This is a genomic window from Roseibium sp. QJM3NY_11 (assembly GCF_056173175.1).
In genome coordinates this window covers 4424878-4537376 of record NZ_CM149660.1, presented here as the reverse complement: position 1 = coordinate 4537376, position 112499 = coordinate 4424878, and the positions used below count along the sequence as shown (strand labels likewise).

The 112499-nt window shown below is 61.3% G+C and carries 106 protein-coding genes, 2 pseudogenes and 1 other annotated feature (2 of these 109 only partly in view); of the genes and pseudogenes, 60 read left to right on the top strand and 48 right to left on the bottom strand.

Features of this window, described 5'->3' with window-relative positions; translation table 11 throughout:
* The 4 genes in view from araD1 to AC0VX3_RS20870 are tightly spaced (at most 28 nt apart) and all read left to right on the top strand, a layout consistent with a single transcriptional unit that may run on beyond the window.
* Positions 1 to 296 carry the end of an AraD1 family protein gene (gene araD1 / locus AC0VX3_RS20885; RefSeq protein ID WP_475522136.1) on the top strand. The gene continues 715 nt to the left of window position 1, outside the view, so only the last 296 of its 1011 coding nucleotides appear in the window; its start codon lies off the left edge, out of view; it ends in the stop codon at positions 294 to 296.
* A 2-nt stretch (positions 297 to 298) separates the two neighbouring features.
* Positions 299 to 2041 carry an L-arabinonate dehydratase gene (gene araD / locus AC0VX3_RS20880; protein ID WP_475522135.1) on the top strand — a complete coding sequence of 581 codons (1743 nt, stop codon included), beginning with the start codon at positions 299 to 301 and terminating at the stop codon, positions 2039 to 2041.
* A complete protein-coding gene (locus AC0VX3_RS20875; RefSeq protein ID WP_475522134.1) occupies positions 2041 to 2964 on the top strand; it encodes a Gfo/Idh/MocA family protein in 924 nt (307 codons plus the stop codon). Before araD ends, AC0VX3_RS20875 begins: the two co-directional genes overlap by 1 nt.
* A 28-nt stretch (positions 2965 to 2992) precedes the next feature.
* The gene (locus AC0VX3_RS20870) at positions 2993 to 4501 is read left to right on the top strand and encodes an aldehyde dehydrogenase (NADP(+)) (RefSeq protein ID WP_475522133.1); all 1509 of its coding nucleotides are present in this window, start codon (positions 2993 to 2995) and stop codon (positions 4499 to 4501) included.
* 324 nt (positions 4502 to 4825) lie between these two features.
* Here the strand turns inward: AC0VX3_RS20870 and AC0VX3_RS20865 are convergent, their stop codons facing one another.
* From AC0VX3_RS20865 to ytfQ, 5 genes are all read right to left on the bottom strand, one after another.
* Positions 4826 to 5545 (bottom strand): FadR/GntR family transcriptional regulator, encoded by a 720-nt coding sequence (locus tag AC0VX3_RS20865; protein WP_342894608.1) that lies wholly within the window; start codon positions 5543 to 5545, stop codon positions 4826 to 4828.
* Positions 5542 to 6531, bottom strand: a complete 990-nt coding sequence (yjfF, locus tag AC0VX3_RS20860) for a galactofuranose ABC transporter, permease protein YjfF (RefSeq protein ID WP_475525217.1) — start codon at positions 6529 to 6531, stop codon at positions 5542 to 5544. Before yjfF ends, AC0VX3_RS20865 begins: the two co-directional genes overlap by 4 nt.
* Entirely contained in the window at positions 6531 to 7571 is a 1041-nt protein-coding gene (locus AC0VX3_RS20855) for an ABC transporter permease (protein WP_475522132.1), read from the bottom strand. The genes yjfF and AC0VX3_RS20855 overlap by 1 nt, the downstream gene beginning before the upstream one ends.
* Complete coding sequence (locus tag AC0VX3_RS20850; RefSeq protein ID WP_475522131.1) at positions 7571 to 9085, bottom strand: sugar ABC transporter ATP-binding protein; 1515 nt, start codon at positions 9083 to 9085, stop codon at positions 7571 to 7573. Before AC0VX3_RS20850 ends, AC0VX3_RS20855 begins: the two co-directional genes overlap by 1 nt.
* An 81-nt stretch (positions 9086 to 9166) precedes the next feature.
* Complete coding sequence (gene ytfQ / locus AC0VX3_RS20845; protein WP_348143647.1) at positions 9167 to 10120, bottom strand: galactofuranose ABC transporter, galactofuranose-binding protein YtfQ; 954 nt, start codon at positions 10118 to 10120, stop codon at positions 9167 to 9169.
* A gap of 245 nt (positions 10121 to 10365) precedes the next feature.
* Here ytfQ and AC0VX3_RS20840 point away from each other — a divergent pair, with 245 nt between their 5' ends.
* Entirely contained in the window at positions 10366 to 11253 is an 888-nt protein-coding gene (locus AC0VX3_RS20840) for an LAPAL motif-containing putative phage structural protein (protein WP_475522130.1), read from the top strand.
* A 1-nt stretch (position 11254) separates the two neighbouring features.
* On the opposite strand, the gene AC0VX3_RS20835 is transcribed toward AC0VX3_RS20840, so the two are convergent.
* Entirely contained in the window at positions 11255 to 11476 is a 222-nt protein-coding gene (locus AC0VX3_RS20835; protein ID WP_475522129.1) for a DUF6471 domain-containing protein, read from the bottom strand.
* A 106-nt stretch (positions 11477 to 11582) separates the two neighbouring features.
* Between AC0VX3_RS20835 and AC0VX3_RS20830 the strand changes: the two are divergent.
* Positions 11583 to 11861 (top strand): annotated as a pseudogene (locus tag AC0VX3_RS20830) (transposase); the annotation flags it as partial.
* A 39-nt stretch (positions 11862 to 11900) separates the two neighbouring features.
* On the opposite strand, the gene AC0VX3_RS20825 reads toward AC0VX3_RS20830, so the two are convergent.
* From AC0VX3_RS20825 to AC0VX3_RS20800, 6 genes are all read right to left on the bottom strand, one after another.
* Positions 11901 to 13129 (bottom strand): IS3 family transposase gene (locus AC0VX3_RS20825; protein WP_475521913.1). Its coding sequence is split into 2 segments (ribosomal slippage): positions 11901 to 12841 and positions 12841 to 13129, totalling 1230 coding nucleotides; the frame shifts between segments, so codons are not numbered across the junction.
* Positions 12732 to 12848: a sequence feature (AL1L pseudoknot), on the bottom strand. Its footprint overlaps the gene before it by 117 nt.
* A gap of 677 nt (positions 13130 to 13806) precedes the next feature.
* The gene (locus tag AC0VX3_RS20820) at positions 13807 to 14967 is read right to left on the bottom strand and encodes a Gfo/Idh/MocA family protein (RefSeq protein ID WP_475522128.1); all 1161 of its coding nucleotides are present in this window, start codon (positions 14965 to 14967) and stop codon (positions 13807 to 13809) included.
* A gap of 236 nt (positions 14968 to 15203) precedes the next feature.
* Positions 15204 to 16259 carry a sugar phosphate isomerase/epimerase family protein gene (locus AC0VX3_RS20815; protein WP_475522127.1) on the bottom strand — a complete coding sequence of 352 codons (1056 nt, stop codon included), beginning with the start codon at positions 16257 to 16259 and terminating at the stop codon, positions 15204 to 15206.
* 84 nt (positions 16260 to 16343) lie between these two features.
* A complete protein-coding gene (locus AC0VX3_RS20810; protein ID WP_475525216.1) occupies positions 16344 to 17294 on the bottom strand; it encodes a substrate-binding domain-containing protein in 951 nt (316 codons plus the stop codon).
* Between the two features lie 96 nt (positions 17295 to 17390).
* A complete protein-coding gene (locus AC0VX3_RS20805; RefSeq protein WP_475525215.1) occupies positions 17391 to 18407 on the bottom strand; it encodes an ABC transporter permease in 1017 nt (338 codons plus the stop codon).
* A gap of 2 nt (positions 18408 to 18409) precedes the next feature.
* The gene (locus tag AC0VX3_RS20800; RefSeq protein WP_475522126.1) at positions 18410 to 19933 is read right to left on the bottom strand and encodes a sugar ABC transporter ATP-binding protein; all 1524 of its coding nucleotides are present in this window, start codon (positions 19931 to 19933) and stop codon (positions 18410 to 18412) included.
* A 202-nt stretch (positions 19934 to 20135) separates the two neighbouring features.
* On the opposite strand from AC0VX3_RS20800, the gene AC0VX3_RS20795 reads away from it, so the two are divergent.
* Positions 20136 to 21161 carry a LacI family DNA-binding transcriptional regulator gene (locus tag AC0VX3_RS20795; protein WP_475522125.1) on the top strand — a complete coding sequence of 342 codons (1026 nt, stop codon included), beginning with the start codon at positions 20136 to 20138 and terminating at the stop codon, positions 21159 to 21161.
* A gap of 11 nt (positions 21162 to 21172) precedes the next feature.
* Here the strand turns inward: AC0VX3_RS20795 and AC0VX3_RS20790 are convergent, their stop codons facing one another.
* From AC0VX3_RS20790 to AC0VX3_RS20755, 8 genes are all read right to left on the bottom strand, one after another.
* The gene (locus AC0VX3_RS20790) at positions 21173 to 22288 is read right to left on the bottom strand and encodes an isocitrate/isopropylmalate dehydrogenase family protein (RefSeq protein WP_475522124.1); all 1116 of its coding nucleotides are present in this window, start codon (positions 22286 to 22288) and stop codon (positions 21173 to 21175) included.
* Positions 22289 to 22300: 12 nt separating this feature from the next.
* Positions 22301 to 22948 carry a 3-oxo-tetronate 4-phosphate decarboxylase gene (gene otnC, locus AC0VX3_RS20785; RefSeq protein ID WP_475522123.1) on the bottom strand — a complete coding sequence of 216 codons (648 nt, stop codon included), beginning with the start codon at positions 22946 to 22948 and terminating at the stop codon, positions 22301 to 22303.
* Positions 22945 to 24177, bottom strand: a complete 1233-nt coding sequence (otnK, locus tag AC0VX3_RS20780) for a 3-oxo-tetronate kinase (protein ID WP_475522122.1) — start codon at positions 24175 to 24177, stop codon at positions 22945 to 22947. The genes otnC and otnK overlap by 4 nt, the downstream gene beginning before the upstream one ends.
* Entirely contained in the window at positions 24174 to 24971 is a 798-nt protein-coding gene (locus tag AC0VX3_RS20775; protein ID WP_475522121.1) for an N-acyl homoserine lactonase family protein, read from the bottom strand. The genes otnK and AC0VX3_RS20775 overlap by 4 nt, the downstream gene beginning before the upstream one ends.
* The gene (locus tag AC0VX3_RS20770; protein ID WP_475522120.1) at positions 24968 to 25258 is read right to left on the bottom strand and encodes a putative quinol monooxygenase; all 291 of its coding nucleotides are present in this window, start codon (positions 25256 to 25258) and stop codon (positions 24968 to 24970) included. The genes AC0VX3_RS20775 and AC0VX3_RS20770 overlap by 4 nt, the downstream gene beginning before the upstream one ends.
* A 14-nt stretch (positions 25259 to 25272) precedes the next feature.
* On the bottom strand, positions 25273 to 26556 hold the full coding sequence (locus AC0VX3_RS20765) for a TRAP transporter large permease (protein WP_475522119.1): 1284 nt from the start codon (positions 26554 to 26556) through the stop codon (positions 25273 to 25275).
* A complete protein-coding gene (locus AC0VX3_RS20760; RefSeq protein ID WP_342894624.1) occupies positions 26553 to 27083 on the bottom strand; it encodes a TRAP transporter small permease in 531 nt (176 codons plus the stop codon). The genes AC0VX3_RS20765 and AC0VX3_RS20760 overlap by 4 nt, the downstream gene beginning before the upstream one ends.
* 80 nt (positions 27084 to 27163) lie before the next feature.
* Positions 27164 to 28177 carry a TRAP transporter substrate-binding protein gene (locus tag AC0VX3_RS20755; RefSeq protein WP_475522118.1) on the bottom strand — a complete coding sequence of 338 codons (1014 nt, stop codon included), beginning with the start codon at positions 28175 to 28177 and terminating at the stop codon, positions 27164 to 27166.
* A 187-nt stretch (positions 28178 to 28364) separates the two neighbouring features.
* Here AC0VX3_RS20755 and AC0VX3_RS20750 point away from each other — a divergent pair, with 187 nt between their 5' ends.
* Entirely contained in the window at positions 28365 to 29402 is a 1038-nt protein-coding gene (locus AC0VX3_RS20750; protein ID WP_475522117.1) for a Gfo/Idh/MocA family protein, read from the top strand.
* A complete protein-coding gene (locus AC0VX3_RS20745; RefSeq protein ID WP_342894627.1) occupies positions 29395 to 30069 on the top strand; it encodes a GntR family transcriptional regulator in 675 nt (224 codons plus the stop codon). The genes AC0VX3_RS20750 and AC0VX3_RS20745 overlap by 8 nt, the downstream gene beginning before the upstream one ends.
* A 9-nt stretch (positions 30070 to 30078) precedes the next feature.
* On the opposite strand, the gene AC0VX3_RS20740 is transcribed toward AC0VX3_RS20745, so the two are convergent.
* Positions 30079 to 30633: a DUF2585 domain-containing protein gene (locus AC0VX3_RS20740; RefSeq protein ID WP_475522116.1), complete on the bottom strand. Its 555-nt coding sequence runs from the start codon at positions 30631 to 30633 to the stop codon at positions 30079 to 30081.
* 178 nt (positions 30634 to 30811) lie between these two features.
* On the opposite strand from AC0VX3_RS20740, the gene AC0VX3_RS20735 reads away from it, so the two are divergent.
* On the top strand, positions 30812 to 32413 hold the full coding sequence (locus AC0VX3_RS20735; RefSeq protein ID WP_475522115.1) for a peptide chain release factor 3: 1602 nt from the start codon (positions 30812 to 30814) through the stop codon (positions 32411 to 32413).
* A gap of 124 nt (positions 32414 to 32537) precedes the next feature.
* Here the strand turns inward: AC0VX3_RS20735 and AC0VX3_RS20730 are convergent, their stop codons facing one another.
* From AC0VX3_RS20730 to minC, 4 genes are all read right to left on the bottom strand, one after another.
* Positions 32538 to 32870, bottom strand: a complete 333-nt coding sequence (locus tag AC0VX3_RS20730; RefSeq protein WP_475522114.1) for a hypothetical protein — start codon at positions 32868 to 32870, stop codon at positions 32538 to 32540.
* Positions 32871 to 33525: 655 nt separating this feature from the next.
* The gene (minE, locus tag AC0VX3_RS20725) at positions 33526 to 33786 is read right to left on the bottom strand and encodes a cell division topological specificity factor MinE (RefSeq protein ID WP_475522113.1); all 261 of its coding nucleotides are present in this window, start codon (positions 33784 to 33786) and stop codon (positions 33526 to 33528) included.
* Positions 33783 to 34604 (bottom strand): septum site-determining protein MinD, encoded by an 822-nt coding sequence (gene minD, locus AC0VX3_RS20720; protein ID WP_348143671.1) that lies wholly within the window; start codon positions 34602 to 34604, stop codon positions 33783 to 33785. The genes minE and minD overlap by 4 nt, the downstream gene beginning before the upstream one ends.
* A gap of 57 nt (positions 34605 to 34661) precedes the next feature.
* On the bottom strand, positions 34662 to 35462 hold the full coding sequence (minC, locus tag AC0VX3_RS20715) for a septum site-determining protein MinC (protein WP_475522112.1): 801 nt from the start codon (positions 35460 to 35462) through the stop codon (positions 34662 to 34664).
* A gap of 345 nt (positions 35463 to 35807) precedes the next feature.
* On the opposite strand from minC, the gene AC0VX3_RS20710 reads away from it, so the two are divergent.
* Positions 35808 to 36140, top strand: a complete 333-nt coding sequence (locus AC0VX3_RS20710; RefSeq protein ID WP_342894633.1) for a hypothetical protein — start codon at positions 35808 to 35810, stop codon at positions 36138 to 36140.
* Between the two features lie 39 nt (positions 36141 to 36179).
* Here the strand turns inward: AC0VX3_RS20710 and AC0VX3_RS20705 are convergent, their stop codons facing one another.
* Together AC0VX3_RS20705 and AC0VX3_RS20700 are read right to left on the bottom strand one after the other, a co-directional pair.
* Positions 36180 to 38675, bottom strand: a complete 2496-nt coding sequence (locus tag AC0VX3_RS20705; RefSeq protein WP_475522111.1) for an ATP-binding protein — start codon at positions 38673 to 38675, stop codon at positions 36180 to 36182.
* Positions 38672 to 39403, bottom strand: a complete 732-nt coding sequence (locus AC0VX3_RS20700; protein ID WP_475522110.1) for a response regulator — start codon at positions 39401 to 39403, stop codon at positions 38672 to 38674. Before AC0VX3_RS20700 ends, AC0VX3_RS20705 begins: the two co-directional genes overlap by 4 nt.
* Before the next feature lie 351 nt (positions 39404 to 39754).
* Here AC0VX3_RS20700 and phnD point away from each other — a divergent pair, with 351 nt between their 5' ends.
* From phnD to AC0VX3_RS20670, 6 genes and pseudogenes are all read left to right on the top strand, one after another.
* Positions 39755 to 40732, top strand: coding sequence for a phosphate/phosphite/phosphonate ABC transporter substrate-binding protein (gene phnD / locus AC0VX3_RS20695; protein WP_475522109.1), 978 nt, complete (start codon positions 39755 to 39757; stop codon positions 40730 to 40732).
* Positions 40733 to 40794: 62 nt separating this feature from the next.
* Positions 40795 to 41256, top strand: a pseudogene (locus tag AC0VX3_RS20690) (ATP-binding cassette domain-containing protein); the annotation flags it as partial.
* Between the two features lie 91 nt (positions 41257 to 41347).
* Positions 41348 to 41569 (top strand): hypothetical protein, encoded by a 222-nt coding sequence (locus tag AC0VX3_RS20685; protein ID WP_475525261.1) that lies wholly within the window; start codon positions 41348 to 41350, stop codon positions 41567 to 41569.
* Positions 41566 to 42360 carry a phosphonate ABC transporter, permease protein PhnE gene (gene phnE, locus AC0VX3_RS20680; RefSeq protein ID WP_348143685.1) on the top strand — a complete coding sequence of 265 codons (795 nt, stop codon included), beginning with the start codon at positions 41566 to 41568 and terminating at the stop codon, positions 42358 to 42360. The genes AC0VX3_RS20685 and phnE (AC0VX3_RS20680) overlap by 4 nt, the downstream gene beginning before the upstream one ends.
* The gene (phnE, locus tag AC0VX3_RS20675) at positions 42360 to 43157 is read left to right on the top strand and encodes a phosphonate ABC transporter, permease protein PhnE (RefSeq protein WP_475522108.1); all 798 of its coding nucleotides are present in this window, start codon (positions 42360 to 42362) and stop codon (positions 43155 to 43157) included. The genes phnE (AC0VX3_RS20680) and phnE (AC0VX3_RS20675) overlap by 1 nt, the downstream gene beginning before the upstream one ends.
* 304 nt (positions 43158 to 43461) lie before the next feature.
* On the top strand, positions 43462 to 44382 hold the full coding sequence (locus tag AC0VX3_RS20670; RefSeq protein ID WP_475522107.1) for a DMT family transporter: 921 nt from the start codon (positions 43462 to 43464) through the stop codon (positions 44380 to 44382).
* A 7-nt stretch (positions 44383 to 44389) separates the two neighbouring features.
* On the opposite strand, the gene AC0VX3_RS20665 is transcribed toward AC0VX3_RS20670, so the two are convergent.
* Positions 44390 to 45094, bottom strand: coding sequence for a ParA family protein (locus tag AC0VX3_RS20665; RefSeq protein WP_342894635.1), 705 nt, complete (start codon positions 45092 to 45094; stop codon positions 44390 to 44392).
* Between the two features lie 360 nt (positions 45095 to 45454).
* On the opposite strand from AC0VX3_RS20665, the gene AC0VX3_RS20660 reads away from it, so the two are divergent.
* On the top strand, positions 45455 to 46363 hold the full coding sequence (locus AC0VX3_RS20660) for an alpha/beta hydrolase (RefSeq protein WP_475522106.1): 909 nt from the start codon (positions 45455 to 45457) through the stop codon (positions 46361 to 46363).
* A 79-nt stretch (positions 46364 to 46442) separates the two neighbouring features.
* On the opposite strand, the gene AC0VX3_RS20655 is transcribed toward AC0VX3_RS20660, so the two are convergent.
* The gene (locus AC0VX3_RS20655; protein WP_475522105.1) at positions 46443 to 47345 is read right to left on the bottom strand and encodes a LysR family transcriptional regulator; all 903 of its coding nucleotides are present in this window, start codon (positions 47343 to 47345) and stop codon (positions 46443 to 46445) included.
* A gap of 85 nt (positions 47346 to 47430) precedes the next feature.
* On the opposite strand from AC0VX3_RS20655, the gene AC0VX3_RS20650 reads away from it, so the two are divergent.
* The 3 genes from AC0VX3_RS20650 (at position 47431) to AC0VX3_RS20640 (ending at position 49715) form a co-directional block, all read left to right on the top strand.
* Complete coding sequence (locus tag AC0VX3_RS20650) at positions 47431 to 47589, top strand: hypothetical protein (protein WP_475522104.1); 159 nt, start codon at positions 47431 to 47433, stop codon at positions 47587 to 47589.
* Between the two features lie 167 nt (positions 47590 to 47756).
* Entirely contained in the window at positions 47757 to 48425 is a 669-nt protein-coding gene (locus AC0VX3_RS20645; protein WP_475522103.1) for a class I SAM-dependent methyltransferase, read from the top strand.
* Positions 48426 to 48548: 123 nt separating this feature from the next.
* Positions 48549 to 49715 (top strand): MFS transporter, encoded by a 1167-nt coding sequence (locus tag AC0VX3_RS20640; RefSeq protein WP_348143697.1) that lies wholly within the window; start codon positions 48549 to 48551, stop codon positions 49713 to 49715.
* A 7-nt stretch (positions 49716 to 49722) separates the two neighbouring features.
* Here AC0VX3_RS20640 and AC0VX3_RS20635 read toward each other — a convergent pair whose 3' ends face one another.
* On the bottom strand, positions 49723 to 50658 hold the full coding sequence (locus AC0VX3_RS20635; RefSeq protein ID WP_475522102.1) for a hydrogen peroxide-inducible genes activator: 936 nt from the start codon (positions 50656 to 50658) through the stop codon (positions 49723 to 49725).
* A 278-nt stretch (positions 50659 to 50936) separates the two neighbouring features.
* On the opposite strand from AC0VX3_RS20635, the gene katG reads away from it, so the two are divergent.
* From katG to AC0VX3_RS20600, 7 genes are all read left to right on the top strand, one after another.
* The gene (gene katG, locus AC0VX3_RS20630) at positions 50937 to 53114 is read left to right on the top strand and encodes a catalase/peroxidase HPI (protein ID WP_475522101.1); all 2178 of its coding nucleotides are present in this window, start codon (positions 50937 to 50939) and stop codon (positions 53112 to 53114) included.
* A gap of 237 nt (positions 53115 to 53351) precedes the next feature.
* Positions 53352 to 54116, top strand: coding sequence for an enoyl-ACP reductase FabI (fabI, locus tag AC0VX3_RS20625; protein WP_475522100.1), 765 nt, complete (start codon positions 53352 to 53354; stop codon positions 54114 to 54116).
* Between the two features lie 9 nt (positions 54117 to 54125).
* Positions 54126 to 56786, top strand: coding sequence for a DUF3141 domain-containing protein (locus tag AC0VX3_RS20620; RefSeq protein ID WP_475522099.1), 2661 nt, complete (start codon positions 54126 to 54128; stop codon positions 56784 to 56786).
* Positions 56787 to 57116: 330 nt separating this feature from the next.
* A complete protein-coding gene (locus tag AC0VX3_RS20615) occupies positions 57117 to 58478 on the top strand; it encodes a DUF2157 domain-containing protein (RefSeq protein WP_475522098.1) in 1362 nt (453 codons plus the stop codon).
* Complete coding sequence (locus tag AC0VX3_RS20610) at positions 58475 to 59044, top strand: GDYXXLXY domain-containing protein (protein ID WP_475522097.1); 570 nt, start codon at positions 58475 to 58477, stop codon at positions 59042 to 59044. The genes AC0VX3_RS20615 and AC0VX3_RS20610 overlap by 4 nt, the downstream gene beginning before the upstream one ends.
* A 57-nt stretch (positions 59045 to 59101) precedes the next feature.
* Entirely contained in the window at positions 59102 to 60157 is a 1056-nt protein-coding gene (locus AC0VX3_RS20605) for a class I SAM-dependent methyltransferase (protein ID WP_475522096.1), read from the top strand.
* Between the two features lies 1 nt (position 60158).
* Complete coding sequence (locus AC0VX3_RS20600; protein WP_475522095.1) at positions 60159 to 60863, top strand: pseudouridine synthase; 705 nt, start codon at positions 60159 to 60161, stop codon at positions 60861 to 60863.
* 139 nt (positions 60864 to 61002) lie between these two features.
* On the opposite strand, the gene AC0VX3_RS20595 is transcribed toward AC0VX3_RS20600, so the two are convergent.
* Together AC0VX3_RS20595 and AC0VX3_RS20590 are read right to left on the bottom strand one after the other, a co-directional pair.
* The gene (locus AC0VX3_RS20595) at positions 61003 to 62124 is read right to left on the bottom strand and encodes a TauD/TfdA family dioxygenase (RefSeq protein WP_475522094.1); all 1122 of its coding nucleotides are present in this window, start codon (positions 62122 to 62124) and stop codon (positions 61003 to 61005) included.
* Between the two features lie 257 nt (positions 62125 to 62381).
* Complete coding sequence (locus AC0VX3_RS20590) at positions 62382 to 62945, bottom strand: HdeD family acid-resistance protein (RefSeq protein ID WP_475522093.1); 564 nt, start codon at positions 62943 to 62945, stop codon at positions 62382 to 62384.
* 147 nt (positions 62946 to 63092) lie between these two features.
* On the opposite strand from AC0VX3_RS20590, the gene AC0VX3_RS20585 reads away from it, so the two are divergent.
* The 4 genes from AC0VX3_RS20585 to AC0VX3_RS20570 all read left to right on the top strand — a co-directional run bounded on the left by AC0VX3_RS20585 (position 63093) and on the right by AC0VX3_RS20570 (position 66336).
* On the top strand, positions 63093 to 63512 hold the full coding sequence (locus AC0VX3_RS20585; RefSeq protein WP_475522092.1) for a MarR family winged helix-turn-helix transcriptional regulator: 420 nt from the start codon (positions 63093 to 63095) through the stop codon (positions 63510 to 63512).
* 103 nt (positions 63513 to 63615) lie between these two features.
* Positions 63616 to 64878, top strand: coding sequence for a beta-ketoacyl-ACP synthase II (gene fabF / locus AC0VX3_RS20580; protein WP_475522091.1), 1263 nt, complete (start codon positions 63616 to 63618; stop codon positions 64876 to 64878).
* 325 nt (positions 64879 to 65203) lie between these two features.
* Positions 65204 to 65761 (top strand): helix-turn-helix domain-containing protein, encoded by a 558-nt coding sequence (locus tag AC0VX3_RS20575; protein WP_475522090.1) that lies wholly within the window; start codon positions 65204 to 65206, stop codon positions 65759 to 65761.
* Positions 65758 to 66336, top strand: a complete 579-nt coding sequence (locus AC0VX3_RS20570) for an N-acetyltransferase family protein (protein ID WP_475522089.1) — start codon at positions 65758 to 65760, stop codon at positions 66334 to 66336. The genes AC0VX3_RS20575 and AC0VX3_RS20570 overlap by 4 nt, the downstream gene beginning before the upstream one ends.
* A gap of 102 nt (positions 66337 to 66438) precedes the next feature.
* On the opposite strand, the gene AC0VX3_RS20565 is transcribed toward AC0VX3_RS20570, so the two are convergent.
* Together AC0VX3_RS20565 and AC0VX3_RS20560 are read right to left on the bottom strand one after the other, a co-directional pair.
* Complete coding sequence (locus AC0VX3_RS20565; RefSeq protein ID WP_475522088.1) at positions 66439 to 67101, bottom strand: FAD-binding oxidoreductase; 663 nt, start codon at positions 67099 to 67101, stop codon at positions 66439 to 66441.
* A gap of 518 nt (positions 67102 to 67619) precedes the next feature.
* Positions 67620 to 69431: an ABC-F family ATP-binding cassette domain-containing protein gene (locus AC0VX3_RS20560; RefSeq protein ID WP_475522087.1), complete on the bottom strand. Its 1812-nt coding sequence runs from the start codon at positions 69429 to 69431 to the stop codon at positions 67620 to 67622.
* Between the two features lie 205 nt (positions 69432 to 69636).
* Between AC0VX3_RS20560 and AC0VX3_RS20555 the strand changes: the two genes are divergently transcribed.
* The 5 genes from AC0VX3_RS20555 (at position 69637) to AC0VX3_RS20535 (ending at position 75731) form a co-directional block, all read left to right on the top strand.
* Complete coding sequence (locus AC0VX3_RS20555) at positions 69637 to 70134, top strand: BA14K family protein (protein ID WP_475522086.1); 498 nt, start codon at positions 69637 to 69639, stop codon at positions 70132 to 70134.
* Between the two features lie 221 nt (positions 70135 to 70355).
* Positions 70356 to 71942, top strand: a complete 1587-nt coding sequence (locus AC0VX3_RS20550) for a peptide ABC transporter substrate-binding protein (protein WP_475522085.1) — start codon at positions 70356 to 70358, stop codon at positions 71940 to 71942.
* A gap of 90 nt (positions 71943 to 72032) precedes the next feature.
* Positions 72033 to 72956 (top strand): oligopeptide ABC transporter permease OppB, encoded by a 924-nt coding sequence (gene oppB / locus AC0VX3_RS20545; protein ID WP_475522084.1) that lies wholly within the window; start codon positions 72033 to 72035, stop codon positions 72954 to 72956.
* A 14-nt stretch (positions 72957 to 72970) separates the two neighbouring features.
* Positions 72971 to 74095, top strand: a complete 1125-nt coding sequence (locus AC0VX3_RS20540; RefSeq protein ID WP_475522083.1) for an ABC transporter permease subunit — start codon at positions 72971 to 72973, stop codon at positions 74093 to 74095.
* A 10-nt stretch (positions 74096 to 74105) separates the two neighbouring features.
* Positions 74106 to 75731, top strand: coding sequence for an ABC transporter ATP-binding protein (locus tag AC0VX3_RS20535; RefSeq protein ID WP_475522082.1), 1626 nt, complete (start codon positions 74106 to 74108; stop codon positions 75729 to 75731).
* Positions 75732 to 75843: 112 nt separating this feature from the next.
* Here the strand turns inward: AC0VX3_RS20535 and AC0VX3_RS20530 are convergent, their stop codons facing one another.
* A complete protein-coding gene (locus tag AC0VX3_RS20530; RefSeq protein WP_475522081.1) occupies positions 75844 to 76611 on the bottom strand; it encodes a GntR family transcriptional regulator in 768 nt (255 codons plus the stop codon).
* A 378-nt stretch (positions 76612 to 76989) separates the two neighbouring features.
* Positions 76990 to 78057 carry a dipeptidase gene (locus AC0VX3_RS20525; protein WP_475522080.1) on the bottom strand — a complete coding sequence of 356 codons (1068 nt, stop codon included), beginning with the start codon at positions 78055 to 78057 and terminating at the stop codon, positions 76990 to 76992.
* A gap of 150 nt (positions 78058 to 78207) precedes the next feature.
* Here AC0VX3_RS20525 and AC0VX3_RS20520 point away from each other — a divergent pair, with 150 nt between their 5' ends.
* On the top strand, positions 78208 to 78945 hold the full coding sequence (locus AC0VX3_RS20520; RefSeq protein WP_475522079.1) for a L,D-transpeptidase: 738 nt from the start codon (positions 78208 to 78210) through the stop codon (positions 78943 to 78945).
* A 77-nt stretch (positions 78946 to 79022) separates the two neighbouring features.
* Here AC0VX3_RS20520 and trhA read toward each other — a convergent pair whose 3' ends face one another.
* A complete protein-coding gene (trhA, locus tag AC0VX3_RS20515) occupies positions 79023 to 79706 on the bottom strand; it encodes a PAQR family membrane homeostasis protein TrhA (protein WP_475522078.1) in 684 nt (227 codons plus the stop codon).
* A 415-nt stretch (positions 79707 to 80121) separates the two neighbouring features.
* Between trhA and AC0VX3_RS20510 the strand changes: the two genes are divergently transcribed.
* Complete coding sequence (locus AC0VX3_RS20510) at positions 80122 to 80673, top strand: DUF2867 domain-containing protein (RefSeq protein WP_342894665.1); 552 nt, start codon at positions 80122 to 80124, stop codon at positions 80671 to 80673.
* Here the strand turns inward: AC0VX3_RS20510 and AC0VX3_RS20505 are convergent.
* Complete coding sequence (locus AC0VX3_RS20505) at positions 80635 to 81297, bottom strand: cupin domain-containing protein (RefSeq protein WP_475522077.1); 663 nt, start codon at positions 81295 to 81297, stop codon at positions 80635 to 80637. The genes AC0VX3_RS20510 and AC0VX3_RS20505 overlap by 39 nt on opposite strands.
* 546 nt (positions 81298 to 81843) lie before the next feature.
* Between AC0VX3_RS20505 and AC0VX3_RS20500 the strand changes: the two genes are divergently transcribed.
* Positions 81844 to 83319, top strand: a complete 1476-nt coding sequence (locus AC0VX3_RS20500; RefSeq protein WP_342894667.1) for an ATP-binding protein — start codon at positions 81844 to 81846, stop codon at positions 83317 to 83319.
* Positions 83320 to 83454: 135 nt separating this feature from the next.
* Here the strand turns inward: AC0VX3_RS20500 and AC0VX3_RS20495 are convergent, their stop codons facing one another.
* Together AC0VX3_RS20495 and AC0VX3_RS20490 are read right to left on the bottom strand one after the other, a co-directional pair.
* Positions 83455 to 84999 (bottom strand): glycoside hydrolase family protein, encoded by a 1545-nt coding sequence (locus AC0VX3_RS20495; RefSeq protein ID WP_475522076.1) that lies wholly within the window; start codon positions 84997 to 84999, stop codon positions 83455 to 83457.
* Between the two features lie 255 nt (positions 85000 to 85254).
* Entirely contained in the window at positions 85255 to 85563 is a 309-nt protein-coding gene (locus AC0VX3_RS20490) for a hypothetical protein (protein WP_348150770.1), read from the bottom strand.
* Between the two features lie 178 nt (positions 85564 to 85741).
* Here AC0VX3_RS20490 and hmgA point away from each other — a divergent pair, with 178 nt between their 5' ends.
* The 6 genes from hmgA (at position 85742) to AC0VX3_RS20460 (ending at position 91674) form a co-directional block, all read left to right on the top strand.
* Positions 85742 to 87112, top strand: coding sequence for a homogentisate 1,2-dioxygenase (gene hmgA / locus AC0VX3_RS20485; protein WP_475522075.1), 1371 nt, complete (start codon positions 85742 to 85744; stop codon positions 87110 to 87112).
* A gap of 53 nt (positions 87113 to 87165) precedes the next feature.
* Positions 87166 to 88182, top strand: coding sequence for a fumarylacetoacetate hydrolase family protein (locus tag AC0VX3_RS20480; protein WP_475522074.1), 1017 nt, complete (start codon positions 87166 to 87168; stop codon positions 88180 to 88182).
* A 109-nt stretch (positions 88183 to 88291) separates the two neighbouring features.
* Positions 88292 to 89251 carry an MBL fold metallo-hydrolase gene (locus AC0VX3_RS20475; protein ID WP_342894672.1) on the top strand — a complete coding sequence of 320 codons (960 nt, stop codon included), beginning with the start codon at positions 88292 to 88294 and terminating at the stop codon, positions 89249 to 89251.
* Positions 89252 to 89255: 4 nt separating this feature from the next.
* Positions 89256 to 89780 (top strand): DinB family protein, encoded by a 525-nt coding sequence (locus AC0VX3_RS20470; protein ID WP_475522073.1) that lies wholly within the window; start codon positions 89256 to 89258, stop codon positions 89778 to 89780.
* Between the two features lie 23 nt (positions 89781 to 89803).
* Positions 89804 to 91435, top strand: a complete 1632-nt coding sequence (locus AC0VX3_RS20465; protein ID WP_475522072.1) for an FAD-dependent oxidoreductase — start codon at positions 89804 to 89806, stop codon at positions 91433 to 91435.
* The gene (locus AC0VX3_RS20460) at positions 91432 to 91674 is read left to right on the top strand and encodes a DUF2783 domain-containing protein (RefSeq protein WP_475522071.1); all 243 of its coding nucleotides are present in this window, start codon (positions 91432 to 91434) and stop codon (positions 91672 to 91674) included. The genes AC0VX3_RS20465 and AC0VX3_RS20460 overlap by 4 nt, the downstream gene beginning before the upstream one ends.
* Before the next feature lie 122 nt (positions 91675 to 91796).
* Here AC0VX3_RS20460 and AC0VX3_RS20455 read toward each other — a convergent pair whose 3' ends face one another.
* From AC0VX3_RS20455 to AC0VX3_RS20435, 5 genes are all read right to left on the bottom strand, one after another.
* The gene (locus AC0VX3_RS20455) at positions 91797 to 93914 is read right to left on the bottom strand and encodes a hypothetical protein (RefSeq protein ID WP_475522070.1); all 2118 of its coding nucleotides are present in this window, start codon (positions 93912 to 93914) and stop codon (positions 91797 to 91799) included.
* Positions 93915 to 94069: 155 nt separating this feature from the next.
* The gene (locus tag AC0VX3_RS20450) at positions 94070 to 94555 is read right to left on the bottom strand and encodes a type III secretion system chaperone (protein WP_475522069.1); all 486 of its coding nucleotides are present in this window, start codon (positions 94553 to 94555) and stop codon (positions 94070 to 94072) included.
* Positions 94556 to 94958: 403 nt separating this feature from the next.
* Positions 94959 to 96347 carry a hypothetical protein gene (locus tag AC0VX3_RS20445; RefSeq protein ID WP_475522068.1) on the bottom strand — a complete coding sequence of 463 codons (1389 nt, stop codon included), beginning with the start codon at positions 96345 to 96347 and terminating at the stop codon, positions 94959 to 94961.
* Positions 96348 to 96845: 498 nt separating this feature from the next.
* Positions 96846 to 97427, bottom strand: coding sequence for a hypothetical protein (locus AC0VX3_RS20440; RefSeq protein ID WP_475522067.1), 582 nt, complete (start codon positions 97425 to 97427; stop codon positions 96846 to 96848).
* A 33-nt stretch (positions 97428 to 97460) separates the two neighbouring features.
* Positions 97461 to 97913 carry a type III secretion system chaperone gene (locus tag AC0VX3_RS20435; RefSeq protein ID WP_475522066.1) on the bottom strand — a complete coding sequence of 151 codons (453 nt, stop codon included), beginning with the start codon at positions 97911 to 97913 and terminating at the stop codon, positions 97461 to 97463.
* A gap of 369 nt (positions 97914 to 98282) precedes the next feature.
* Between AC0VX3_RS20435 and AC0VX3_RS20430 the strand changes: the two genes are divergently transcribed.
* Together AC0VX3_RS20430 and AC0VX3_RS20425 are read left to right on the top strand one after the other, a co-directional pair.
* Complete coding sequence (locus AC0VX3_RS20430) at positions 98283 to 98744, top strand: type III secretion system chaperone (RefSeq protein ID WP_475522065.1); 462 nt, start codon at positions 98283 to 98285, stop codon at positions 98742 to 98744.
* Between the two features lie 47 nt (positions 98745 to 98791).
* Positions 98792 to 100312: a hypothetical protein gene (locus tag AC0VX3_RS20425; RefSeq protein ID WP_475522064.1), complete on the top strand. Its 1521-nt coding sequence runs from the start codon at positions 98792 to 98794 to the stop codon at positions 100310 to 100312.
* 333 nt (positions 100313 to 100645) lie between these two features.
* On the opposite strand, the gene AC0VX3_RS20420 is transcribed toward AC0VX3_RS20425, so the two are convergent.
* From AC0VX3_RS20420 to AC0VX3_RS20410, 3 genes are all read right to left on the bottom strand, one after another.
* Positions 100646 to 101314, bottom strand: coding sequence for a hypothetical protein (locus AC0VX3_RS20420; RefSeq protein WP_475522063.1), 669 nt, complete (start codon positions 101312 to 101314; stop codon positions 100646 to 100648).
* A gap of 224 nt (positions 101315 to 101538) precedes the next feature.
* Complete coding sequence (locus AC0VX3_RS20415) at positions 101539 to 101931, bottom strand: CesT family type III secretion system chaperone (protein WP_475522062.1); 393 nt, start codon at positions 101929 to 101931, stop codon at positions 101539 to 101541.
* A gap of 146 nt (positions 101932 to 102077) precedes the next feature.
* The gene (locus AC0VX3_RS20410) at positions 102078 to 103301 is read right to left on the bottom strand and encodes an HrpJ domain-containing protein (protein ID WP_475522061.1); all 1224 of its coding nucleotides are present in this window, start codon (positions 103299 to 103301) and stop codon (positions 102078 to 102080) included.
* A gap of 219 nt (positions 103302 to 103520) precedes the next feature.
* Here AC0VX3_RS20410 and AC0VX3_RS20405 point away from each other — a divergent pair, with 219 nt between their 5' ends.
* The 12 genes from AC0VX3_RS20405 to AC0VX3_RS20350 all read left to right on the top strand — a co-directional run.
* On the top strand, positions 103521 to 103955 hold the full coding sequence (locus AC0VX3_RS20405; protein WP_475522060.1) for a hypothetical protein: 435 nt from the start codon (positions 103521 to 103523) through the stop codon (positions 103953 to 103955).
* Between the two features lie 15 nt (positions 103956 to 103970).
* Complete coding sequence (locus AC0VX3_RS20400) at positions 103971 to 105566, top strand: hypothetical protein (protein ID WP_475522059.1); 1596 nt, start codon at positions 103971 to 103973, stop codon at positions 105564 to 105566.
* Between the two features lie 58 nt (positions 105567 to 105624).
* Complete coding sequence (gene sctX / locus AC0VX3_RS20395) at positions 105625 to 106005, top strand: type III secretion apparatus assembly protein SctX (RefSeq protein WP_475522058.1); 381 nt, start codon at positions 105625 to 105627, stop codon at positions 106003 to 106005.
* A gap of 4 nt (positions 106006 to 106009) precedes the next feature.
* Positions 106010 to 106369 carry a hypothetical protein gene (locus AC0VX3_RS20390; RefSeq protein ID WP_475522057.1) on the top strand — a complete coding sequence of 120 codons (360 nt, stop codon included), beginning with the start codon at positions 106010 to 106012 and terminating at the stop codon, positions 106367 to 106369.
* 105 nt (positions 106370 to 106474) lie between these two features.
* The gene (locus tag AC0VX3_RS20385) at positions 106475 to 107032 is read left to right on the top strand and encodes a tetratricopeptide repeat protein (RefSeq protein WP_475522056.1); all 558 of its coding nucleotides are present in this window, start codon (positions 106475 to 106477) and stop codon (positions 107030 to 107032) included.
* A gap of 43 nt (positions 107033 to 107075) precedes the next feature.
* On the top strand, positions 107076 to 108260 hold the full coding sequence (gene sctE / locus AC0VX3_RS20380; protein ID WP_475522055.1) for a type III secretion system translocon subunit SseC family protein: 1185 nt from the start codon (positions 107076 to 107078) through the stop codon (positions 108258 to 108260).
* Positions 108261 to 108307: 47 nt separating this feature from the next.
* Entirely contained in the window at positions 108308 to 109339 is a 1032-nt protein-coding gene (locus AC0VX3_RS20375) for a hypothetical protein (RefSeq protein ID WP_475522054.1), read from the top strand.
* A 54-nt stretch (positions 109340 to 109393) separates the two neighbouring features.
* Complete coding sequence (locus AC0VX3_RS20370) at positions 109394 to 109888, top strand: CesT family type III secretion system chaperone (protein WP_475522053.1); 495 nt, start codon at positions 109394 to 109396, stop codon at positions 109886 to 109888.
* A 33-nt stretch (positions 109889 to 109921) separates the two neighbouring features.
* Positions 109922 to 110428, top strand: a complete 507-nt coding sequence (locus tag AC0VX3_RS20365; protein WP_475522052.1) for a hypothetical protein — start codon at positions 109922 to 109924, stop codon at positions 110426 to 110428.
* Complete coding sequence (locus AC0VX3_RS20360) at positions 110328 to 110999, top strand: hypothetical protein (protein ID WP_475522051.1); 672 nt, start codon at positions 110328 to 110330, stop codon at positions 110997 to 110999. The genes AC0VX3_RS20365 and AC0VX3_RS20360 overlap by 101 nt, the downstream gene beginning before the upstream one ends.
* 15 nt (positions 111000 to 111014) lie before the next feature.
* The gene (locus tag AC0VX3_RS20355; RefSeq protein ID WP_475522050.1) at positions 111015 to 112319 is read left to right on the top strand and encodes a hypothetical protein; all 1305 of its coding nucleotides are present in this window, start codon (positions 111015 to 111017) and stop codon (positions 112317 to 112319) included.
* An 83-nt stretch (positions 112320 to 112402) separates the two neighbouring features.
* Positions 112403 to 112499: the start of a hypothetical protein gene (locus AC0VX3_RS20350; protein ID WP_475522049.1), read on the top strand. 917 nt of this gene lie beyond the right edge of the window; 97 of the gene's 1014 nt are visible here — the first part of the coding sequence; the start codon lies at positions 112403 to 112405; the stop codon falls past the right edge of the window.

Sequence of the window (112499 nt, the reverse complement as noted above, 5' to 3'; positions counted from 1 at the left end):
GGATCCACCGGGACGGTGCCGTCCTGTGGGAAAAGCCGTTCCTGTCAGGCGAAGCCAACATGTCACACACGCTGGCCAATCTGGAGCACCACCATTTCAAATACGGGGTCTTCTGCCAGCCGGGCGATGTCCACGTCCACATGTTCGGCACCGCGACCCTGTCCTTTGCCGACGGTATTTCCTGCCGGGACGGTGACGAGGTCGAGATTTCCGCTCCGGGCTTCGGCGTTCCCCTCAGGAACCGCCTGGTGTTCAGGCCCGCGCAATCGGCAACCGTTCAGGTGAAGGTGCTTTAACGATGGTTTTCAAGCCGGCACACTGGCCGCGCAAGCTGCGCTCGGCCGAGTGGTTCGGCGGCACCAGCCGCGACCACATCTACCACCGCAGCTGGATGAAGAACCAGGGTCTGCCGGACGACATGTTCGATGGCCGCCCGGTGATCGGCATCTGCAACACCTGGTCCCAGTTGACTCCCTGCAACGGTCACCTGAGGGATCTTGCGGAACGCGTCCGCCACGGCATCTACGAGGCCGGCGGTTTTCCCGTCGAGTTTCCGGTGTTCTCGACAGGAGAAAGCACGCTTCGTCCGACGGCGATGATGTTCCGCAACCTCGCCTCGATGGACGTGGAAGAGGCCATTCGCGGAACGCCGCTGGATGGCGTCGTCCTGCTGGTCGGCTGCGACAAGACCACGCCGTCGCTGCTGATGGGGGCCGCCTCGGTCGACCTGCCGGCGATCGTGGTCACCGGCGGGCCGATGCTGAACGGCTGGTTCCAGGGCGAGCGGGTCGGCTCGGGTACCCATCTTTGGAAATTCTCCGAGGCGGTGAAAGCCGGGGAGATGACCCAGGAGGAATTCCTGGAGGCGGAAGCGGCCATGAGCCGGTCGCCGGGGTCCTGCAACACCATGGGCACGGCCTCGACCATGGCCTCCATGGCGGAGGCACTCGGCATGGCGCTGTCCGGCAATGCCGCCATTCCGGCCGTCGACAGCCGCCGCCGCGTCATGGCGCATCTGTCGGGCCGGCGGATCGTGCAGATGGTCAAGGACGACCTGAAACCGTCGGATATCCTGACCCGGCAGGCCTTCGAGAACGCGGTGCGCACCAACGGCGCCATCGGCGGGTCGACCAATGCGGTCATCCACCTGCTGGCGATTGCCGGCAGGGTCGGCGTGGATCTGTCGCTGGAAGACTGGGACCGGCTTGGCCGCGACATTCCGACCATCGTCAACCTGATGCCGTCGGGCGAATATCTCATGGAGGAGTTCTTCTATGCCGGAGGGCTGCCCGTTGTGATCAAACGCCTCGGCGAAGCGGGTCTGCTCAACAAGGACGCCATCACGGTGGCCGGCGAGCCGATCTGGGATCAGGTCAAGGGCGCCCGCAATTGGAACGAAGAGGTCATCCTTCCGGTCGAAAGTGCCCTGACGCAACAAGGCGGCATCGCGGTCCTGAAGGGCAATCTGGCGCCGGGCGGCGCGGTGTTGAAGCCGTCCGCCGCATCGCCGCACCTCCTGTGCCATCGGGGCAGGGCGGTCGTCTTCGAGGACATCGACGACTACAAGGCCCGCATCGATGACGATGCCCTCGACATTGACGAGACCTGCATCATGGTGCTGAAGAATTGCGGACCCAAGGGCTATCCCGGCATGTCCGAGGTCGGCAACATGGGCCTGCCGCCGAAGGTGCTCAAAAAAGGCATCACCGACATGGTCCGCATCTCCGACGCGCGCATGTCCGGCACGGCCTATGGCACGGTTGTTCTGCACACCTCACCGGAAGCCGCTGCCGGCGGGCCTCTGGCCGTGGTGCGCACGGGCGACATGATCGTGCTCGACGTTCCGAACAGGAAGCTCCACCTGGAGATTTCGGAGAAGGACCTTGCCCGCAGGCTTGAAGACTGGAGCCCGTCCCACCACGTTCCGGACAGTGGTTACGCACGCCTGTTCCACGATCATGTGCAAGGTGCCGACACCGGTGCCGACTTCGACTTCCTGAAAGGCTGCCGCGGCTCGGCGGTGCCAAAGGACTCTCACTGATGGCTGAAAAACTGGCGCTGGTGGGCATCGGCAAGATTGCCCGCGACCAGCATATTCCCGCAATCGCAGGCAATCCGGACTGGTCGCTCGAGGCGGCGGTCAGCCGCCACGCCGCCGTCGACGGCATCGACAATTTCGCCACGCTGGACGATGTTCTCGAAAACCGACCGGACATCGGCACCATATCTCTGGCCATCCCGCCCCAACCCAGGTTCGATTATGCCGCCAGGGCCTTGAAGGCAGGCAAGCATGTCATGCTGGAAAAGCCGCCGGGCCAGAGCCTCGCGGAATGTTTCACCCTTGAAGCGCTGGCGCGTGAACACGGCGTCACGCTCTTCGCCACCTGGCATTCGCGTTATGCGGACAGCGTTCCGAGGCTGAAGGCCTGGCTGGCGGAGCGTCGGCTCAAGCGCTTGAAGATCACCTGGAAGGAAGATGTCCGCCGCTGGCATCCGGGCCAGGAGTGGATCTGGGAGCCGGGCGGCATGGGCGTCTTCGATCCGGGCATCAACGCGCTGTCTATCCTGACGGAAATCCTGCCCTACTCGGTGCATGTCAGTCGGGCTCTCCTGGAATTTCCGGAAAACAGGGCGACGCCGATCGCTGCGCAGCTCACTTTTGCAGATCCCGGCGGAGCGGACATGAGCGCCGAATTCGACTGGCGCCAGCAGGGTCCGCAGACCTGGGACATCGAAATGGAGACCGACCGGGGCTCCGCAAAGCTGTCAATGGGCGGTGAGTGGCTTGAGATCGACGGCGCGACCGTTATACAAGGGAGCAACCACGAATACGCCAACCTGTATGCTCGCATGGCGGACCTGGTGCGCACTGGCGGAAGCGATGTCGATCTGTCGCCGATGATCCATGTCTGCGATGCCTTTTCGCTGGGACGGCGTGTCACCACGGATGCGTTCGAATTCTAATCCGGTTTTAATTTCTAGAAGGTTTGTCATGACATTTATGCCCCACGGAAAGCAGCTTGTTGCAGGTCAATGGATTGGCAGCGACCAGACATTCAAGTCAGAACCGGCACATGGTGCGGCCCACACCTTTTCGGCCGGCACCCCGGATCAGGTCGACGCCGCTTGCCGGGCAGCAGAGGAAGCCTTCTGGAGCTACGGGTATTCCTCCAGCGAGGACCGGGCGAAGTTCCTGAACGCGATCGCCGACGAAATCGAGGCGCGCGCCGAGGCGATCACGGCCATCGGCACGTCCGAGACCGGTCTTCCCGAAGCCCGCCTCCAGGGCGAGCGCGGCCGCACCACCGGCCAGCTCCGTCTGTTCGCCAGCCATATCCTGAAAGGCGACTACCTGGACCGGCGCCACGACGAGGCCCTGCCGGACCGGCAGCCCCTGCCGCGCCCGGACCTGAAGCTGGTCCAGCGGCCGATCGGACCGGTCGCCGTCTTCGGCGCGTCCAACTTCCCGCTCGCCTTTTCCACCGCCGGCGGCGACACCGCCTCGGCACTGGCCGCCGGCTGTCCGGTGGTGGTCCGTGGCCATCCGGCCCATCCGGGCACCGGTGAAATTGTCGCCGAGGCTATTGCCGCCGCCGTCAAGTCCTGCGGTCTGCACCCGGGCGTGTTCTCCTTCATCCAGGGCAGCGGCTACGAGGTCGGCCAGGCGCTGGTCCAGCATCCCCTGATTACGGCTGTCGGTTTCACCGGCTCCCTGCGCGGCGGGCGCGCCCTGTTCGACATGTGCGCGCAGCGCGAGGTCCCGATCCCGTTCTTCGGCGAGCTGGGCTCGGTCAATCCGATGTTCGTTCTGCCCGTGGCTGCGGGTGCGCGCGGCGAGGCGATGGCCAAGGGATGGGCAGGATCGCTGACCATGGGGGCAGGGCAGTTCTGCACCAATCCGGGCGTTGTTCTGGTCCTCGACGGACCGGACGCGGATGCGTTCATCGCCGCAGCGAAGGAGGCACTTGCCGGGATGGGCGCGCAGACAATGCTCACCGACGGCATCGCCGAGGCCTTCCGGTCCGGCAGCCGAAAGGTGTCCGGTTCGACCGGCGTGCGCGAGCTGATCGGCACGTCCTGCGAAACCCGGGAAGCCGCGCCGTATCTGTTCGAGACCACCGGCGAAGCCTGGTTGGCCGACGAGGAACTCGGCGAGGAGGTTTTCGGTCCCCTGGGCATCGTGGTGCGCGTCAGGGACGAGGCACAACTCTTGGAAATCGCCAAGGGGCTGGAAGGTCAGCTCACCTGCACGCTGCAGATGGATGACGGCGACACGGCTGCTGCCCGGCGCTTGATGCCGATCCTGGAACGCAAGGCTGGCCGCGTGCTGGCCAATGCCTTCCCGACCGGTGTCGAGGTCGCCGATGCCATGGTGCATGGCGGACCTTATCCGGCGTCGACCAATTTTGGCGCCACCTCCGTTGGAACCCTCGCCATCCGCCGCTTCCTGCGGCCGGTCTGCTACCAGAACATCCCGGACGCCTTGCTTCCGGTAAACTGAGGCGGCGTCAGTCGAATATCACAACCAGAGCATCGGACGTTCAAGCAACGCCCGATGCTCTAACACTCAGAAATCGATCAGCGGACAGTCAGCCATTGCAGACTGATCGTCCGCTGATCTGACCTCATCCTGAGATGCCGCTCAGGCGGCATCTCGTAGGAGGGCGGCGGCTGAGCGGAATACGCGTTTTCAGACACCCCAGGGCCTGCCGCACGTTGGATTGGATCCCCGCTCGGAGGCGGGGAAGGTTCTGTGGGTGGGGCAGGGGTTTCGTTCAAGACCGAGGTGTGTCTTCCCGGAGAGGCCCGGCGCCGTGCGCAGAAATCAGACGTTCAGCTCGATCTTCCGCCCGGCCAGTATGACCGCCTCCATCGCCTCATAAGCGCCCCTGGCGTCACCCGCCTTGATCGCGGTGACGATGGCCCTGTGACGTTCGACGAATTCACGGGTTTCCTGATCGTTGCGCTCGTTGGCCTCCGCGATGAACAGCGAATAGAGCGCGGCCTGCACGAGATCACCGAGAGACTGCAGGAACCGGTTGCCGGACAGTTTCAAAATCATCTTGTGAAATTCCAGATCCGCGACCGCGACCGCGGCCCGGTCCTTGCCCGTGGCGAGATTGTCGCACAGTTTCGAAAGAGCGGTGCATTCGGCGTCGGACGCCCTCCTGGCCGCGCTGCTGGCGGCGGCGGGCTCGAAGATCAGCCGGATTTCGAACAGGTCCTCCAGGAACGGGCGCTGGTTGTTGAGCGCCGCGTGCCAGCGCAGCACGTCGGGATCGAACATGTTCCATTCCGATGCCGGACGCACATGGGTGCCCACCTTGGCCTTCGACTGGATCAGGCCCTTGGCGATCAGGGTCTTCTTCGCCTCGCGCACGACGGTGCGCGACACGGCGAACATTTCCGAAATATCCGGGTCGAGAGGGATCATCGTTTCCGGCGGATACTCGCCGGCAACAATGGCCCTGCCAATCTGCTCGACAACCTGATCGGTGTGATTGCCGGTCTGGCTGCCCAATCCGCCGGTGGCGACGAAAGTCATGATTGCGCGGCGAACTCTGGCGCTGGTTTTCTGCGCAGTGTCGTTGCCCAAGTGAGACCCTTCTGAAGCAGGATGAAGCCGAACAGCAGACCGCCAATCACAATTTTGGTCCACCAGCTCGACAATGTGCCATCGAAAACGATAAAGGTTTGTATCAACCCCATGATCAAAATGCCAAAGAATGTGCCGGCGACAAAACCGGTGCCGCCGGTCAGCAGCGTGCCGCCGATCACCACCGCGGCAATGGCATCCAGCTCGACACCGACGGTGGCGAGCGAATAGCCCGCGGAAGTGTAGAGCGAGAACACGATCCCGGCGAGACCGGCAAGGCCTCCCGAAGTGGCGTAGATGCCGATCGTTGTCCTGGCGACCGGCACCCCCATCAGACGTGCGGTCTGCAACCCGCCGCCGATGGCATAGACATTCTGGCCGAAGCGGGTCCGGTGCGCGGCAATGATCCCCCCCAGGAATGTCAGCAGCATGATCAGCCCGATCAGCCGGAAGCGCCCGCCGCCCGGGGCCTTCCAGTAGAGCGACTGCAGCGTGTCGTAGAATTCATGGGTGATGGGAACGCTGTCCGTCGACAGCACATAGGCCGCGCCGCGCGCCAGGAACATGCCCGCCAGCGTGACGATGAAGGGCGGCATTTCCAGATAATGGATCATGGCGCCCATGGCCGCGCCGAACGAGATCGTGATCGCAAGGATCAGCGCGAAGGCAGGGAGCGGGTGGATCGAGGTTTCGCGCAGGATAACCGCGAGAAACACGCCGGTGAAGGCGATCACGGACCCGACCGAGAGGTCGATGCCACCCGACAGGATCACGAAGGTCATGCCGACCGCGGCAATGCCCAGAAAGGCGTTGTCCGTCAGAAGGTTGGCCACGACCCGTGTCGACAGCATCGTCGGATACTGCCAGGCGCACAGCGTGTAGGCCAGCAGGAAGGTGGCAATGGTGATCAGCAGGGGCAGATGGGTTGAGCGGATCATTGCGGGCTTTCTTTGGCTTGGCTTATGGATCCGGGGGGCTGGGGGTCGGCCGAGGCGCGCAGGATATAGAGCGCGTGTTTGACCGTCGGAGACTGGATCACCAGGATTGCGATGATGATCAGCGCCTTGATGACGAGGTTGAACTCGGGCGGCATGCCGGACAGCAGGATGACCGAATTGACCGACTGGATGATCAGGGCGCCGAGGAGCGAGGCGATGATGGAGAAGCGTCCGCCCAGCAGGGAATTGCCGCCGATGACCACCGCCAGAATGGCGTCCAGCTCCAGCCACAGGCCGGCATTGTTGGCATCCGCGCCCTTGATGTCCGCAGCCACGATGACCCCGGCCAGCGCAGCGCAGACGCCGGATATCAGATAGACCGAAACGATCAGCACCCGGCTGTTGATGCCGGCCAGGCGCGACGAACTCTCATTGATGCCGATCGCCTCGATCAGCATCCCGAGGGCCGTCTTGCGCACGGCGGCGGTCACGATCAGTCCGAGGCCGATCCAGATCAGGATCGGCGTCGGAATGCCGACGACGGTGCCCGCCCCCAGATGGATCAGGCCCGGATTGACGAAGGTCAGGATGGTGCCTTCGGTGACGAGTTGGGCGATGCCCCGTCCGGCCACCATCAGCACCAGGGTCGCCACGATCGGCTGGATGCGCAGAACCGCGACGAGGACGCCGTTCCAGGCCCCGCAGAGCGCGCCCGCGCAAACCGCGCCCAGAAGCGCGACGTGCCATTCGTGGCCTTCGACGACAAGCGATGCGGCCACGGCACCGGCAATAGCCATGACCGCCCCGACCGACAGGTCAATGCCTTTCGTCGCGATGACGAGGGTCATGCCGATGCACAGCAGCGCGGTCGGCGCCCCCCGGTTGAGCACGTCGATCAGGTTGCCGAACAGGCGGCCGTTCTGGAATTCGATCCGGAAGAAGTCCGGAAAGACCAGAAAATTCAACAACAGGATACAGCCCAGAATGACAAGTTGCGGCATGATGCGCCTGAGCATGGAATGAAGCTGGCTCGTCATCAGACCACCTCCGCCACGGGTTCGTCGGCAATCGCCGAGACAATACCGGCGGTGGTGATTTCCTCGCCTCTCAGCTCCTTCACCTGGCGCCGGTCGCGCAGCACCACGACCCGTGTGGAATAGGCGACCAGTTCTTCCAGTTCGGAAGAGGCCACCAGGAGTGCGAGACCGTCCTCGCGCAGCCGCTCGATCAGGGCGATGATTTCCGCATGGGCGCCGACATCGATGCCGCGCGTCGGTTCGTCCAGGATCAGGAATGCGGGGTTGGTCGCCAGCCAGCGGGCCAGGAGGGCCTTCTGCTGGTTGCCGCCGGACAGAAGCCGGATGGGCATGTCGAGGCTGGCAAGGCGAATGTCGAGCGCCTTGACGTAGGCGTCCGCCAGGTCGTTGATCTTGGCCTTCGGCAATGGCCGGAACCAGCCCTGCCGCGCCTGCAGCGCCAGAATGATGTTCTCGCGTACGGACAGATCGCCGACGATGCCGTCGTTCTTGCGGTCCTCCGGGCAGAGCGCAAAGCGGTGTCCGACCGCGTCCCGTGGGTTTTTCAGGCTGATCCTGCGGCCTTCCAGCAGAGCTTCGCCCTGATCGGCCTGGATGGCACCGAAGATCAGGTTGGCGGTTTCCGTGCGGCCGGAGCCCAACAGTCCGGCAAGGCCGACAACCTCGCCTTTGCGCACGGTCAGGCCGAAGGGCTCGATGACCCCGCGGCGGCCGTAATTCCTCAGATCCACCAGCACGTCGCCGGCTTCCGAAGGCGCCCGGTCCTGGACGCGTGCTTCCAGTTGCCGGCCGAGCATCAGGGTGACGATCTCGGTCTGGGTGGTGTCCTTGAGCTGCCGCGTCCCGATCATGCGGCCGTTCCTGAGAATGGTGGCGCGGTCGGAGATTTCGAACACCTGATCGAGAAAATGCGTGATGAAGACGATGGCGAGCCCGCGCGCCTTCAGCTTTTCGATCACCGAAAACACCAGATCCACCTCGTCCCTGTCGAGACTTGCGGTCGGCTCGTCCAGGATCAGCACCTTGCCCGACAATTCGACCGCCCGCGCGATGGCGATCACCTGCTGAACCGCGACCGAATAGGACGACAGCGGCTCGGCGGGATTGATCTTCAAGCCGAATTGCGCCAGCAGATCGCCGGCCATCGCCAGCATCCTGCGTTGGGAAATGAAACCACGCCGCATGGGCTGGCGGCCGAGAAAGAGGTTCTCCGCGACGCTCAGGTTCGGCAGCAGGTTGACCTCCTGGTAGACCGTTCCGATGCCCAGCTTCTGGCTTTCCTGGGTGCTGTTCGGAGAAATCTCACGGGTATCCAGCATGATTGTGCCGCCGTCGCGCCGATAGGCTCCGGTCAGGCATTTGATCAGGGTGGATTTACCGGCACCATTCTCGCCGAGCAGCGCATGAACTTCACCCGGGTAAAGGGTCAGGTCCACCGCATCAAGGGCAATGGCCCCTGGGAAAAACTTGGATATGCCCTTGCACTCAAGCAAAGGGCCCGTCGAACGTGCCATGGAATGGCATCCCCCCGAGAACAGTCTCTTGAAGTCTTTCGAGGTGCCGGGCGGTCGGGCCGCCCGGCACCGGGATGCCAATCAGTATCCCAGGTCTTTCTTCATCTCGTAGATGGCCATGTTGTCATCCTTGAGCGTGTAGAGTTTGGACTCGGTCTGGATCCACTTCGGCGGGGTCGTGCCGTCCGACAGATAGACTTCAAGCGCGTCCAGGGCGGGGCCGGCCATGTTCGGGGTCAGCTCGATGGTGGCATTCGCCTCGCCGTTCGCCATGGCCAGATGAATGTCCGGAACGCTGTCGATGGACACGACCTTGATGTCCTCGCCCGGCTTCAGTCCTGCTTCCTTGATGGCCTGGATCGCTCCGACGGCCATGTCGTCGTTATGGGCGTAGAGTGCACAGATGTTGGCGCCGCCGACAGCCTTCAGGAAACTTTCCATCACGACCTTGCCTTGGCTGCGGGTAAAGTCGCCGGTCTGGCTGCGGACGATGGTCAGATTGTCGTGACCGGCAATGGCTTCCTCAAAGCCTGTTTTCCGGTCGATCGCCGGAGAGGAGCCGGTGGTGCCCTGCAATTCGACGATGTCGCATTTGGCACCGGCTGTCTCGTCGACCAGCCATTGTCCGGCAACCCGTCCCTCATGCACGAGGTCGGAGGTGACGGCGGTCATGTAAAGGTCATCGGGCGCGTCGACCGTGCGGTCCAGCAGGACCACCGGGATTTCCGCATCCCTGGCTTCTTCCAGAACCTCATCCCAGCCGGTCGCGACCACCGGTGCGAGCAGGATGGCATCGACGCCCTGGGCGACGAAGGACCGGATCGCCTTGATCTGGTTTTCCTGTTTCTGCTGGGCATCGGCGAATTTCAGATTGATGCCCCGCTTTTCCGCTTCCTGCCTGGTCACGGTCGTCTCGGCGGCACGCCAGCCGGATTCAGATCCGATCTGCGAAAATCCGATGGTCAGGTCGGCCGCCATGGCGCTCATCGGAACGAACGACATCGCCCCGGCAACAAGCATTGCCTTGAATTTCATAGTCTCCTCCACAAGGTTATTTTTCCTCACAGGGTCATTAAGTAATACTTTATTACTTTTGTAAAGTGCCCCGCGATTTTCCGAGGGCCGATCATGAAAAAGCCCGGGCAGGGATGCCCGGGCTCAGACTGCTGAGAAAACTGAAATCGCTCGGCATTAGGTAGCAAACGCACCAATTATTGCCGCTCTGGATGGAGTGTGGAATGATACACGCTTTAAGTGTCGAATATACGGACCACCGACCAATGAAGCCTGCCGATGCGGATTATGGCGTCACAATAGATTTTGAGCGTGGAACTTCTGATCCTGAAAGGGTCTTTGAGGCTATGGTCAAAGCTCTTGGTGGCTTCAAAGATATTGATCGTCTCGTTTTGGGCGCTGCCGATCCAGACCTCACTCCCATCATGGTTCTTGAAGACGTTGAAGCGGCTTCAATCACTTCGTGGGTGAAAAACAAGGTCTCTGCCATTGACGATATGGCACTGAAAGAGTTCGATATAAAGCAACAAGTTGGAAAATATGCCGTAAAGGCTAAATATCGAATCCTTAAATATTTGGACGAGCGACTAGTGAAGGAAGAAGCCGCCCGATTAGAAAAACTTCGCGATGATCTATACAAGCTTGCGACAGAAAACCCGACCGCAAGAACGTTACCTTTGCCCAACAGAATACCGCTGGAAGACCTCACAAAGCCATTGGACAAAATCCAAGACGCAAAGAGACTGCTCGGCCCCTCCGATAGGATGATCTTCAAAGACGAGAGTGGAACCCACGAACTGGACAAGTCAGTTACAAAAAAACCTTCAAGTTACGTGAAAGAAATAGAAAAAGACAGCGTTGGTGAAATGGAGATGATACTCACAATTCGCAAGCCTGATCTACTTGGAAATTCTCAATGGGAGTTCCGACACGGAAAAGATTCTTTAAGCGCTAACATTGAAGACGATTATTGGCTGGAATCTCTTCACAAAGGGGAAGTGAGCATTGTTTCAGGAAGCGGAATCTCATGCACTGTTGCCTACAAGTATGAATATGACGACAGAGGGAACCTGCTTTCCAAGCACCATGATATCGTCAAAGTGCATCGCGTGATTGTCCCACCAAGTGAGTCCCAATCAGATATGCCTGTCTGAATTATAGGCGGACCTCTTGTGTTCCCACAGCCTGCAAGCAAGCCAATAGGAATGCCGCGCTAAACTTCCCCCGGCTTAGCTTGTTCCTGATATTTGCCTCTTTCTCTTCAACTCCTATCGCCGCTAGCCGGTCCACGAGTTGCGCGTAGGTCACTCCCTGTCGTTTCAATTCAGCTTTCAGGAGATTAGCCGCACGGGCTTCCCAGTCCGTCTTTTCTGCCATGACGTACCTCGTTTGATGCAAAAAGTATCGTTATTGATACATATGCACTTGTAAACGATACATCAACGTACCGCATTCGATGCATAAACATCGGAAGCGGTACGTTATGGCGCAGCACTTCCTTCTTTCGGCAAAAGCACGAACCCTCTCCCTGAAATCCATCTACCAGGGTGGTGAGGAAAAGGCTTATGACACCTTCCGCAAGATCCGTTGGAATGAGACGGAAGGCGATGCCATGTGCCCGCGCTGCGGCGGCTGTGACACTTACGACATTCCGACCCGGCGCAAGTTCAAGTGTGCTGCCTGCGGTCATCAGTTTTCAGTCACTAGCGGAAACATCTTCGCAAGCCGCAAGATGTCTTTCACGGACCTGCTGGCCGCGATCTGAACCGCCCCGGGTTTTCCGGAGGCTGTTTGGTTTAAGTTATGCTGCGACCGCCGGTTGATCCAGCGTGGCGTAGTATCGTTCCTCCGCTTCAGCCGGAGGGATGTTTCCTATGGGCTCCAGAAGACGCCGGTGATTGAACCAGTCGACCCATTCGAGTGTGGCAAACTCGACGGCTTCGCAGTTGCGCCACGGTCCACGTCGATGAATGACCTCGGCCTTGTAAAGACCGTTGATCGTTTCGGCGAGAGCATTGTCATATGAGTCGCCTACGCTCCCGACCGAGGGCTCAATGCCTGCTTCTGCCAGCCGCTCGGAATAGCGAATGGACACGTACTGGACACCCCTGTCCGAGTGATGCACGAGGCCACCGCCATGAACGGGACGTCGGTCATGAAGTGCTTGCTCCAGGGCATCAAGAACGAAGGTCGCATGCGCCGTCCTGCTGACACGCCAGCCGACGATACGCCGGGCAAATGCATCGATGACGAAAGCGACGTAGACGAAGCCCTGCCAGGTGGACACATATGTGAAATCCGAAACCCAGAGCCTGTTCGGTGCCGGAGCCCTGAACTGACGGTTCACGCGGTCGAGCGGACTGGGTGCCGACTTGTCCGGAAACGTCGTTTTGACCGGCTTGCCACGGATGATCCCTTGAAGCCCCATCGCCCTCATGAGCCGCGCCACGGTGCAACGGGCGACATCGAAGCCCTCCCGCTGCAATTGCCGCCAGACCTTGCGCACGCCATAGACCCGGAAGTTCTCTTCGAACACACGACGGATCTCGATCTTCAGAGCGATATCGCGGCGACCACGCGCCGACAGACGACCCGCATCGACCCGTTTGGCGATGGCATGGTAATAAGTCGACGGGGCAATCGGCAGCAGTTTGCAGATCGGCTCGACCCCGAGCACCGAACGGTGTTCATCAATGAAGGAAATCATCGCTTCAGTGGGCGGTCGAGCTCCGCCTGAGCAAAATAAGCAGACGCCTTACGCAGGATCTCATTGGCCTGGCGAAGCTCACGGTTTTCCCGCTCCAGAGCCTTCATCTTATCGGTCATCTCGCTCGGGATACCCGGCCTGGAGCCGTTGTTCACCTCGGCCTTCTTCACCCACTCGTTCAGCGTGTGCGCCGAGCAACCGATCTTCGCCGAAATCGAAACGATCGCCTGCCAGCGTGACCCGTGCTGGCTCTCATTATCCAGCACAAAGCGGACCGCTCGTTCACGTACTTCAGGGGAAAACTTGTTCGTCGTTTTGCTCATGGTGCTCCATCCTACTCAGGAGTTGGAGCCTCCGGCAAACCCGGGGCGGTTCAAAGCGCTAACAACGCCGACACAATTGCACCCCATTTCCATTCCCCTCAGAAACGACACACCCCTGTTTCCGCATTCCCCCTAGAACGCGTGACACGTTGTTCGTGGGCTTCACCATGTACGCGCGGTCGTTCGGGTTGTCCCCGCGCTACTGAGCGATCTGCAACGCGATCTGACGGCTTGTTACAGGTTCTGTAGCGGTTCGAAGGATGCTGGACACTTTCCGCCCTATCTCTCCGCGCTTGTGCTGCTTCTTGCCTACGTCCTTGGGCATGAGCGCGTCGTAATCAGCCTCGAAGTCCAGCAATCGGAGAACGCGGTCGATTGCAGCAATGTCGCTACTGGCGGTAGCGTGAAGCCTGCGCAGCTCCTGAGCCTGGTGGCAGAGTTCCACCCTCTTCGCCAGCAAGCCCCGGATGGTCTGATCGTAGCTTTTAAGTTTAGCCGGTTTCATGACAACGCATTGTAGAAAACCAGCCGAATTTTGCCGCTTATGATTTGGTGCGTTTGCTACCTAATGCCGAAATCGTTCTCTCGTGATCCCGGCAAGGCGAAGCGCGCGCCGGGATCACGATGAAAAGCCTTGGCAAGAGACCGAGCGGAGACGGCCGCTGGTTCTGCCTGCCTCAGTGGTCCAGTTTCACCCAGGCGGAATTGCGTGCCGAGGAGCGGACGCAGGCATCGATGAACTGTTCGCCTGCCAGCCCGTCTTCAATGCCCGGCACCAGCGAGTTCGTTGACTTGCCGTTCCGGTGAGCCCGGATGGCGTCGGCCGCTTCCGTATAAAGATTGGCGAAGCCTTCCAGATACCCTTCCGGATGGCCGGGCGGGACACGGGTGGTCGATGTAAGCCCGGCGGACATGCCGGCGCCGCCGCGGGTGATCAGTCTCTGGGGTTCGCCGAACGGCGTGAACCGGAGATAGTTCGGGTCTTCCTGGTGCCATTCCAGCCCGCCCTTTTCGCCGTAGACCCGGATCTTGAGATTGTTCTCGTTGCCGGGTGCCACCTGCGAGCACCACAGCATGCCGCGCGCGCCGCCATCGAACCGCAGCATGACATGGGCATTGTCGTCGACCTTCCGGCCGGGCACGAAGGACTGGAGATCGGCTGCCAGGCTCTCGGCAGTCAGCCCGGTGATGAAACTGGCCAGATTGAAGGCATGCGTGCCGATGTCGCCCGTCGATCCGCCGATGCCGGTGCGGGCCGGATCCGTGCGCCAGTCCGCCTGCTTGTTGTGCACATCGACCGACAGCCAGTCTTGCGCGTATTCGACCTGCACGACGCGGATCTTGCCGAGATCGCCGTTTGCGACCAGCTCGCGCGCCTGGCGCACCATCGGGTAGCCGGTGTAGTTGTGGGTCAGGAAGAACAGGGCATCGGAACTTTTCGCGGCCTTCACCAACTTCTTCGCATCGCCGAGCGTCGAGGTCAGCGGCTTGTCGCAGATGACATGGATGCCGCGCTTCAGGAATTCCTTCGCCACGGGATAATGCATGTGGTTCGGAGTGACGATGGCGACGGCCTCGATACCGGCCTTCAGCCGCGCTTCACGCTTGGCCATGTCGGCAAACGATCCGTAGATCCGGTCTTCCTTCAAGTCGAGCGCGCGGCCGGACTCCAGAGCCTTTTGCGGAGTGGAGGACAGGGCTCCGGCGACCAGGTTAAAGTGACCGTCGATGCGCGCCGCGATCCGGTGCACCGCGCCGATGAAGGCATCCTTGCCGCCGCCGACCATGCCCAGCCGTACCGGCCGCACATGGTTGTTGTCTGTTCCGTCAGTGGCCATGTTGTCTCCTCCTGCATTGTTTTTCCGGTCCGCGCCGGACTGCTGAAACGATTGAACCGCAAAAAAAACCTCATCCCGAGCAGGACCGGAAGGTCCGTCTTGCGGCACGGGCGGATTGCTCCCGAACGCGCGGCCCAACGTTCGGGGCAGCGCTTTCGCGCGTACTCGGGACAAGGATGATTGGCCGATTGCCTTCGAGCAAGGCTGTTGCACGGGCAATCCGTTCGCCTCGCGGCCTACCCGATCCCCAGCATCTTCCGGTTGGCTGCATCATCACTACCGCCACCGGCAAAATCGTCAAAGGCCTTTTCCGTCACGCGGATGATGTGATCGGCGACGAACTGCGCGCCTTCGCGAGCGCCGTCCTCCGGGTGTTTCAGACAGCATTCCCATTCGACCACCGCCCAGCCGTCGAAGTCGATCGCGGCCAACTTGGAAAAGACCGCGCCGAAATCGACCTGCCCGTCGCCGAGCGACCGAAACCGGCCGGCCCGATCGACCCAGGATTGGTAACCGCCATAGACGCCCTGGCGTCCGGTCGGATTGAACTCCGCGTCCTTGACGTGGAACATGCCGATCCGGTCCCGGTAGATATCGATATTGTCCAGGTAGTCCAGGCATTGCAGCACGTAGTGCGAAGGATCGTAGAGCATCTTGCAGCGGCTGTGGCCGCCCAGACGCTCCAGGAACATCTCGAAGGTGATGCCGTCGTGAAGGTCCTCGCCAGGGTGGATTTCGTAACACACGTCCACTCCCATTTCGTCGGCGTAATCCAGGATCGGCCGCCAGCGCCGGGCGAGCTCGTCGAACGCGGTCTCGACCAGGCCGGCGGGCCGCTGCGGCCACGGGTAAACATAGGGCCAGGCGAGCGCGCCGGAAAAGGTCGCATGCGCCGGGATGCCGAGATTGCGGCTCGCCGCCAGGGCAAGCTTGACCTGGTCCACGGCCCAGGCCTGCCGTGCGGCCGGATTGCCGCGCACTTCCGCAATGGCAAAGCCGTCGAAAACCGTGTCATAGGCCGGATGAACCGCCACCAGCTGGCCCTGCAGATGTGTCGAGAGTTCGGTGATTTCGACGCCGTTCTCCCTGGCGACGCCTGCGAAGTCTTCGCAGTAGGTCTTGGAACTGGCTGCCTTTTCAAGGTCGATCAGACGCGCGTCCCAGCTTGGCACCTGAACGCCGAGATAACCGCAATCGGCGGCCCATTTCGTGATCGAACCCCAGGAATTGAACGGTGCGTCGTCCCCGGCAAACTGCGCAAGGAACAGGGCAGGGCCTTTGATCGTCTTCATGACTGTCTCCCGGATTTAGGAATTTCGAAACAAAAAGGGCCGGAACCCCATCGCGGCAGGTTCCGGCCCGCTACTTCCGGTGCCTTAGAACGGCGAATCCGGGAAGTAGTAACTTTCCGCGTTTTCAGGCGTGATCAGCGTCGCGCCCAGAATGTAGCGGCCGGCAACCGGTCCGTTGGACTTGAACGCCGAGACCGTCGCATCCATGGCGGTTGCAATCATCGCGGGCGGGTAGAGCACATCCACCGGAATGAGGCCCTCTCCATCCATGATGCCCTTGATGATTTCCTTCATGCCCGCACCGCCGACGACAAACATGCCGTCACCGTCGCGGCCTGCCTGTTTCAGGGCGGCGACCACCCCGATGGCGATGTCGTCATCCTGGGCCCAGACCGCGTCGATGTCGGGGAAGCGGGACAGGAAGTCCTGCATCACCTCGAAACCGTCGTCGCGGTTCCAGTTGGCGTGTTTGTGGTCGAGCACGTTGATGCCGGAGCCCTCGATTTCCGCCATGAACGCGTCGAAGCGCTCATTGTCGATCACAGTCGGGATGCCGCGCAGGACAACGATGTTGTCGCCGTCCTTCAGCCGTGTTTTCATGTATTGCGCCGACACCCGGCCGAGTTCCGGGTTGTTGCCCGCCACATAAAGATCCTCGATGCCCGGCTGGCTGAGGCCGCGATCGACAACCGTGATCCAGGCGCCGGACTTCTTGACGTTCAGTACCGGGTCGGTGAGCGGTTCGGATTCGAACGGCAGCACGACCAGCGCGTCGATCTGATGCACGGAGACCAGATCTTCAAGAGCACCGGCCTGTGCTTCCGGATCCGGCGAGTTGACCAGGATGAGGTCAACGTCCGGATAAAGTTTTTCGAGCCGTTCTTCCGCCTGTTCCGCGTGCCAGTTCATGCCGGCGGCCCAGGCGTGTGTCGGGGTCGGGTAACTGACACCGATCTTGATCTTGTCCTGTCCGGCGACCGGGCCGGCGAATGCCAGCATTCCGGTTACCGCTATCGCTCCCACGACTTTCTTCATGAGCATGGTTTCCTCCTCCAATGCCTGCCAAATGAACGCACCTCTCCCGTCCGGTGCGCACCGGTTCTATTCCTGGGGGACGGGTCCCGATCGGTATTATTTGCTCTTGCCGAACTTCCAGTCGCTGCGCTGCAGAAAGACCGCAACGATGATGATCAGGCCCTGCATGGTTCCATTCAGGTAGTTCGAGATCAGGTCCGTGAAGTTCAAAATGTTGCCGATGGTGGTCAGGATCAGCGCACCCAGGATCGTCCCGCCGATCCGTCCGTAGCCGCCTTTCAGCACGGTGCCGCCGATGATCACTGCGGCAATCGCCTCCAACTCCCACAACACGCCGGTGGACGCCGAAGCCGAGCCGAGGCGCGGCACATAGATGATGGTGGCGAAGGCGACGCACAGGCCCTGAATGACATAGGTGAGCGTCTTGACCCGGTCGACATTGATCGCCGAATACTTGGCAACGGCTTCATTCGAGCCGATGGCCGTGCAATAGCGTCCGAAGGCCGTCCGGTTGAGGAGCAGCCAGCCGCAGATGGCCACCGCGATGAACACCCACACAGGGAAGGGCAGGCCGAGAAAGCTGTCGTAATAGACCGGCCGGTAGGTGCCGCGCACCCCGAAGTCCAGCGAAAGCGTGCCGCCGTCGGCGAAATAGGTGACCAGCGACCGGTAGATGCCCATGGTCCCGAGGGTCACGATGAAGGCCTCGATCTTGCCCCTGGTCGTCAGCGTGCCGTTGATCCAGCCGGCGCCGATACCCAGAATGATGGCGACGCCGCAGCCGAGCAGCACGGTCGCGATCCCGGTTCCCAGGGTATCGACGGCGCTGTCCATGACGATGATCATGACGCCGGCAATGGCTGCCGCCATGGACCCGACGGACAGGTCGATGCCTCCGGCGGTGATCACGAAGGTCGCCCCGACCGCGATGATGCCGATGAAGGCCGACCGGGTCAGAAGGTTGGTCAGGTTGCCTTCGCTGATGAAGGCGGGATTTAGAAGGAACCCGATCAGGCACAGCAGCAGCAGCGCGATCGCGGGGCCGAGGGTCTTGAAATCGACGGACCTTCTCTTTGCCGGCTTGGCCGCGGTATTTTCGGATGCGGTCATCATGGTCAATGGAGGTCCTCCCGCTTGAGACCGGCGGCATAGCGCATGATTTCGTTCTCGTTGATATGGTCGCCGGTCAGCACGCCGGTTATGTGGCCTTCACGCATCACGACGACCCTGTGGCAGATGCCGATGATCTCCGGCATTTCGGAGGAGATCACGACCACGGAAACACCTTCGGCGGCCAGCGCGGCGATGAAATGATAGATCTGCTGCTTGGTGCCGACATCGATGCCGCGGGTCGGCTCGTCGATGATGACGATCTTCGGATCGCCTTCCATGATCTTGGCCAGCAGCAGCTTCTGCTGATTCCCCCCGGACAGCTTGCCGACGGTGATGTCCCTGTCCTTTGCCCGGACATCGAAGCGGCGAATGGCCCGGTTCAGCGCGGTCTCTTCCGCCTTGCGGTCGATGCCGAAATTCCGGACGAATTTCGGCAGGGCGAACAGGGTCAGGTTCGGCTGCATCTTCTTGTCGAGCAGCAGTCCTTTTTCTTTCCTGTCCTTGGTGAGATAGGCAAGACCGAGGTCGCGTGCCTGCGCGACGGTCATGGGGCCGATGTCGCGTCCAAAAAGCCGTATGGTGCCGCCTTCGACCGGCGCGAGTCCGCAGATGGCCTCGAATATCGCCGTTCGCCCTGACCCGATCAGGCCTGAAAAACCCAGTATTTCACCCTTGCGCAAGCCGAAACTGACCGGCCCGGCACCCGGGGTGCGGACATTCTCGACGTCAAGCACCACGTCCGCATCCACATCCGCCTCATGCATCGGCGGATAGAGATCGGAGAGCTCCCGGCCGACCATCATCTGAGCCATCAGGTCCGGCGTCAGGTCACTGGACGCGCGGGTCTCGATCCATTGGCCGTCGCGCAGGATGGTCACCCGGTCGGCAATGGCCTTGACCTCGCTCAGCTTGTGGGAAACGAAGACAATGCCGACACCGCTCTGTTTCAGCTTTTCGACCTGCCGGAAGAACACTTGCGTTTCCTCTTCCGTCAGCACCGCGGTCGGTTCGTCCATGATCAGGATACGGGCGTTGCGACTGACGGCCTTGACGATCTCGACCATCTGCTTCTGTGCGATGGTCAGGTCGGAAATGCGGTCGCCCGGATGGATGTCGAGGCCGATCTCGTCGAGATGTTTCTGAACGATCGCGCGCATCGCAGCCTTGTCCAGCAAGCCTTTCGACTTCATCTCGCGTCCCAGGAACACATTCTCTTCGACCGTCATCTGTTCGGCGAGATTGAGTTCCTGGTGAATGAGAATGATGCCGAGCCTCTCGGCAGCGCCATTGGCAGGGAGGACGGTTTTCTCGCCGTCTAGCCGGATCTGGCCGGATGTCGGGTCCTGAAATCCCGAAAGGATTTTCATGAGGGTCGATTTGCCCGCGCCGTTCTCGCCGATCAGCGCATGCACTTCGCCCGGACGCACATCCATGCTGACGCTGAACAGCACCGGGACGGGTCCAAAGGATTTGCTGATGTTGACAGCCTCGATGATCGCCGCCGGTGCGGACGTCTCCAGGTTCATTCTTGTGTCCTCCCAAGCGCCAAATTCCTCAATCCCATTGGCGCCACGATCAAAATGTAAACGTTTTCATAATTCATGTAAACCTTTACATAGATAAATGAAAACCTTTTCATCGTGTGCGCTGCGCAGTATACAGCTAAGAGGCCGTGAAGATTCATGCGCTTACAAAGTGCCCGCGCTGCACCATGCCCGAGAGAAAAAAATGAGCGAACCGGTAGAGCGGCCGGCCACCATTGAAGATGTTGCAAAGCTCGCGGGCGTTTCGATCGCGACCGTCAGCCGGGCCTTGCGCTCGCCGGAGAAGGTCGCGGAGAGCACGCGCAAGAAGGTCACTGCCGCCATTGCCCGCACCGGCTATACCGCCAACGCGATGGCACAGAACCTGCGCATGCAGCGCTCGCGGATGGTGCTTGTGCTGGCAGCCTCCATCGCCGACCCGAATTTCGCCGGTATCCTGACGGGCCTGGAAAAGGCCGCCGCCGACCGGGGGTATGGCGTCCTGATCGGGAACACGGAAGGCACCACCGGCATCGAACAGACCTACTTGCGCTTCCTGTCGACAGGCATGGCCGACGGCCTTGTGCTCCTGACCGGGCACATTCCGGTCGCCGGTGAGCCGCAGGCACCCTTGAGCACCTTGCCTCCCATCGTGGCGACCGAGCGACCGCTCGCACGTGCCGAAATAAGCTATGTCGGGGTCGACAACGTCGCCGCCGCCAAGCTGGCGACCGAATACCTGATCTCCCTCGGCCACAGGAAGATCACCTACATTTCAGGAGGTGTGGCGGATGTGCGCAGCGATCTGCGCCATGCCGGCTATCGTCAGGGCCTGAAGGAAACGCCGGAGCGCCCGCGCGACTGGCGGGTCGAAGGCGACGGAACCGCCGAAAGCGGGCGGGCCGCCGTCGAACGCCTGTTCATAAAGGACGATTTGCCGACCGCGTTTTTCTGCTTCAATGACAACACGGCGATGGGCGTGATCTCTGCGCTGCATCTGCGCGGCTACAACGTGCCGGGAGATTTTTCGGTTCTCGGGTTCGACGACATTCCGTTCGCCAACAATTTCACCCCCGGGCTGACCACGATCCGCCAGCCCAGACACCACATCGGCGAACTTGCCATGAACATTCTGCTCGACCGGCTGGCCAACCGCTCGCTCGAAACCCGGACCCGTCTTCTGCATGGAGACCTGATCGTCCGGGAAAGCTGCGCGGGAGTGCGCCGGTAAGGGTGCCGGCCTTACGCGCCCGCCGCGGTCCTTGAGCTTTGGGATCCGGACACCCGCGTCAGCAGTTCGCTGGTGACGGCCCGTGTGCCCATTTCGCCGCCGAATTCCATCGGCCTGAGCATGTTGTCCTCAAAGCCCTGATCGACGGCCATGTTTATCAGGTTCGCGGCATCGGCAAAGGCAGGGCGGTCCATCTTCTCGGCGAGATAGTCCAGCATCAGCGCGGCGCTCAGGATGGCCGCCAGGGGATTGGCCTTGTCCTGACCCATGATGTCCGGGGCGCTGCCGTGAGCGGGCTGGAACAGACCGGTCTTGTCGCCGATCTCGCCGCAGGCGGCCATGCCCATGCCGCCGACCAGCCCACCGGCCAGATCCGACAGGATGTCGCCGAACATGTTCTCCATCACCAGCACGTCGAATTCCCAGGGCTTGCGCACCAGGTCGAGGGCCATTGCGTCAACGTAGTTGTAGCCGACCGGAACGTCCGGAAAGGTCCCTTTGACCTCGTCGAACAACTGCCGGAAAAAGGCCAGGGACGTGAACACATTGGCCTTGTCGACGCAGGTGAGACTGCCGGGCCTGCCGCGCTCGCGGCGCTTGCGCGCCAGACGGAAGGCGAAGTCGTGCAGCTTGGTCGTGGTCTTGCGGGTGATCCGCAGGACATCCTTAACCTCCTCGTCATTGACGACGAGGCTGCGATTGTGAACCGCTGCGGAATAGAACAGGCCTTCGGTCGACTCCCGCAGGATGACAAGGTCGATCCCGGCGGCTCTCGAGTCGGCAAGCCGTTGCGGCGCGTTCGGATAGGCCTTCACCGGCCGGACGCCGGCGTACAGCCCGAAGCGGTCGCGCAGGCGCAGATGCGGCGAGACTTCCGTGCCGTCGGCATGCCGGATCGCCGGCAGGCCGATGGCCCCGAGGAAAATCGCGTCCGCGGTTTCCGCGCGCGCTTCACCATCCGGCTCGATGTCGGACCCGGTTTCGCTGAAATAGCCGGCCCCGGCGTTGATTGTGTCATAGACGGGCTGCGGCTGGCCGGTTCGCCGCAAGGCAGCTTCCATCACCGCCATTGCCGCCTCGGCGACATCGACGCCGATCCCGTCACCTTTTATCAGGGCTATCTTCATGGGTATTCGTCCTTAACGCCAGTCAATGTCGAAGCGGTCGACAATCCGGGCAACTTGCTGATCATTCAAAGAGGTGGCGGCCGTTCCGCGAAGCAGAAGGGCCAGCCGTGCAGTGGCTTCCAGTTCTTCCGTGGCGAAGACCGCCGCGTCCAGGTCCTTGCCGGCAACCACGGGACCGTGGTTGGCCAGAAGGACCGCGGACCGCTTGCCGGCAAGGCCCCGCACGGCCTCGCCCATGGCCGGGTCGCCGGGCACGAAAAACGGCAGCAGCTGCACCTTGCCGAGCTGCATGATCCCGTAGGCGGTCAGCGGCGGCAGGACGTTGTCGGGGTCGATCTCGGGCAACAGCGACAGTGCTAACGAGTGACAGGAGTGAAGATGCACGACGGCCCCGGTGCCGTGACGGGTTTCGTAGAAAGCCGCATGCAGCGGCATCTCCTTCGTCGGCGCATCGCCCGAAAGCAGTCTGCCCTCGACCGAAAGGTGACTGATCTGCACCGGATCCAGCGTGCCCATGGACGATCCTGTCGGGGTCACCAGCAGGCTGCCGTCCGACAGCCGGACGGAAATGTTGCCGGTCGATCCGTGGGTGAGACCACGGTCGAACATCGACTTCGCCATCCGGCAGATCTGTTCGCGTGTCGCGGCTCTTTCGCTCATGCCGAACCCTCCAGAATGGCGAGAGCCTCGGAGAAGAATGCCGGGCCGCCGAAATTGCCGGACTTGAGCGCGAGCGCCAGTGGGCGGTCGGTCACCTTGAGCGCCGGCACGCCTGCGGCGATCCTCGGGCCGATCTGCAGCATGTCCGCCTGCAGACCGGAAGCCACGGCGCCGGACGTCTCGCCGCCGGCGACCACGATCCGTTTGATGCCAGCCTCTGCCAGCGCCGCTGCCAGGCCGGCGAACAGCGTTTCGATCGCCTGCGCACTTTGGTCCCGGCCATGGCGGGCCTGGGCGGCTGCCACGACCTGCGGATCTGCGGAGGAATACAGGAGGGGAGGCGTGTCCTGTGCCAGGGTCCAGTCGACGAGCTCCTGCAACGACAGTTTTTGCGCAAGGATATCGTCCACCGGGAGTTCCCGCGACGGCGCCGACGCCTTGTAGATGCCCACCTGGTTGCGGGTTGCGGAAGAGCAGGACCCGGACAGGACAACTGCCTTGCCGGGGACGCCTGTCCAGGGGGAGCGGCCCGGCGAGAAGCCGAAGTTCCGCGGCAGTCCGAGCGCGATGCCGGAGCCGCCGGTCAGCAGCTTGCACGCCGCTGCCGCGTGTCCGAGCGCGACCAGATCCTCGTTGCGGATGGCATCGACGATCACCATCGCCTTGCCGGCGGCTGCCGCGCTCCATTTGATGGCGTCCGCCCCCGACCACACAGTGCCAATGGCGACATGGCCGACTTCCCAGCTTGTCTGCTTGCGCAGAACACGGCGCAGGTCGGGATCCGTCATCGGTGTCAGCGGATGGTTCTGCATGCCGCTTTCGCTGAGCAGGAGGTCCTTGACGAACAGGTGACCCTGATAGACCGAACGGCCGGTCTCCGGAAAGGCCGGGCAGACAAGGACGCAGGTCTCGCCGAGCCGGTCCGCGAGCGCTTCCGTGACCGGTCCGATATTGCCCTGGTCGGTGGAATCGAAAGTGGAGCAGATCTTGAAGACGATCTGCGTGCAGCCCTGGGCGAGGAGCCAGTCGCAGGCCTTCAGCGACTGCGCAACGGCCTCCCGTGCCGGCAGGGTGCGGGATTTCAGGGCGACCACACCGGCTTCGACGGCGGCGTCGGCGGCACGCTCCGGGACGCCGACGAACTGCGTCGTCGGCATGCCGCCTTCCGACAGCATCAGGGCGATGTCGGAAGCGCCCGTGAAATCATCCGCGATCACACCGAGCTTCATGCGCCGATCCTCTCGAGCGGCCCGTGGTCGAGGCGCACGATGTGATCGGGGCCGTGGACCGGGAACAGCTTGCGCACCAGCGGGTCGTGGCCCGGGATGACCAGATCGTTCGAGCTGGCGAGGGTCTGGATCTTCCGGAATCCGTCCAGCATGTCTTCCATGTTGACGACGATCGGAAACGGCTTGGCATGCAGGAAGTTCTCGTAATAGTGCGACGCGTCCGAGGCCAGGCACATCCAGCCGGCTTCGGTCAGGACACGGACCACCTGCAGTCCCCTGCTGTGGCCGCCCGTGCGGTGAACGGTGACGCCCTCACGGACCTCGCCGTCGCCCTCGTGAAAGATTACCCGTCCGGAATAGAGCCTTTGCACGGCCTCGCAGACGTGATCGGCGGTGAAGGGCGCATTGAGCGTGCCGTGGCACATGCAGGGACCCGTGGCGTAGGCCATTTCGGCGGCCTGCAGATGAATGGTTGCCTCGGGGAAATACTTCAGCCCGCCGGCATGGTCATAGTGCAGATGAGTCACGATGAGCGTCGAGACATCGTCCGGGCGGATCCCGAGCGGCGCCAGGGCTTCGGCCGGGTTCAGCCGGACCGGCCGGCCGCGGCGATCGCCCTCCTCGTGGTCATAGCCGGTGTCGACCAGCAGGACCTCGTCGTCCCTGCGCAGCACCCAGAAGAAATAGTCCATTTCGTGCGGCTGGTCGTGATTGTCGTCGAAAAGGAAGCTGTCCTTGCGCGTCCGCGCGTTCCGGTCGGCATATTTGACGGCGAAGACGTGCCAGGGGGTCATTGGGCCACCTTGGTAAAGGTCTGGACCGTCTTGCCGGAGATCATGTCCGTGACGGCGGCGTCGAAACTCTTGAAATGTGGCGTCGCCAGATGTGTCTTGAAGGCAGCTTCATCGTCATAGAGCTCGTAGAGAAAGACCTCGTCGGGCCGGGCCGGATCGCTGCAGACATCGAATTGCCGGCACCCCGGCTCGGTCTTGAGGGAGATCGTGGCATTTTCGCTCATCAGCGGCAGGAAGGCATCAGCCTGACCTTGCCGTATCTTGAACATCACCGTGACTGCGAACATCGGTTTTCTCCTTGTCACCGGAACAGGTGCACCATACCCATCGAAATGAACGGAATGTAGGTCACGGCGAGAAGCGCGATGATGGCGGCCACGTAGAGAGGGGCCATCTTGCGCGCAATGGACAGCACGCCGACCCCCGATATCCGCGAGGCCACATAGAGTGTAGCGCCGACCGGCGGCGTGAACAGGCCAACGGCCACGTTGCAGGTCATGATGACCCCGAGATGGACCGGATCGACTCCGAAGGCCTTGGCCGTCGGCAGGAACAGAGGCGCCGTCAGAAGGATGGCCGGGACCGGATCAAGCACGAGACCGAGGATCAGGAGCACAATGTTGACCAGAAGCAGGAACATCCAGGGTCCGGATGAGAAGTCCTGCACGAAAGCGACCAGGATCTGTGGCATCTGCTCAAGCGTGATCAGCCAGCCGAGCACCGTCGTCGCCCCGATCACCACCATCACCACGGAACTGGTGACAAAGGAATCGATCAGCAGGCGCGGAAGGTCCCGCAGCTTGAAGTCGCGATAGACGACGGTGGTCACGAACAGCCCGTAGACGACGGCAAGCGCGGCGGCCTCGGTCGGCGTCACCCAGCCGGTGAAGATGCCGCCGAGGATCAGCACCGGCATGAACAGCGCCGGTGCGGTGCCGATGAAGGACGTGGTCAGCTCCTTGAGTGTTGTGGTGCGGCCGCCGGGGTCGCATTTTGTGGTCTTGCCGACATAATAGCACACGGCCATGAACAGGGATCCGAACAGGATGCCCGGAACCATGCCGCCAAGGAACAGGTCCGCGACGGAGACATTGCCGACGAACCCGTAGATCAGCATCGGAATGGAGGGTGGAATGATGATGCCGATCGTTCCGGCTGCCGCCACCAGTCCGGCCGCGAACGCCGTATTGTAGCCTTCACGGGACATGTTCTTGATCATGACGGATCCGATGGCCGCGCTGTCGGCGATGGCCGAACCGGAAATGCCGCCGAAGATCATCGACGCACCGACGACAACCATGCCGAGACCGCCGGCCATGAAACCGAAGGCCGCGCGGGCAAAGCCGATGATGCGCAGGCCGACGCCGCCACGGCTCATCATTTCCCCGGCGACTATGAACAAGGGAATCGCCAGGAAGTGGTTCGGTTCCACGCCGCCGATGAAATTCAGGAACAGGGCCTGCAGCGGATAGCCGAGATCGAAGACGATGATCGGCAGGACGGCCGTGATCAGGATCGCCCAGACCAGCGGAACGCCGAGAAAGACGGAGCCGAGGAAAACGGCAACGACAAAAAGCAGGATCATGACAGGGCCTCGCCGCCATCGGAATGGGATGCATGGGGAACGACCGGGTTCCGGAAATCGTATGCCATGTTGAAGAGATGGAAGATCAGCGTCACCGTCATGCCCGCGGGCATGGACGCATAGAGCAGTCCGACCGGCCAGTAGAGCACCGTCGTCTTCTGAGCCCAGGTGTGGACGCAGATGAGATAGCCGGTATAGATCAGGCTGATCAGCAGCACGGCGATGAGTATGTCGATCGCCACGGACAGGATCCGCTGGCCGGTGTAGGGGATCAGCCTCTCGACGATCTCCGTCACTCGCATGTGCGCGCCGCGCGCGATGGCCGCCGCGCAGCCCAGAAACGTGCTCCAAAGCAGCAGGAAGCTGGTCACCTCCAGCGACCAGGCCAGGTCAAACCCGGCGAAACCGCGAAGCCAGGCGTTGCAGAACACCAGCGTGACGATCGAAAAGCCGCCAAGCGCCAGGCAAATGTCGACCAGATGGCTGAGCCAGCGCAGCACAGCCGGGTAATGCTCTCGGTAATCCAAGGCTCTTCTCATTCAGGAAAGGGCCGGAACCCCGGGAAGGCAGTCCCTCGGGTTCCGGCAAGTTTCACCCTAGGACTTGATCAGTTCTGGGCCGGGAGTTTTTCGCGGATGGCTGCGGCATCGGCCAGGATCTTGTCGACCGCTTCGTCGCCGTAGACGTCCTTTGCCTTGGCGTAGACGGACTGGACCGCATCGCGGAACGGTCCGATCTCCGGAACGCTGACCTTGGCACCGGCTTCCTCCATTTCGGTGAGCTGGCTGTCAACGGAGTTCTTGACGAGGTCACGGCTGAAGGCCGCGGATTCCGCTGCGGCCTTCAGGACCGCTTCCCGGTCCTCGTCGGAAAAGGACTGCCAGGTTTTCTCGGCGATCGTCAGCGGCAACGGGCTGTAGACGTGACGCGTCAACGTGATGTAAGGCGCCACTTCGTAGAAGCGCAGCGACTTGATGGTGTCGACCGGGTTTTCCTGGCCGTTCACGATGCCCTGCTGAATGGAGAGATAGACATCGGTGATCGGCATGACGACGGTCTGAAAGCCGATGGCTTCCATCGACCAGCGAATCATGTCGTTTGGAAAGACGCGCATCTTCATGGATTGGGCGTCTTCAGGCGAAGCCAGCGGTTCATTGGTGGTGAAGCTGCGAAATCCCGCTTCCCAGGTGCCGAGAACGCGGAAGCCCTTTTCCGGCAGCTTGGCGAACTCGCCCTGAAGCCACTCCGAATTGTCATAGAGTTCCCAGCCCTGCTCGTAGGTATCGACCAGGAACGGCATGGCCGTCAGGTTGAGGGAAGGCAGGTGGGTGGCGTAGCTGCCGGTCGCCGAGACGGTGAAGTCGACGCCGCCAAGCTGCAACAGTTCGATCGCCTTCGGATCGTTGGCGAGCTGTCCTGACGGGAAAATCTGCACCTCGTAGCGTCCGTCAGTGTAGTCCGCGACTTTCTCCGCGAACAGTTCGGCCGCAGCCTGGCGCGAGCCGCCCGGATTGTCCGTATGGCTGAACCGCAGGGTTTCGACGGCCTCGGCGCCGCCGATGCCGGCGGTCAGGATCGCCGCGCTCAAGAGCAGGCGGCTCAATGATTTCTTGTCAAGCATTTCAGTCTCCTCCCACGGCCGCTCCATAGGCCGTATCAATTTACACATTTGATTGCGTATACGTAAACCAATCCCTTGTCAACGTGACGAATGTCGACTATCAAAAAATCCATTGATCCCCGGCTTTGCCCTAATGTCCGGTGACACATGAAAAAGGCCCTGGAACAGGGTGGGAGGAGAACCTGAGATGAAGAACGGCCCACAGACCCTGCGCGTTGCCTGTCTTGGAGCCGGATATTTCTCCCGGTTCCACTATGACGCCTGGCAGCGGACGGACCGTGTCCAGATGGTCGGTGCCTGCGACCGGGAGCAGGACAAGGCCACGGCGACCGGCCTGACCGCTTTCACCGATCTCGGCCGCATGCTGGAAATGGCGAAGCCCGATGTGCTCGACATCATCACACCGCCGCCGAGCCATCTGGCTGCGATCAGACTGGCGGTCGAACACGGCGTCAGGGCGATCATCTGCCAGAAGCCGTTCTGCACCTCGCTGGACGAGGCCGGGGAGGCAACGGCGCTTGCGGAAGCGGCGGGCGTGACGCTTGTGGTTCACGAGAATTTCCGATTCCAGCCCTGGTACCGGACGATGCGGCAGGCACTCGACACCGGGCTCATCGGCGACGTGCTCCAGTTCACCTTCCGCCTGCGCACGGGAGACGGGCAGGGGCCGCGGGCCTATCTCGACCGCCAGCCCTATTTCCAGGACATGCCAAGGTTTCTGATCCATGAAACCGGTGTCCACTGGATCGACACGTTCCGGTACCTGCTGGGCGAGCCGGTCGCCGTCTACGCGGATCTCCGCCGTCTCAACCCGGTCATCAAGGGGGAGGACGCGGGTTATTTCATCTTCGACCACGACAACGGGGTCCGCGCGCTGTTCGACGGCAACCGTCTGCTCGATCATGCCGCCGAAAACTGCCGCACGACGTTGGGCGAGGCCCTCGCGGAAGGCACCAGGGGCACCTTGACACTTTCCGGCGACGGTTCCGTGCGGCTGCGTTCTTTTGGCGATCAGGAGGGCAAAGTGCTGCTTGAGGCCAGGGCCTGGCCGGGCTTCGGGGGCGATTGCGTCAAGAATCTGATAGACCACGTTGTGAGTGGTATTCTCGACGGAACGCCGCTGGAGAATCGCGCGCGTGACTATCTCAAGGTGATCGCCATAGAACAGGCTTTGTATGAATCCGACCGGCTGGGCCTGAAAATCCGGGAGATCGACAGTGCTTGAGGCGTCAAAACCCAAGACCATCACCACCCAGGCGATGGAACAGATCCGCCAGTTGATCTTCGACGGCGAACTGGCGGCGGGCTCCGATCATCTGGAAAGCGAACTGGCCGACAGGCTCGGCATGTCGCGCACACCCGTGCGCGAGGCGACCCTGATGCTTGCCCAGCAGGGACTGCTGGAAGTGCGCCCGCGCAAGGGCGTCCGGATCGCGACCCTGTCACGCACCGACATGGAAGAGATCTATGCCGTCCTGACGGAACTCGAAGCCCTGGCGGCGGAGGAAGCCGCCTCCAAAGGGTATACCGAGGAGGACCTCGGCGCGTTGAAACAGTCCATCGAGGCGATGGAGGAGGCCTTGAAGAACGAGGACCGGGAAGCCTGGGCCGTCGCCGATCACGCCTTTCATGCCGAACTCGTGCGCCTGGGCGGCAATTCCCGCGTGCAGTCGATCGTCTCGATGATGGCCAATCAGGTGCGCCGCGCCCGCGCGATGACGCTCTATATCCGGCCGTTGCCGGTCAGGTCCAACGAGGACCACCGGGCGGTGTTCGACGCGATTCGCAAGGGAGACGCCGCCGCCGCCCGCGAGCGCCACAGGAGCCACCGCCAGCACGCCCGCGAGGTCCTGATCGATCTCCTGAAGAAGCACAAGCTGTTTCAGCTCTGACCCGGGGGCTCAGCCGCCCTGCCAGATCCTGATCGCGTCGACCGGGTAGACCAGCATCAGCACGTTCAGCGTGAGATTGTCCCGGATCACCCAAAGGGCGAGCAGTTCGAAGACGATCGCTGTCAGCACCGTGACCCAGACCGGCAGACGCCAGGCGAACACGAACCCGGCCAGCATCCACAGGATGTCGAACACCGAATTCAGGACGCTGTCGCCGGTATATCCAACGGCAATGGTCGCCTCCCGGTAGCGGTCGATGATCCAGGGGCTGTTCTCGACGATTTCCCAGGCAGCCTCGATCAGGATTGCGCCAAGCGCCCGTTCACACACCGTGTGGCGCCTGAACGCCAGCCACAGCACCCAGTAGAAGATGAAACCGTGGATGACGTGGGAGAACGTGTACCAGTCGGCAATGTGCTGGGACGAGCCGGCGAGATCGTCAGCCGGGGTCCAGAACAGGACGTAGCCGCAGTCGCAGATCGGGATCCGCCCCATGGCAAGCAGGAGGACGGCGGTCGCGGCGATCAGGGCGAAGCCGAGGAGGAAACATTTGCGGCGGCTCAAGGGACACTCCCGGGAACTGGAGGGGCTGGACAATTCAATACTGGAAATCCAGCGGGATTCTCTCTATGACCTTGCGCCAACGAAACATCAATCCGTCCGGCCTTGAATGACAGGTTGCGCCCCCGGTTTTACCGGCGCGGTCGCGCGGCCCCGCCGGATCGGCGACCAGGAGATTTTCATGACCAGCCTCAACGGCACAGCGCCCTATCAAGCCCGGCGCACCTTCGCGATCATTTCCCACCCGGATGCGGGCAAGACCACGCTGACGGAAAAGCTGCTGCTGTCGGGCGGCGCGATCCGGGCCGCCGGTCAGGTGCGTGCGCGTGGTGAACGCCGCCGGGCGCGGTCCGACTGGATGAAGATCGAGCAGGAACGCGGCATCTCCGTGTCGTCCTCCGTCATGACCTTCGAGCGTGGCGGCATCATCTACAATCTGCTCGACACGCCGGGCCACGAGGACTTCTCCGAAGACACCTACCGCACGCTGACCGCCGTCGACGCGGCCGTCATGGTGATCGATGCGGCCAAGGGGATCGAGACCCAGACCCGCAAGCTGTTCGAGGTCTGCCGCCTGCGCGACATTCCGATCATCACCTTCGTCAACAAGATCGACCGGGAGGGCCGTCACGCCCTGGAAATCCTGGACGAGGTCCAGGAAGCGCTGGCGCTGGACGTCTCGCCGCAGACCTGGCCTGTCGGCATGGGCTCGGATTTCTTCGGCGTCTACGACTGGCAGAAGAAGAAATTCCACACCTCAGCCGGCGATCGGGGAGGGGCCTTTACCCAGACAAAGGACGTTTCGGGCCTCGACGACGAGATCCTGACCGGTACGGTCTTCGATCGGGTTCTGAACGAGCTGGAAGAAAACGTTGAACTCGGTGCGGAAGGTTACGCGGAATTCGATCGCGAGAGCTTCCTGGAAGGCCATCTGACCCCGGTCTTCTTCGGCTCGGCCCTGCGCGACTACGGCATCGAGGAAATTCTCGATTTCATCGCCGAATTCGCACCGCCGCCGCATTCCCAGCCGGCGACCGGCGGCCGCACGATCATGCCGGACGAGGACAAGGTCACAGGTTTCGTTTTCAAGGTCCAGGCCAACATGGACCCCAAACACCGCGACCGGATCGCCTTCCTGCGCCTGTGCTCGGGCACTTTCCGGCGCGGCATGAAGCTGAAACACGTGCGCGCCGGCAAGCAGATCGCGGTGTCAGCGCCGATCTTCTTCTTTGCCGAGGAACGCGAGATCGCCGACCTCGCCTATCCGGGCGATGTCATCGGCGTGCCCAACCACGGCCAGCTCAGGGTCGGCGACACCTTGACCGAAGGCGAGAACATCCACGTCACCGGCCTGCCGGCCTTCGCGCCGGAAATCCTGCGCCGTGTGCGTCTTGCCGACACCATGCGCGTCAAGCAGATGCGCCAGGGCCTTCAGGACCTGGCCGAGGAGGGCCTCGTCCAGATCTTCAAGCCTGATCTCGGCTCCAACTGGATCGTCGGCGTCGTCGGCGCGCTGCAGCTCGATGTGGTGGTCGACCGGCTGAAAGCCGAATACGGCACCGAGATCGGCTTCGAGACCGTGCCCTACACCACCGCCCGCTGGATCGAGACCGACAGCCAGACGCTTCAGAAAATGATCGAGGCCCATCGCATGTCGATCGCCAACGACCGTGACGACAAGCCGGTGTTCCTGTTCAAGAACGCCTGGGAAATCGGCCATGTGACCGAGAAGTTTTCAGACGTGAAGTTCCGCGAGACGCGGGAAATCGTCTACGAGGCGTAACCGCACAACAAAGCGCCGCACAGGGAAGGGCGGAGAACCTGCACGATGCTCTAACGGACCTTGACGTTGATCGGTACCTTTGTGCCGGAGCATCCCGGTTGCGTTTATGCGAACGCCAGAGGCCCTAATGGGAGGGTTGGGTCTGAAGCACTGTTTGATAGGTGTGCTTGCTGCCCGTTGGCCCGATCTGTGCAATGTAGCGGGCACCCCACCCTTGCCCGTAGGGCTTGCCGGTGTCCCAGGACCCGGACTGCTCGGTAGCCCAGGTCTCGGCGACAACGTCGCCGCTCGGAAACTCAAACAGCTGAACCTTGGATTCCTGAGCCCTGAACGGGGCATTGCTGGACCAGCTGATAAGGCAGTTTCCGCCCAAGTTGGTCAAGGTTACCGACCAGGTCCACTGGCCTGAAGCCGTAATGGACGCTGACGACAGTGTGCCTTTATTTTTTTCCACCATGAATCGCTCCCCTGGATAAATATTTTTAATAAATGCAAATTTTAACTATGCACTAAATACGTGTAACAACAATGGATGCACGGAGCAATGATTTTCTGTTTCGATGAAACCCGGACAAAGCAATTGATGACTGCACCCGGAGTTTCGGGCAGGGAGCGGCCTTGCTTTGCGAGGAAGGCAGGCTCTGACATGTCCTTGAGATGAGGCTGCGCAAGCGTGCCAACTCTCGGCAGGCTTCCCGTTTCGAGAATGTCGTCAGGGATGGTGTCGAATGACTAAATCGCCTGAGTTCGCGGTGGATGTGCCAGGTGGCTTTCTGACGGCCTACCTTCGGCACCGCTTCGTCCCGTCGGAGCCGGCACACGCCCAACTTGTCCCTTCGATTGCCCGCATCTTCAGGGACTGTACAGGCAACTTCGACGCGCTCTACTACAATATCGACCACACTCACTTCAGGTCATGGACTTGCAAATGAGGCTGAAATGGATTGAGGCAGGTTGGTCTTTGGAGGAGCAGTCCGGTCAGTTTCCAGGGATGCGGAAATGGCCATATGGTCAATGGCACGAGATAGACTAACGGCCCCCGGATCGATCTTCCCGGCATTCATCTGAACGAAGGGCGATCCGGGGTCTGTTTGCGTCGGTTCCGGCTCTGGTCAGGATGCCCGGGCGGACGGCAGTTCGATGTCGATGCCGAGGGTCGTGACATCGCCGGAGCGGTCCATCTCGAGCCGGACGGAGTCCGGATCGATGTTGACGCGCCTTGCGACGACCGCGAGAATGTCCTCCCGCAGGCTGGAAATCAGCACCGCGTCGGAGCCGTCATCGGCCCGTTCATGGGCGAGAAGGATCTGCAGCCGGTTCTTGGCGACGGAAGCGCTCTCGTCCCGTTTGCCGAAGAAGCTCAGGATGTTCATGCGGCCCTCCCTCTGAAGAACTTGCCGAGCAGGCCCTTCTTCTCCTCGGGGATGGTCACCGGGATGTTTTCGCCGAGCAGGCGCCTGGTCGCTTCCATATAGGCCTTGGCCGCCGGTGAGGTTTCGTCCGACAGGGTGATCGGCACGCCGACATTGGACGCTTTCAGGATGTCCCTGCTTTCCGGAACCACGCCGATCAGCGGCACGGACAGGATGTCGACCACGTCGTCGGTCGCCAGCATGTCGCCGGTCTTGGCGCGCTCCGTGTCATAGCGGGTGATCATCAGGTGCTTCGGCATCCGGCCGCCGTCCTCGGCGATCTTGGTCTTGGCATCCAGAAGCCCGATGATGCGGTCGCAGTCGCGCACCGAGGAAACCTCCGGATTGGACACGATGATCGCCTCGTCCGCATGCCGCATGGCCAGCGTCGCGCCGCGCTCGATGCCGGCCGGGCTGTCGCAGATCACCCAGTCGAAGTACATGCGCAATTCGCTGATGACACTGGCGACGCCTTCTTCCGTCAGCGCGTCCTTGTCCCGTGTCTGGGAGGCAGGCAGCAGGAACAGATTGTTCAGCTTTTTGTCCCGGACGAGCGCCTGCTTGATCGAGGCTTCACCGCGCACCACGTTGACAAGGTCGAACACGACCCGGCGTTCGGCGCCCATGATCAGGTCGAGGTTGCGCAGACCGACGTCGAAGTCGACGGCACAGACCTGGTAACCTTCCTTGGCGAGCGCCGAGGCAATGGCCGCTGTGGTCGTGGTCTTGCCCACTCCGCCCTTGCCTGACGTAACCACAACGACGGTTGCGTTGCTCATGGTGTTCGTCCTGTTTCCTGTTGCGGATCTGCTGGTACCGACCAGCCGTATCCGGGGTTAATTCAGCTGTTCGAAGACCAGCGTTTCGTTCTCGAAGCGGATCTGGGCCGGCGCGTTGCGCAAGGTTGCGTCGAAGTCGTCCGCGACCTTGTAGAGGCCGTTGATGGACACCAGCTCCGCCTCGAATTTGGAGCAGAAGATGCGGGCGCAGTCCTTGCCCGAAACACCCGCCAGCGCCCGGCCGCGCAGGGCGCCGTAGACATGGATCGATCCTCCGGCGATGATCTCCGCACCGGAACTGACCGAACCGATCACGGTGACGTCGCCGTCCGGATGCAGAATGCTCTGGCCGGAGCGGACCGGTTCGGTGATCACGATCGACGCGCCGTTGGTGATGCATGCGGGGCCGACCTGCATGTCCCGGTCGGGGTCGGCGTCCTTGCCGTCCGGTTTCTTTTCCGGTTTCGGGTCTGGTTTGTCCGCCGTCGCCGCAGTCTTGGCCTGTTCGGCATCGGGCCTATCTGTTCCCGCATCGGGATTGCCCGCCACCGGTTCGGGAACGTCGACTTCGGCAGTCAGCCGTCCTCCGGAAAAACTCGGCGGCATGCCGGGTTTCAACCGCGTTCCCGCGACCCCGTCAATGCCCATAACGCGTATGGAACGCTGGCTCAGTTCCTCCAGCAAGTGCTCCAGATCGCCGATCGGGATCTTGCTGCCGCGCACATCGAGAACGATCGGCCGGTCGATGAAAAAGCCCGGGGTGCGCGCAATGATGCGGTCGATTTCCCCGAACCAGTCTGCGAACGGCAGTTCCGGACTCAGCACGATTGCAATGAAGGATTTTCCCTTGAACTTCATCTAAAGAGGGGTCCGGCGGCGTCGGCGGTCAAAGTGATTTGCTTCATTAAACTTATCATTAACCGAACCGGACAATCCGACCGCCATCCGTTTTCCACCGATATCGATTTTTCTCAAGTAATTCAGCTAATTGATGGAACGGACAGGCCGTCCGGCGTGTTCATGGGGCAGATGCCTGACAGAAATGACGAGTCGGGTCGCGAAAATCGCCGGAAAGTCCCCTGCGGCATTCCTTTGCCGGTGCAGGAGTTAACTAAATTCCTGTAAAGCTCTGGATTTTCGCCATATTGCAGTGCAATATAACACGTCGGGTGTCAGGGGCTCCGTTCGGCTTTGGGGAAAAGAATGAGTAATTTCAGCGCTGTTATGAGCTATCTTGGTCTCGCCCCTGCGGAAGCCGCTTCGGTTCTGAGAGTGACTGAGGACGATATTGTTCGCTGGTGCAACACCAGTGAGGCGCCGCCGCTGCACATCTGGCAGGGCCTCGTCAGCATGCTCGACGAAATCCGGGTTTCGGCGGAGGAAGCCGCAAAGTCGGCTGACCTCGACCATATCGAGGCGACGGATCTCAACCGGATCGACCTGATCGTCCCCGGACAGGCCGCCTCTGATTATGCCGGCCCAAAACGGGCCGCCACCGCCCTGGCCGTCGCCGCTCTGGCAAGGGTGTTCGTGTAAAAGACGGTCCAAGCATTCCTGTGAGCTTGAAGGAATTTCTCAGCCGACACCCAGATGCCGGCCAAGGGCTTCCGCGGTAACCGGTTTCGGGAGCTTGGCGAGCCGGTCGCGATAGGCATCTGCAACCGGGTCCTTGTCCGGCAGATGCCCGGAAACAGCCACGACCCTGCAGCTCTTGCGCGTTTCCAGTGCCTCCTGCACGAGCGACCAGCCGGAATGCCCGTCATCAAGTTGCAGATCCGTTATAACGGCCGAAAGCGGCCTGTCGGACCGGACCTGATCCAGCGCATCGTGGAATGAATGCGAGGTGACGACCGAATAGCCAAAATCTTCCATGAGCCTGGTAATTGCCTCGGCCGACTTCACGTCGTCATCGACGACAAGCACCTGTTCCTTGAGGGAAGGGCGGGGGACTGCTCCGCAAGGGGCGGTCTGCTCTGGAAACAGCAGTGTGACGCAGGTTCCCTGTCCGGGCATGGAGTCGATCCTGATCGAGCCGCCGGACTGATGAACGAACCCATGCACCATCGACAAACCGAGACCCGTCCCTTCGCCATCGGAACGGGCGGTGAAAAACGGTTCGGCGGCCTGCCGGAGCGTGTCCATATCCATCCCGCAGCCGTCGTCCCGGACGGAAAGCGCAATCCTCCCGTCCGCCTGTCGGGCGACGCTGATCTCGATCTCGCCGCGATCCTTGATCGCCTGTCCTGCATTGACGCAAAGGTTCAGGATGGCGCTTTCCAGCTGTCCCGGGTCGATACGGGCAAACATCGGCCCGTCATCGCATGCGATGGACAGCGCAACCGTTTCCGGCAGCGCCATGGACAGAAGATCCTCCATTCCTTCGGCGATGGCGGCGATATCGGTCTGTTGCGGCTCCAGATGCTGCTTGCGGGCGAATGCCAGCAGGCGCTCGATCAGCGACACGCCGAGTTCGACCGCATCGTTGATGCGCGCGCGCAGCACAGACGCCTTTGGCGACAGTTCGCCTTCCAGCATGTGCAGGTTGCCGGAAATGGTCGACAGGATGTTGCCGAAGTCATGCGCAACTTCACCGGTAACCTTGCCCAGGCTTTCAACGCGCCGGATTTCCTCAAGGCGTTCGTCGATGCGCTTGCGTTCGGTGGTTTCCGAAAACAGCCACACGGAACCGCCATCGGGCAGCGGAGACTGGCGGACTTCCAGAACATGCCCGGAGGCATCGGCATATTCGCCGAACCCTGCTCGGTCGTTCTCATTCGCGCGCCGCTGGAAGGCGGATTTCCCGATCAGCTCGTGCAACGTGACGCGGCCGTCGCCGCGGGCCGGTTCCAGCCTCAGAAGGTCGCGCACCCGGCTATTCTCCGCCAGGATCTGTCCCGTGGGCGACAACACGGCGACGCCGTCGCTGATGTTCTGAAACACCGTGATGAACAGCTCGTTGCGTTGCCAGACCTCCCGGGTCTTGCGTTCCAGGCGCAAGGCGTTGGAGCGGAACTTGCGGAACGCTTCGGACAATTGTCCGATTTCGTCTGAAGAACTGCTTTTCTTCGGAAGCTGCGCCTTCAGGTCGCCGGCGGCCAGTCGGCGCATGACATCGGTGATCCGGTGAAGATTTGCGGTCACATATCGTGAAACGAACAGGGCAGAGACCGCAGCGACGATCATGCTGATCGCGGTGAGCACCACGATCACGGCCTTGGCGAAGGTGATGCTCGTGGTAGTCCGCTCGCGCGACGCCTGCAGTCTCGCCTTGGCGTCCGTGACCTTCTGCAACGCATAGGCGTTCACCTGGGCAACTTCCGTACGGATGCGGAAGAGGGCGTTTTCCGCATCCAGCTTCGCCGCCAGTTCGGAATAGCGAAGCGAAAAGAGATCGCCCCTGTTGCGCACGGCATCCTCGACCTCCGCCAGCGCCGTGTTCACAAAACGAGGCGGATTGGCGTCGATTTCCTGGCGGATGCGGAGATAGTTGCTTTGGTGTTCGCCGACCTTGATCAGCTCACGGCTGCGCAGGGCACCGATGGCGGTCATGACGAGCTGTTGCAGCGATGACCAGGCCTGGCGCTCCTGCGGCGAGGCCGCGGAGGCCTGGGCCAGGGTGCGGAAGCGCCTTTGCAGGCGTTCGAGATCCTGATCGATAAGGGCAAGGGTTGCCGCGTATTTCACTTGCGGGGCCATGGCCCTGACGAGATCGTCTATTGCGGCATGAATCCGGGCGAGCGGCATGGCCACATCAGGATCGCTGCCGCCTAGCTCCTGTATGTGTTCCAGCGTCTGAAGGATTTCCTCGGCCTCGCTTTCCAACTGGAAACTGGGGCTCAAGGTCATCAGAAAGGGAGCGGAGGTCGCCAGCTCGGACGCATTGCCGGAAAGTTCAAGCGCATCGGACACCTCGATCAGCGTCTGGTCATGAAACGTCGCCAGCCGGTCCTCCGCACCGTTCAGGGTCATCAGGGCGATTGTCCCGATCACCATGATGACAACCAGCAGGAGGCCGATTGCCGAAAGCAGCAGCAGCCGGATGCTCGGTTGCCTGATGCGGGCCGCCTTCATGATCCCTCGGCCTGGAGCACGAAGATGTAGCCTTGTCCTCTGCGAGTCTGCAGATGGACGGGTTTGGACGGCACGTTCTCGATCTTGCGGCGCAGCCGCAGGATGAGCACGTCAATGGTCCTGTCCACATAGCGCTGCATGTCGCTGCCGATCTCCTGCATCAACTCGATGCGGGGGATGATGCGCTCGGGGTTTTTGACGAAATACTCAAGCAGCACGTATTCCGCATTGGTGAGCGGGATCTCGTCCCCGTTGCGGTCGAGAAGTTCCCGGCGTTTGAGGTTGACCCGCTTGTCGCCGAAGGCGATCTCCTGATCCTTGCCGGCTTTGGGGCCTGCGGACAACCCGTGCCCGTAGCGGCGAAGAACCGCCCGGATGCGCGCCACAAGTTCGCGCGGGTTGAACGGTTTCATCAGGTAGTCGTCGGCGCCCGTTTCCAGCCCGATGATCTGGTCGATCTCATCGCCGACACCCGTCAGCATGACGATGGGCAGTTCGTGAAATTCGCGGATGTGGATTGCCAGCGACAGACCTGATTCGCCCTGCAGGCGCAGGTCGATCAGCGCAAGGTCGAAATCTTCCGGATTGCCGAAGGCTTTGAACCCGGCGCTGTCGGAAAACGCGACCGGTGCAAAGCCGCTTGTCTCCATCAGCGCGGAGAGAGTCTCGCGCACATCGGCATCGTCGTCGACGATGGCGATTACCGGTCGTGTCGCGCTTGCATCCATAGCATTGCTCTTCTGCAATTCCCCGAGGTCGTCAGCGCGCCTGATCGGGCGAACAGCCCGTCGCACTCGCCTAAAACTCGCGGAATTCTGCCATTCTCATGCCGTTTCATAGTCATTTCCGTGTCCGAGACCTAGCATGAAGATCGGAGCGCGGAGGAGGGAATTTCGTTACATTTGTTTCAGCAGCCAACCCGGCGCTGTAACACTGTTAACAAAAAAGCCCGGATGCCTGTGGTCTGTTAACATATCCCCGCTCGCTTTCCTCCGTTTCCTGTCGCTAGCCTGAAGGCGATCTTTCAAGGTGCCTTGCAGTCTCTGCCGGGCAGGATTGATCCATAATGGGAGGAAAATATGAGAAATTTGTTGGCCCGGCTCGGATCCGTGGCTTTCGTGGCCGGTTTTGCCCTGACAGCGGCACATGCTGCCGATTGCGCCAATCAGGGTGCACTCGACAGCATCTATTGCGATGCAAACGGAGATCTCGTTGCCGATGCGCCGACGGACCCGGCCAAACTGAGCAACCCGGACACGCTGGTCTTCGCTTATACGCCCGTGGAAGATCCCGCGGTCTATGCAGACATCTGGGCACCCTTCATCGATCATCTGGAAAACGTCACCGGCAAGGATGTCCAGTTCTTCGCCGTGCAGTCGAATTCCGCCGAAGTCGAAGCCATGCGGTCCGGCCGTCTGCACATCGCCGGTTTCTCCACGGGGCCTACCCCCTTCGCGGTGAACCTTGCCGGAGCCGTGCCGTTCGCGATCATGGGCGGGGATGACGGCCAGTTCGGTTACCGCCTGCAGGTCTTCACCCAGGCCGACTCGGACATCAAGACACCTGCCGATATGGCCGGTAAACGCATCGCCCATACGTCGCCAACGTCCAATTCCGGTAACCAGGCGCCCCGTGCCCTGTTCCCCGCGCTCGGTGTTGTGCCGGATGAAGACTACGAAGTCATCTACTCCGGGTCGCACGACCAGTCGATGCTCGGCGTCGTTGCCGGTGACTATGATGCCGCTCCCGTGGCTTCCGAAGTCGTGGAGCGCATGGCCGACCGTGGCCTCTACGATCCGGCGGAGGTCCGTCTTGTCTGGGAAAGCGATCCGTTCCCGACCACATCGTTCAACTACGCCCACGATCTTGATCCGGCGCTGGTTGAAAAGGTCAAGGAAGCTTTCTTCAGCTTCGACTTCAAGGGCAACAAGCTCGGAGAGGAGTTTGAGGGTGTGAGCAAGTTCATCCCCATCACCTACAAGGATCAGTGGGCCGTCATCCGGCAGATCCAGGCCAGCAATGGTGTCGAATACACCCCTCAGGGCCTTGCCAAATAAGGTTTCCTGCCTTCACGGCCCGCTGTCTTCCAGGCAGCGGGCCGCTTCATCTGGGGAAAGACATGCTTAAAATCAAAAGCCTTGTAAAACGATACGGGGCAGGGGAGCCGGTGCTCAAGGATCTCAACCTCGAGATCGAGGGCGATCAGGTCGTTTCGGTCATCGGCTCTTCCGGGGCGGGCAAGAGCACGCTGTTGCGCTGTATCAACCGGCTGGTCGAACCCACCTCGGGAACAATCACGCTGAACGGGACCGATTTCACCGCCCTCGGCAGGCGCGACCTTCGCATCGCCAGACGCCGGGTCGGGATGGTTTTCCAGAGTTTCAATCTGATCGACCGTCTCACGGTCATGGAAAACGTGCAGAGCGGGCGGCTTGGTTACATTTCGACCTGGGCAGCCCTGACCCGCCGCTATCCCAAGGAGGATATCCGGCGTGCGTTTGAACTGATGGAGCGCGTCGGCATCGCGCATTATGCCGACAAGCGCGCCGACGAACTGTCCGGCGGCGAACGCCAGCGTGTCGGTGTTGTTCGGGCGCTGATGCAGCAGCCGGAAATCCTGCTGGCCGACGAGCCGACGGCATCGCTCGATCCCAAGAACGTCCGAACAGATCATGATGCTGTTGCGCGATCTGGCGAGCGAACTGAAGCTTCCGGTCATCATCAACATTCACAACGTGCACGAAGCCAAGGAATTCAGCGACCGGATCGTCGGCATGCGCTACGGACGCATCATTTTCGACGACCTGCCCAAGGCGCTTACCGACGAGGCCATGCACGACATCTATGCGGGCGTCCCGCACGCGGACCGGCAGGTCGAAGGCGAAGCGGCATGACGGCGGTGAGGGATCATTGGCGCAAGCAGCCCTTTATCGCCAGCCCGCTGCTGCGCTACGGCCTTTACGCGGCTGTGATCGTTTATATCGCCGTGACGGTGGCAACGCTGCCGATCGACTGGGCGCGCGTATCACAGGGGCTGGAACGCGCGGGCCGGATATTCGGCGGTGCGTTTCCGCCAAGTTTTCAGCGCAGCGGACTTCTCATCGACGGCTTTCTTGAGAGCCTCAAGATCGCGCTACTGGCAACGGTGGGCGGGGTTTTCCTGTCGATCCCCATCGCTTTCATGGCCGCCAGGAACGTGGCGCCTCTGCCTATCTACTATCTTGGCCGGGGCATCATCATCGTTGCGCGCAGCTTCCATCCGGTGATCGTCGCCATCGTCTTCGTGAAAGCTGTCGGCTTCGGTCCTTTCGCCGGCGTCCTGACCCTCGTCGTATATTCCATCGGTTTCGTGGCGAAGCTGCTGGCCGAACGGATCGAGGAGATTGATCCCGGTCCCGTGGAGGCCATGAAGTCGGCGGGCGCGCCCTTCCTTTCCGTACTGATCTATGCCGTCTTTCCGCAGATCATGCAGCGTCAGATCGGCTTGAGCATCTATCAGCTCGACAGCAATCTCAGGGCATCGGCCGTCGTCGGCATCGTGGGCGCCGGTGGCATCGGTGCTACACTCGCCAACGCCTTCGGCCGCTACGACTACGATTTCGCCCTCGCCATTACGATGGTCATCGTCGGGGTCATCCTGATTTCCGAAGCCATCAGCGGCGCAATCAGGAAGCGGATAGCGTAATGGAACAGCTAAGTTTGCACGAGTGGTCGCGTTACACGCCGCGACAGCGGTTTCAGCGCTACGCATATTTCGCCCTCGCGACGCTGGTCGTCGCCTGGGCACTGGGCAGCGTCAACATTGTCTGGGCCTGGGTGTGGGACGCACCGAACCAGATGGGCGATCTGTTCAGCCGCATGGTGCCGCCCGATCCGGCCAATCTGGACCAGATCCTCAGCGCCCTTCTGGACACGGTCAATCTTGCGACGATCGCGACGGCGCTGGCAGTGGTGCTGTCACTTCCGGTCGCCTATATCGCCGCCCAGAACACCACTCCGAATGCCGTCACTCTGTGGATCGGCCGGTTCATCCTGGTCTCCTCCCGTTCTGTCAACACGATCATCTGGGCTCTGCTTTTCGTGGCGATCTTCGGTCCCGGCATCGTTGCCGGCATTGTCGCCATCATGTTCCGGTCGATCGGTTTTCTCGGCAAGCTGCTGGGGGAGGCCATCGAGGAAATCGACCCCAAGCCGGTCGAAGCCCTGCAGGCCTGCGGCGCGTCCCATTTCAAGGTCGTGCTCTATGCCATCGTGCCCCAGGTAATGCCGACATTCTTTGCCGTCAGCATCCTGCGCTGGGATATCAATCTGCGCGAATCGACGGTTCTCGGGCTTGTCGGCGCCGGCGGCATCGGTGTCATCCTGCAAGGTGCCATCGACACGTTCAACTGGCAGGAAGTCTCCACGGTGCTTATCGCCATCATCGTTCTGGTGGTTGCCGGCGAGGTTGTCGCCTCGTACTTGCGGCGCAGGATACTGTAAGCGCCGGAGGCATGAGATCTCCAGACCGGATCGGTTCCAGGCTTTCGGGCTACGAGACCTGATCAGACGGATTGCGCGGCAGCGGGGGAGGTAATCTTCCCCGCTGTTCGTTTCGTCAAAGGCAAGGAACGCATTCGCACACAGAAAAACGCCCGGAAACAGAGCCGGCTTTCTTGAAGTTTTTTCCTTTTCAGCGATGATCTTGAGAATCGGCGGTGCGATCCGTTGATCTTGCGCGAGGCGGCGGGCTGCCTGTTTTTGCCGCGCCGCGGCCGGTCCGCTCTAAACCCGAGAAGGCACCGCCATGACTGAAATGCTGAAGGGGCTGATCGCCGCACTCGTTGCATTCGCCATCTTTTCCAGCCATGACGCGCTCATCAAGACGCTCGGCGGTTCCTATCCGGCGTTCCAGATCATATTCTTTTCCATATTGTTCGCCTTTGTGCCGATGTCGATGCTGATGCTGGCGGACAAGGCCGTCGACAACTTCCGCCCGCGCCATCCCTGGCTTGTGCTGCTGCGCTCGTGTCTGACGATCATTTCCATGTCCTGCGGCTTTTATGCCTTCACCGCTTTGCCCCTGGCCGAGGTCTATGCGTTGCTTTTCGCAATGCCGCTGCTGATCACCGCCTTCTCCGTACCGTTGCTCGGCGAAACCGTCAGGGCGCAGAGATGGGCTGCGGTGGTCGTCGGCCTGATCGGCGTCCTGATTGTGCTGCGGCCCGGCCTTACCGCCATGTCGCTGGGTCATCTGGCGGCTTTGACGGCCGCCTGCGCCAACTCCCTGGCCACGATCCTGGTCCGCAAACTCGGCGGCCAGGAGCGCTCCGTGGTGCTTATTCTTTATCCGATGCTCTTGTCGATGTTCGCCATGTCGCTGACGCTGCCTGTTGTCTATGTGCCGGTGAAGCTGGTCGATCTCGGCCTGATGGCGTCGATCGGCTTTCTCTCCGTGATCGCGCAGACGTTCCTGATCAGTGCGTACCGGGCGGCGCCGGCCGCGGTGGTCGCGCCCATTCAGTACAGTCAGATTATCTGGGCGACCCTGTTCGGCGTGCTGTTTTTCGCCGAAACGCCGGATATCTACGTCGCCATCGGCTCGACGATCATCATCGCCTCCGGCATCTTCGTCGTCTGGCGCGAGAGCCGGGAGAATGTCTCCCTGCAGACGCCGGTGCTCAAGACCGCCAACCCGCGCTTCGACACCGGCCCGCAACCCAAATGATCTAAAGTCAGCTTGCCCGCTTGAAGACGTTGTACCAGCGCTTCCTGGGTACCGAGATGGCCCGTTCCAGAACTTCCGCAGCATAGAGCGCCGCGTTTTCGCGCGCCTTGGCGACGCCGCTGACGACGGACGGATCGAGATCGGCCAGGCCGCCGCCGAATTCCATGATGTCGCGGAAGGCGGCGCGCTCGACGATCGGCGTCATCAGCACGTCGATGCTCTGCGCCGACAGGAAGTCCTGGACCGCTTTCATGGCACGGGTGGTCACCGCGGCATTGGTTCGCGTCAGCACGACGCAATGGCGGATGTCGTGCCGGACGATCCTTTCCAGTTTCTTGATCAAGGTCAGGATCTTGGCGCCGCCGCGCGCGTCCATCGACGATCCCTGGATCGGCACCACCACGAGATCCGACACCGACAGGGCGTTAGCCACGATCAGGTTTTCCGTTCCCTCGAGGTCAACGATGACGAAGTCCGACTGTTCGGCCGCGAAGGTGATCTGCTCGGTGATCGAGGCCGGTGAGATCTCGCTGACGACGCTGATGCCCGGACGGGACTTCGGCAGTTCGAACCACTTCGAGATCCACTTTTGCGGATCCGCGTCGAAGATCGTGACACTTTTTCCCCGTGCGGCGACTTCTGTCGCCAGCAGCAGGGCGGCTGTGGTTTTTCCGGCGCCGCCCTTTGCGTTCGCGAAGGAAATAACTGGCATCTGGGCTCTCCTGACCTTGCCGCGCATGTTCGAGATCAGCCTGAACCGCAATCGTGCGGGCAGGGCGCTGAACTCGCCGATGGTTTCATCGGGTCATATCTCACTGGAAGTCTTGGATTTTTATGGTTACCAAATTCTTAAATTCGCAATTTGCGAGCCGGTTATTCAATGAATGTCGGCACTTGTGGATAAAACGGCCGGCCTGTCTCGGTACAAATTGCAGGGCTGCGTACCCTGGAACCTGCCAGGGCGCGGACCCGTATCCGCCACAGTTTTTTGGCGGACCGCCGATTGCATGGCAATTGGCGGGCGCTTAGTGTGTGAACCGACCGCGTGATTTGCCCGCAAAAAGGACGCCCCATGCTGCACCGGATAAGGAATGGCCGCCCGGCCGGCATCGTCAGGATAGTGCTGGCGGGTGCCCTCCTCGCACTGTTGGGGATGGCAGCTCCGGTGCAGGCGGAAGCCCTGAAGCCTTACAAGGACAGGCTGTTCCGCTACAAGAAGATCCACGAGACGCTCTATGGCGGCGATTTTCTGGTGGTGGAATATTCCAAGCAGCGCGACCTGCGCGACCGCGACGAGGTCGACGAACGCCGGGTCTATGGCAATTACGTCTCCTACAAGCCCAAGCGCGGCCGGGGCAGCGCCGAACTGAACGCCAACGGCCGGGTGGTCCAGTACATGGGCACAGGCAAATGGAAGGGCGGGGCCAATGCCATCGTTCTTTATGTTCATGGCCAGGGCGGCAACCGCTTCCAGGGCATGAACGACGTCTCCTTCGGCGGCAACTTCAACCGGGTGCAGAACCTGATGGTTCGCAATGGCGGTGCCTACCTGACCGTCGACGTGACGAATTTCGACAAGCGCGGCACGGCGGACATCGCCGCGCTGATCCGGTATCAGAAACAGCTTTCCCCGCGTGCCAGGGTGGTGGTCGCCTGCGGTTCCATGGGCGGGATCATCTGCTGGAACCTCGTCAAGAACGCCAATTACGCCAGCCTTCTGAGCGGCGTTGTGCTGCTTGGCTCGCCAAAGGATCCGAATTTCCTGTCCTCCGGCGCCCTGTCGCGCAACGTTCCGGTCTACATGGGCCAGGGGACCCTCGACCGGGTCTATAACTGGGAGGATCAGGCGAATTTCTTCAAGCAGATCAAGGCCCGGGCACCGGGGTATCCGATCAGGTTCACCCTGTTCGATACTGGAACCCACGGCACCCCGATCCGCATGACCGACTGGCGCCAAGTGCTCAACTGGATGCTGCGGTGAACACGGGGATCAGGCCCGGCTCCGGGCCGGGACCTTTCGTGTGCTCTGGCCGGAACATGCCCCTGCGCTTCTGAACGCATCACAAGCCCGGTTCTACCCGTAGCAGCCCCTCCGCCAGATGGTCGAACACGGTCCGGATCCTCCGGCTGGTGTGCAGTTCCCGGTGGGTGACCAGCCAGATCGGAAAGGTCACCGGCTCGACATCCTCGAAGGCGGGCACGATCTCCGGAAAACGGGCGGCGATCTCGTCGGCCATGATCGACAGTCCGAAGCCGCGGCGGACGAACTCCCAGGCGACCACGCCATTGGGTGAGCCCAGACGGATATTGGCCTCGCCGACATCGAGGCCGAACGCGCGCAGGTAGCCGACCAGTTCCTCGTTGTTGTCGTATCCGATGAAATCGAGGCCCGCGGCATCCGCCTTGGACAACTTGCCGCCCCGGGCGTCCAGATAACAACGGGCGCAGTAGATCCGGGCAGGGGCCTCGCGCAGCTTGCGGGCATAAAGATCGGGATGATCCGGTGCCACATGACGGACGGCGATGTCCGCTTCGCGCCGGCGCAGATCGCTGAGGCTGTTGGTGCACAGCACCTTCACCTCGATACCGGGGGCCTTGTCCCGCAGCTCTCTCAGGATGTCGGGCAGGATGTGGGCTGCCATCAGATCGGTGCTGGAGATAGTCACCAGGCCCTCGACCTGCTGCGCCTTGCCCGAGGCCGCGAGCGACACCCGGCTGGCGGCCTCACCCATGACACGGACATGTTCGGCCAGCTCGATGCCGGCATCGGTCAGGACGAGCGATTTCGCGACCCGCTCGAACAGCGTCACGCCGAGCGCTTCCTCCAGCGCCGCGACCTGACGGCTCAGGGTCGGCTGGGTCAGCCTCAGGGCACGGGCCGCCGCCGACAGCGATCCTTCTTCCGCGGTCACGAGAAAGGCGCGGGCCTGGTTCCAGTCGAAGGTGATGCTCTGCCAGTTCATGCAAATATGTATATCACTCAGGCGTATTTCCGCAATTTCCATTCATTTCTGAAGAGGCTACATTTTTCGGGAAAGGAGGTCGCCAATGAGCCCGTCCTCACTGATGATCCAACTGGCCAACATTGTTCTTTCGGTGCTTGAGTTTCTGGCGTCGCCCACGGGGGGGCGTGACATCGGCCGCGGCTTTCTGCATCAGATCGGTCTGCGCGGCGGCTCCCGAAAGAAGAAACAGCCAGGGTTGTAACATCCCTGAAACGGATGCTCCGGAGATCGTCCGGAATGCGAGGTGGCGTTTGCCGAATGTCATCCTCGCTCCGTGACCTGCCCGCATGACCAGCCTGCATGACCTGGAACCGCGGATCTCAAGGCGCCCTCAACCCTGTCTGAACAAACCGAAATGGAACACCGACCTTGGCGACCACATGGAGCAATGACGTGCCGTCTTCCGCCGGCTTCTGGAGCAAGATGGCCCGCAAATATGCCGCCCATCCTATCAAGGATGAGGCCGCTTATGAAAAGACGCTGTCCCGCACGATCGAACACCTGGGGCCGGAGGACGCCGTTCTGGAACTGGGCTGTGGCACCGGGTCGACCGCCCTGCGCCTGGCGGGCAACGTTCAGTCCTACCTGGCCACGGACTTCGCCGACGGCATGATCGAGATCGCCGAGCGGAAACTGTCCGGCGAACAGGAGACCGGTGCGGCCCCTGAAGGCTTGCGTTTCGCGGTTGCCGACGTCTTCAGCGAGAAGGTGGAGCCCGCATGTGACAAGGGCTACGATGCTGTCCTGGCCTATAATTTCCTGCATCTGGTGGAAAACGGCGAAGACACGCTGGCGCGTACGCGTGAGCTGCTCAGGCCCGGCGGCCTGTTCATCTCCAAGTCGGTCTGCCTGAAGAAGCGGGCCTGGCTTTTCGGTCCGATGGTCAAGGTGATGCAGCTGTTCGGCAAGGCGCCCTATGTGCGGTTCTATTCCTTCAAGGCTCTCGAAGACCTGATCGCCGCCGCGGGCTTCGAGATCATCGAGACGGGAACCTATCCGGCGCCCTTCAGCCGGTTTGTGGTCGCCCGGAAACTGTGACGGGCCGTTCCGGCCGAACGGTTCAAGCCGGTCCGGAACGGTGGGCAGGGACAGCTTGTGGCGATCGGGGGCGGATGCTAGGAGTTGTCCACTCTCCGTCACCGCTTCCTTGAAAGCCTGTGAATGCTGGTTCGCGACCGCGCGTTTTTCACGTCCCTGTTCCTGACGGTTCTCGCCGACCAGATCCTCTTGTTCCTGGTGCCGCTGGTGATCTTCCAGATCACCGGGAACGTCGCCTGGTCGGGCCTGGCGTTCTTTTTTGAAACCCTGCCGCGCTATCTCACCTTTCCCGTTGCCGGCATCCTGTGTGACCGGATGTCGCCGATCCTGCTCCTGCGCATCAGCCGGATGCTCCGGGCCGTGGCCTGCGTCGCCGGGATCACCGGGCAGATCGTCTTCGGCGGCGTCTGGTGGCTGATCGGCCTGTCGGCTGTCGTTGGCATCCTGACGACCCAGGGCATGCTGGCACTGGAGATGGTGCTGGTGCGGGCCTTTTCCGATCAGCGCTTTGAAAAGGTGGCGAGCTATGGCCAGCTTGCCTCGCAGATGGGTGTCGTGCTCGGCCCGCTGACGGCGGCCTACCTGATGGCATTCTGGCCCTGGGAGGCGGTTGTCGTGCTGGCGACGGTGCTGTTCCTGCTCGCCGATCTTGTCTTTCTGCTGTGGCCGGGACAGGCGCGCATGAAAACCGCTCCGCAGACCGCCCGGCCCCGCCATCCGGTGGCAGACCTGAAACATGCGCTGGTGCTGGTCTGGCGTCTGCCGGGTCTTGCGCGCGCCATCGTTCAGGCGGCCGGGGTCAACCTGATCGTGGGGGCCACCCTGGCGACCGCCGCGGCCATGATGACCGGGTATTTCGCCCAGAGCGAGCAGGTCTATGCCTGGCTGCAGGTCGGCGGTGCGTTGGCGACGCTCGGCGTCCTGTCGCTGACGGCCCATGTGCCGCTGGGTCTGACCACCCTCGGCCTGACCGCCTACATGCTGATCTGCATCGGCGCCGTGCTGACCGGGGCAGGCGGCCACCCGCTGGTCTATGCCGCCGGTTTCCTGCTGATCGCGGGTTTCGACAAGATGTTCAACATCTATGTGCGCACCTTGCGCAAGGAGATCATTCCACCGGAGGAATTCGGCAAGACCACTGGCGTGATCATCTGTCTCAACAACCTGTCCCAGCCACTGGCGGGCCTGGTCGTTGCCCTGTTCGCGGCCGGCGATGACGCCAGGAGCGTGCTTTTGGGGCTGGCGGTGGTCATGGCGCTTCTGGGCGCGGTGACCTGGCGGCGGCGGTAGGGCCCTTTCAGGCTTGCAGGGTGTCGTTGGTCTCTGGTCCCGGGTGAAAGGGATCGCCATCGGCCGCCGCGCGGACGATGTCGGCAATCTCCATGAGCTGGCCGGCCAGCGGGCTGGACTTGCGCCAGACCATGCCGACGGTGCGCCGTGGTTCCGGGGTCTCGAAACGGGAGATTGCGACGGATGCGGAGCGCGTTTCCACCGGCACGGCCATTTCCGGGATCAGGGTGACACCCATGCCGGCACCGACCATCTGCACCAGCGTGGACAGGGAACTGGCGTCAAGCACCTCTCTCGGAGGGCCGGAGGGCAGATTGCAGAACGACAGGGCCTGATCCCTGAAACAATGGCCTTCCTCCAGCAGCAGCAGCCGCATTTCTCGCAAGGTGTCGGCATTTGGCAGCGGCGCATTTGCCTCCCGGGCCGACCGCACCAGCACGAACGGTTCCTCGAACAGGGGCGTTTCCTCCAGAGTGGGTTCCGACACGGGCAGCGCGACGATTGCCGTGTCGAGGCGGCCGTCGGCGAGTTCCTGGATAAGCTTCGGTGTCACCGTCTCGCGCACATGGATGTCCAGGCCTGGAAAGCGGCCGGTCAGTTCGCCGACCACCTTCGGCAGCAGGTAGGGCGCCACCGTGGGAATGACGCCGATGCGCAGGCGCCCGACCAGCCGGTCCCGCGAGGCGCGGGCAAGGTCTCCCAGTTCGTCGGCGGCCCGCAGGATGTCGCGGGCCCGCTCCGCAGCGACCTCGCCGAAATGGGTCAGACGCACCTGCCGGGCACCGCGCTCGAACAGGGGCGCGCCGAGCGCTTCCTCCATCTCCTTGATCTGCATCGACAGCGCCGGCTGTGAAATCGAGCAGGCCTCGGCGGCTCGTCCGAAATGCTTGTGGCGGGCGAGCGCCTCGAAATAGCGGAGTTGTTTGAGCGTGATGTTGATCATAAGATAATCTTATCAAAGTTATCAGTAAATACAACTTCCTCTGATAATCGGGGTTTGCTACTGTGAAATCAGAAGAGGTCAGGGACACGGTCGCCGGCACGCTGGCATCGGTTTCCCCGGCTCCTTCGAGATGATTTTTGACACTCTTTGGTTTGTCGTCAGAGGCGGAACCGGCGGAATGCCTCATCGAGGTTTGACGCGGCGAAACCGGTAGGCTGACATCAGGTCAGAGTTGTATGAAATGGTGATTGTCACCATAAATTGAACTGGAGAGGGATATGGACGCTAAGGTGGAAAAGACGGGCGGTTGTCCGGTCATGCACGGCGGCAACACCGGGATGGACAAGCCGGTCAACAGATGGTGGCCGGATGCGTTGAACCTCGACATCCTGCACCAGGGGGGCGCGCGCACCAACCCCATGGATCCGGACTTCGACTACAAGGAAGCCGTCAAGGGACTCGACCATGAAGCGGTCAAGGCCGACCTCCGCGCCCTGATGACCGAAAGCCAGGACTGGTGGCCGGCCGACTGGGGGCACTACGGCGGTCTGATGGTCCGCACGGCCTGGCACTCCGCCGGGTCTTATCGCATGCAGGACGGCCGCGGCGGTGCGGGATCCGGCAATGTGCGGTTCGCTCCGCTGAATTCCTGGCCGGACAACGCCAGCCTCGACAAGGCCCGCCGTCTGCTGTGGCCGGTGAAGAAGAAATACGGCAACGCGCTTTCCTGGGCCGATCTCATCATTCTCGCCGGCAATATGGCTTACGAATCCATGGGCTTCAAAACCTTCGGATTCGGCTTTGGCCGCGAAGATATCTGGGGGCCGGAGATCGATGTCTACTGGGGGTCCGAAAAGGAATGGCTCGCGCCGTCTGAAGGCCGCTACAGCGACACGGACGATTCGGAGAGCCTGGAGAACCCGCTGGCGGCCGTGCATATGGGGCTGATCTACGTCAACCCCGAGGGTGTCGACGGCCATCCCGATCCGGTTCGCACCGCGAAGGATGTGCGTGAAACCTTCCGCCGGATGGCAATGAACGACGTGGAAACCGCGGCGCTGACCTGCGGTGGTCATACGGTCGGCAAATGCCACGGCGGCGGCCAGGCCGCTTTTGAAAATATCGGCGTCGAGCCGGAAGCCGGCGGTGTCGAGGGGCAGGGCCTCGGCTGGATCAATCCCGGCCAGGAAGGCAAGGCTGCGAACGCCTTCACCTCGGGCATCGAAGGTGCCTGGACGCAATTCCCGATCCAGTTCGACATGGGCTATTTCGACTACCTGTTCAACTATGACTGGGAATTGAAGAAGTCTCCGGCCGGCGCATGGCAGTGGGAACCGGTCAACATGCCGGAAGACAAGAAGCCGGTCGACGCGACCGACCCGTCTGTCCGCCGCAACCCGATCATGACCGATGCCGACATGGGCATGAAGATGGATCCGATCTACAACGAGATCTGCCGCAAGTTCATGGCGGACGAGGCGTATTTCCGCGATGCCTTCGCCCGCGCCTGGTTCAAGCTGACCCACCGCGATATGGGCCCGAAGGTCAACTACATCGGTCCGGACGTCCCGACCGAGGACCTGATCTGGCAGGATCCGATCCCGGCAGGCTCCACGTCCTACGACGTTGACGCCGTCAAGGCGAAGATCGCCGAAAGCGGACTTTCCGCTTCGGAACTGATTGCGACCGCATGGGACAGCGCCCGCACCTTCCGCGGCTCCGACAAGCGGGGCGGCGCCAACGGTGCGCGGATCCGCCTGGCGCCGCAAAAGGATTGGGAAGGCAACGAGCCGGAACAACTGGCCAAGGTGCTTGGCAAGCTGGTGCCGATCGCCGCGGAAACCGGTGCCTCCGTTGCCGACGTGATCGTTCTGGCGGGCAATGTCGGTGTCGAGCAGGGCATCAAGGCGGCCGGCTTCGATGTGGCGCTGCCCTTCGCCCCGGGCCGCGGCGATGCAACGGATGAACAGACCGACGCGGAGTCCTTCGATGTCATGGAGCCGCTCTCGGACGGCTTCCGCAACTGGCAGAAGGAAAAATACGTCGTCAGCGCCGAAGAGATGATGCTCGACCGGGCACAGCTTCTGGGCGTGACCGCTCGGGAAATGACGGCTCTGGTGGGCGGCCTGCGTGTGCTCGGCGCCAACTACGGCGGCAGCAAGCATGGTGTCTTCACCAAGCAGGAAGGCGCACTGACCACGGACTTCTTCGTCAACCTGACCGACATGAAGTACAGCTGGCTTCCTGTCGCCGACGGCATCTATGAAATCCGCGACCGCAAGCTGAACACCCTGGAGTGGACGGCAACCAGCGCGGACCTGGTGTTCGGATCCAACTCGGTCCTGCGCGCCTATGCCGAGGTCTATGCCCAGGACGACAACAAGGAGAAGTTCGTCAGGGACTTCGTGGCCGCCTGGACGAAAGTCATGAACGCGGACCGGTTCGACCTGCACTGACATCGGTCACAACAGGTAAAAATTGCGGCGCTCCGGATTTCCGGAGCGCCGTTTTTTTGCGTTGCAACGTAAGTCTTGCGTCAGCAGTATCCCGTATTTCCCAAAAAAGTCATTGTTCCGTCACAAGGATGATGTTGCACTGCGAAGAGGACTTGGTGGTCCTTGCCGGTTTCCGGAACCAGGCTGCCCGGTTGGAGTGGCGAGACCTGCAACCCACAGAATTGGAGCGGAGTGCGCATGTTCGATTTGACGGGCCAGAAATCCCTGGTTGTCGGGATCGCCAACGATCAGTCCATCGCCTATGGCTGTGCGAGGGCCTTCAGGGCCCAGGGTGCCGATCTCGCCGTGACGTATCTGAACGAAAAGGCCGAGCCTCATGTGCGCCCGCTGGCGGAGGACCTGGGGGCCGACATCATTGCGCCGCTGGATATGCGCGACGATGCGCAACTCGAGGCGCTGTTCACGCAGATCACGGAAAAATGGGGCTCCCTGGACACGCTCCTTCATTCCATTGCCTTTTCAAGGAAGGACGATCTGCACGGCCGTGTGATCGATTGTTCCGCCGACGGCTTCGGCGAAGCAATGGATATTTCCGTGCATTCCTTCCTGCGCCTGATCCGCAAGGCCGAGCCTCTCATGCCCGAGGGCGGCACCTGCATGACCGTCTCCTTCATGGGCGCGCAGAAGGTGGTCGAGAATTACGGCGTGATGGGTCCGGTCAAGGCCGCGCTGGAAGCGGCGACACGCTACGCGGCGGCGGAATTGGGTCCCAAGGGCATTTCCGTTCACGCGCTGTCGCCGGGGCCGCTCAAGACCCGCGCCGCGTCCGGAATCGCCGAATTCGACGCGTTGCTCAACGACGCCGCGGAGCGCACCCCGACCCATCAACTCGCAACGATCGACGACGTTGGCGCCTATGCGGCGTTTCTTGCCAGCCGGGAGGCATTCAACGTTACCGGCGTCGTTCATCCGATCGACGGCGGCTACAGTATTCTTGGATAGGAGGTCCTGATGAAGGACATGTTTGACGCTTTTGAAAAAGGCCACAACGAGTTTCTGAATTCGCTCAGCGACAGCACCGCCTGGACCCCCTCGGAACGGGTCATCGCCCTGCAGGCTCAGGCCACGGAACTCTCCAATCTTGCCGAACTGATGGGCCGCGGGCTCGGCAAGAATCTGACCAAGATCACTGAAACTCACAAGAGCCGCTGGCAGAAAAGCCTTTCGGACTTCAACCAGGCCATGGAAAACATGAGCGGAACCCGGAACGCCGGCGGGCTTTTCAGGGCCTGGGAAGACTATTGGAAGGATGCGTCCCAGCGCATGGTCCTGACCATGGACACTCTGCGCCAGCGCGGCGACAATTTTCTCGAGCATGAGGAAGCAGGCTGTCCGCCGGTTCTCAAATACGACTATGAGGTGGTTCTGGACGGAGCGGATCTGCCGCATCCGAGCTGCTATATGCTGCTGAAGATCGTGCCGCCCAGGGATGTGCACTGCAAGGAGCCCAAGCCCTGGAAGCGTCCCTATATTATCATCGATCCGCGCGCGGGCCATGGCTCCGGCATCGGTGGGTTCAAGCCGGACAGTCAGGTTGGTGTCGCCCTGCGTGATGGCCACCCGGTCTATTTCGTCGCTTTCAGCCGGATGCCGGAAAAAGGTCAGACCCTTGCGGATGTCACCCGTTCCGAAGCGGCATTCGTCCGCAAGGTGATGGAGCTGCATCCGGAGGCGCCCCATCCGATCATCACCGGCAACTGTCAGGGGGGGTGGGCAACCCTGATCCTGGCGGCAATGAACCCGGACCTGTCCGGTCCGATCCTGCTGAACGGCGCACCGGTGGCCACATGGTCCGGACGGGTGGGCGAGAACCCCATGCGCTACAATGCGGGTGTCCTGGGCGGAACCTGGAATGCGATGTATTATTCCGACCTCGGCCACGGCATTTTCGACGGGGCGGACCTTGTCCAGAATTTCGAACAGCTCAACCCGTCGCGAAATTATTTCGGCAAATATTACGACCTTTACGCAAAGGTGGACACCGAACCTTCGCGTTTCCTGGAGTTCGAACGCTGGTGGGGCGGCTATTTCCTGTTCAACGAAGCTGAAATGAGGTGGATCGTCGAGCAGCTCTTCGTCGGCAACCGGCTGTCCAAGAACGAGGCCCAGCTTGAACCGGGTATCAACGTCGACATCAGGCGGGTTCGCGCACCAATCATCGTGTTCGCAAGCTGGGGCGACAACATCACGCCCCCGCAGCAGGCGATCAACTGGATCATGGACACCTATACGGACGAGCGGGAAATCGCCATCCGCGGGCAGAGGATCATCTACATGATCCACGATCAGGTCGGTCACCTCGGAATTTTCGTGTCTTCGAAAATCGCCAAAAAGGAACATACCGAGGTCACATCGACCCTGAAGACCATCGAGGCGCTGGCCCCGGGCCTTTATGAAATGACCATCGACGATTACGAGGGCGATCTTCTGGAACGCGAATTCACGGTCAGCTTCCATGAACGCACGATGGACGATCTGAAGCTGATCGATGATGGCCGGGACGATGAAATTCCATTTGCCGCCGTCGCCCGCGCATCCGAACAGCAGGCCGAATTCTACGATGTCTGCATACGTCCTTTCGTGCAGGCAGGTGTGACCGAACAGAGCGCCGACCTGCGCCGCAAGACACATCCGTTGCGAGTCGAGCGGGCCTCATTTTCAAGTCTCAATCCCTTTTTGAGCGCGCTGCCGGGCTGGGCCGAGCGTGTGCGTGAGGGACGAACGCCGGCGGCAGCGGACAATCCGTTCGTCGAACTTCAGCATGTCAACGCGGCCCTGGTGGAGCAGTCGATGGATTTCTATCGGGATCTGCGTGACACCGCTTACGAAAGCTTGTTCTACAGCCTCTGGGGCTCTCCCTACATGCGCTGGTTCGGCCGCCCCAGGCAGCCGGGCAGGACGCTGAAAGGCAAGGAAGAAATGCGCAGTCTGCCGCCGGTGCAGGCCGCGCTGATGCATATCGAGGAAGGCGGGTTCTGCGAAGCGGTGATCCGCATGCTGATCCTTCTGGCGGAAAGTCGCGGCACGGTTCGCGGCGACCGGCTGGAACGCTCCGCCCGCGTGTTGAACCGGGACGAGCCGTTCAAGTCGTTGAAGCCGGAAGAACGCAGCTTCATGCTCCGGGAGCAGACCCTGATCGTGGAATTCGCCCGGGATCAGGCAATCGAGACCCTGCCCCAACTCCTGGAGACCAGGGAGGACCGTGAGCTGGCGTCGAAGGTGGTGCGCTACGTGCCGGGAGCCGTCGACGAGATGGCACCTCACACCCTGGAATTGCTGAAAACGTTCAATCGTGTCCTGGGGCTTCCGCCCGTCTCGGGAGACATTACCGACGATCCGCTGCAGTCGGCCAGTCCGCAAGGCGCCGCGAAAACGGTACGCCTGCCGGACCGGCCCCCCGAAGAGACGTACGGCGAACGCGTCGACGAGGCCTCCGGCGGGACGGAAGCGAAGGCCGCATCCGCATCTCCCCAGCCGAAGGCAACATCACCCCGCAAACAGGCCGGGCGCAAGGCGCCTGCACGCGAGGGAAGCACGCCGGAGGGCCCAAAACCTGCTGCCGCGCGCAAGCGGCGGGGCGCGGCGACGGCTTCGGAAGAACCTGCGGAATAAGGTGCCAGCATCGAATTGACTGCATCGAATTGAAAAAAAATGGGGCGTCCGGGCCTCTCGAACGCCCCCAGAGCCCCTCTGGTTTTTTTTGGAGTTAGGCTCTGATCCGGAAACCATTCCGTTTCCCGGTTCATGTGGCAGGACACGGGTTGTGTGTCCGCCGCATCTGCTCGGGTGACGGTAAAATTACCTATGCCAGAATAGCGATAACGCCGGATACGGCAAGTCCGTTCCGGGCGGAAATCCGTCAAACCGGTATTGCGCCGCACGCGGTATCTGGCCAATGGTGGACACCGGGCGAACTGCCACAAAGAGGCGAAATCATTTTGCATGTTTGACTGGACCTACAGGAAGCGCCTGAAAGACGACCTGGAAATATGGGTCGCGAATGGCTGGGTGCCCTCCGAGGGGGTCGCCGCCATCCTCCGGGATCAGGAGCAGGACGATGGCCGCTCGCGACTGCCCATGGCACTTGCCGGCATCGGCATGGTGTGTGTTGCACTGGCGATTTTTGCCTTTGTCGCGGCAAATTGGGAAGCGATCCCGAAGGCTGTGAAGCTTGCGGGAATTGCCGTTCTTGTCCTGGGCAGTCATCTGCTCGCGGCTTCGGCCGCCGCCAGGGGCCGCAAGGGCATATCGGATCTGGCGACCGGGTTCGCGACGCTTGTTTTCGTCGGGGGCATGGCGCTGGTCGGACAGATCTTCCATCTGCCGTCCGACTGGGCAGGCGGGGCTTTTCTGGTCGTTGTCGGCGGCCTTGCCGCCGCCTGGCTCACCGGATCGAAAACGTCGCTCGTTGTTGCCTGTGCCGCGGCTGTCACCTGGCAGGTGACCCGGTCGGATATCGGAGCGTCCGATCCGATGCTGGATCTTGTCGGACTGGTGTTTCTGGTGGCCGCCGCTGCCCATGCCGTCATTCATCTCGCCCGCCTGTCGCGCTGGGCGGCAATCAGCCTGCTTTGGGTGACCTATGGCCGCTGGTTTGCCGATACCGCGGATGTGTTGGGAGACGGTGACGATGCCATATCGGCCATGGCGCTGGTTGGCGCGGGCGGTCTTGCCGCCATCCTGCTGCAACTCGACCCTGTCGCGGACCTGTTCGTCAAGTGGTCCAGCGGCAGGCCCTTGCGGCGCCACGGCCACTGGCTGATGACACGTTCGCTGCAGGACGCCGGACTTCTGGTCCTGTGCGCGCTGATCGTGCTCGCCCTGGTGCTCCAGCCGGAGTTCCACGGCGATCACTATCTGCGCGGTCTGCTGGCCATGCCGGGCCTGCTGCCGTTGGGGGGAGCGGTTCTCCTGTGTGCGACGGGGCTGCTGCTGTCCTTCAAATCCGCGAAGTCCATGGCGCTGTTCGCCGCCGCCGGGCTTGTCCTGCTGGCACTGCTGGCGCCGTTGGCAACGGCCAGCGTTCCGGTCCGGGCAGCGATGTGCCTGGCCGCGCTGACCGCATTGTGCGCGCTGGGGACCTGGTACAACAACCGGGCCTGGATGCTGTGCGCCTATCTGGGGCTGACGGCGGTTGCCCTGTGGCTGCTTCAGGTCACGATCGGCTCCTTGCTGGGTCAATCGGTGTTCTTCCTGGTTGCCGGGCTCCTGCTGCTTGCCATGGCGCTCTGGCTTGCGCGGCTGATGAGGCGGGGCCCGTCCGCCGCCGGAGCGCCGGCGCAGGACCGGGAGGCCGGGCCATGACGAACGCAGCCTCCACCTCCGGCCGCGTCCCGGTGCCACGCGCGTATCTGGTCTGGGGCCTGGTGGCTCTGATCCAGCTGGCGCTGATCGCCCTCCCGCTGGCGGATCGGGTCGATGTTCAGCGCAATGGCGAGCGCGTTCAACTGGAACTGATTCCGGTCGACCCGCGCGATCTTCTGCGCGGCGACTATGTGATCATCAATCTGGCGATCGGCAGGGTGTCCATCGACGTCGAGGGAGCGGAAACGGTGCGCGCGGGCGACACGGTCTACGTCGGCCTGACCGCGCAAGGCGAGAGTCCCCCCGGACCGGCGGTGATCGCCAGAGACCGGGCCGGGGCGGGCAGGCTGGCGCTTGCCGGAACGGTCGTTTCCGTCTCGGGGACGGAAGTCCGGATCGATTACGGCATCGACGCCTTCTTCGTACCGGAAGGAGAAGGCCGCAAAATCGAACGGCTGGATGCCAGCCGCGTGCTTCTGGAAGTCGCGATCACCGGGGACGGACGGTCTCTGCCGATCCGTCTTCTCATAGACGGCCAGGCGTTCAGGTCCGACGCCATCTTTTGACGTGGCGCCATTCTGGCGCTATGAGCGCTGCACCCGATAGCCAGCCGAAAGTTCCTGATGTCCGATCCCGCGCTCGACACATTGATCCTGCCGATTGAAACCGGTGCCGTCGTGCTGACGGAAAAGCCGCGTGTCCTTTTCCTGCGCGCCCGTGCAGGCCGGTCTCTTGCCGGGCTGGTCGGTGCGGACCTGCTGTGCGAACAGAGCTTCGCCCCGGACCGGGATGCGCTGCTCAAGGCGGGCCTGAACGTGGTCGCCGAGACCGATGAGACGGGTTTCGATGCGGTGCTGGTGCTGCCGGGCCGCCAGCGCCAGGAAGCCCGCGCTCAGCTCGCCCGCGCGGTGTCCAGGACAAAATCCGGCGGTATCGTCATTGCCTGCGCCTCGAACACCGAGGGGGCCAGGACCCTGGAACGCGACCTGGAGGATTTGCTGGGCGGTGCCCAGAACCTGACCAAGAACAAATGCCGGGTCGTCTGGGAGACCGTCGAGGCCGGCAAGCGAAATGACGGTCTTCTCGCCGAGTGGCTCGAGTTCGACGCGCCGCGCGCGGTTCTGGACGGGGCCTGGATCAGCAGGCCCGGCATATTCGCCTGGGACAGGATCGATGCGGCATCCCGGCTGCTCGCCGACTATCTTCCCGAGACGCTCAAGGGCAAGGGGGCCGATCTCGGGGCCGGGTTCGGTTTCCTGACGCAGTCGGTTTTTGAAAAGGCGGCCGGCGTTGCTGCCATGGATATCTACGAGGCCGAAAAACGCGCCCTTGAGCTGGCGGAGCAAAATCTTTCCGGCTTCAAGGGCAAAAAAACCATGAACGGCATCTGGTCGGACGTGACCCGGGGCATCGAGGGACCTTACGATTTCATTGTCTCCAACCCGCCCTTCCACCAGGCGGGCAGGGCCGAGCGGACCGATGTCGGTCAGGGCTTCATCCGGGCGGCAGCGGCAGGTTTGAGACCCGGCGGAGAATTCTTCATGGTCGCCAACCGGCATCTGCCCTACGAGCAGACACTCGCCAACGTCTTCGCCCAGGTCACCCAACTGGCCGACGAGGGCGGCTACAAGGTGATCCGGGCGGTGAAGGCCAAGGGCAAGGCAAAAGGGGGGCGTTGACATGCGGCTGGTGAAGCTTCTCGCCAATCTCGGCTATGGCAGCCGCAAGGAAATGCAGACCGCGATCCGCAACGGCTGGGTCACTGACCGGGGCGGCAATCGGCTCAAACCCGATGCGAAGACGGCCCACGAGGACATCTTGTTCGACGACGAGCCGCTCGACCCGGCCCAGGGTGTGGTCATCCTGATGAACAAGCCGGTCGGCTACACCTGCTCGGTCAAGGACCAGGGACGTCTGGTCTACGATCTGCTTCCCGACAGGTACCGAATGCGCAAACCGGTGCTGTCCACCATCGGCCGGCTCGACAAGGAAACCTCCGGCGCGCTGCTGTTCACCGACGACGGCACGTTCCTGCACAAGGTGATTTCCCCCAAGGCGGAAGTCCCGAAAGTCTATGAGGCAACGCTCGACCGGCCCATGAAAGGCGACGAGGCCGCGCTGTTCGGGTCCGGCGAAATGATGCTGGAAAGCGAGGTCAAGCCGTTGAAGCCCGCCGGCCTTGAGGTTGTGGACGAGACCCATGCCCGCCTGATCTTGCACGAAGGCCGCTATCACCAGGTCCGCCGCATGTTCGCCGCCACCGGCAATCACGTCACCGCTCTTGTGCGGAGCCGCATCGGCGGGCTCAGCGTCGAGGGGCTGGAAGAGGGTGGCTGGAAAGTGTTGTCGGAAGAGGACAAGGCGCTCATTTTCGCGTCTGAGTAAATTTTCGGCGCGCTCAAGTCCACACCGGCGCCGCCCCGGCCTTGAACCGGGGCCTCGCGGCAGGTCCCGGCTCAAGACCGGGACTGCCTGGTCTTCCGAAGTTTTTCACACCGACATTTGGAAGTGCCGTTGCGTGTGTCTATGCGTCCCCGTTCCGGCTCAGCACCCGGATGCGGCTGTCGAATTCGCCGCGGTCGACATAGCAGCCGCGCAGGTGGCGGAAGCCGGTGTTCGGGTCGAAGGCCGACCGGCCATGCAGGACGCGGCGATTGTCGAAGATCACCATTTCCCCGCCTCTCAGCCGCGTCGTGACGATGTAGTCGTCGGAACGGGTCATCTGCATGAGCGTCCGGTAGGCCCGGTAATAGGCTTCAAGTTTTTCCGCCGGCAGGTCGAAGATGCCGGCCAGATGCGCGTTGAAATGCAGTTCCTGCAGATTGCCGAAGGGATCCAGGTCGATCACCGTGTGGTGTCGGCGGATGTCGGTGTCGTCGTCCTGGAACCGGAACGGAACGGGCGTGTCGGCAAGCTGCCTGAAGGCGTCGGGATCCTGACTGGCCAGGTCCGCGGCAATGGCGAAACCGTCGCAGAAGGTCGAGCCGCCGCCTTCCGCCTCATTGGCCAGGCAATGCAGGAACTGGAAGCCGGGCGGCAGTTCCTGATTGGCGAGATCCGTGTGCAGCGGCAGCGCATGGGAGGTGTAGGCGAGATTGTTGGGATTGGGTTTCGACATGACTTCGAACGTGGTGCCGAAATTGGTCTCGCGCAGAAAACCGATCCGGCGGGCCATGGCAATGCCCGCCTCCGCGTCGTCGGCCATGCCGTCGACCAGGGCCAGACCGGTCTTTTTCGTCTCGATCAGGAAGGCCAGCAGGGCATCGTCCCGGGTCATCAGATCCTGTGCCGCCGCGCGCGGAAGTGTGTCCGGGTCGAGATCGCCGCGCCACGGGACCGGGTCGATCCGGGCCGGGTCGGCAAGGCCGAGGCCCGGCCGGTGATCGCGCAGCCAGCCGGGCTGGTACCGGCTGACATGGCCGCCATGGCTCCAGGTCAGCACGATGTCGCCGTCTTCCAGCTCGGCCCGGGAAACGGCAATGTCCAGCGGAATGCCGGTGAGGTCGAATTGCCGTTCCCGGGTCTGGGGATGGAAACCGCTCGGACAATTGTCGCGCAGCCAGAGAAACGGATAGTCGGCCCGTGTGCCGTCCGGCCAGGCGACATGAAGCACGCGGTCGTCGCCGCGCAGGGAAATGCGTGTCATGATGAAACGTCCGTTGATGTGTTGCAGGTCCAGGGCGCCTTGCAAGGCGCATGCATCAACGGTCGGCGGGGGGCGGCCACCACCAGTAGGCCTTGTTATGCGGATTGCCGGGATTGCGCCCGAGAATTGCGAACATTCACTTTCAGACCTGCTCGCGGGCAGAGCCCGCCGTTCAAACCGTTTTGAACGCTACCGCAAAAGCGGCATCCGGCAAAAGGGATTTTGCCGGATGCGCAAGGAATGCGGGCACAGGCGGTCTAGCCTTTCGAGGCCCGGGCGGCGAGCGCGATGGTGATATAGCTCCAGCCGTTGACAAGAACCGAGATGCCGGCGATCAGGCCGAGCGCCCAGGCGGCGGAACTCGGCAGTTCCAGCCAGATCATGATACCGGCGGCCAGCGACACGATGCCGGCGATCAGCACCCAGACCCAGCCTTCATGCGGTTTCAGCTTGAAGGCGAGCAGGATCTGGCTGATGCCCTGGGCCGCGAAGATCGCGGCAATGACGATGGTCAGCGCGAAGGTGCCGGCCAGCGGGTTCACATAGATGACGATGCCGCCGATCACGGCGATGATGCCGGTGATCAGGTTCCACAGGAAACTCGTGGTTTCCTTGGTCTTGAAGGAATTGTAGATCTGCACGAGGCCGCCGACGAACAGCACGGCCGCGATCAGGATGGTGACCGCGAAGGATGTTGCCAGAGGCGCGGCGATCAGGATAATGCCACCCAGGACAAGCGCGATGCCGAGCGCCAGGAACCAGCCCCAGTTCTCCTGGATTTTCTGTTTCATGTCTTCCACAGCCTGAGCCGTATCTATCATTGCGACCTCCCCACGTTCCGGTTTCCGATACTGATGTTGACCGTAACTCCTTCGCAAACAAACGCAATATACCTATGGCAATTCTGCCGGGGACAACCGGTTGTCGAACGGCTTGACTTCCTGTGTGTATATGCACACAACAGGGCCATGGAAGAGGACGATTTTTCGCTCTGCGTGCTGGACAACGCGCGCAAGGCGGCCCGGGCGGTGAGCCGTCACTATGACCGTCTTGCCAGGCAGGCGGGCCTGACGGCCGGCCAGTTCTCCGTGCTTGTGGCTGTTCGCCGGCCACGGCAGGCGACAACCGGTGAGCTTGCGGACCGGCTGTCCATGGAACGCACGACACTGGTGCGCAACCTCGCGCTGCTGGAACGCAAGGGACTTGTCATCTCCGCCCGCTCCAGCGAGGGCAGAGGCAAGCATTATCTGCTCAGCGGGGAGGGCGCGCGCCTCCTTGCGGACGCTGTCCCACTGTGGCGCCAGGCGCAGCGGGACGTCATGGGTCATTTGGGCGCGGATGAATTTACCAGGACAATCAATGTCTTGAAGAGGCTTTCGAAACTATGATCGGGATGCGTTGAATCAGAATTTCAACGCTCTGGCAAACAGCGTTAACAGCCCCTCCCTGCGCAGGACATGGTGCAGGCCGGCAACAACAAGAGGTTAAGACATGCGGCGTGTGGTGGTAACAGGACTGGGCATCGTATCTCCCCTGGGAACCGGGGTCGAGGCATTCTGGGAACGGGTCGCGGCCGGAGAAAACGGCATCCGCAGGATCACCCGTTTCGATGCCTCCGACCTGGCCTGCCAGATTGCCGGTGTCGTGCCGTCCAAAGAGGAAGACCCGCACGGCTTCGATGTCGACGCGGTGATGGACCCGCGTGAGCAACGCCGCTCCGACAGGTTCATTCAATTCGCCATGGGGGCGGCCACCGAAGCGCTCGCCCATGCCGGCTGGGCACCGAAGACCGACCGCGAGAAAGAACGCACCGGGACCATCATCGGCACCGGCGTCGGCGGCTTTCCGGCGATGATCGCGGGTACCCGTCTGGTCGACGAGAAAGGCCCGCGCAGGGCGTCGCCGTTCCTGGTGCCGTCCTTTCTCGCCAATCTGGCCGCCGGTCAGGTGTCCATCCGCCATGGTCTCAAGGGACCGCTCGGCGCGCCGGTGACCGCCTGTGCCGCCAGCCTGCAGGCCATCGGCGACGCGGCCCGGCTGATCCGGGGCGGCGAGGCCGATATCATGGTGGCGGGAGGCGCGGAAGCCTGCATCGACAAGATCTCCTATGCCGGCTTCTGCGCGGCCAAGGCGATGTCATCCAGACGCAATGACGATCCGGCCCATGCCTCCCGTCCGTTCGATCAGGACCGGGACGGTTTCATCATGGGCGAGGGCGCCGGCGTGCTGATCCTGGAAGAATACGAGCACGCCAAGGCCCGCGGCGCCATCATCCTGGCCGAAGTCTCCGGCTACGGCACCTCGGCCGATGCCTACCATGTCACGGCGTCCTCGCCGGACGGCGAGGGTGGCCTGCGCGCCATGCGCCTGGCGCTGGCTTCGTCCGGCCTGACGCCCGGCGACATCGGCTATGTCAACGCCCATTCCACGTCGACACCGGTCGGCGATGCCGCGGAAATCGCGGCGCTGACCACGCTCTTTGAGGGGCGCGGCAAGGATCTGGCGGTATCTTCGTCCAAATCCATGTTCGGCCATCTGCTCGGCGCGGCCGGTGCGGTCGAGGCGATTGCCTGCATCAAGGCGCTGACGAGCGGCCTGCTGCCGCCTTCGCGCAATCTCGACACCCCCGACGAGGCCATGTCACGCTTCGAGATGATCCCCGGCAAGGCAATGGCCCGCAACGTCTCCCATGTCCTGACCAATGGTTTCGGCTTCGGCGGCGTCAATGCCAGCGCGGTGTTCTCGAAGGTGTGAGGCCTCTCGCCGGCTGTGTGCCGAGCAAGAAATGCAGTGAACCCGGACCCCGGCGAAATTCTTCCCTCTTTTACAGGGCGCGATCCTGCTCATTTGGCGGAAGACCCCCACCCCTGACCCCTCCCCACAAGGGGGAGGGGAACCAGCCCCAATTTGCCACATCGTCAGCGCCCTGTCCGCAAGGTTGACGGTAAGATCCAAAAACGGCGTTTCAGCGCTCGCAACCCCTCCCCCCCCCGTGGGGAGGGGATTGGGGTGGGGGGAAGGCGGATTGGCAAGACAGGAATTCTCATGTTAGAGATTATTCTCAAATATGGGAATCGTCATGTCTGCTGTTGAACAGGATCTCGCCCGGCATTTGTCCGGGCTGCGCCGGTCGCGAGATTGGCGGCTGGAAGAACTGGCCGAGAGAACCGGCATCAGCCGGGCGACGCTGTCGCGCATCGAGCGCGGCGACACCAGTCCGACGGCCCATGTGCTCGGCAGGCTCGCGGGCGCCTTCGGCCTGTCCATGGCCGAATTGTTCGGCGCGGCACCGGCGCCGGCCGAGCGCCACATACCCAGGGCCGCTCAACCGGTGTGGAACGATCCGGAGACCGGATTTCAGCGCCGGGCGCTGACGCCTGCCGCCAGTGGCTACAGGGGCACGCTCATTGAGGGCAGCCTGCCGGCGGGCGCAACGGTCACCTATGCCGCGCCGCCCGTTCCCGATCTCGAACATCATCTGGTGCTCCTTGAGGGCGCGCTGCGGGTCACCCTCGGCCCGGATGCCCACGACCTGAACGCGGGAGATGCGCTCCGCTTCCGCCTCGACACTCCCAACAGCTACCACGCGTGCGGCACGGGACCGGCGCGTTACATCCTGACGGTGATCACGCCATGACCCCATCAAACCCGTCCTCCGCTGCGGCCCCCGCGGGCCCGTCCGGTGACCAGCCCGCGCCGCCGGTGTTTCTGCTGTCCGCCGATGATCTGCGCGCGGCGGTTCCGGAACTGGGCCGGCTCCTCAGGGCCTGCGTTGAGGATGGGGCCGGCATCGGCTTCATCCTGCCGCTGCCCGAGGACAAGGCCGAGGCCTTCTGGCTGAGCCGTGTGCCCCTGCTGGAAAGCGGAGAGGCGTTTCTGCTGGCACTCAGGGAAGGTGATGAGATCGCCGGTGTGATCATGCTGATGCTCGCCGGCCAGGACAACGGCCGCCACCGGGCGGACGTCGCCAAGCTGATGGTCCATCCCCGCCACCGCAGGAAAGGACATGCCCGCAGGCTGATGGCGGCCATCGACGCCCTGGCCCTGTCCTTGAACCGCTGGCTGCTGGTGCTGGACACCGTCACCGGCGACCGGGCCGAACAGCTCTACCCCACCTGCGGCTACCGCAAGGTCGGCGTCATTCCCGATTACGCCTATGGCAGCCACGGCCATCTGGACGCGACGACCGTGTTCTACAAGGATCTCAGGTGAGCCAACGCGGGGCGCGCATCCCCGGTCAGGCCGGGGAAGGCGGGTTTCAGGGCATACGGGCCTCGCGTGCGCCGGATCCGAACGGGACCGAATTCCAGGCGGTCAGTCGCTGAAATCGACCGAGTCCGGCTCCACGTTGAGGCTCTTGAGCTCCTCTTCCAACGCTTCCATCATTGGCGGCGGACCGCACAGGTAGAAGCGCTTGTCGAGGTCGGGCACGAGATCCTTCAGAAGATCCGTGTCGATCTCGCCGTGATGGGTCCCGGCCGTGTCCTCCTTGGACAGAACATGCTCCACTTTCAACCCGTCCATCGCGTCCAGTTCGTCCCGGTAGATGATGTCCTCCGATGTCTTGTTGGCGAAGATCAGCAGGTTGCCGGCCAGCTTGCCCTCTTTTTCGAGGTGGCGGAAGATCGCCATGAACGGCGTGATACCCGCGCCGCCGGCGATGAACACGCCCGGCTCTTCGTAGCGGAAGGTCTTGAACGGCTCGGCCAGCAGCAGACTGTCGCCTTCGTTGAGCTGATGCAGCTTCTCGGTGACCCCGTCATGCTCCGGATAGCCCTTGATGGTGAACTCAAGCGACTTTTCCTCCGGCAGGGAGGTCATCGTGAACGGCCGCGTCTCCTCGCGCCAGCCGTCCCGGTCGAGCGCGATCTCCGTCGCATCGCCGACCGTGTAGTCGAACGCCTCCGGCTCCGCGATCCGGAACCGCTTCACGTCATGGGTGACCTGATCGATCTTCAGGATGGTGGTCTTGTGCATGGCTGTCTCCTTCGTGTCTTGGAAGGACAACGCGAGGGGAGAGGAGGGGTTCCGGCGGACGCATGCGGCAGGTGGGAAGAACGTCCGGAGCGCAAGGCAACCGCCCGCGCCCGACGGCATTCGTCCGTATGGCCAAAGCGCCGCCCCACTCACCGTGTCATCCCGGCCCCCGAGCCGGGACCTACTCGTTTCCAGAGCGATGAAGATGTCCACGGAGCGTTCGGTTCGGGAAGCGTCCAGAGCCGATGTCTTCGGCAAGCGGCGAGGCCAATGGATCCCGGCTCGGGGGCCGGGAAGGCGCTTGGGGAGGGGCCGTTTGAAACCGGCGGGGTCGGACGAAGCGTCGTTGGTGGGGTAGGCGGCAACGTTGACTCAGATTGTGAGCGGCCTTGAGGTGTCCCGTGCCATCCAGTCCACTCGGCCCGGCCGGTCCATCCGGCCCTCCGCTATGGCTCCGGGCGTTCGTTGCTTGAAACGCCAAATCGTTGGCGTTTCATTTGCCGGAGGCAAAACGCGCCTCACCCTTCGTTCAGCATCTCCAGCTCCAGCCACTGCTCTTCCGCAGCGTCCTTTTCCCTTGCCAGATCAGTGATTTGGCTGGAAAGCTTCGCAAATTTGTCAGGGTTCTTCGAAAAAAGGGTCGGGTCGTTCATGTCGGCCTGAAGTTTTTCAAGCTGTGCTTCAATTTTTTCGATCTGTTCAGGCAATGTCTGAAGCTGATGCCGCTGCGTGAAGGACAGTTTCGATTTCTGCTCCGGCTTTTGCGTTGAAGCGCTTGTCGGGGCGGGTTTTTCCTTTTTTGCCGGAGTGCCCGGCCTGTCCGGCTGACGGGCGGTGACGCCTTCGCCGCGCTGCACCAGCATGTCGGAATAGCCGCCGGCATATTCGCGCCACAGGCCGCCTCCTTCCGAGACGATGACGGAGGTCGCCACACGGTCGAGGAAGTCGCGGTCGTGGGAGACGATCAGGGCGGTGCCCGGATAGTCGGCCAGGAGTTCCTGCAAGAGGTCGAGGGTCTCCAGGTCGAGATCGTTGGTCGGCTCGTCAAGCACCATCAGGTTGGATCTGTTGGCGAGCGCCCGGGCGAGCATGGCACGGGCGCGTTCGCCGCCGGACAGCACGCCGACCGGGGTGCGTGCCTGTTCGGGTGAGAACAGGAAGTCCTTCATGTAGGACATGACGTGCTTGGCTTCGTCGCCGATCACCACCGTGTCACCGCCGCCGCCGGTCAGCACCGAGGCCAGCGTGTCGGTGAGATCGAGGTTCTCGCGCTTCTGGTCGAGGGTGACCATCTCCAGGTTGGTGCCGAGCCGGGTGCTGCCGCTGTCGGGGGCAAGCTCGCCGGTCAGCATCTTCAGGAGCGTGGTCTTGCCGGCGCCATTCGGACCGACGAAGCCGACCCGGTCGCCGCGCTGGATCCGGGTCGAGAAATCCTGAACGATCACCCGGTCGCCGTAGTTCTTGGAAATGTTCTTTGCCTCGATCACCAGCTTGCCGGAGGCCTCGCCCTCGGCGGCGGCGAGCTTGGCGGTGCCCTGCGGGCCGCGATGCTCGCGCTTCTGCTTTCTCAGGTCCGCCAGTTCGCGCACCCGGCGCATGTTGCGCTTGCGCCGCGCGGTCACGCCATAGGTGATCCAGTGCTCCTCGCGCTTGATCTTCTGCGCCAGCTTCTGCTGATCGACTTCCTCCTGCTCGAAGACCTCGTCGCGCCAGGCCTCGAAATGGGCGAAGCCCTTGTCGAGACGGCGGGCGGTGCCCCGGTCGATCCAGACCGTCGCGCGGGACAGGTTTTCCAGAAAGCGCCGGTCGTGGGAGATCAGCACCAGCGCCGACTTGAGGCTTTTCAGCTCCTCTTCCAGCCATTCGATGGCCGGCAGGTCGAGGTGGTTGGTCGGCTCGTCGAGCAGCAGGATGTCGGGTTCGGGGGCAAGAGTGCGGGCCAGCGCCGCGCGGCGAGCCTCGCCGCCGGACAGCGCATTGGGGTCTTCCGCGCCGGTCAGGCCGAGCACGTCCAGAAGATAGGCGCCCCGATAGGGATCGTCGCCCTCCGTCAGGCCTTCATTGACATAGTCCAGTGTGGTCGCATAGGCGCTCAGGTCCGGATCCTGGGGCAGATAGCGGACCGTGCGGCCGGGCTGAAAGAAACGCTCGCCACTGTCCATCTCGACCATGCCGGCGGCGATCTTCAAAAGCGTCGACTTGCCGGAGCCGTTGCGGCCGACCAGGCACAGCCGGTCGCCCTCCGACACGGACAGCTCCGCGCCGGTCAGAAGCGGGGTGCCGCCGAAGGTCAGGTGGACGTCTCGCAGGATCAGGAGGGGCGGGGCCATGGGTGCCTTGAGGGTTCTTTTCGGAAGGACGATCGGCGCCCGGTTTACTGGCCGGACAGGGGCCGCGCAAGCGGCCCGGTGAAAAAGGTCAGGCATTTTTGATCGCCGCCCGCGAGATTCTTGCCGGCAAATCGGCTATAGTCGCCCACGGGTGGACAGGGCCGATCACAAGGGCGCAGCCTTCGGGCTGCCGGGAGAACGCATCATGTCTGACTGGAAGCTTGGCCCCCATGTCGGCGGGCTGGTCCGCCGGGGCCGTAAAATCTGTCTTTCCCTGGCGGTCCTGGTGGCCACAGCGTCACTTGCCGCTGCCGTGGTGCCGGGAAGCGCCCGCGCACAAGGCATCTATGTCGGTGGCAGCGGCTTCGGCTTTTCATTCGGCACCCGCGGCCATCGCGGGCACCGGGGATCTTTCTTTTACGGCGCACCCGGATTTGCCGGACCTCCGTACCGGCCCTACGGCGCACCCTACCATTATCACCCCTACGACATGCGCGCCTATCCCTACCGCTCCAGGGTCTATGTCAATCCGCCGCGCGGCCGCCCGCCTCTCGGACAACCTCAGCGTGTCCCCTATACCAAGACCGGCCTGGCACCGTTCACGCCCCGGTGGTACGCCTATTGCTCCCGCAAATTCAAATCCTTCAACCCGGATACGGGCACCTATCTGGCCTATAGTGGAAAATTTCGCTTCTGCCGCTAGATTTGAAATGAAATTGCGTACCATGTGATTTTCCAAGGCGGCCGAAGGCCTAAACTCCGGAATATTTTTCCTGTTGGAATTGCCGGTTCGCAAAAATATCGCCTATTTGTGGTCAAAGATGAAACGTGCCGTTGGGAGACGGTTGATTGCGCGCATAGAGCGTGGAATCGTGTCTGTCATCGTTCCTGATGTTTCAACAATAACCGAGAGGGGAGAGCGAAATGATCAAGTCCATGCGCGTGACAGCGCTGGCCGCTGCTTTGATGGCGGCCACATCACTGACCGCCGTTGCAGAGGTGGTCTATAATCGTGGCAACACGGCCGACCCGGAAACCCTGGATCAGCACAAGACCTCCACGGTCTACGAAGCGCATATCCTGCGCGACCTGTACGAAGGTCTGGTCTCCTATAGCGCCGAAGGCAAGATCATTCCGGGCGTCGCAACCGACTGGACCATTTCCGAAGACGGCACCGTCTACACCTTCACGCTGCGCGACGATGCCAGGTGGTCCAACGGCGACCCGGTCGTTGCCGGAGACTTCGAATATTCCCTGCTCCGCATCATGACGCCGGAGACCGGTGCGAAATATGCGACTGTCCTGTATCCGATCAAGAATGCGGAAAAGGTCAACAAGGGCGAATTGAAGCCGGAAGACCTCGGCGTCAAGGCAATCGATGACCGGACGCTCGAGATCACGCTCGAGGCACCGACACCCTTTTTCATCGATCTGCTGGGACATCAGACCGGCCTGCCCGTACATCCGGCAACTGTCGAAGCCAAGGGTACCGATTTCATAAAGCCGGAAAACATCGTCACCAACGGCGCTTTCACCCTGACGGAGTTCATTCCGAACGCCCACATCAAGGCGGTCAAGAACCCGCATTTTCATGATGCGGACAATGTGAAGATCGACACCATCCTGTACCATCCGACGGAAGACCGCGGTGCGGCCATGCGCCGGTTCCAGGCCGGTGAACTGCATACGAACAACGATGCGCCGACCGAGCAGGTCGACTTCATGCGTGAGAACCTGGGCGACCAGTTCCGCGTGGCGCCCTATCTGGGCACCTACTATTACGCCCTGAACCATGAGGACGAGGGCCTGTCCAACCCGGATGTGCGCCAGGCTCTCTCCATGTCCATCGACCGGGAATTCCTGGCCGATGAAATCTGGGGCTCGACCATGGTGGCCGGCTATTCCTTCGTTCCGCCGGGCATCGGCAACTACGGCGAACCGGCTTTTGCCGACTACAAGGACATGTCCCAGATCGACCGCGAAGACAAGGCGATCGAACTGCTGGAAGGCGCGGGCTACGGGCCGGACAATCCGCTCAAGCTGACCATCAACTACAACACCTCGGAAAACCACAAGAACACGGCTGTCGCGATCGCCGACATGTGGGCCCCGCTCGGCGTTGAAGTTTCGATGATCAACACCGACACCAAGACCCACTACGCCATGCTGCGCGATCGTGGCGACTTCGATGTCGCCCGGGCCGGTTGGATCGGCGACTATTCCGATCCGCAGAACTTCCTGTTCATGGTCGAGAGCGACAATGACGGCTTCAACTATGCTCGCTACAACAATCCGGACTACGACGCCCTGATGGACAAGGCCGCCGCCACCATCGATCTGGAGGAGCGTGCCGATGTCCTGAAACAGGCTGAAGAGCTGTTCATGCGGGATCTGCCGTTCATCCCGCTGATGTACTACGGTTCGATGAATCTGGTGTCCGACAAGGTCGCCGGCTTTGAGGACAACCTCCTCAACATCCATCCGAGCCGCTGGATCAGCATCTCCGAATAGTCTTCAAACTCCGGAACCGGCAGGGCGCATCCTGCCGGTTCCGGCAAGGCGGCAATCAAAGACCGCTGAAAAACAACAGGGGCAAAGCCTATGCATCGCTATGTGCTCGGTCGATTGCTTGGTGCAATCCCGACCCTCTTTCTGATCGTCACCATTTCCTTTTTCCTGATCCGGATCGCGCCCGGCGGCCCGTTCGACCTCGAGCGGCCTCTCGAAGCCAAGGTCATGGAAAACCTGAACAAGATCTATCATCTCGACGAGCCGCTCTGGAACCAGTACCTGCTTTATCTGAAAAGCATCGCGCAGCTCGATTTCGGACCGAGTTTCTACTTCCGCGATTTCACGATCAACGAGCTGTTCGCGCAATCCCTGCCGATCTCCATTCAACTCGGCCTGACCGCGCTCTGCCTCGCGCTGGTCGTCGGCGGTGTGCTCGGCATCGCCGCCGCGCTCCGCCAGAACCGTCCGGCGGATTATTCGGTGATGGCGGCGGCGACCTTGGGCGTGACCGTGCCCAATTTCGTGGTGGCGCCCATCCTGACCCTGCTCCTGGGGGTCTGGCTCGGCTGGCTGCCGGTTGGCGGCTGGAACGGCGGCGCCTTCGTCAATATCATCCTGCCGGTGATCACCCTGGCCTTGCCCCAGATTGCCGTGGTCGCGCGGCTGACCCGCGGCTCGATGATCGAGGCCCTGCGGTCAAATCATGTCCGCACGGCCCGGGCCTACGGCCTGACCTCCTACATGATCATCGTCGTTCATGCGCTCAGAGGCGCGATCCTGCCGGTGGTCTCCTATCTGGGACCGGCGGCCGCCGCGCTGTTGACCGGCTCCGTGGTCATCGAGACCATCTTCGGCATTCCGGGCATTGGCCGCTACTTCGTGCAGGGCGCGCTCAACCGCGATTATACGCTGGTGATGGGGACTGTCGTGGTGGTCGCCTGTTTTGTCATCCTGTTCAATCTCATCGTGGATCTGCTCTATGCGTTGCTTGATCCGCGCGTGCGCTACGATTGAGGAGGAACCGACCCATGACCATGACACTCTCCTCGAACGAAACACCCGCGAAGGGCCGTTCCCTCTGGGACGATGCCCGTGACCGCCTGCTTGCCAACCGCGCGGCGGTTGCCTCCATGATCGTTCTGGCGGTGATCACGCTGCTGTCGATCCTGGGCCCCAGCCTGTCGCCGCATGATTTCGACACCGTCTACCGTGACTACGTCAAGGTGCCTGCCAGTCTTGAAGCCTATCCGCGCGCCGACCAGGTCGAGCCCGGCTTCATGGCCGTCCTGAAACGCGCCCGCATGAACGTGGACAGCTATGAGCGGGACGGCGGCACCGTCATTGCGCAGATCAGCTCCCGACGGGAAATCGATCCGCGCACCACCCGCTATGTCGACCGCAGCGATCTGTTCACCAACGCGGAACTGACCGATATGTCAGCCGACGGCAAGTCGGCGATCATGCGGGCCGAAATCGACGAGATGCATTTTTACTTCGGCACCGACTCCAACGGCCGGGACATGATGACCCGGACCTTCATCGCCGGCCGCGTGTCCCTGACCATCGGTCTTCTGGCCACCATCGTGGCGATCTCCATCGGCGTCCTCTACGGCGCCACCTCCGGGTATCTCGGCGGGCGGGTCGACCAGATGATGATGCGTGTGGTCGACGTGCTCTATTCGCTGCCCTTCATCTTCTTTGTGATCATGCTGGTGGTGTTTTTCGGCAGGAACTTCATCCTGATGTTCATCGCCGTCGGCGCGGTCGAATGGCTGGACATGGCCCGCATCGTGCGCGGTCAGACCCTGACCATCAAGCACCAGGAATATGTTCAGGCCGCGGAAGCCATGGGCGTTGGCGACGGCGGAATCGTGCGCCGACACATCATTCCCAACACGCTCGGGCCGGTGGTTGTCTACATGACACTGCTGGTGCCCAAGGTCATTCTTCTGGAAAGCTTCCTGTCGTTCCTGGGCCTTGGCATCCAGGAGCCGATGACGAGCTGGGGCGTGCTGATCTCGGAAGGCGCGCGCAATCTGCAAGGCGCGGCCTGGATGCTGATCTTCCCGTCGATTTTCCTGACATCCACGCTGTTTGCGCTGAATTTCGTCGGCGACGGGCTGCGCGATGCTCTGGATCCGAAGGACCGATAGGGAGATGACAATGACCCGGGATTCCCAAACGACGGTCCTCTCCATCGAGGATCTGATCGTCGACTTCGAAACGGCCACCGGCACGGTCAACGCCGTTCGCGGCGTCGACATTCATGTCCAGGCCGGCGAGACCGTCGCGGTGGTCGGCGAGAGCGGCTCCGGCAAGAGCCAGACCATGATGGCGGCCATGGGCCTGCTGGCGTCCAACGGGCGCACCCAAGGGCAGGTCGTCTATGAGGGCCGCAGCATCCTCGGGCTGGCTGCTGGTCATCTGAACCGGGTCCGCGGCGCCCGGATCACGATGATCTTCCAGGAGCCGATGACCTCGCTCGATCCGCTATACACCATCGGCCGGCAATTGGCCGAACCGATGGTCGTTCACGGCGGCCTGTCCTGGAAGGCCGCCAGGGCAAAAGCGCTCGACCTGCTCAGGCTCGTGAACATTCCCGAGCCGGAGCGCAAGATCAAGGCCTATCCCTACGAGCTCTCCGGCGGCCAGCGCCAGCGCGTGATGATCGCGATGGCCTTGTCCAACGATCCCGATGTCCTGATCGCCGACGAACCGACCACCGCGCTGGACGTCACCACGCAGGCCCAGATCCTCGATCTGCTCGCCGAGTTGCAGACACGTCTCGGCATGGCGGTGATCTTCATCACCCATGATCTCGGCATCGTCCGCCGCATCGCCGACCGGGTCTATGTCATGAAAAGCGGGGAAGTGGTGGAAAGCGGCGAGACCGGCCAGATTTTCAACCAGCCGGAGCATCCCTATACGAAAATGCTGCTGGATGCCGAACCGACCGGCCACAAGCTGCCGGTTGCCGACAGCGCGCCGGTCGTTCTGGAAGCGCAGAAGGTTTCGGTCGAATTCGAACTCGATTCCGGCTTCTTCACGTCGAAGCATGTTCTGCGCGCAGTCGACGATATCAGTTTCTCGCTGCGCAAGGGTCAGACCCTCGGCATCGTCGGCGAGAGCGGCTCGGGCAAGTCAACCCTGGGCCGGGCGGTCCTGAACCTGCTACCGGCCGGCGGGCGCGTGGTGTTTCATGGCAGGCAAATCTCCGGCATGGACAGGACGGCCATGCGAGCGCTGCGCAAGGACATGCAGTTGATCTTCCAGGACCCGTTTGGCTCGCTCAGCCCGCGCATGACCGTCGGCCAGATCATTTCGGAAGGCCTCCTGGTCCACGAACCGTCGCTGTCGGCAAGGGACCGGGACGCGCGCGCCTGCCAGGCGCTGGAAGAGGTGTCTCTGGATCCGGCCATGCGCAACCGCTATCCGCACGAGTTCTCGGGTGGTCAGCGTCAGCGCATCGCCATCGCCCGCACGATGGTGCTGAAACCGGAGCTGGTCGTTCTGGACGAGCCGACTTCAGCGCTCGACCGCACCATCCAGAAGCAGGTGGTCGAGCTGTTGCGTGACCTGCAAAAGGCGCATGACCTGACCTATCTGTTCATCAGCCACGACCTTGCGGTGGTCCGGGCCCTCTCCGACACGGTGATGGTGATGCAGCGTGGCAAGGTGGTCGAGGCCGGAACAGCGGACGTGATTTTCGAGGCGCCGAAACACGATTACACCAGGGAATTGATCGACGCGGCAATGCTGACACGGCAGCAGATGACGCAAAGCGCCTGATCCGGGAAACGGGTCTTCGGACGGCCACAAGGATCATGCGGGAACCGGCCCGCCTGCGCCCGGATGAACCTGGCTCCTGCAAAGGATCTGAACAGCCCGGAGCTGGCGCCGGTCAGTGTCCGGCGAGGTCCGCCGGGGCGACGAAGTTTGTTTCCACCTGGTCGAGCAGCCGCTGCATATCGGTCCCGTAATATTGCGGTGCCAGCAGAATGGCGCTGGACAGGATATGCGACCGCAGAGCGGCGAGGGCCGCTTCCGTATCGCGCTCGGCCAGAGCGTCGAGCATGATCAGGTGGGGTGTCACGCTGGGACGCGCCCAGGAGGCGTCCGGCCGGGGTGTCGACAGCAGTATCCGCTGCAGGATCATGAAGGTCCTGACCAGCATCGGCTCCAGAACCGGCATGCGTGCGATCTCGAAAAGCCTCAAGTGAAATTTTATGTCCACCGACGCGCAGCCGAAGACATCTCTTTGCTTGCGGCAGAACTCGAACTGGTTGTCGAGCTCGTGGAGTTGCTCAAGTTCGTTGTCGGTCACGAATTTCACGGCTTCGGCAACGCCGGTGGATTCAATGCTCACGCGCAATTTCAGCATCAGCTGGGCTTCGGTCCGGCTCGGATCCGTGACGAAGGTGCCCTGGTAACCCCGCCGTACGACCAGGCCGTATTCCTGAAGCAGCATCAGGGCTTCGCGGATCGTGCTTTGCGAGCAGCCGTATTCCTGCGCGAGCGCCTGTTCCGTGATCGGGCTTTCGGAAGTCATTTCGCCAGTCAGGATCTGCCGTTTGAGATCCTGGTAGACCGCATCCGATTTTCGGGCGCGCTTGCCGCTTTTGATGCCTTCCGGATGCGAACCCCTGTCCGCGACGAGTGATATGCTCACGTTGTTGCCCCCCCCCCACTGGCCTCGACCTGGAATGGCAACGCGTTTCGGGATCGCGGCCCGTGTCGCTCACGGGCTTTCATCCGGAATCCTATGCACCTGATCTCCCGCGCGCGAAAGACCAGCCGATGGGGCGTGCCAATCCTTCGTAGTCCTCTGCCGGTCCTGTCGTCTGTCTGTATCTTTTCCCTGCTCAAGGCCGGGTTCTGCTTGCACAGTTCAGAAGTCGGTGCCGGTCTGCGAATTCAGACGACTGCGAATAATAACAATAAATACATTGTTTCGGTCTCGCGAAGAAAATGCAATCGCATAGTTGTTGGCTTTGGTAACAAAATTGCGAGACCTGCCGCATTGGCCGGCCCGGATGACAAAGTTCGCTCAGGACGTTGTCTTTTCCAAGGCCGCGATCCAGTTCCGCCAGGCAATCTTTTCCAGGAGGCCGGCCGTGAACCCGCGCGCCTCGAAGGTCTCCATCAGCCGGCCGAGCCCGGTGACGTTACCAAGATCCCGTGGAACCATGCAGCCGTCGAAATCGGACCCGAGCGCGACTTTGTCTTCGCCGAGCCTGTCGACCAGATAGGCCGCATGATCCGCGATCACGTCGAGGGACGTGTCTCGGCTGAACCCGCCATCCGGCCGCAGAAAGGCAACGTGAAAATTGATGCCGACCAGGCCATCGCTCTCCTTGATGGCGTCCAGTTGCCTGTCGGTGAGATTGCGGCTGCTGGCACAAATGGCATGGACATTGGAGTGGCTGGCCACGATGGGTCGGTCGGTGATTCGCGCCAGGTCCCAGAAGCCCTTTTCGTTCAGGTGAGAGACGTTGAGCAATATCCCGAGCCGGTTGCACGCGCGCACGAGGTCCCGGCCTGCGTCCGACAGACCCGGACCGATATCGGGTGTGGAAGGGCAGGCCATGGGAACCCCGTATCCGAAAACGTTTTCACGGCTCCAGACAGGCCCCAGGGAGCGCAGGCCCCGGCGGTGGAGATCCTCCAGCGCATAGAAATTGGTGTCGATGGCTTCCGCGCCTTCGATATGAAGGCTGATCGCCATCCTGTCAGCTTCGATCGCAGCCCTGTTCTCCTCCGCCGTCCGGCAGAGGACCACCGACCCTCCGGAGTCCGCCGCGATCTGTTCTGCGCGATCGATCAGCCTGTTGGTGAAGTCCAGGGCCTGTTTCTGCGGGACCGCCTGAAAGTTGGCCGGATCCTTCGGATCGAACGGTTTGGCGAAATCCTGCTCCGGGTTGGACGGCACGAACATGGCGAAGAGACCGCCGGCGAACCCGGCTTCCTCCGCGCGCACCCGGTCGACATGACCCTTGTCCGAGCGCTCGAAAAAACTGCGCTCCTGGCCTTTTATGGCTTCGATCTCGAGCTTCAGAAGCGTGTCGTTGTGACCGTCAAAAACGGGAAAGGGCGACTTGGCAGGGGTGTTCGGCACGGGGGGACCTTCGTTGTGGGCAGTGGCATTGTGGGCAGTGGCATTGCGTAATCTAGGCATTCATTCGACGAATGTAAGCTACCTTGGCGAATGTGACTTGCAACTGCCGAAAAGCTGGCCCAAGAAGAACCCGGCATAATCGGAGGTCCCATGAAGCCTTTCAATTTGTTGACCGGGAACGAGACTTTGCAGGAACGCGGCGTCCTGGATCGCCGCGGATTTCTGACCGGCAGTCTGGTGCTGAGCGCCGCGGCGCTCGCGGGCTGCCAGTCGGCCGCTCTGGTGGGTCTGCCCGACCAGGATGAGCTGCCGGGTGAGGAATTCGACTATGCGGCTGCCTACGCCGCGCGGCCGGACGGTGATTTCACTTGGCCGGCAATCAACTACAAGAAATTCGACCAGCAGTATTTGCGGCAGGTTGTGGAGTACAAGACCCGCGAGCGGCCCGGGACGATCATCGTCGATCCCTACAATAATTTCCTTTATTGGACGCTGGGCAACAAGAAGGCGCTGCGCTACGGCATCGGTGTCGGCAGGGCCGGCTTTGCCTGGTCCGGCGAGGCGCTGATCCGCGTCAAGCGTCCGCATCCGATCTGGAGGCCTCCCCGCGAAATGATTGCCCGCAAGCCCTCGCTGGAGCGCTACTGGGTAAAAGGGTATCCGGCCGGCCTCAAAAATCCGCTCGGCGCGCGCGCGATGGACCTGTGGCAGGGCGCCACCGATACGCTCTTCCGCATTCACGGCACCAACCGGCCGAATTCGATCGGCAAGAGCGTCTCCTCCGGTTGCATTCGCATGTGGCAGCAGGACGTGATCGACCTGTTCAACCGGGTGCCGCTCAGAACCAAGGTGGTTGTTCTGACCAAGGATCCGGACGCCGAAGCCTGATGGCCCCTTGGACGTGCGCGTCTCGATAGAACGGAAAAAGGCGGCTCACCTGCGGTGAGCTGCCTTTTTTGTCCGGTTCAGACCGCCCGTGCCAGGGCCACGTCGTGAAACACGGCGGTGAAATGGCACACGGCCGCGGCCAGCACGAAAGCATGCCAGATCGCGTTCTGGAACGGCAGGCGTTTCCAGGCGTAGAATGCGGTGCCGACAGTGTAGAGCAGGCCGCCCGCAAGGATCATCTGGAAACCGAAGGCCGAGGCCTTCTCGATCAGCGGATTGATCGCGAACACGACGACCCAGCCGAGGGCGAGGTAGATCGGCACGGACAGCTTGTCGAGGCCGGTCAGGTGCAGCAGCTTGATGATGGCCCCGGTCACGGCGCCCGTCCAGACGACCGCGAGCAGGATGCCGCCGGTCCAGCCGCCGATGATCATGGCGGCCAGCGGCGTGTAGGTTCCAGCGATCATCAGGAAGATGGCCGCGTGATCGAGACGCCGGAAAATGCCGGTCTTGTGGTCGCGCGCGAACATGTTGTAGAGCGCGGAGCACACCAGCATGGTCATCAGGCAGGCCGCATAGATCATCACCGTGACCTGGCGCGGGGCATCGCCGCTGTTCCAGAGTGTGGCCGCGAGAATGATCGATGCGGTCAGTCCGAGGCCGACCCCGATCACGTGAATGGCGCCATCGGCAATGAACTCCGCGAGTGTCAGCGGCCGGGGCGCCGGTATCTGCAGTGTCGTTTCGGGTTTGCTGCGCATGGTGTGCTCTGGTGGTCTCACATTGAAGGTTGACTTGAGGGCCTTCCGGCAGGGCCGCCCCTGCCTCGGGCCTACAGGAAGCCTATCAAATAAGGAAGGGCTATGGTTGTCGCATGTCCGGCCAGCGCGTTGCTTTCAAAATGCACTCCTGTTCGCCCCAGCATACCAGCGCCATCGGGCAGCAGGATCGCTGAAGCGGATTTATCCCCGAAAACGTATCCGGTGATAAAGATGAAAACGCTTCGTCTCCCGGCACCGTCCGCGGTCGATATTCAGCCCGGGTGGTTGTCTGCGCAAGCCGTCGCGAGACCGCGGGACGCTGCTGCTGCGGCAATCCGCCCAGTGCGTATTTCCGCGAACCGGCGCACAGTACCCAAGCAGGATCGGCATCCAAACAGGATCGGCGGAGTGCCCCATGAGCAAGAGCGAAGAACTGCCGGCGAAAAGTCTCCTCAATGCGTATGTCGCGCGGGGAGACTATCTGGATGTGTTTTCCGTGTCGCTCCAAGGGCGAACGGATCTTCAGACCGCCGACATGCGCGTCCTGGCCGACCATATGCTCAATGCGGATATCGGCTGGATGACCTCGTTGATTGCCTTGCGCGACAAGCTGGTTGCTCCCCTCGGCCTGAAGACAACGTCAGACCTTGCCCGCGACCAGCGGGCCGCGCCGCTCACCGACAGGCAGCCCGGAGACCGGATCGGGTTCTTCCGCATCTATGACATGCGCGAGCACGAGATTGTTCTGGGCGAGGATGACCGGCATCAGGATTTCCGCCTGTCGCTGTTCCGGCAGGCGGGCGACCGGCCCCGGCTCTTCGCGGCGACCTGTTGCAAGCGGCATAATGTCTTCGGTTATCTCTACCTTGCGCTGATCCTTCCGTTTCACCGGAAGTTGGCCACCACGTTGCTGGACACGGCGGTCCGGTCACCGCTCGGGGGTCAGATGGCCGGTCTTGCGCCATAGCCGCGCGCCATGCGAGGTGTTGACCGTCTGCCGGCTTCCCGGCGGCAGACGCAGCCAGGTGCCCTGGCCGTAATGGCCGTCAAGGTCCTCGAAGCTGCCCTCGACGACAAAATACTCGACGCCGCCCGGAAAGTCCTGCATGTCGAAGCTGGCTCCGCGCTCCCAGTCGAGCATGACAACTTCCTCGTCCGGACGCACATGCAGCGGCAGGATGCTCTCGCCGGGCCGGCCGACCTGCCAGCCGGTGGGATCGAGCGTATTGACGCGCACGAAAGCCTTGTCGTCCGGGTGCATCTGCCGCAACTTGACCAGGATGACGGCGCCCGGATCGCTGGCAGGCACATGGCTCGAGCCTGGTGGGTTGCGCACATACATGCCTTTGGCAAAGTCGCCGCTCTCGTCGGAAAAGACCCCGTCCAGCACCAGAAACTCCTCGCCAAGGTCATGGCCGTGGGCGGAAAAGGCGGAGCCGGGAGCGTATCTGACGAGCGAGGTCGCGCGGGCGACTTCCTCACCGTTGCGCTCAAGCATGCGCCGTTCCACGCCGGCAATCGGGGAAGGAATCCAGTCGAGCGCAGCGCTGTCGACGACGGCTTTTTCCGAAAGATCGGCATGTATCTTCATTCTGGTCACCCACTCATTGCTCTCCCGATCAAATGGGGCCGAAGGCCGCACTTGGAAAGGGGACCTGAAAGCCTTATACCAACCTCAACAAATAAGAACCCGTCTGACCGTGTCTGGAGACTGTTCAGCAAGAAGCAGGTCGCGGGGCGATATGGGTTATCGTTCAAGACTTTCGACGCTGCGGAACAGTCTCCAAACACGGCCTTCGGTGGCCTGTTCCGACCCGCCGGACGGCGTTGCACCGCTTGAACGGCCAACCAGGCCGTCCTGCGCAACGCGCCTTGCCGGCAAATAGGAACAGTGCCATCAGATGGGTTCTTATTTGTTGAGGTTGGTATTATGACCGGCGAACCATGTTTTGCCGCATAGCGCGGGACAGGACAACCGGCCGGCCAGGCGTTGCAAAGCGGTGGAATGCAGGGAAAACGCCGGTTGGATCCGTTCCCGGCTTTGCATGGTGCACGGAATCGTGCTGACTACCGCACTGCATGAAAACAGGGAACGGAGGCTTCGCGGCGCTGTCGGGGCTGTACGAAAAGTGGTCGTATGACGGTTCAGATCGATATCGGTGAAATGGCGGGTGGCGCGCGGGCCGGACTTGACCTTGAGGAACTGCTGGCAACGCGGCTTCTGGTTCAGGGCAATTCCGGATCGGGCAAATCGCATTTGCTGCGGCGGCTGCTGGAACAGTCGGCGAGCTGGGTACAGCAGGCGATCATCGACCCCGAAGGTGATTTCGTTTCGCTCGCGGACAAGTTCGGTCATGTGGTCGTGGATGCCGTCGGCACGGAAAAGGACCTGCAGATGATCGCGGCCCGCGTGCGCCAGCACCGGGTCTCCGTCATTCTCAATCTGGAAGGTCTTGATGCCGACCGCCAGATGAAAGCTGCCGCCACCTTCCTGGACGGCCTTTTCGATGCCGACCGGGATCTCTGGTATCCGATGGTTGTTGTTGTCGACGAAGCGCAGTTGTTTGCCCCCGCGGCGGCCGGTGAGGTCACCGAAGAGGCGCGGCGGCGGTCCCTCGGTGCCATGACCAACCTCATGTGCCGCGGCCGCAAGCGCGGCCTGGCCGGTGTCATCGCCACACAGCGGCTGGCAAAGCTGGCCAAGAATGTGGCCGCCGAAGCGTCCAATTTCCTGATGGGCCGGACTTTTCTGGACATCGACATGGCCAGGGCCGCGGATCTGCTGGGCATGGAACGGCGGCAGGCGGAAAGTTTCCGCAATCTCGACCGGGGGCATTTCATCGCGCTGGGGCCGGCCATGTCGCGCCGTCCGGTGCCGGTGAAGATCGGTCCGGTGGAAACCGCGGGCCGGGGCGGCGTCCACAAGCTGATGCCCTTGCCGGAACAGCCCAAGGAAGAAGCCAAGGATCTCATCTTCACGCCGGGCGCCGGCGAGGTGCAGCCGGTGCGCCAGCGTTTCGCCGAGCCGGTCGTCTCCACCGGCGAGGTTCTGGATCGGCTGACCAGCGCGGAACGGGCCGGCGCGGAGGAGGTTCCGCCGGCCGAGAGCCTGCTCGACTTCGGCGAGCGTGAGGAAAAGATCGCGGAAATCATTGCGGGCATACTGGAGGAGGAGGACGCCGCCTTCCAGCCGATTGCCTCGCTCTATCAGGATTTCCAGGTCCGTTGCCGGATCGCCAAGCTTCCAGGCGGTGCACCGGATCTTCAATCCTTCCGCGAAAAGCTCTCGGTAGCGCGGGCCGGGGTCGAGAAGGGCGAAATGGACGACGGCGCCTGGGCGCAGGCCGAACTGATTGCGGCTGAACTGCCCGATGACATGCGCGGGGTCTACCTGCTCCTGGCCAAGGCTGCGCTCGCCAAGGCGCCGTGTCCCGGCAATCTGGAAATCGCCACCGCCTACGGCACGCGCTCGCCAGGTCGGGCCCGCTGGCTCCTGAGCCACATGGAGGAACGCGGCTTTCTCGTCTGCGCGACGGACCTGCGCGGCAACCGCATCGTTACCCTGACCGATCTCGGCTGGCAGACTGCCCCGGGCGACGAGGCGGCGGCTTAGGGTACGAACTCATAAACTTGTGCATTCAGGCCGCATTGAAAAGACATCGGCCTGTTCGCCGGCGCGATACGACGCGCCGGCAAACAGATTTCCCTCGTCAATTCATCCGGCCTGAGCGGAAACCGCTTCAGGTGGTCACGCCAGGTTGCATGCGCCGCCGTATTTGACATCCGTCTTCACTGTGATACCGGCCTTGACCGACTTGGCGGGCACGCCGCAGACCTGGTCCCAGGTCTTGGATTTGGCATCGTAGAACTGGATATTGATCGCCGTCTGGCTGTAGAGCTGAATGGTCCGGCTGGCCGGGCTGGTGGCAGATGTCGCCGGCTGAAGCACACCCAGAACCAGATCGCTGCCGTTGACCGGCTGGACCACCTGGATCTTCGAAGTCGTGTTGTAATTTTCAATCGTGATCTCGATGGGCGGCGGACTGAAGCTCTTGACGGTCAACAGGTCCGGCCAGCCTTTGGGGAGCGTTACTTCCGGGTTGCTGCCGAAGGAGGTCGGGGCGCTGGTGGGGTGGTTCGGCTGGCCAGCGGCGAAATATGGCGGGGTCGTGAAACACTCCTGAAAGACATTCGTGAGATCGGTGACCGATGTCTGGCTCGCCGCGGTCAGGGTAACCGACCCGCCGCTCTCTGAAACCGTGAACAGGCCGTAGCCTGCGCCTTCATCCATCAGCTGGAACGCAACCTGGCCCGACAGCTGGTCCCGCAGGGCCGCCGTCTTGAAGACATGGGCAGCGATTTTCCAGTCTCGTGTCGGGCCCACGATGTCGCCGCTTTCCGACAGGAACACCGGCACCGGAAGCCTGGAGGCCTCTTCGGCCAGGCCGTTATAGGCATCCAGTCCGCCGGGGCCCTGGCCGCTTTCGTAGCGATAGCTGTTGATGCCGATGAAATCCGCACGGTCCGCTTCGTTCGTGCCGGCGGCATAATACTGTTGCAGGGTGTCGGTTCCGATGAGGCCCCGCTGATAGGCCTGCGGGTTGCTGTTGGTCCAGGACGATTGCGGGCCATCCTGCATCGCCATGCCGACAGGAATGGAACGGTACCCCTGGTTCTTGATGTGATGTTTCACGTCACGCACAAAGGACTTCATGGCCTGGGCCACGGTGCATTCGAGGCCGACCGTCATCTGTGCGATCTCGGCATCGGTCTTGTTCGGGTGGGCGCTCTTCAGATTGGCGGCCTGCTGACCCGGAAAGTTCACCTCATTGCCCACGGAGAAGCAGAAGGTGTTGTCGTAAGCCTGAAATTCGTCGACCAGGCGGGCGGCATGAACGAATGTTGCCTGATCGTATGCGCCGGACATCTGGTGGACGGAGTTCTCGGCGCTGGCGAGGCCGACCATGACATAGATGCCATGAGCCTTCAGATGGTCCATGGCCTGCTTATGGCTGTAGTTCGGATTGAGGGCATAGACGCGAATACAGTTTATGTTCAGGTCTATGGCCTTGTCGAAAATGGCCTTCATGGTTGAAAAGTGATGGTCGGCAAGCACGTCGTCATATTTCAACGCGGTCACCGACGCGGCATCCACTGCGACGCCGCGGATCATGAACCGGTCTTCGGTGATGTTGCCGGGTGTCGGGCTGGGTGGATTTTGACTGGTGTACAGGAACTGTTTTCCCAGCACGTAGATCCATTGGGTCGCGGGTGGCATTGCAGGTACGGTCATGACTGGGCGCTCTCTACTTTAAGTATTCAATAGATAGAAATATAAACCAATAAGTGTAGATATGATTAAAACTATACATGGCATTTCAGACAGTGCTGCGAAGCCGGGCGGCGGCCCGCAGGCCAGTCCGGCTTCCAGCCGCGATGTACCGATTTCCTGAACATCGTGCATGCCTTGCCCGCGCGGAAACGGCGGACTTGTGCCTGTCACTCTATCTGGCGGTGGCCGGCTGAAATTGCGCTGCGCCGGTGGCAGTCAGATCGCCGGACGCATGCGCCGCTTGTTTCGCTCTGCAAGCTCCGGCTTGCCGGCCAGAAGATACTCAAGCTGCGACAGTTCCAGCGTGATGCCGTCGATCGTGCGTGTCAGTACGCTTTCCAGGTAACTTCCACCGGGTGACCGGTCGCGGATCGCACAGGCCCGGTCCCGCGCCTTGCGCAGGTAAAGCGTCATCATGCGCACGTCTCCGGGGGTGACATCCGTCGTCGGCACAGCACCTGCCAGCGGCGCGCACGCGCTCAGCACCGCGCGGGATTTCTCAAGTGTCGGAATTGCCGGACGCATTGGTCACCTCAAGAGTTCATGGTTTGTTCTTTTTACGTCAGCCTTTGCGGTGAGGCAAGTGCTCAAAATGCCGAAAGCGGGTCCCGCGCATCCCCGGCACCGGAAATCCGGCTTGATCCGCGCAAATTAAATGGTTACAGATGCAACTAATTTCATCTCCGAACCGGGAGGGAGCGTTATGGACCAGAGAACGGACAGCAGCGGAAAGCGGACGGACACCGGACGGAACGGGCCCGATTCGGGTTACATGCCGGGCTTCGGCAACGATTTTGAAACCGAGGCTTTGCCCGGTGCGCTGCCCCAGGGCATGAACAGCCCCCAGAAATGCGCTTACGGACTGTACGGCGAGCAGTTGTCGGGAACGGCGTTTACCGCGCCGAGCCATCAGAACGAACGCACCTGGTGTTATCGCATCCGCCCCTCCGTCAAGCACACCGGCCGCTTCGAAAAGATCGATCTGCCTTATTGGCGCTCGGCGCCGGACATAGGCGAGGACGTCATTTCCCTCGGCCAGTACCGCTGGGACCCGGTGCCGCACTCCGACGAGGACCTGACCTGGCTGACCGGCATGCGCACCATGACCACGGCGGGAGACGTCAACACCCAGGTCGGCATGGCCAGCCACATCTACCTGGTCACGACGTCCATGGAGGACGCGTATTTCTTCTCCGCCGACAGCGAGTTGCTGGTGGTGCCGCAGGAGGGCATTCTCAGGTTCTGCACCGAGCTCGGCGTGATCGAGTTGGAGCCGAAGGAGATTGCAATCCTGCCGCGCGGCCTGGTCTACCGGGTCGAATGTGTCGAGGGCCCGGCCCGGGGCTTCGTCTGCGAGAACTACGGCCAGAAATTCGAGCTGCCGGGCAGGGGCCCGATCGGCGCGAACTGCATGGCCAACCGCCGGGATTTCAAGACACCGGTCGCCCGGTTCGAGGACAAGGAGACACCGTCGACGGTGACGGTGAAATGGTGCGGCCAGTTTCACGAAACGAAGATCGGCCATTCACCGCTGGATGTGGTTGCCTGGCACGGCAATTACGCGCCCTGCAAATACGATCTCAGAACCTATTGTCCGGTCGGGTCGATCCTGTTCGACCATCCCGATCCGTCGATCTTTACCGTGCTGACGGCCCCGTCCGGCGTGCCGGGCACCGCCAATATCGACTTCGTGCTGTTCCGCGAACGCTGGATGGTGGCGGAAAACACTTTCCGGCCGCCCTGGTATCACAAGAACATCATGTCCGAGCTGATGGGCAACATCTATGGCCAGTACGATGCCAAGCCGCAGGGCTTCGTGCCCGGCGGCATGAGCCTGCACAACATGATGCTGCCCCACGGACCGGACAGGAACGCCTTTGAAGGTGCTTCCAATGCCGACCTGAAGGCCGAGAAGCTCGACAACACCATGTCCTTCATGTTCGAGACCCGGTTTCCCCAGCACCTGACAGGGTTTGCCGCCGGCAAGGCGCCGTTGCAGGACAATTACATTGACTGTTGGGACAGCCTGGAGAAAAAATTCGACGGAACGCCAGAGGGAAACTGGAATAAATGAGGCACAGCAGGCACGCAGAAGTCGCTGGTCGCTGACAAGGGAGCTGAAAAACAATGAAACTGGCAACGCTCAAGGATGGCAGCCGTGACGGCAAGCTTGTGGTGGTCAATGACAGGCTGACCTGGTGCACGGATGCGAGCCACATCGCGCCGACATTGCAGGCCGCCCTTGACGCCTGGGACCAGGTGGCACCGAAACTGGAGCTGCTCTCCGAAAGCCTCTCTCTCGAGGCGGTGCCGACGCTCCGGTTTCACGAGCATGACGTCCTGTCGCCGCTGCCGCGCGCCTACCAGTGGGCGGACGGTTCGGCCTATGTCAATCACGTCGAGCTGGTGCGCAAGGCCCGCGGTGCCAAGATGCCCGAGAGCTTCTGGACCGACCCGCTGATGTATCAGGGCGGGTCCGACACCTTCCTGGCGCCGCGCGATCCGATCGCCATGCGCGAGGAGGCCTGGGGCATCGATATGGAAGGCGAGATCGCGGTCGTCACCGGCGACGTGCCGATGGGGATCGGTGCGCAGGAGGCGCGCGAGGCCATCCGCCTGGTGCTGCTGGTCAATGATGTGTCCCTGCGCGGCCTGATCCCGGCGGAACTGGGCAAGGGGTTCGGCTTCTTCCAGTCCAAGCCATCTTCCGCCTTCTCTCCGGTCGCGGTCACGCCCGATGAACTCGGCGATGCCTGGAAGGACGGAAAGCTGCATCTGCCGCTCAATGTCGACCTCAACGGCGACGCCTTCGGGCGCGCCGATGCCGGCATCGACATGACCTTCGATTTCGGCCAGCTCATCGCCCATGCCGCCAGAACCCGTCCCTTGAGCGCCGGCACCATCATCGGCTCCGGCACGGTCTCCAACAAGCTGGACGGCGGCCCGGGCAAGCCGGTCGCGGACGGCGGTGTCGGCTATTCCTGCATTGCCGAGATCCGCATGATCGAGACCATCGACACGGGCGCGGCGAAAACCCCGTTCCTGAAATTCGGCGACACGGTCCGCATCGAAATGCTCGATGCCGAAGGTCATTCGATCTTCGGGGCGATCGAGCAGACGGTGGAGAAAGCCGGAGGAGAGTAACTCTCGCAAGCGCGGGAAAGGGCTCTCGCGCCGATGCCCGAGGGTGCTCGAACGCCGTCCAGACAGTGCACCGTCACGGAAACCCGGGCGAGACGCCCCAGGAGAACCAATGAGCAAACAATTCGCATCCGCCGGAGACATGGCCGAGAAGAAGATCTCCTTCACCGAGATCGGCCGTGACCTGTGGGCCTTCACCGCCGAGGGCGATCCGAACACCGGCGTGATCATCGGCGACGACAGCGTCATGATCGTCGAGGCCCAGGCGACCCCTGAACTTGCCAACAAGGTGATCGAGAAGGTCCGTTCCGTCACCGACAAGCCGATCAGCCACCTGGTGCTGACCCACTATCACGCCGTGCGCGTGCTGGGTGCCGCCGCCTACAAGGCGCCGACCGTGATCATGAGCCAGAAGGCCCGGTCCATGGTCGTGGAGCGCGGCGCGGAAGACCGGGAATCCGAATTCATGCGCTTCCCGCGTCTCTTCATGGGTTATGACAACGTCAACGACATCCCACCGCTGACCTGGCCGACCACCACCTTCAACGACCGCATGACCGTCTACCTCGGCAAGCGGCGGGTGGATCTGCGTTTCCTCGGGCGCGCCCATACCGCCGGCGACATCGTCATCCATGTGCCTGACGAGAACGTCATGTTCACCGGTGACATCGTCGAATACCACTCGGCCTGCTACTGCGGCGACGGCCACTTCAACGACTGGCCGAAAACGCTGGAAGCGATCCGCTCCTTCGATGTGGAAGCCATCGCCCCGGGCCGCGGCGATGCTCTGGTCGGCACCGACATGGTCAATGCGGCGCTGGACGCCACTGCCGATTTTGTCCGCTCCACCTATGACCCCGTGGCACGGGTCGCCCGGCGCGGCGGGACCCTGAAGGAAGCCTGGGATGCCTGCCGGGCCGCCTGCGATCCGAAATTCAAGGACTACGCCATCTACGAACATTGTCTGCCGTTCAATGTCGCCCGCGCCTACGACGAGGCGCTCGACATCGACACGCCGCGCATCTGGACAGCGGAACGCGACGCGAAGATGTGGGCGGATCTGCAGAGCTAGGCGCATGAGCAAGGCTCTCGATCACCTGCGGCTGATGGCCCGTAACAATGCCTACGCCAACAGGCGTCTGTGTGAAGCCTGCTGTCTGCTCACCCGGCAGGAGTTCGAGGCGGATCGGACGGGTTTTTTCCCGTCCATCCGGCAAACCTTGAATCACAATCTGGAGGTCGACCGCTATTATCTTGATGCCGTGGAGGAAGGCGGGCAGGGGCGGTCGGTGTTCGGTGCGCCGCATCCGGAAACCGCGGCACGTCTGAAGGCCGCGCAGGAAGAAGCGGACCGCAGGCTGATCGCCTTTTGCGACGGCCTGCGCGCGGAGGACCTGGAGCGGACGATCGCCCAGGACAGGGGGCCTCAAGGCGTGTTCTTCGAGACCGTCGCCAACACGCTTCTGCATCTCTTCCAGCACCAGATCCACCATCGGGGCCAGGCTCATGCCATGCTGGCCGGAACCGGTGTCCGGCCGCCGCAACTCGACGAGTTCTTTCTGGAATTCGAGCGTCATGAGACGGCGCAGGAATACCTTTAACGCAGGAACCGGGAGGAAAACCTGTGACAAAACTGTTCGAGGTACCCTTGTACCCTTACAAGCGATCGCCGGATCAGGATGCACCGGCACCGGTGCGCCGCCCCGTCGTGATCATCGGCGCGGGGCCGGTCGGCCTCGCAATGGCGATCGATCTGGCGCAGGCGGATGTGCCTGTCCTCGTCGTGGACGACAATGACAGGGTCAGCACCGGCTCGCGTGCGATCTGCTTTTCCAAGCGTTCTCTTGAGATCTTCGACCGGCTCGGCTGCGGCGGCCAGATGGTCGACAAGGGCGTCGTCTGGAATGCGGGCAAGGTGTTTTTCGGCGATCGGCAGGTCTATGATTTCAACCTGCTGCCGGAGGAGGGCCACAAACGGCCTGCATTCATCAACCTGCAGCAATATTACTGCGAGTTGCACCTGGTGGAGCGCATCCGCGCACTGCAGGCCGAAGGCCGGCCGGTCGAGATCCGCGGCCGCAACAAGGTCGCCGATCTCCAAACCCGGGATGACCACACGCTGGTGACCATCGAGACGCCGGCCGGGACCTACGACCTGGAGGCGGGCTGGCTGATCGCCTGTGACGGTGCCGGCTCGCCGGTGCGCGCGATGCTGGATCTTGATTTTGCCGGCCGGGTGTTCGAGGACAATTTTCTGATCGCGGACGTGATCATGAAGGCCGATTTCCCGACCGAACGCTGGTTCTGGTTCGACCCACCCTTCAACAAGGACCAGTCGGCCCTGCTGCACAAGCAGCCGGACGGCGTCTGGCGGATCGACCTGCAGCTTGGCTGGGACATCGACAAGGACAGGGAAAAGCGGCCGGAAAACGTCATTCCGCGGCTCAGGGAGATGCTCGGCCCCGATGTCGACTTCGACCTGGAATGGGTGTCGATCTATACCTTCCAGTGCCGCCGCATGGAAACCTTCCGGCACGGCCGGGTCGTCTTCGCCGGCGACAGCGCCCACCAGGTGTCGCCCTTCGGTGCGCGCGGCGCCAATTCCGGCTTTCAGGACATCGACAATCTCGGCTGGAAGCTGAAGCTGGTGCTGGACGGCATGGCACCGGAAAGCCTGCTGGACAGCTACACCTTCGAGCGGGAGCTGGCCGCGGACGAGAACATCCGCCAGAGCACCCGCTCGACCGACTTCATCACGCCGAAATCGGAAATCAGCCGGATCTTCCGCGATGCGGTGCTGGATCTGTCCGAACATCACGCCTTCGCCCGCCCGCTGGTGAATTCCGGGCGCCTTTCCGTGCCGGCGGTCTATGACGGATCGCCGCTCAACGGCCCCGATGCGGCCGGTTTGCCCGCGCGCACGCGGCCGGGCAGCCCGGCGGTGGATGCCCCGCTGGCAGAAGACTGGCTGCTCGAGCGGATCGGTGGTGGCTTCCGCCTGCTCGGCCTGGACGCCGAGGTGCCCGGCGACCTCCGTGTCGACGGCCTTCATGTGACGGGCACGACCCTGTCCGGCGCCCGCATCGGCCCAGAACTGAGGGACCGCTACATGGGAAGCGCACCGGCGGCGGTTTACCTGATCCGTCCCGATCAGCACGTGGCTGCGCGCTGGACCGCCTTTGACCCGGACGCGGTCCGCGCCGCTCTGGCAACGGCCCTGGCAAGGCAACCGGGCACGCAGGGAGACGTTTCATGACCGACGCCAACGCCCCTAATCTCGACCATCCGGACGATTTCTACGCCCGCCTTCTGGAAGCCCATGAGGGCCTGAGCAAACCGGAAAGCGATGCTCTCAACGCCCGGCTGATCCTGCTGATGGCCAACCGCATCGGCGACGGCGCAGTGCTGGAGCATCTGCTCGGCGCGGCCCGCGCGAGCGGCCCGGTCCCCGGGGGGACGCAGACGGGTGCTTCAGCGGGACGCGGACACACCTGAGGCTCCGACCGGGTCATCGAAGCCCGCCGCTGTCGGGGTGACCCCCGAGTGCCCTGCAAGGCCTGGCGATCGATGGATGACCTGCCTGGCTTGGGTTCGCACGAGGACTGCAACGCCGCAAGTTACTCGGTATTCTTATGGCTATGCTCGAGAATCGCGTTCAGGATGGCGGCAAAGCGGAGTGGGTCCTTTTTAGCAATACTCATGAGGTCCTTTATGGTTTTGTGAGGTCCTGTGTCGCTGTTGAAAAATTGGTCCAACTCCTTGAGGCTGCTTATGATGTCCCTCAAGATGCCTAGGGAAGCTGCGTCCATGTGGTCGGGTAAGGCTGCATTGGAAAAGAACTCCACGCCAAACTTCAGGTTTTTGGATAGGGCGTCCATATCTTCGATTGCGGCTTCGGCATTTTCTGTAATTGTCTGAAGGAGTACATCAAATTCCTTTTCTTCCAGAGGATACAGATATTGAGACTGGATGAGTCTGTTCCCCGAACTCAAGGTTTCCGGGAGTGACGCTTGATCGTTCGAAAAGTATTGTCCGATCAAACCAACGTAGCCAAACATCGACCCGGAGATATCGGTTACCCGTTTTAGATCTATCTCGGGAGACTTCCTCTTGGATTCTTCCATGAATCCTCTAAATGATTTTTTATTCAATAAGTCATTGTATTGATTAATACTGAAATTTGACAAAATTTCATTGTCATTGATATCGTAATAGTTCGATCTTCTTGCTTCGTATTGGCTGAGCAATTCAACGGCAGCGTAGAAGGTGTCGTAGTCATAGTTGTATGCTTCAAAGCGGATGTCCTTGCTTGCCGCATCAAAAAAATTCAGAAGCACGTTTTTTTCCGGGTCGATTCCGAACATTTGCGAATATCGCTCAATTCCCTGGCTGTAATCCGGGCGTTTCATCTCCGTGAAGGGTATCCGCAAATGAAGCATGCCGCGTAAAAGTTCTGCAGCCTCACCGAATGCTCCCGCTAGCCTGTTGCTGTCAGCATTGTCGGCGGCATACGAGAACCACTCGATCCAGCCATTCACTCTTTCTTCCGCGTATTCAATCCTGGTGTCTGGACTCTCGCCCAGAATGAAATCCTCTACGATCTGGTAGAGGACTTCCGACAGGACGATGCCCAGATCCGATTTCTCCAAGATACCCTGGTCGGGTTTCAGACCAATGGATTCCCATTTTATGGCTAATGGCTGCGACAGTTCTGCAAGATTGTCGCGGTTGAGCTGGTCAATCTCGATGTCGGGAAAGAGTTCGGACTTCAACTCTTGGGCAACGTTTCTGAGGTGGATGTAATGTCCCTTTTGGAGACATTTTTCCAAGTCGAATGTGCTGAAATTCGCACCGCTGGCTGACATCAACAGCTTTGCCATCGCTCTTTGATCGTCGCCCCATCCGAGCTTGTGAGCTTGAGAGATGACCTCTGCGAAATAACCGAGCTTGTTTGAGATCGCCAGAGACGTTTGCTCTAAGAATTCTTCCGAAAAGGGTTCGTTTGCGTATTCCTTTAGAAAGGTCTCAGAATCAGCCTTCAGTCCTTCGCCCACGCTTAGCAGAATGTGGTTTGTCAGTTTTTGAAGGAACCGGAGCCTCAGGTCATCGTCCAGATGGCTCTCGATCGTATCAAGCAGCGTAAGCGTATCCACCCCGATCTCGATGGTGCCAAGAGCTGAACGGAGGTACTTGTAACCTGGCAGGTCCGTGAAGTCGTCGACTGCCGGATGTTTCCCGAAATCATGAAGCTCCTGTTTCAGTATGGATCCGGTCAAGGACGTGGCGGCATCGAGAAACACGTCGCTGTTTAGCTCGGATTGGCCGAGATTGGTGGCGAGACTGTGGAAGGCGCCTGCCGCATCGCGGGAAAATCGCATGTCAGCCGCGATCCCCAACGCCAGATAAAGCTTGGCGTCACCTGCCACGAAAGATTGACCATTGCTCAACTTTCTGCTCACGAAGTCCGTGTAACCATTCCCGAGTTCCGACCTCAATTCGGTCAAGAATTTGTTTCTTGCAATATCCGCCTGCTTTTTTCGCTGATGTTCCGTCTTGTTCGCGGTCCCATCCACGTTTTTCAAGAAGACCTTGTCGTTCTTCGTCATCAGCTTCAAACATGTGTCGTGTTCATATGCTTTGGTGACAAGTGATTTTAGCACTGGGGCTTCATCGAACTCGCTTTCATGAGTCCTGCAAAATGAAGAAATTCGAGCGTAGTTGTTAATATCGGACATTTTATTTCCAGTATTCGGAAGGTCAATATTTGTATGCGAGTTGGGTCGAGAATTTAAGTGGCCGGCGCGACCTCGCAGTGACGCGTTCAGGCCCCGGCGATCCTTGCGAAGGCCTGGATCTTTCAGCGCAGGTCTGCCTGCAGCCTCACGCCGCGTCACACATTGAAGATGACCTGTTGATCTGGGCCTTCGGCGGCACCCGGGAACTTTTCTTCCCCGGCCCTGGCGGACGTGACCAGGTTGATAAGCCTCGAGGCGACCAGTTTGCGTCCAGCCAGGAAGCTGCGCAGCCTTTCTTCGAAGACCTCGACGGTCAGGCCTTCCGGCGCCACGGGCAGGGCATAGAGCAGCCGGCGGCTGGTATCGTTGAAACAGAGCGCGCCGCCGCCGGTGAACAGGGTCAGAAGATTGATCGAGAGGGCCTTTTCCTGGACCTCCGCTGTCACGTCGACCCCGTCGACCTCGTCGATCTGGCTCCAGAGCACCAGCGCGTTTTCCGCCGGCAGGAATTCAAACGCGACCGCGGCTTCGTCGATTTCCAGAAACAGGACGCTGCCGTCGAGCTCTTCGGGCTCCGCACCGAGTTTCCTGTAAAAATCTCCGACCAGGTCTTTAAAATTCTGCAGGGAATAGTGAATCATGCCGCCGTCCAACCGCCTGTGTCCAAGCGGACCGCCGTGACGGACGGCCTTGCGCCGCCGCCGCACCGGACCGCGCCCGGGACAAAAGCTGCCGGGCTCCAAAGCAACGCTGACGCCACTTTCCAAAATTCCGGGATGGTGGCCTGTCCCATTCGGCACAGGACGGTGACGTTTTACGCCCTTGAAAAGACGCAACTATCCAGCGTACCGCCGTTTGCGGACATGCGCCTGAACCGTGGTCCGTTACATTGAAACCAGAAGCTGATGACCATGCAACGCTCAAGGGGTTTGAGCAGGTTCCGGGGGAATCGGAGCGCTGGCGTATCGGGCGTTTCCTGATCGCCCGATACGCCAGCCTGACATCAAAACCGGTGCCGTGTTGCGTACCGGGAAAGAATTCGATCTAGCTTGTGCCGTCGAATATGGGCCATGCTTCACTCCGGTCCGGCAGATTTCTGGCGAAATCCCGCACTGTTTCCTGGTGGTGACGATTGTTCAGGCCCTGGGTGCAGAGCTCCAGGTTCTTGCAGGCAGCAGCAAGACGTTCCTTGGCGTGATCGCGCGCCGCCTCTCGCGGCACTTCAGACGTGTCATTACCGGTGGAAGCAATTCCCTCCTCGTAACACGCGACTGTGTGGACGCGAAAGCCTTCAGCGATTGCGGTGAATTTGTCTTCGGCGTCATAGCCGGCCGCTGTGTCGAGGTTCAGGAACGTCGTCAGGTCGGTAGCAGCCGTTTCCAAAACGTCCAAGCCGTCGGGGGTTTCCAACAAGGAGCCGCCTGATGGGAAAAACACCTTGCAAAGCTCCAGCGAATTCGTATCGACGAACGCCGCGAAGTCCTCGTTGACCTTGGCCTCGAGCCGCGCCTCACAGGTCTTCACACCCAAGCCGGAATACACACTGGCTTCGAAGACGTTTTGGCGTGAGGCGGGAGAAATTTTCGCCGTTCTCAACGGGCCGTCGACGAGCTTGATAATACCGTCAAGCTCTTCTCTCAGCGTATCTCGAAGAAGAGAATAAACTTTTTGCAGGTCGGACTGAGTTTCCCCATCGCTGTTCCTGGCGATGTTATTCAGCCCCTGCCTGAATGATGCGTTGTCGGCGAGTGACGGATTTTTCAAGATCGATCTTGCGAGCGTTTCGGAGTTGAAGGGGATCAGCGACAGACTACGCTGCATTTGCCCCAGATTTGTTTTGCAATAGTCATAGAGGTCATCGTCGAGTGTTAGAAAAATGTTGCCGTAAAGCTCATCGAAGCTATCACCCCCGCTATGCAAATTTCGTAGTTCCAGTTTCTCTATCCAGATCGAGACGGCGAGATCCGCGCCAAGGTCGGCAAGTTTTCCGTTGCCGGGCTGAGTATTTGCCGTCAGCCTGATCTGCCTGGAAAAAGTGCTGGGATCGATGCCTTCTTCTGGCACCGTGGATCGCGCATCGATCAGACAGTCTCCGGCGGTGATGAAATCCATGGCGCTTGCAGCCTTGAAGCCTTCTTCAACCTTCAGTTTTTCGGAGGCTAGCTTGCTCAGGGAGGGGCCATAGACATCGCCGATTTTCTTCACGAAAAACTGTTTGGCGTCCTGTCCCTGAAGTTTGCGTTGGTCCTCCGATTTTTCGGCACCTCCGGAAACCTTGACCAGGCGGTCCTTGTCCGTATTGAGTTTCAGGAGTGTCGCGCCCTTGCCTTTATTGACGCAATTGATGATGGGCTGGAGGGCGCCGGTATTATCCATACCCGGAACGTGTCCTTGATTGAAGCCTGGCCTTGACGGGAAATCGGTGTTGGACATTTCGTGTTCTCCTTGAAGTCCGTAGACGGGCGTCCGGCGCCTGTCTCAGCGGTGGAGCACCCTTTTTGTCAAATGTTTTGCCAAGGGCAGGGAAAGCCGCCCTGTCTGCTGCCGGGCCGCGCGTGCCGACCGATGCTGCGCGATCCCCGCACCGCATCGCCGCGTCGCCCAAGCTGTTGAAGCTTCCCTTGCCGCCGTCTCGTGCCACTGGCGGGCAAGGGGGTGGGCAACGACCGCAGGGGCCCGGGATCGAAGTTTCCGGGGCTGCGAAGCATTCCGTCAGTCCTTGAGGACCCGCGCTCGCGCCTGGCTCCATCCGGCGCCGGCCGGACACCCTTGCATCGCCTTGCCATGAAAAGGGGGCTGCCCGCCGATGACACATGTGAGGGGATGACGCAGAAGGTGTCCGCCTCAGGCCCGCCAAGGACCAGCGCGGCCCAGTCTCTGGCCGTCAACCGCGCCCGATCACCCGTGCGGTCGTCATGTCCGGGGTGGTTCTCACTGCTCGGACAACTTCGCGACCAGTTTCGCGACCTCGTTTTCGACCGTTTCGCTGACGAGCTGGTCAATCTCCGGAATGAGATCCCTGACTTGGCCGATGGTAACGCGTTTGACTCCGGTCAGACCATCGATGTTGAGACGCTGACCAACAAGTTTGGTCACCTCTTCCATGAGGCCTTCGGCAATTGAGAGGCCTTGGTCAAACTCTGCATCTTCACTGAGTTTCCCGTTTTCCTGCTCTTGCGGCGCAGTGTCGTTGTTCCTCAGTTCTTGATAGTGGTCGTGAAGCTGCGACTTCATGACATTAGTTGCCGCTGTACTGAATTTTGTCATCAGTACCCGGATCGTTTCCTGGTTGTGCTGCGCTTTTATCGAAGTGTATTGCTCGCCATCGCTATATTCTCTGATCTTGTCGCTGAGATTAGAGTATTTTATTTTTCCGGAAACAGTCGAATAGCCGATCTTGAAGTTATTATCTTCGTCGAACTTGATGTGTTCTTTATTTTTTTTGTTCAGCAAAGGCTCGAGCGAGGTCAATTGCGGGGCTTGTCTGATCGACAGAAGAGTATCGTTCGGCATGTCACACTGTTCCTTTTAAATGCAAAATTCTTTTCAGGCCTGAATGAACGCGCCGCCGGCCTGCGCCGCTTCGCGTTCGTGCCGCTCCTCCACCGACGCCGCCTGTCGCTCGAGGTCGAGCAAGTTGCGCGCCGCATTCACCTTGCGGCTCAGGGAAAGCAATTCATTTTCGAAAGCCGCTGCGTCGAGACCTGCCAGAAGGAGGCTGTTCATGCAGTAGTAGTTCTCGCCACCCGCGGCGAACGCCATGCCGTCATTCACGGCCGTGGCAAAACTCAATTGCAGCAGCTTTGAAGCAACCTGATTTTGACGCGCTTCCGGAATTGAGCCGATCACCGCCATGATCAGTATGCGGTCGCCGTCCGCGTTTGGCCGCACAACGACGGAAGTTCCGTCAAATTCGAATACGGCGCCGGCAGGATCGACTTCCATATCGCTTATGTTGATCGAGGCGCCGTATTCACTCATCAATTGTTCGTATTTCATGCCCGCATAGCCTTCCTCTGCAAACCGGAAATCACAGTTCCGAAGTCAGGGGGCACGCTATCGAAGCAATCGACGGCGTGCTGTGCCGGATGGCACATCAGGGGGCGGGCCTTAAACTTTCTGCTGCCTGCCGGTCCGGTGGGCGCAACTTGGAACCTTGTCCGGTTTGCTCCATGGGACCGCGACCTTGACGGGGTCTTGCGGTGCCGTTTGCCCGATTGAGAAAACCGGACCGCATATCGAATTTCGGCCGGGCTGAGTGTCAAATGAGACAGTCACCGATCGCTCGAATGCCTAAGAATTTTCAAGGCGCAGGGCAGTGCGGGCTTTTTGCTGTCTATCTTTTAATTCTGGAACAGGAGACCGTAAATGATCAGCACGGATCATGCCGCCTTGATTGCCGAATTCGGTAAATCCGTCGGCCTTGACGATCTTCGTTTCCAGGAAGACACGGCCATCCTGTCCTTCGACGATATTGCTGTCGAGATCCGCACGGACGATGAAAGAAGGCACTATGGCTTTGCCGCCGACCTGGGAGACGCTCCCGGTGTACCGCATGCCGACATCCTGCAAAAATTCGTCGATCTCGCCTGCGGTCTGGCGGTGACGACCGGCCTGAGCCTGATCCTGGATACAAACAGCGGCCGCTACCTTCTCGCCGACAAGCTTGATTACGAAGGCGCCGACATCAGCCATTTCGAGAAGTGTTTGAAAAGACTCATCGAACAGGCGGAGGTACTGGCACCGATGCTGCGGTCGGCGGAATTCCTGAGCACAAGCGAACCGGCTCCAAGCGGATACGACGCTTCGGAATTCGTCATCAGGGCCTGATCGCCCGCAGTTCTCCATCCGGTTTTCAACTCTGAATGAGGTTAGCTATGCCACAGGTAGGTGGGCGTCACGGTCCGGCCGATGCAACGATCAAGTCTTTCGAGCGTGCAGCGGAGGTCGGCAAGGGAACGCTTGCGCTTAACAAACATGGCAATATCACCAAGCTCGGCGGCGGATTTCTCGGCAGAATTGTCGCCTCGCTTCAGGGCGAGAGCAAGGTCAAGCAAGTCAGGCAGCAATTCGCCGAAGTGATTCAACACAAGTATCCGGACGTTGGGGGAACGATCTTGCGGGATTTCAACGCCGACAGTTCCAGGCCATTGAGCAGCCGCAAGGTGAAAAGACTGGTCAAGCTCGCAGACCACGTAAAGAAGGAATACCAAACGAGGGCAGCCTCCAAAACGGCGCTTGAGGCGACCCGCATGAATGCGCTTAACCGGGCGGCGGAGATGCCGAACAGGCCGGCCAGTCAGATTGAGCCTGCCAGGATCGCGGCCGACACTCTCGGTGAGACTGCCGAGGTGACGATCGAGACTTCGAATTCGCCGGCCATGGCGGCGATCAGCAAACTGAATATCCGGCCCGATGACAGCGGCAAGCTGAGAAGTCTGACAGGCCAGGCGATGGCTGCCTACGTCAACGATCCAGGCACGGGACTTGAGGACCTGGGTCCCGGGGACGTCAACAAGAGGATCGCCGAAAAGGCTCTGCTTCTGGATTCTGGCGGCAATCCGATTATCGACAGACTGTACACCACGAATGCAGGCGATGCTCACGACCCGGCCCGGACGGGCTTCATTCAACAAGATGTCAAGGAGGTCAACGACGCCGGCAGACATCTTGATGCCACTCTCCGGCAGCTTGAAGACGAGGGTTATCTGGATGCGGGGAGTTTTGCCAACGAACTCAGCACGGATGCGATCAGCCAGTTTAAAGCCGTCGTGTTTTCACGGCCGCTGATGCCATTCAACGAACTCCTGGACATGATTGTCGGGCAAAAAAACGACGGTGCGCTTAAACATCCCGCAGAGGAATGTCTCAAGGTCGTCAATGGAACTTTGAGCCGGCTCGAGACCATGATCGCGACGTATGAAGATGCGACGCTGTGGGACGGCCTCGACCCGGAGGAACGGCATACGCTTGCGGAACTCTCCGTCGCAGCCCGGGAGCTTCACGATGAGGCGCTCGATCCGGACGGGTTCTACTGCCAGATCTACAGTCTGGCGAGCGCCTTTGTCGAAGACGCACCTGAAGACGTGAAAAGCGAGGTCCTGGCGGAAATCCGGGGCAGGCTCGATCCGGATGAGGCGGCAGGTGAGGTAACCGGTACTTCTGGTGATCCTGACGACATCTCGGTAGTGTCTCTGGACAGTTTTGACGACATGTCGGTAGTGACCTTGGATGATTGGGTCGAATCCTCAGATCTGACCAGCGACTCGGCGACGTACGACAGTACGACGAGCCTTGAAGAGCTGACCGATGCAAGCACGGAAGAAAACTCGCCTACGTCTGATGAAACGACGGACATCATTTCGGACCAAGTTGCGACAGAGAGCAACCGCATCTGATTGGATCCGGTTTGATGGTATTGGTCCGGTTTCCCAGGCAGGAGCACTGCGCCGGGCGGCCTGGTTGGCCGCCTTTCATACCCCCGGCGGCCTGGTTGGCCGCCTTTCATACCCCCGGCGGCCTGGTTGGCCGCCTTTCATACCAATGAGTTTTGATGGCTCATCTGACCGCGTTTGGAAGCCATTTCGCCAGACGTGTGTGGCAGGCCGATGACCCATATCGCCTTGCGACGCGCTCTTCGTGGAGTTGTCTCATGGCATGGTCAAACGGGTTCCTGTTTGTTGCGACTGGTATAAACGCGCTACGCGCGGGCCTCCGGAAGGTTGGCCGGTTCAGGAAAACTGAAGAAGCAGAAGCTTGCGCTGGGCGGCGCGCTGTTCTGAGCGGTAGGCCGGATCCTTGCGTGCAAGCCGGGCTGCCAGCGCGAGATAGCGCTTTGCGCTCTTCTGGTCCTTGAGCTGGAGTGCGCAATATCCGGCAAGCAGGTAACTGCGCGGATGCTTTTCATTCGCCTGGATCGAAGCGACGGCAAGATCGTAGCCGCTGCGATACAGGGCCTGGCGATTGGCGCAGGCGGACAGGGCCAGCAGACTGCCGGCGATGTTCCCCTCAAGGGACGCGATCAGCGAAAAGAAGCCGACCGCCTGCGCATATTCGTCCTGGGAGAACAGGGCGTAGGCGGTCTCGTAAATGTCCCTGAGGCTCGTGACGTTCGTTCTGCCGGGCGTGAAATGCGCGTCGAAAAATGTCTGGAAGTCGCCCTCCATCAAATCCGATACGCCGCATTCGTCCAGATAATACTTCAGCGAGACATCATCTTTTTGAACGGAGGTCAGCTTTTTTTGGAGCTCGTTAAATAGAAAGAAAATCATATCTTGACCGCCCAGGCCGGGGACGTTGTCGAAACTCATGTCGTCCGGGGTTAATGGGGCGAGGCAGGCGCTGAAATCATCTGGTTCGTGGAACACTGGAGCTTCCAAAACTTGCGTTTGCTTAGTCAACGTAGTTCACTTCTCTTTAGCTTGTTGTATTTTTTATTACAACTTGGCAGCTTTTACGCAGAAAAACTTGTCGATTATTATAGTGCATACATCGACGCTCGCGTCTATTTACGTCATTCGGCATGCAAAATACAAGGAAGTGTTCAACAGGCGAAGTCACATTTCCCCGATTGGGATTGGAAACACCGGTTTGCTGAAATTGGGCCGCAAGGAATGCGTGCATTTCAGTTTATCTGCATCCCGTCATGAAGTGAGATCAGCCGGTCCAGGCAGTGTTCAATCGATTGCAGGTCGAGGGTTTGATCATCGAGGCTTGCTACTATAACGGGAGAATCATCAGCGCTCAATCCGGCGTTGATCGTTAGGCGAAGATAGCTATCCCAACCGGAAAGGGCGAGCAGGTCTTTCAGGTGTTCGGCAAGCAAGGGCCTCGCGGGTTTGCGTTTCAGGCTGATCAGCGTGCGGGAACCATCTTGCGATGGAGTGAAGCAAAGCGTTCCGGCGCGCTCGAACTGAAATGTCAGGCTGCCATCGTCGGCAGCGGACACACGGTCGATTTGCATGTTGGCCGCGAACCCTTCGATCGTGCTCAGGGTTCTGCTCGAAAATCCGATCATGTCATAGACTCCAAATTCTGCGCTTCGGGTGACGGCCCTTGAAACCGGCTGTATGGCCGAGCGTCGGCGCTGGTCCCGGCAGCCGGTGCGGGGTCCTCCGGAGTGCTCCGGCAAGGGAATGATGTCTGGTTCGGTGCTGAAATCGACTACGCCTGGGCGTTGTCCGCTTCGTAGGCCTGTTCCTCGATAGCGGTGAGATCGCTCCGCAAGGCTTCCAGCATGCTGCCTTGCTGTAGGCGGGCTTCATTGGAGGGATACGAGCGGTCGGAAATCATCTTGTGAAGGTCATGCAGACCATTGGCGAACACGACGATCATGTCGACGGCGCTGTCATCATAGGGTTTGATCACCTGCCGGGCGTCCGAAAGGTTGGGTGTCTTTTTGGCGCAGAAGTTCAACAGCGCGCTCGTCAACACCTCCGGCCCGTTGGCATTGGGGCCGTCGACGATCTGCGGGCTGGCGAATTGCGGATCCATACGCTGCATCGTGTGGATCAGGTCGTCGCTCGCCTGATACACCGTGCGCATTTCCTTCAGCTTGCCGAGTTCCTGTGTCAATCCGCCCAGAAGCACCGGGTCGGTCTGGTGGCTTGTGGCCGCGAGGTCGTCTCCGGCCGTCTCCAGGAAAACACCGACGACGGTGTCGAAATTGAGCCGCAGGTTGAAGTCGGCGAGCGCGTCGAACAGCTGCCCCATGTGCATCGGGCCGCGCAACATCTCCCGATACCGGTCGCGCAAGGCTGCGGGGTCGGTCTCCAGGGTCGGCGCCGCTTCCGAGGCGCGTTGCGCGATGGCGTAGCCGGCCTGGACGTTGCGGGCGATGTCTGGGTCTTCGAAGACGGCCTGGGTCCGGTCGAGAACCGCAAGCAGGCCCTGGCTTGCGCCGGTCTCCTCGAAATACTGGCGGGCGATCTGCAGCGCTTCATATTGATGCGTGACGTTGCCGTCGAAATCCCTGAGCGCGCGCAGGACGTTGTCGGTGGAGACCAGGCCGTCGCCGGCTCCGCCTTCCTTGTCGAGCAGGTCCTCGAACTTCTGGAGTGTGCCGACAAGCGCGCGGAGGCTGGCCTCCTTCGGCATGTCCGGAAGCTTGTCGTAATAATCCGCGATCCGCTTCAGGGCTTCGATATTCGCGCCGGCGCCCTGGCGGATCTTGGCCTGACCGAGGGTCCGCTTGTCGGCGAACTTGCCGACCGCGTTGCCGATTTCCTCCATGATGTCGCTGAGGTCGGACTGTTTGGGAACCAGAGTGGTGGCGTCTCCCTTGCGCGCGCCGCGCGCCTGTTCCAGAACTTCGGCGCCGACGGTCGACTGGACATTCGCCGAGGCGATCTGCTGCCGGGTTACTCCGAGGTCTCTTAATTCAGCCAAATCTGCCTCCGCATCGCACTCTTGTCATTCTCATTTGTGGGACATGTGCGGTCACCGCGCAGTGCATTGGGACCCGAGTGCAGCACGCATCCATGCATGCACTAAAATAGTCTTTCATTCCGAAGACATTTGTACCGAATGGCACACCTGCATTTCTTAAGAGCTTTATTTTTCGGATTTACACGACAGGCATGAGGAGGTCGCGTCTTGGACCCGCAGGTGCGCAGAGAAGAAACTTTGACCGGTGAGAACGCCTCGCTTGATCAAATTGAAGACATCGACCGCAGATTGCGCAACTTCCGGCGCGACGCGGCGCGGCGCGGCGATGCGATGGCCGACATGTTTGCCCGGATCGAAACCGTCATGCGGCAGATCATGGCGACACCGCTCCTGCAGCATGATGCGCATTGCCAGAACCTCGTGGCGGCAATGGCGCGCGCCGGAACCATGGAAGACTTCGCCGACCGGGTGTTCGACTTCGGCTTTCATGTCAATCGGATACTGCCGGACAAGGCCGCCCCGGGCGCGCCGGAATCCGGAACAGCAGCGGGCCCGGCTCAAAGCACGGTGGCGCGCCTGAATGTTGATCGGCCCCTGCTTGATCCCGAGTTGCAAGGCGGCCGCAAGGCGGGCCGCCGCCGCTTGCGTCTTTGAACGGAGAAGTCTCTCATGGTGATAACAAACACGTCTTTCTGGGCGAATAACTTCTCCTATCCGAAGGATCCGACGCCGGACCCCAACCCCACGCACAACATTCCCGGTTCCACGGATGACAATTCCGGTGGTGAAGTCAACGACGCCAATTCGGAAGCGCTGTTCCCGTTCATGGACGGCACCAGCGACGAGACCAGCCTGGCCAGCCCGACGGACGGGAATGGCAACGAGGTCGATCTGGATACCGTCGCGCAGGCGGACATCTCTTCGGATTTCTTCAACGGCCTGCACTCGGCCCATCAACTGCAGTTGCTCAACCGGTTCGAAGGCTCACTGGTTCTCCAGGAAGGGACCGACGAGCGGCTCGACGTGCTTCTGGCCGATGACGCACGCACCGTGCTGACCTTGCAGAACCTGTCCAAGACCGACATCGCCACATTGAGTCTCGCGGATCAGGAGCTGATCGTGGACTACCTGGCGGGCCTCGGCACAGGGGGGGACGGTGTCAGGGCGAACCTGGCCTCCGTCTGGGGTGTCCAGCTCGGCGACAACGTTGCGATCAATCGCGAGGTTGCGATTGCGCTGATCCAAGCTGCCATCAATGACGACATTATACCCAGAAAAAGCGACAATGAGGACCTGTTCACCGACCAACTGGACAATCTCAAACTACTTGTCGACAGGAATGCCCTGTTTTCCCTGGCGGATATCCAGCGTGAAGTGGATGCGATCAAGGAAAGATTTGATCGGGTGGCCACGTTCGAGGAGTCGATAGCCCCTGACCATATCGTCGAGGGCGGCGAGGACGAGGTTTATCACGGGCTGAACAGCACGGACAACGATGCCACCATCGTGAACGGTCTGAAAAACTTCGTCGCCCAGGAACAGCGTCTCCTGGATTTGCAGAACAAGCGTCTTGAAATTGCCGCGAGCAGCAAATCCATGGACGTACCGACACTGATCGCCGCGTTGCAGCTGACCTACAACATCGAAAAGGAAGCCGAGGTCGCGATCCTGACCGAGGAGATGCAGCAGCAGAACGCGCTGCTCAAGGACTACGCGGAAATGCAGCGCATCGTGAACGAGGCCCTCAAGCATTTCTCGAGCGGGGAAGACGCGGCCGAGGAAACCCGGGATGCGGAAGGAAGCAAGGATGGAACGCACGTCATCTGGCTGCCGGATAAAAACGTGGTTCCACACGAAGATGATGAAGATATTCCCAAGGATAATTCCTCGTTATCTACCGGCGAAAGGCGGGTCCTCATCATGTTCGATGACAACTATTCCGGGCCCTATACTTTTAAATCCGGACACCCGATCGAGAAATTGCACGGGATCACGCGCCCCCTTGATAACATCGTCAGCAACGTACAGGCTAATAATACCCAGGACCCATATTTCGTCCAGCAGCACCTCAACAAGCGTAGCCAGTCGCAATGGAACATTTTCTCCACCCAGCTTGCCGATGCCGTGACGCTGATCAACCAGAACAGCCAGATCCTGACCAACGAGATTTCCTCCATGAACCAGGAACGCAACCGGCACTATGATCTGGCCAACAACGCCTTGCGGCGGATGAATGACATCCTGACCTCGATCGCGCGCAGCTAGGCCGCGCGGGTGAAATGTATCTCCACTTCTTCCTCGCGAACCAGGGACGGAAAAGATAATGCGCATCCAGCGGCTTGATACCGGTCTTGAAAGCATCTCGCGCTGGCGGGTCGACGATGAGCATCATCTGCCCGTCGAGGGAAAAAGTGCGCCGAAATTCCTGCCGAAACATCGAGAGCTGGACGAGATTCTCAGGCGGCCGTCTCTGGACGAGCGGCTGGCGGACTTGCTTGAACCCGCCTTTATCGATCCGGATCTTCTGGAGCCGAGCGTCATGTCCGAAACCCGGATGTCCGTAAGGCACCTGATGCAGACGGCTGCGAAGGACGCGGGCGGACCGGCGAAGGCCGCGCTTGATGAAGCGGCGGCGCTCCTGGGAGACGAGGTCGAATTCGATCAGGAAGTCCGCTCGGCGCTGGCCGCCCTGTTGAAAGGGTGACGCAATGCAGCTCGTGCAGCCCAAGGAAGACTTGACGAGCCGGCAGCGGGATTATCTGCTCCTGACAATTTTCGTACTGACGCGTCATGGGTATTACGACCGCGCCCTCATTCTCGTGGAAAGCATGTTGGCGCTGGAGGAGGATGGCGCGGAAGTTCGGCTTGCCCACGTGGTGCTGAAGTTTCTTGAAAAGGACTTTGTCGGCGCCCTGGCCGATCTGGATCATCTGGAAAGCCTGACGCTCTCCGGCGGCCTTTCTTCGCGCACGCTCGTCATGCGGCGGTATCTGCGGGCCCGCTGTTTTTTTGAAACGGGGCGTCGGCAGGAAGGTGAAGCAATCGCCCGGGCGCTTGCGGCAAAATAATCAGGTTTTTTTGCCAAACCGCCCTTGCCCTGTGTCTTACGGTACAGCGGCGGCCTGCCCCGATTGTTAGTTAACGATCATGGTTTTTCAATTGGAGGCAGTGGCATGTCGATACTCGATCTGGGGTTCCAATCGGCGGACGATCTCGTAAAGAGCCTGAATCTCGCCGCGCCGATGATCGACGATGTCATCAAGGAAGCCGGATTGTCGGAAGACAACCGCGTCAAGCTGATTAAGGCGGGCTATTCGTCCAAGGAAATCCTCGATCTCACGGACGCAGAGATGGATGCCTTGTTTCAGTCTGGCTATCAGGCTCTTGGTGCGGGTGATCTCCAGGGGGCCGAGGACATGTTTTCGGAGCTATGCCGGCTGGATCCGCTGGATGCCCGGTTTCCCTTCGCGCTAGCGGCAACTTTTCAATTGCAGGGGCGCTACTCTGCGGCGGCCAAGCTTTATGTGCTCGCGCTGAGCCTGAATGCGACCCATGCCGATACCTATGTTCGTCTTGGCGAATGTCTGATCGAGTCCGGGGAATTCGACCAGGCGCAGGAGGTTCTCGAAATCGCGCTTGCGCTGACGGACAAGGGACACGGCGACGAAGATACCAGATCCCAGGCAGAAAGCCTGATCGCGCAAATTTCGGAATTGGCCGCGCGCGCCTGAAGCCGAGAACGCATCAGGATCCATTAAATAGGAAGGGATTGCCGTGACAGATATAGCGCTCACTCGCCCGCTCGGCGGAAAGACGATGGATGTCGGGCAAAATGATGCCCTGGTGCAGCCTGACGTCAATCAGAAAAACACGCTCCAGGCGGGCATAGCCGCGCAGGCGGCCGGAGCCCTTCCTGACGTTGCCTTGGGGTCCAGGAAGGGCGTCGGAAATGCCGCGGGCACTCTGAACTCGGCGGCCGACATCATGAAATCGCTGGGTAAGATGATGTCGAAAGCGGGCGGCGACGCGCTGGATGCCGAACTCGCCCACGCCATCTCCAAGCTGAAAGACGTGGTCGGTGACGTGCAGACCGGAAAACTGCTGAACGATGAAGAGCGCAAACGCGCGTCCCTGTCCGACAAGCAGGCGAAGTTGGAGGAAGCCGAGGTCAAGCAGGCGGAGGCGAAGCAGGCTAAGGAAGACGCCAAGGTCTGGGGCGTGATCGGGCTGATTGCCACGGCGGTCGCCGCAGCCGTCGCTATTGTTTCGGCCGTTGCACTCTGCGCGACCGGTGCCGGTGCTGTGATGGGGGCGTTGTTGGTTGCTGGCGCGATCGCGGCTGTAATATCGCTTGTTGATTCATCCGTTCAGATGGCTACCGGAAAAGGAATTTGCGGCAACATTGCTCATGATATGGCCATCGCGCAAGGCATGAGCCCGGCGGAGGCGAAAAAGGAAGCGGAGAAGGCCGACGAGACGTTCGGGACCCTCATGACGGTCGTCACGGTAACTCTTGCGGTTCTCACGCTTGGCTCGGCGGGGGTTGCCGCGCTGGCATCTAAGTCTGCGTCCGTCGCGAAGGCGGTGGGACAGTCTGTGGTTGATGCGCTTAAGGTTGCCGCACACGATGGAATCAAGACCTCCACACAGGTATTGGCACAACAAATAGGGATGTGGAGCGAAATAGGGAGCGGCGTCGCCACGATCGGAAGTTCGGTCGCCACAATCGGCGGTTCGGTCACGCGCTATGACGCCGCCGAAAAAAGCGCGGAAGCGCAGGAACTGCGTGCGGACGGCAAGGATATCGAAGCCGTGATGCAGGCGTTGGACGATTTCATCGACATTCTCATGAACCAGATTTCCGGTGAGAATTCCAGGTTCAACGCGATGCTGGACGATGTGATGGGGTCGATGAAGGACCGCGCGAACACCATGGCCAGGGCGCAGTTCAGCGGCTGAAACGATTTTCCGTCCGAAACAGGTCTCTTCAAGACAAGGATATTTTCATGGGCATTACCCCGGCGCAGGCCAATATCGATCCGCAATTCCTGCCGGCTTCGTTCACCAACGGCAATGGAGAGCTGACCGTTTCCGTCGAAAAGGCGCAATCCATTGCCGCCGGTGTTCAGGCGAAAGTCTCCGATCTGCCTCCGGGGGAACAGGCGGTGTTTCTGGCGCTGCTGAAGAACCCCGACCTCAGCCCGCCGGCGACAACAACGGTGGCGAACCTGTCCGCGACACTCGACCGGTTCGAACGGGCGGCGGCCGATATTGTCGTGGCGCTCGCCGAAACGATGGCATCCGGCGACAGTTCGAAAGTTCTGGCCCGTCTCATGATCGAACTGTCCGGTCTGCAGCGCAAGGAAGCCCTCGACAGCAGGCTGGCGGCCCGGCAGCAGGCCAAGAGCGAGTTGCAGACCCAGGCGGGTGACATGCGCGCGGCAGCCGCAAAAGCGACCGAAGCCGCTGTTACCCAGTTGGTGACATCGATTGTTTCTGCGTCAATTTCTATCGCTTCGTCTGCGATCTCTATTGGAAGCTCGGCAAGTTCTCTGAAAAAATTGGATAATTTGGAGGGATTGTCCAATGTCAGTATCCCGGAGCCGAGGGGCTCCGAATTCAAGATCGGCAGCCACAGGGCGAATTCCACCACGAGTGGTGCGGCGGGGGGCTGGACCAATGGCGCTGTGGGTGGTGTTTCGGAAGGTGTCGGTATTGAAACGCAAATGCAGATGGGGCTGAAGAAGATCGCTGCCAACGAAGCATTCCAGTCTGGCATTGGGGGTGTCGTCCAATCTCTTTCAAAGGTGGCTGATACAGCTGGTGGGGCAATCGCAGCGGGCAAGACGCAAGAATCGGAAAACCTGAAAGCCGATGCGTCCCTGGCTGCCGCCGATGCGGAAGAAACCAAGAGCGAAGGCGATCTTCATCGAGAATTCCAGCAGACGCTGGATGAAATGATCAAGGCCATGACGAACTTCCTGAAGGAAATGCGTTCCGCGGAAGTCGAACAGATGGCTGCCGTCACTCGAGGATAACGTCTGACGGGCGGGAGCAGGTCTTCCGTCCGCTGCGATTGGGCTGGATTTGAAATGGACCGCACGACATTCGAAACATCGGTTCGCGGCTTCTGGAAGCATCTGGGGCTCGGCGCACCGGATCTTGACCGGGATACGGACGTGGTCCTGTCCGTCGATGATCTTGAGGTCATCCTGTGGCATGGCGAGGACGGACAGGTCCTGGTGATCGAAGCCGAAGCCGGCGGTCTCACCGGCAACGGTGCGGCTCAGCGCGGGGAACTGGAAAAACTTTTGAAAACCAGTTTCGCGTTGAGCGCGGTGCGCGACACCATCGCAGTCCTGGAAGGCGAGGGCACACCGCAAGGACCGCGCATTCTGGTGCGTGGATTTTATCGCTATCAGCAGGGTGATTTTGAAAAGCTCTCCGATCTTGTTGCCGATGTCATATCGAGCGCGGAAACGCTGCGCCAGACGCTCACGGGAAACCGGGGACTCTGGAGACCGACGGACATGGGTGCGGCGACAGGCACGCCGCAAGAGGACGCGTTTGTGATCCTGAAGCCCTGACAGTGAGTAGTTCAATCCAAAACGAGGATCGAGATGACAATTCAAACAACCGGAGACACCGGTCCACAGCACCGGCCAGAGGGTCTGCCAGAGGGTCTGCCAGGGCGTCTCGATGTGCTGACGCAGTTCTGGGAAGGTGGTGTTCGTACGGAACTCGGTCTGGAAGAGAGCGATCTGGAAGCCGTTCTTGGCGTTGCCAACATGAAGTTGAAGGCAGGGGATCAGTCCACGGCACAGCGCATGTATCTCGCGCTGGTACTGTGTGATCCGGGCAACTTCAAATTTCAGCAAGGCCTCGCAAATGTCTGCCTGAAGACCGGCGAATTCGACGCCGTCGTTCAGACGGCCTCGGTCATGGTCATGCTGAAGCCGGATGATCCGACAGGATACTATTTTTCCGGTGCGGCCTGTCTCGCGCTCGGGCATCTCGCGGAGGCACGTGAAGACATCACCGACGCTCTGGCTTTTGCTCAGCAGAAACAGGATGCCGTTCTCGTGGGTGAATGCCGGCGGCTCCTTCTGCAATTGGATGCGCAGTAGACCCATGTCATCGCAGGCCGATACCGTGCCCGGTTCCAGGTTGAGCGTCCTGCTGGGCGTCGATGAAAGGGGGACGGCCCTGCTACGGGCGCTCTTTGTCCAAAGCACAGGTACCCTTGGTATTGACGGTGCGACGTTGTTCGACCGGCTTGAAGTGACAGGCTCGTTCAAGGAGGCGCTCGGCGTATCGGACAACGCACTCGAAGTCCTCTATGCCCGCGCGTTCCAGCTCATTCAGACCGGACATTCGTCGCGCGCGGAAGATATTTTCCGGGCGTTGTGCGCGCTGGACGGCGAACAGGTGGATTTCTGGCTGGGTTACGGCATCTGCTTGCGCGCCCGTCAGGACAACGGCCAGGCAATGCTGGCCTTCGATGTGGCTGTGAAACTCGCACCCGATGCACCGGCCCCGCATCTGCACAGGCTGGAGCTGTTCATCCGGACGGGCCGTTGGGAAGAGGCCGCCGAAGCTTTGGCCTTGTTCGACGAGAGAGCCGGCAACGCCAAAGACGCCTCTTTTCCGGAGGCTGCCGCCCCTTTCCGAAAAGCGCTCGAAATGCGTGAAACCTGAGAAAGACGATTTGGTTTGGTCGATATTGCGCAACTTGAGAAGGTTTACAGGGACTATCTTCTGGGAAAAGGGCTTCAGGCATTTTTGAAGGACGAACCGGATCCGCTCCCGGCGTCCATGCGTCTGGCCCCGGACATGGCATCCGGCTTGGCCCCGGATTTGGCCCTGGATCCTGCACAGGACCTGGCGCAGACGGGAGCTGTTTCCGAGACCGTGTCCTTGAACAAGGTGCCGGTCCACACTGCGGAAACCCTCTATCCGGCCGAACCGATTGCGGCTGCGCGCAAGAATGCCTCCGTCAAGGCATGGCCTCCCGCGATCGGGCTGACGCCGCCGGCCCCCGCGCCGGGAACGGATGATATCGAAGCCGTCCTGGCAACCGCTGTCTCCGATTTCCTGAAATCGGTCAACAAGATGGGCGACGGTGGTATCGGAGCGCCGCGACCGGCGGACCTTGGCCCCGGCCGGCGCCCGGCTTCCGGAGTTGGAGCAGGCGGGGCAACCGGTCCGGATGGCGGTCTGTCCCGGGACCTGTTGAGACAACTGGCTTTCGGTTCGAAAGACCATGGCGCCGCCGGCGGTCACGATCCGTTGGCGCAGGAACCCGGTGCCGGCTGGACCGGCAGGCAGGGCGCCGGGAACACGCAGTGGGGTGAAAATCCGCTGGAAACGTTCGGCCCGTTCACAAGGTTCGGGACGACAGGGCAATCCGGGCCTTCGTCCATGACCCGGCGTTCAGAAAACCCGCAGCATTCTAACGGGTCTGCGGATCCGGACCACGCCCTTGAAATCGAGGCGGAGTCCGGCATCACCCGTCACCATCACGAGGACTTGCCATCCCTGTTGCTGAAGGCGCTCGACAGCATCGACAAGCAATCGGAGATGTTGTCCCTCGTCGTATTGAATGCGGCAATGATCCCGGGCTGGCCCGAGCAAAAGGCCTATTTTCCGCTGACCAGCAATGAGGCGAAAGATCTGTTGCGGTCGGTTCAGGAAAAGGGCGACGTGAATATCGACGACATCATGACCTACTTGGCCAATCTTGGCATCAATTCGCCCTTGCGTGAGAAGCTGATGAAGAGCGCTCCGAAGGGCAGGGAAAAGAGCAATCTGCTGCTCTGGCTCCTGGCTTTGCACAACATCGTGGAAAGTGTGGTGAGCGGTCTTGCGCGCGAAGCCGAAGACGCCTTGTCCCTGGGGAATGGTGGGTCCCCTGAAGACGGTGGCGACAGGCGTGTATCGCCGGAAGAGGCGCCCGGGAGCCGTCCGTCGGCAAGGAAGTCCCCCAAGAAAACGAGAAACCGTATTTTTCTCACTTGAGCGAGCCGGAAGGCACCATCTGGCAAGACAAGTATCTGCCGGAACGTCCTGTCTCAAGCTGACCAATTAAGGAAGATGGCATCATGGGCACTGATATTTCTTCAACGACACAGATACCGGTCCTCCAGTCGCAGTCCCTTCTGCCCGCTGCCGTGGATCCGTCGGTGGAGGCAAGTGCGG

What these genes read in the sequence shown, in the direction of transcription:
- araD (WP_475522135.1), top strand. Translation starts at nt 299, where the DNA reads ATGGTTTTCAAGCCGGCACACTGGCCGCGCAAGCTGCGCTCGGCCGAG.
- AC0VX3_RS20875 (WP_475522134.1), top strand. Translation starts at nt 2,041, where the DNA reads ATGGCTGAAAAACTGGCGCTGGTGGGCATCGGCAAGATTGCCCGCGAC.
- AC0VX3_RS20870 (WP_475522133.1), top strand. Translation starts at nt 2,993, where the DNA reads ATGACATTTATGCCCCACGGAAAGCAGCTTGTTGCAGGTCAATGGATT.
- AC0VX3_RS20865 (WP_342894608.1), bottom strand. Translation starts at nt 5,545, where the DNA reads ATGACTTTCGTCGCCACCGGCGGATTGGGCAGCCAGACCGGCAATCAC.
- AC0VX3_RS20855 (WP_475522132.1), bottom strand. Translation starts at nt 7,571, where the DNA reads ATGACGAGCCAGCTTCATTCCATGCTCAGGCGCATCATGCCGCAACTT.
- AC0VX3_RS20850 (WP_475522131.1), bottom strand. Translation starts at nt 9,085, where the DNA reads ATGGCACGTTCGACGGGCCCTTTGCTTGAGTGCAAGGGCATATCCAAG.
- ytfQ (WP_348143647.1), bottom strand. Translation starts at nt 10,120, where the DNA reads ATGAAATTCAAGGCAATGCTTGTTGCCGGGGCGATGTCGTTCGTTCCG.
- AC0VX3_RS20840 (WP_475522130.1), top strand. Translation starts at nt 10,366, where the DNA reads ATGAAGCCTGCCGATGCGGATTATGGCGTCACAATAGATTTTGAGCGT.
- AC0VX3_RS20835 (WP_475522129.1), bottom strand. Translation starts at nt 11,476, where the DNA reads ATGGCAGAAAAGACGGACTGGGAAGCCCGTGCGGCTAATCTCCTGAAA.
- AC0VX3_RS20820 (WP_475522128.1), bottom strand. Translation starts at nt 14,967, where the DNA reads ATGGCCACTGACGGAACAGACAACAACCATGTGCGGCCGGTACGGCTG.
- AC0VX3_RS20815 (WP_475522127.1), bottom strand. Translation starts at nt 16,259, where the DNA reads ATGAAGACGATCAAAGGCCCTGCCCTGTTCCTTGCGCAGTTTGCCGGG.
- AC0VX3_RS20810 (WP_475525216.1), bottom strand. Translation starts at nt 17,294, where the DNA reads ATGAAGAAAGTCGTGGGAGCGATAGCGGTAACCGGAATGCTGGCATTC.
- AC0VX3_RS20805 (WP_475525215.1), bottom strand. Translation starts at nt 18,407, where the DNA reads ATGATGACCGCATCCGAAAATACCGCGGCCAAGCCGGCAAAGAGAAGG.
- AC0VX3_RS20800 (WP_475522126.1), bottom strand. Translation starts at nt 19,933, where the DNA reads ATGAACCTGGAGACGTCCGCACCGGCGGCGATCATCGAGGCTGTCAAC.
- AC0VX3_RS20795 (WP_475522125.1), top strand. Translation starts at nt 20,136, where the DNA reads ATGAGCGAACCGGTAGAGCGGCCGGCCACCATTGAAGATGTTGCAAAG.
- AC0VX3_RS20790 (WP_475522124.1), bottom strand. Translation starts at nt 22,288, where the DNA reads ATGAAGATAGCCCTGATAAAAGGTGACGGGATCGGCGTCGATGTCGCC.
- otnC (WP_475522123.1), bottom strand. Translation starts at nt 22,948, where the DNA reads ATGAGCGAAAGAGCCGCGACACGCGAACAGATCTGCCGGATGGCGAAG.
- otnK (WP_475522122.1), bottom strand. Translation starts at nt 24,177, where the DNA reads ATGAAGCTCGGTGTGATCGCGGATGATTTCACGGGCGCTTCCGACATC.
- AC0VX3_RS20775 (WP_475522121.1), bottom strand. Translation starts at nt 24,971, where the DNA reads ATGACCCCCTGGCACGTCTTCGCCGTCAAATATGCCGACCGGAACGCG.
- AC0VX3_RS20770 (WP_475522120.1), bottom strand. Translation starts at nt 25,258, where the DNA reads ATGTTCGCAGTCACGGTGATGTTCAAGATACGGCAAGGTCAGGCTGAT.
- AC0VX3_RS20765 (WP_475522119.1), bottom strand. Translation starts at nt 26,556, where the DNA reads ATGATCCTGCTTTTTGTCGTTGCCGTTTTCCTCGGCTCCGTCTTTCTC.
- AC0VX3_RS20755 (WP_475522118.1), bottom strand. Translation starts at nt 28,177, where the DNA reads ATGCTTGACAAGAAATCATTGAGCCGCCTGCTCTTGAGCGCGGCGATC.
- AC0VX3_RS20750 (WP_475522117.1), top strand. Translation starts at nt 28,365, where the DNA reads ATGAAGAACGGCCCACAGACCCTGCGCGTTGCCTGTCTTGGAGCCGGA.
- AC0VX3_RS20735 (WP_475522115.1), top strand. Translation starts at nt 30,812, where the DNA reads ATGACCAGCCTCAACGGCACAGCGCCCTATCAAGCCCGGCGCACCTTC.
- AC0VX3_RS20730 (WP_475522114.1), bottom strand. Translation starts at nt 32,870, where the DNA reads ATGGTGGAAAAAAATAAAGGCACACTGTCGTCAGCGTCCATTACGGCT.
- minE (WP_475522113.1), bottom strand. Translation starts at nt 33,786, where the DNA reads ATGAACATCCTGAGCTTCTTCGGCAAACGGGACGAGAGCGCTTCCGTC.
- minD (WP_348143671.1), bottom strand. Translation starts at nt 34,604, where the DNA reads ATGAGCAACGCAACCGTCGTTGTGGTTACGTCAGGCAAGGGCGGAGTG.
- minC (WP_475522112.1), bottom strand. Translation starts at nt 35,462, where the DNA reads ATGAAGTTCAAGGGAAAATCCTTCATTGCAATCGTGCTGAGTCCGGAA.
- AC0VX3_RS20710 (WP_342894633.1), top strand. Translation starts at nt 35,808, where the DNA reads ATGAGTAATTTCAGCGCTGTTATGAGCTATCTTGGTCTCGCCCCTGCG.
- AC0VX3_RS20705 (WP_475522111.1), bottom strand. Translation starts at nt 38,675, where the DNA reads ATGAAGGCGGCCCGCATCAGGCAACCGAGCATCCGGCTGCTGCTGCTT.
- AC0VX3_RS20700 (WP_475522110.1), bottom strand. Translation starts at nt 39,403, where the DNA reads ATGGATGCAAGCGCGACACGACCGGTAATCGCCATCGTCGACGACGAT.
- phnD (WP_475522109.1), top strand. Translation starts at nt 39,755, where the DNA reads ATGAGAAATTTGTTGGCCCGGCTCGGATCCGTGGCTTTCGTGGCCGGT.
- AC0VX3_RS20685 (WP_475525261.1), top strand. Translation starts at nt 41,348, where the DNA reads ATGATGCTGTTGCGCGATCTGGCGAGCGAACTGAAGCTTCCGGTCATC.
- phnE (WP_348143685.1), top strand. Translation starts at nt 41,566, where the DNA reads ATGACGGCGGTGAGGGATCATTGGCGCAAGCAGCCCTTTATCGCCAGC.
- phnE (WP_475522108.1), top strand. Translation starts at nt 42,360, where the DNA reads ATGGAACAGCTAAGTTTGCACGAGTGGTCGCGTTACACGCCGCGACAG.
- AC0VX3_RS20670 (WP_475522107.1), top strand. Translation starts at nt 43,462, where the DNA reads ATGACTGAAATGCTGAAGGGGCTGATCGCCGCACTCGTTGCATTCGCC.
- AC0VX3_RS20665 (WP_342894635.1), bottom strand. Translation starts at nt 45,094, where the DNA reads ATGCCAGTTATTTCCTTCGCGAACGCAAAGGGCGGCGCCGGAAAAACC.
- AC0VX3_RS20660 (WP_475522106.1), top strand. Translation starts at nt 45,455, where the DNA reads ATGCTGCACCGGATAAGGAATGGCCGCCCGGCCGGCATCGTCAGGATA.
- AC0VX3_RS20655 (WP_475522105.1), bottom strand. Translation starts at nt 47,345, where the DNA reads ATGAACTGGCAGAGCATCACCTTCGACTGGAACCAGGCCCGCGCCTTT.
- AC0VX3_RS20650 (WP_475522104.1), top strand. Translation starts at nt 47,431, where the DNA reads ATGAGCCCGTCCTCACTGATGATCCAACTGGCCAACATTGTTCTTTCG.
- AC0VX3_RS20640 (WP_348143697.1), top strand. Translation starts at nt 48,549, where the DNA reads ATGCTGGTTCGCGACCGCGCGTTTTTCACGTCCCTGTTCCTGACGGTT.
- AC0VX3_RS20635 (WP_475522102.1), bottom strand. Translation starts at nt 50,658, where the DNA reads ATGATCAACATCACGCTCAAACAACTCCGCTATTTCGAGGCGCTCGCC.
- katG (WP_475522101.1), top strand. Translation starts at nt 50,937, where the DNA reads ATGGACGCTAAGGTGGAAAAGACGGGCGGTTGTCCGGTCATGCACGGC.
- fabI (WP_475522100.1), top strand. Translation starts at nt 53,352, where the DNA reads ATGTTCGATTTGACGGGCCAGAAATCCCTGGTTGTCGGGATCGCCAAC.
- AC0VX3_RS20620 (WP_475522099.1), top strand. Translation starts at nt 54,126, where the DNA reads ATGAAGGACATGTTTGACGCTTTTGAAAAAGGCCACAACGAGTTTCTG.
- AC0VX3_RS20615 (WP_475522098.1), top strand. Translation starts at nt 57,117, where the DNA reads ATGTTTGACTGGACCTACAGGAAGCGCCTGAAAGACGACCTGGAAATA.
- AC0VX3_RS20610 (WP_475522097.1), top strand. Translation starts at nt 58,475, where the DNA reads ATGACGAACGCAGCCTCCACCTCCGGCCGCGTCCCGGTGCCACGCGCG.
- AC0VX3_RS20605 (WP_475522096.1), top strand. Translation starts at nt 59,102, where the DNA reads ATGTCCGATCCCGCGCTCGACACATTGATCCTGCCGATTGAAACCGGT.
- AC0VX3_RS20600 (WP_475522095.1), top strand. Translation starts at nt 60,159, where the DNA reads ATGCGGCTGGTGAAGCTTCTCGCCAATCTCGGCTATGGCAGCCGCAAG.
- AC0VX3_RS20595 (WP_475522094.1), bottom strand. Translation starts at nt 62,124, where the DNA reads ATGACACGCATTTCCCTGCGCGGCGACGACCGCGTGCTTCATGTCGCC.
- AC0VX3_RS20590 (WP_475522093.1), bottom strand. Translation starts at nt 62,945, where the DNA reads ATGATAGATACGGCTCAGGCTGTGGAAGACATGAAACAGAAAATCCAG.
- AC0VX3_RS20585 (WP_475522092.1), top strand. Translation starts at nt 63,093, where the DNA reads ATGGAAGAGGACGATTTTTCGCTCTGCGTGCTGGACAACGCGCGCAAG.
- fabF (WP_475522091.1), top strand. Translation starts at nt 63,616, where the DNA reads ATGCGGCGTGTGGTGGTAACAGGACTGGGCATCGTATCTCCCCTGGGA.
- AC0VX3_RS20575 (WP_475522090.1), top strand. Translation starts at nt 65,204, where the DNA reads ATGTCTGCTGTTGAACAGGATCTCGCCCGGCATTTGTCCGGGCTGCGC.
- AC0VX3_RS20570 (WP_475522089.1), top strand. Translation starts at nt 65,758, where the DNA reads ATGACCCCATCAAACCCGTCCTCCGCTGCGGCCCCCGCGGGCCCGTCC.
- AC0VX3_RS20565 (WP_475522088.1), bottom strand. Translation starts at nt 67,101, where the DNA reads ATGCACAAGACCACCATCCTGAAGATCGATCAGGTCACCCATGACGTG.
- AC0VX3_RS20560 (WP_475522087.1), bottom strand. Translation starts at nt 69,431, where the DNA reads ATGGCCCCGCCCCTCCTGATCCTGCGAGACGTCCACCTGACCTTCGGC.
- AC0VX3_RS20555 (WP_475522086.1), top strand. Translation starts at nt 69,637, where the DNA reads ATGTCTGACTGGAAGCTTGGCCCCCATGTCGGCGGGCTGGTCCGCCGG.
- AC0VX3_RS20550 (WP_475522085.1), top strand. Translation starts at nt 70,356, where the DNA reads ATGATCAAGTCCATGCGCGTGACAGCGCTGGCCGCTGCTTTGATGGCG.
- oppB (WP_475522084.1), top strand. Translation starts at nt 72,033, where the DNA reads ATGCATCGCTATGTGCTCGGTCGATTGCTTGGTGCAATCCCGACCCTC.
- AC0VX3_RS20540 (WP_475522083.1), top strand. Translation starts at nt 72,971, where the DNA reads ATGACCATGACACTCTCCTCGAACGAAACACCCGCGAAGGGCCGTTCC.
- AC0VX3_RS20535 (WP_475522082.1), top strand. Translation starts at nt 74,106, where the DNA reads ATGACCCGGGATTCCCAAACGACGGTCCTCTCCATCGAGGATCTGATC.
- AC0VX3_RS20520 (WP_475522079.1), top strand. Translation starts at nt 78,208, where the DNA reads ATGAAGCCTTTCAATTTGTTGACCGGGAACGAGACTTTGCAGGAACGC.
- trhA (WP_475522078.1), bottom strand. Translation starts at nt 79,706, where the DNA reads ATGCGCAGCAAACCCGAAACGACACTGCAGATACCGGCGCCCCGGCCG.
- AC0VX3_RS20510 (WP_342894665.1), top strand. Translation starts at nt 80,122, where the DNA reads ATGAGCAAGAGCGAAGAACTGCCGGCGAAAAGTCTCCTCAATGCGTAT.
- AC0VX3_RS20505 (WP_475522077.1), bottom strand. Translation starts at nt 81,297, where the DNA reads ATGAAGATACATGCCGATCTTTCGGAAAAAGCCGTCGTCGACAGCGCT.
- AC0VX3_RS20500 (WP_342894667.1), top strand. Translation starts at nt 81,844, where the DNA reads ATGACGGTTCAGATCGATATCGGTGAAATGGCGGGTGGCGCGCGGGCC.
- AC0VX3_RS20495 (WP_475522076.1), bottom strand. Translation starts at nt 84,999, where the DNA reads ATGACCGTACCTGCAATGCCACCCGCGACCCAATGGATCTACGTGCTG.
- AC0VX3_RS20490 (WP_348150770.1), bottom strand. Translation starts at nt 85,563, where the DNA reads ATGCGTCCGGCAATTCCGACACTTGAGAAATCCCGCGCGGTGCTGAGC.
- hmgA (WP_475522075.1), top strand. Translation starts at nt 85,742, where the DNA reads ATGGACCAGAGAACGGACAGCAGCGGAAAGCGGACGGACACCGGACGG.
- AC0VX3_RS20480 (WP_475522074.1), top strand. Translation starts at nt 87,166, where the DNA reads ATGAAACTGGCAACGCTCAAGGATGGCAGCCGTGACGGCAAGCTTGTG.
- AC0VX3_RS20475 (WP_342894672.1), top strand. Translation starts at nt 88,292, where the DNA reads ATGAGCAAACAATTCGCATCCGCCGGAGACATGGCCGAGAAGAAGATC.
- AC0VX3_RS20470 (WP_475522073.1), top strand. Translation starts at nt 89,256, where the DNA reads ATGAGCAAGGCTCTCGATCACCTGCGGCTGATGGCCCGTAACAATGCC.
- AC0VX3_RS20460 (WP_475522071.1), top strand. Translation starts at nt 91,432, where the DNA reads ATGACCGACGCCAACGCCCCTAATCTCGACCATCCGGACGATTTCTAC.
- AC0VX3_RS20455 (WP_475522070.1), bottom strand. Translation starts at nt 93,914, where the DNA reads ATGTCCGATATTAACAACTACGCTCGAATTTCTTCATTTTGCAGGACT.
- AC0VX3_RS20450 (WP_475522069.1), bottom strand. Translation starts at nt 94,555, where the DNA reads ATGATTCACTATTCCCTGCAGAATTTTAAAGACCTGGTCGGAGATTTT.
- AC0VX3_RS20445 (WP_475522068.1), bottom strand. Translation starts at nt 96,347, where the DNA reads ATGTCCAACACCGATTTCCCGTCAAGGCCAGGCTTCAATCAAGGACAC.
- AC0VX3_RS20440 (WP_475522067.1), bottom strand. Translation starts at nt 97,427, where the DNA reads ATGCCGAACGATACTCTTCTGTCGATCAGACAAGCCCCGCAATTGACC.
- AC0VX3_RS20435 (WP_475522066.1), bottom strand. Translation starts at nt 97,913, where the DNA reads ATGAAATACGAACAATTGATGAGTGAATACGGCGCCTCGATCAACATA.
- AC0VX3_RS20430 (WP_475522065.1), top strand. Translation starts at nt 98,283, where the DNA reads ATGATCAGCACGGATCATGCCGCCTTGATTGCCGAATTCGGTAAATCC.
- AC0VX3_RS20425 (WP_475522064.1), top strand. Translation starts at nt 98,792, where the DNA reads ATGCCACAGGTAGGTGGGCGTCACGGTCCGGCCGATGCAACGATCAAG.
- AC0VX3_RS20415 (WP_475522062.1), bottom strand. Translation starts at nt 101,931, where the DNA reads ATGATCGGATTTTCGAGCAGAACCCTGAGCACGATCGAAGGGTTCGCG.
- AC0VX3_RS20400 (WP_475522059.1), top strand. Translation starts at nt 103,971, where the DNA reads ATGGTGATAACAAACACGTCTTTCTGGGCGAATAACTTCTCCTATCCG.
- sctX (WP_475522058.1), top strand. Translation starts at nt 105,625, where the DNA reads ATGCGCATCCAGCGGCTTGATACCGGTCTTGAAAGCATCTCGCGCTGG.
- AC0VX3_RS20390 (WP_475522057.1), top strand. Translation starts at nt 106,010, where the DNA reads ATGCAGCTCGTGCAGCCCAAGGAAGACTTGACGAGCCGGCAGCGGGAT.
- AC0VX3_RS20385 (WP_475522056.1), top strand. Translation starts at nt 106,475, where the DNA reads ATGTCGATACTCGATCTGGGGTTCCAATCGGCGGACGATCTCGTAAAG.
- AC0VX3_RS20375 (WP_475522054.1), top strand. Translation starts at nt 108,308, where the DNA reads ATGGGCATTACCCCGGCGCAGGCCAATATCGATCCGCAATTCCTGCCG.
- AC0VX3_RS20370 (WP_475522053.1), top strand. Translation starts at nt 109,394, where the DNA reads ATGGACCGCACGACATTCGAAACATCGGTTCGCGGCTTCTGGAAGCAT.
- AC0VX3_RS20365 (WP_475522052.1), top strand. Translation starts at nt 109,922, where the DNA reads ATGACAATTCAAACAACCGGAGACACCGGTCCACAGCACCGGCCAGAG.